This is a genomic window from Terriglobus albidus (assembly GCF_008000815.1).
GTDB classification, from domain to species: Bacteria; Acidobacteriota; Terriglobia; order Terriglobales; family Acidobacteriaceae; genus Terriglobus; species Terriglobus albidus_A.
In genome coordinates, this window is sequence record NZ_CP042806.1 from 863,527 (window position 1) to 978,869 (window position 115,343).

Annotated in this window: 82 protein-coding genes, 3 tRNA genes and 1 riboswitch (2 of these 86 only partly in view); of the genes, 50 read left to right on the top strand and 35 right to left on the bottom strand. The window is 59.0% G+C overall.

The window, feature by feature from the left end; genetic code table 11:
• The 6 genes from FTW19_RS03605 to FTW19_RS03630 form a co-directional block, all read right to left on the bottom strand.
• A protein-coding gene (locus FTW19_RS03605; protein ID WP_147646370.1) for a M61 family metallopeptidase crosses the window boundary here: on the bottom strand, positions 1-185 show its 5' end (the start). It extends 1,705 nt beyond the left edge of the window; 185 of the gene's 1,890 nt are visible here — the first part of the coding sequence; its start codon is at positions 183-185; the stop codon falls past the left edge of the window.
• Between the two features lie 266 nt (positions 186-451).
• Positions 452-2,029, bottom strand: coding sequence for a hypothetical protein (locus FTW19_RS03610; RefSeq protein ID WP_147646371.1), 1,578 nt, complete (start codon positions 2,027-2,029; stop codon positions 452-454).
• 208 nt (positions 2,030-2,237) lie between these two features.
• Positions 2,238-3,359: a sensor domain-containing diguanylate cyclase gene (locus FTW19_RS03615; RefSeq protein ID WP_246153554.1), complete on the bottom strand. Its 1,122-nt coding sequence runs from the start codon at positions 3,357-3,359 to the stop codon at positions 2,238-2,240.
• Between the two features lie 83 nt (positions 3,360-3,442).
• Positions 3,443-4,504, bottom strand: a complete 1,062-nt coding sequence (gene moaA, locus FTW19_RS03620; RefSeq protein WP_147646372.1) for a GTP 3',8-cyclase MoaA — start codon at positions 4,502-4,504, stop codon at positions 3,443-3,445.
• Positions 4,505-5,019: 515 nt separating this feature from the next.
• Positions 5,020-5,304, bottom strand: coding sequence for a hypothetical protein (locus FTW19_RS03625; protein ID WP_147646373.1), 285 nt, complete (start codon positions 5,302-5,304; stop codon positions 5,020-5,022).
• A 63-nt stretch (positions 5,305-5,367) separates the two neighbouring features.
• A complete protein-coding gene (locus tag FTW19_RS03630) occupies positions 5,368-5,643 on the bottom strand; it encodes a hypothetical protein (RefSeq protein WP_147646374.1) in 276 nt (91 codons plus the stop codon).
• Between the two features lie 85 nt (positions 5,644-5,728).
• Between FTW19_RS03630 and FTW19_RS03635 the strand changes: the two genes are divergently transcribed.
• From FTW19_RS03635 to FTW19_RS03675, 9 genes are all read left to right on the top strand, one after another.
• Positions 5,729-5,908 (top strand): hypothetical protein, encoded by a 180-nt coding sequence (locus FTW19_RS03635; RefSeq protein WP_147646375.1) that lies wholly within the window; start codon positions 5,729-5,731, stop codon positions 5,906-5,908.
• A 32-nt stretch (positions 5,909-5,940) separates the two neighbouring features.
• Complete coding sequence (locus FTW19_RS03640; protein WP_147646376.1) at positions 5,941-6,669, top strand: SIMPL domain-containing protein; 729 nt, start codon at positions 5,941-5,943, stop codon at positions 6,667-6,669.
• Between the two features lie 112 nt (positions 6,670-6,781).
• On the top strand, positions 6,782-7,327 hold the full coding sequence (locus FTW19_RS03645; RefSeq protein ID WP_147646377.1) for a hypothetical protein: 546 nt from the start codon (positions 6,782-6,784) through the stop codon (positions 7,325-7,327).
• A gap of 255 nt (positions 7,328-7,582) precedes the next feature.
• On the top strand, positions 7,583-8,281 hold the full coding sequence (locus FTW19_RS03650; protein WP_147646378.1) for a site-2 protease family protein: 699 nt from the start codon (positions 7,583-7,585) through the stop codon (positions 8,279-8,281).
• A gap of 139 nt (positions 8,282-8,420) precedes the next feature.
• On the top strand, positions 8,421-9,512 hold the full coding sequence (trpS, locus tag FTW19_RS03655) for a tryptophan--tRNA ligase (protein ID WP_147646379.1): 1,092 nt from the start codon (positions 8,421-8,423) through the stop codon (positions 9,510-9,512).
• A 416-nt stretch (positions 9,513-9,928) separates the two neighbouring features.
• Positions 9,929-13,468, top strand: coding sequence for a carboxypeptidase-like regulatory domain-containing protein (locus tag FTW19_RS03660; RefSeq protein WP_147646380.1), 3,540 nt, complete (start codon positions 9,929-9,931; stop codon positions 13,466-13,468).
• A gap of 449 nt (positions 13,469-13,917) precedes the next feature.
• Positions 13,918-15,525: an ABC-F family ATP-binding cassette domain-containing protein gene (locus FTW19_RS03665; protein ID WP_147646381.1), complete on the top strand. Its 1,608-nt coding sequence runs from the start codon at positions 13,918-13,920 to the stop codon at positions 15,523-15,525.
• Positions 15,526-15,786: 261 nt separating this feature from the next.
• A complete protein-coding gene (locus tag FTW19_RS03670) occupies positions 15,787-19,074 on the top strand; it encodes a TonB-dependent receptor (protein ID WP_147646382.1) in 3,288 nt (1,095 codons plus the stop codon).
• Between the two features lie 358 nt (positions 19,075-19,432).
• Positions 19,433-20,632: a ComEC/Rec2 family competence protein gene (locus tag FTW19_RS03675; protein WP_147646383.1), complete on the top strand. Its 1,200-nt coding sequence runs from the start codon at positions 19,433-19,435 to the stop codon at positions 20,630-20,632.
• A 275-nt stretch (positions 20,633-20,907) separates the two neighbouring features.
• Here the strand turns inward: FTW19_RS03675 and FTW19_RS03680 are convergent.
• The 7 genes from FTW19_RS03680 to FTW19_RS03710 all read right to left on the bottom strand — a co-directional run bounded on the left by FTW19_RS03680 (position 20,908) and on the right by FTW19_RS03710 (position 26,371).
• A tRNA-Arg gene (locus FTW19_RS03680) sits at positions 20,908-20,984 on the bottom strand.
• A 40-nt stretch (positions 20,985-21,024) separates the two neighbouring features.
• Positions 21,025-21,288, bottom strand: a complete 264-nt coding sequence (locus FTW19_RS03685; RefSeq protein ID WP_246153555.1) for a hypothetical protein — start codon at positions 21,286-21,288, stop codon at positions 21,025-21,027.
• A 1-nt stretch (position 21,289) separates the two neighbouring features.
• The gene (gene gcvPB, locus FTW19_RS03690) at positions 21,290-22,834 is read right to left on the bottom strand and encodes an aminomethyl-transferring glycine dehydrogenase subunit GcvPB (protein ID WP_147646384.1); all 1,545 of its coding nucleotides are present in this window, start codon (positions 22,832-22,834) and stop codon (positions 21,290-21,292) included.
• Positions 22,834-24,159, bottom strand: a complete 1,326-nt coding sequence (gcvPA, locus tag FTW19_RS03695; RefSeq protein ID WP_147646385.1) for an aminomethyl-transferring glycine dehydrogenase subunit GcvPA — start codon at positions 24,157-24,159, stop codon at positions 22,834-22,836. The genes gcvPB and gcvPA overlap by 1 nt, the downstream gene beginning before the upstream one ends.
• Positions 24,159-24,536: a glycine cleavage system protein GcvH gene (gene gcvH / locus FTW19_RS03700; RefSeq protein WP_147646386.1), complete on the bottom strand. Its 378-nt coding sequence runs from the start codon at positions 24,534-24,536 to the stop codon at positions 24,159-24,161. The genes gcvPA and gcvH overlap by 1 nt, the downstream gene beginning before the upstream one ends.
• Before the next feature lie 56 nt (positions 24,537-24,592).
• Positions 24,593-25,732 carry a glycine cleavage system aminomethyltransferase GcvT gene (gene gcvT / locus FTW19_RS03705; protein ID WP_147646387.1) on the bottom strand — a complete coding sequence of 380 codons (1,140 nt, stop codon included), beginning with the start codon at positions 25,730-25,732 and terminating at the stop codon, positions 24,593-24,595.
• Positions 25,733-25,972: 240 nt separating this feature from the next.
• Complete coding sequence (locus tag FTW19_RS03710) at positions 25,973-26,371, bottom strand: hypothetical protein (protein WP_147646388.1); 399 nt, start codon at positions 26,369-26,371, stop codon at positions 25,973-25,975.
• An 88-nt stretch (positions 26,372-26,459) separates the two neighbouring features.
• On the opposite strand from FTW19_RS03710, the gene FTW19_RS03715 reads away from it, so the two are divergent.
• The 3 genes from FTW19_RS03715 to glgC all read left to right on the top strand — a co-directional run bounded on the left by FTW19_RS03715 (position 26,460) and on the right by glgC (position 28,722).
• The gene (locus FTW19_RS03715; RefSeq protein ID WP_147646389.1) at positions 26,460-26,645 is read left to right on the top strand and encodes a hypothetical protein; all 186 of its coding nucleotides are present in this window, start codon (positions 26,460-26,462) and stop codon (positions 26,643-26,645) included.
• A gap of 289 nt (positions 26,646-26,934) precedes the next feature.
• Positions 26,935-27,225, top strand: coding sequence for a hypothetical protein (locus FTW19_RS03720; RefSeq protein WP_348641853.1), 291 nt, complete (start codon positions 26,935-26,937; stop codon positions 27,223-27,225).
• Positions 27,226-27,456: 231 nt separating this feature from the next.
• A complete protein-coding gene (gene glgC, locus FTW19_RS03725) occupies positions 27,457-28,722 on the top strand; it encodes a glucose-1-phosphate adenylyltransferase (protein WP_147646391.1) in 1,266 nt (421 codons plus the stop codon).
• 103 nt (positions 28,723-28,825) lie between these two features.
• On the opposite strand, the gene FTW19_RS03730 is transcribed toward glgC, so the two are convergent.
• Entirely contained in the window at positions 28,826-29,593 is a 768-nt protein-coding gene (locus tag FTW19_RS03730) for a hypothetical protein (protein WP_147646392.1), read from the bottom strand.
• Between the two features lie 110 nt (positions 29,594-29,703).
• On the opposite strand from FTW19_RS03730, the gene FTW19_RS03735 reads away from it, so the two are divergent.
• The gene (locus tag FTW19_RS03735) at positions 29,704-29,904 is read left to right on the top strand and encodes a Sec-independent protein translocase subunit TatA/TatB (protein WP_147646393.1); all 201 of its coding nucleotides are present in this window, start codon (positions 29,704-29,706) and stop codon (positions 29,902-29,904) included.
• Between the two features lie 161 nt (positions 29,905-30,065).
• Here FTW19_RS03735 and FTW19_RS03740 read toward each other — a convergent pair whose 3' ends face one another.
• Genes FTW19_RS03740 through FTW19_RS03750 form a run of 3 tightly spaced genes read right to left on the bottom strand, consistent with a single transcriptional unit; the run spans position 30,066 to position 31,500 of the window.
• On the bottom strand, positions 30,066-30,536 hold the full coding sequence (locus FTW19_RS03740; protein ID WP_147646394.1) for a DUF6644 family protein: 471 nt from the start codon (positions 30,534-30,536) through the stop codon (positions 30,066-30,068).
• A gap of 11 nt (positions 30,537-30,547) precedes the next feature.
• Entirely contained in the window at positions 30,548-31,045 is a 498-nt protein-coding gene (locus FTW19_RS03745; protein WP_147646395.1) for a DUF6644 family protein, read from the bottom strand.
• A gap of 5 nt (positions 31,046-31,050) precedes the next feature.
• Positions 31,051-31,500 carry a DUF6152 family protein gene (locus tag FTW19_RS03750; protein WP_147646396.1) on the bottom strand — a complete coding sequence of 150 codons (450 nt, stop codon included), beginning with the start codon at positions 31,498-31,500 and terminating at the stop codon, positions 31,051-31,053.
• 804 nt (positions 31,501-32,304) lie between these two features.
• Between FTW19_RS03750 and FTW19_RS03755 the strand changes: the two genes are divergently transcribed.
• Together FTW19_RS03755 and FTW19_RS03760 are read left to right on the top strand one after the other, a co-directional pair.
• Positions 32,305-33,204, top strand: a complete 900-nt coding sequence (locus FTW19_RS03755) for a hypothetical protein (protein WP_147646397.1) — start codon at positions 32,305-32,307, stop codon at positions 33,202-33,204.
• A 15-nt stretch (positions 33,205-33,219) separates the two neighbouring features.
• Complete coding sequence (locus FTW19_RS03760; protein ID WP_147646398.1) at positions 33,220-33,609, top strand: hypothetical protein; 390 nt, start codon at positions 33,220-33,222, stop codon at positions 33,607-33,609.
• Positions 33,610-33,950: 341 nt separating this feature from the next.
• Here FTW19_RS03760 and FTW19_RS03765 read toward each other — a convergent pair whose 3' ends face one another.
• Together FTW19_RS03765 and FTW19_RS25685 are read right to left on the bottom strand one after the other, a co-directional pair.
• Positions 33,951-34,913 carry a threonine dehydratase gene (locus FTW19_RS03765; RefSeq protein ID WP_147646399.1) on the bottom strand — a complete coding sequence of 321 codons (963 nt, stop codon included), beginning with the start codon at positions 34,911-34,913 and terminating at the stop codon, positions 33,951-33,953.
• Between the two features lie 159 nt (positions 34,914-35,072).
• Positions 35,073-35,243 (bottom strand): hypothetical protein, encoded by a 171-nt coding sequence (locus FTW19_RS25685; protein WP_187143236.1) that lies wholly within the window; start codon positions 35,241-35,243, stop codon positions 35,073-35,075.
• A gap of 551 nt (positions 35,244-35,794) precedes the next feature.
• Between FTW19_RS25685 and FTW19_RS03770 the strand changes: the two genes are divergently transcribed.
• Genes FTW19_RS03770 through FTW19_RS03780 form a run of 3 tightly spaced genes read left to right on the top strand, consistent with a single transcriptional unit; the run spans position 35,795 to position 41,012 of the window.
• A complete protein-coding gene (locus FTW19_RS03770) occupies positions 35,795-38,911 on the top strand; it encodes a response regulator (protein ID WP_187143238.1) in 3,117 nt (1,038 codons plus the stop codon).
• Entirely contained in the window at positions 38,908-39,867 is a 960-nt protein-coding gene (locus FTW19_RS03775; RefSeq protein WP_147646401.1) for a GGDEF domain-containing response regulator, read from the top strand. The genes FTW19_RS03770 and FTW19_RS03775 overlap by 4 nt, the downstream gene beginning before the upstream one ends.
• 20 nt (positions 39,868-39,887) lie before the next feature.
• Positions 39,888-41,012 carry a sialidase family protein gene (locus FTW19_RS03780; protein ID WP_187143240.1) on the top strand — a complete coding sequence of 375 codons (1,125 nt, stop codon included), beginning with the start codon at positions 39,888-39,890 and terminating at the stop codon, positions 41,010-41,012.
• Between the two features lie 266 nt (positions 41,013-41,278).
• Here the strand turns inward: FTW19_RS03780 and FTW19_RS03785 are convergent, their stop codons facing one another.
• Together FTW19_RS03785 and FTW19_RS03790 are read right to left on the bottom strand one after the other, a co-directional pair.
• Positions 41,279-42,073, bottom strand: a complete 795-nt coding sequence (locus FTW19_RS03785; protein WP_147646402.1) for a hypothetical protein — start codon at positions 42,071-42,073, stop codon at positions 41,279-41,281.
• Between the two features lie 235 nt (positions 42,074-42,308).
• On the bottom strand, positions 42,309-45,983 hold the full coding sequence (locus tag FTW19_RS03790) for a choice-of-anchor D domain-containing protein (RefSeq protein ID WP_147646403.1): 3,675 nt from the start codon (positions 45,981-45,983) through the stop codon (positions 42,309-42,311).
• 597 nt (positions 45,984-46,580) lie between these two features.
• Between FTW19_RS03790 and FTW19_RS03795 the strand changes: the two genes are divergently transcribed.
• The 4 genes from FTW19_RS03795 to FTW19_RS03810 all read left to right on the top strand — a co-directional run bounded on the left by FTW19_RS03795 (position 46,581) and on the right by FTW19_RS03810 (position 50,998).
• Positions 46,581-47,348: a prolipoprotein diacylglyceryl transferase family protein gene (locus FTW19_RS03795; protein ID WP_147646404.1), complete on the top strand. Its 768-nt coding sequence runs from the start codon at positions 46,581-46,583 to the stop codon at positions 47,346-47,348.
• Positions 47,338-48,513 (top strand): RluA family pseudouridine synthase, encoded by a 1,176-nt coding sequence (locus FTW19_RS03800; RefSeq protein WP_147646405.1) that lies wholly within the window; start codon positions 47,338-47,340, stop codon positions 48,511-48,513. Before FTW19_RS03795 ends, FTW19_RS03800 begins: the two co-directional genes overlap by 11 nt.
• 81 nt (positions 48,514-48,594) lie before the next feature.
• Positions 48,595-49,647 (top strand): VWA domain-containing protein, encoded by a 1,053-nt coding sequence (locus FTW19_RS03805; protein ID WP_246153556.1) that lies wholly within the window; start codon positions 48,595-48,597, stop codon positions 49,645-49,647.
• Between the two features lie 15 nt (positions 49,648-49,662).
• Positions 49,663-49,739: riboswitch (Fluoride riboswitch) on the top strand.
• A gap of 17 nt (positions 49,740-49,756) precedes the next feature.
• Complete coding sequence (locus FTW19_RS03810; RefSeq protein ID WP_147646406.1) at positions 49,757-50,998, top strand: chloride channel protein; 1,242 nt, start codon at positions 49,757-49,759, stop codon at positions 50,996-50,998.
• 232 nt (positions 50,999-51,230) lie between these two features.
• Here the strand turns inward: FTW19_RS03810 and fdhF are convergent, their stop codons facing one another.
• The 4 genes from fdhF to FTW19_RS03830 form a co-directional block, all read right to left on the bottom strand.
• Entirely contained in the window at positions 51,231-54,239 is a 3,009-nt protein-coding gene (gene fdhF, locus FTW19_RS03815; RefSeq protein WP_147646407.1) for a formate dehydrogenase subunit alpha, read from the bottom strand.
• Positions 54,240-54,344: 105 nt separating this feature from the next.
• Complete coding sequence (locus FTW19_RS03820; RefSeq protein WP_187143241.1) at positions 54,345-55,646, bottom strand: flavin monoamine oxidase family protein; 1,302 nt, start codon at positions 55,644-55,646, stop codon at positions 54,345-54,347.
• Positions 55,647-55,669: 23 nt separating this feature from the next.
• Positions 55,670-56,983, bottom strand: a complete 1,314-nt coding sequence (gene pelA / locus FTW19_RS03825; RefSeq protein WP_147646409.1) for a pectate lyase — start codon at positions 56,981-56,983, stop codon at positions 55,670-55,672.
• Between the two features lie 653 nt (positions 56,984-57,636).
• Positions 57,637-59,016 carry a CCA tRNA nucleotidyltransferase gene (locus tag FTW19_RS03830; protein WP_147646410.1) on the bottom strand — a complete coding sequence of 460 codons (1,380 nt, stop codon included), beginning with the start codon at positions 59,014-59,016 and terminating at the stop codon, positions 57,637-57,639.
• A gap of 136 nt (positions 59,017-59,152) precedes the next feature.
• On the opposite strand from FTW19_RS03830, the gene tsaD reads away from it, so the two are divergent.
• Both tsaD and cysS read left to right on the top strand, forming a co-directional pair.
• A complete protein-coding gene (tsaD, locus tag FTW19_RS03835) occupies positions 59,153-60,289 on the top strand; it encodes a tRNA (adenosine(37)-N6)-threonylcarbamoyltransferase complex transferase subunit TsaD (protein ID WP_147646411.1) in 1,137 nt (378 codons plus the stop codon).
• A 163-nt stretch (positions 60,290-60,452) separates the two neighbouring features.
• Complete coding sequence (gene cysS / locus FTW19_RS03840) at positions 60,453-61,934, top strand: cysteine--tRNA ligase (RefSeq protein WP_147646412.1); 1,482 nt, start codon at positions 60,453-60,455, stop codon at positions 61,932-61,934.
• Positions 61,935-61,952: 18 nt separating this feature from the next.
• On the opposite strand, the gene FTW19_RS03845 is transcribed toward cysS, so the two are convergent.
• Complete coding sequence (locus FTW19_RS03845) at positions 61,953-62,579, bottom strand: HAD family hydrolase (protein WP_147646413.1); 627 nt, start codon at positions 62,577-62,579, stop codon at positions 61,953-61,955.
• A gap of 145 nt (positions 62,580-62,724) precedes the next feature.
• Between FTW19_RS03845 and FTW19_RS03850 the strand changes: the two genes are divergently transcribed.
• Positions 62,725-63,771, top strand: coding sequence for a 6-phosphofructokinase (locus tag FTW19_RS03850; RefSeq protein ID WP_147646414.1), 1,047 nt, complete (start codon positions 62,725-62,727; stop codon positions 63,769-63,771).
• Between the two features lie 275 nt (positions 63,772-64,046).
• On the opposite strand, the gene FTW19_RS03855 is transcribed toward FTW19_RS03850, so the two are convergent.
• Complete coding sequence (locus FTW19_RS03855; RefSeq protein ID WP_147646415.1) at positions 64,047-65,384, bottom strand: MFS transporter; 1,338 nt, start codon at positions 65,382-65,384, stop codon at positions 64,047-64,049.
• A gap of 225 nt (positions 65,385-65,609) precedes the next feature.
• Here FTW19_RS03855 and FTW19_RS03860 point away from each other — a divergent pair, with 225 nt between their 5' ends.
• From FTW19_RS03860 to FTW19_RS03880, 6 genes are all read left to right on the top strand, one after another.
• Positions 65,610-66,959, top strand: coding sequence for a hypothetical protein (locus tag FTW19_RS03860; protein ID WP_147646416.1), 1,350 nt, complete (start codon positions 65,610-65,612; stop codon positions 66,957-66,959).
• Between the two features lie 503 nt (positions 66,960-67,462).
• Positions 67,463-69,079: a choice-of-anchor X domain-containing protein gene (locus FTW19_RS03865; RefSeq protein WP_147646417.1), complete on the top strand. Its 1,617-nt coding sequence runs from the start codon at positions 67,463-67,465 to the stop codon at positions 69,077-69,079.
• A 69-nt stretch (positions 69,080-69,148) separates the two neighbouring features.
• Positions 69,149-71,329, top strand: coding sequence for a hypothetical protein (locus FTW19_RS25690; RefSeq protein ID WP_187143242.1), 2,181 nt, complete (start codon positions 69,149-69,151; stop codon positions 71,327-71,329).
• Positions 71,330-71,424: 95 nt separating this feature from the next.
• Positions 71,425-74,862: a TonB-dependent receptor gene (locus FTW19_RS03870; RefSeq protein ID WP_187143244.1), complete on the top strand. Its 3,438-nt coding sequence runs from the start codon at positions 71,425-71,427 to the stop codon at positions 74,860-74,862.
• 10 nt (positions 74,863-74,872) lie between these two features.
• Positions 74,873-77,203, top strand: a complete 2,331-nt coding sequence (locus FTW19_RS03875; RefSeq protein ID WP_147646419.1) for a phosphocholine-specific phospholipase C — start codon at positions 74,873-74,875, stop codon at positions 77,201-77,203.
• Between the two features lie 203 nt (positions 77,204-77,406).
• Entirely contained in the window at positions 77,407-77,685 is a 279-nt protein-coding gene (locus tag FTW19_RS03880; RefSeq protein ID WP_147646420.1) for a hypothetical protein, read from the top strand.
• Positions 77,686-77,907: 222 nt separating this feature from the next.
• Here the strand turns inward: FTW19_RS03880 and FTW19_RS03885 are convergent.
• Positions 77,908-78,000: transfer RNA gene (locus FTW19_RS03885), tRNA-Ser, on the bottom strand.
• Between the two features lie 66 nt (positions 78,001-78,066).
• On the opposite strand from FTW19_RS03885, the gene FTW19_RS03890 reads away from it, so the two are divergent.
• Together FTW19_RS03890 and FTW19_RS03895 are read left to right on the top strand one after the other, a co-directional pair.
• Positions 78,067-79,407: an APC family permease gene (locus FTW19_RS03890; RefSeq protein ID WP_147646421.1), complete on the top strand. Its 1,341-nt coding sequence runs from the start codon at positions 78,067-78,069 to the stop codon at positions 79,405-79,407.
• Between the two features lie 108 nt (positions 79,408-79,515).
• Positions 79,516-80,382: a dienelactone hydrolase family protein gene (locus tag FTW19_RS03895; protein WP_147650453.1), complete on the top strand. Its 867-nt coding sequence runs from the start codon at positions 79,516-79,518 to the stop codon at positions 80,380-80,382.
• Between the two features lie 242 nt (positions 80,383-80,624).
• Here the strand turns inward: FTW19_RS03895 and FTW19_RS03900 are convergent, their stop codons facing one another.
• Positions 80,625-81,149, bottom strand: coding sequence for an inorganic diphosphatase (locus tag FTW19_RS03900; protein WP_147646422.1), 525 nt, complete (start codon positions 81,147-81,149; stop codon positions 80,625-80,627).
• A 108-nt stretch (positions 81,150-81,257) separates the two neighbouring features.
• On the opposite strand from FTW19_RS03900, the gene purS reads away from it, so the two are divergent.
• The 5 genes from purS to FTW19_RS03925 all read left to right on the top strand — a co-directional run bounded on the left by purS (position 81,258) and on the right by FTW19_RS03925 (position 85,972).
• On the top strand, positions 81,258-81,503 hold the full coding sequence (purS, locus tag FTW19_RS03905; RefSeq protein WP_147646423.1) for a phosphoribosylformylglycinamidine synthase subunit PurS: 246 nt from the start codon (positions 81,258-81,260) through the stop codon (positions 81,501-81,503).
• 46 nt (positions 81,504-81,549) lie between these two features.
• Entirely contained in the window at positions 81,550-81,915 is a 366-nt protein-coding gene (locus tag FTW19_RS03910; RefSeq protein WP_147646424.1) for a hypothetical protein, read from the top strand.
• A 61-nt stretch (positions 81,916-81,976) separates the two neighbouring features.
• Positions 81,977-83,524 (top strand): hypothetical protein, encoded by a 1,548-nt coding sequence (locus FTW19_RS03915; protein ID WP_147646425.1) that lies wholly within the window; start codon positions 81,977-81,979, stop codon positions 83,522-83,524.
• 66 nt (positions 83,525-83,590) lie between these two features.
• Positions 83,591-85,093, top strand: a complete 1,503-nt coding sequence (locus FTW19_RS03920; RefSeq protein ID WP_147646426.1) for a hypothetical protein — start codon at positions 83,591-83,593, stop codon at positions 85,091-85,093.
• A 279-nt stretch (positions 85,094-85,372) separates the two neighbouring features.
• Positions 85,373-85,972: a histidine phosphatase family protein gene (locus FTW19_RS03925; RefSeq protein ID WP_147646427.1), complete on the top strand. Its 600-nt coding sequence runs from the start codon at positions 85,373-85,375 to the stop codon at positions 85,970-85,972.
• Positions 85,973-86,042: 70 nt separating this feature from the next.
• On the opposite strand, the gene FTW19_RS03930 is transcribed toward FTW19_RS03925, so the two are convergent.
• Positions 86,043-89,738 carry a TonB-dependent receptor gene (locus FTW19_RS03930; protein WP_187143246.1) on the bottom strand — a complete coding sequence of 1,232 codons (3,696 nt, stop codon included), beginning with the start codon at positions 89,736-89,738 and terminating at the stop codon, positions 86,043-86,045.
• Positions 89,739-89,970: 232 nt separating this feature from the next.
• Here FTW19_RS03930 and glmS point away from each other — a divergent pair, with 232 nt between their 5' ends.
• Positions 89,971-91,848 carry a glutamine--fructose-6-phosphate transaminase (isomerizing) gene (gene glmS, locus FTW19_RS03935; RefSeq protein WP_147646429.1) on the top strand — a complete coding sequence of 626 codons (1,878 nt, stop codon included), beginning with the start codon at positions 89,971-89,973 and terminating at the stop codon, positions 91,846-91,848.
• Between the two features lie 103 nt (positions 91,849-91,951).
• Here the strand turns inward: glmS and thpR are convergent, their stop codons facing one another.
• From thpR to FTW19_RS03950, 3 genes are all read right to left on the bottom strand, one after another.
• Entirely contained in the window at positions 91,952-92,488 is a 537-nt protein-coding gene (thpR, locus tag FTW19_RS03940; protein ID WP_147646430.1) for an RNA 2',3'-cyclic phosphodiesterase, read from the bottom strand.
• A gap of 5 nt (positions 92,489-92,493) precedes the next feature.
• Positions 92,494-93,048, bottom strand: a complete 555-nt coding sequence (locus tag FTW19_RS03945; RefSeq protein WP_246153557.1) for an HdeD family acid-resistance protein — start codon at positions 93,046-93,048, stop codon at positions 92,494-92,496.
• 63 nt (positions 93,049-93,111) lie between these two features.
• Positions 93,112-93,405, bottom strand: coding sequence for a hypothetical protein (locus tag FTW19_RS03950; RefSeq protein WP_147646431.1), 294 nt, complete (start codon positions 93,403-93,405; stop codon positions 93,112-93,114).
• 350 nt (positions 93,406-93,755) lie between these two features.
• On the opposite strand from FTW19_RS03950, the gene FTW19_RS03955 reads away from it, so the two are divergent.
• A complete protein-coding gene (locus FTW19_RS03955; RefSeq protein ID WP_187143248.1) occupies positions 93,756-96,893 on the top strand; it encodes a TonB-dependent receptor in 3,138 nt (1,045 codons plus the stop codon).
• 401 nt (positions 96,894-97,294) lie between these two features.
• On the opposite strand, the gene FTW19_RS03960 is transcribed toward FTW19_RS03955, so the two are convergent.
• The gene (locus FTW19_RS03960; protein ID WP_147646433.1) at positions 97,295-97,633 is read right to left on the bottom strand and encodes a DUF3175 domain-containing protein; all 339 of its coding nucleotides are present in this window, start codon (positions 97,631-97,633) and stop codon (positions 97,295-97,297) included.
• Positions 97,634-97,799: 166 nt separating this feature from the next.
• Between FTW19_RS03960 and FTW19_RS03965 the strand changes: the two genes are divergently transcribed.
• From FTW19_RS03965 to FTW19_RS03975, 3 genes are all read left to right on the top strand, one after another.
• The gene (locus tag FTW19_RS03965) at positions 97,800-98,873 is read left to right on the top strand and encodes a glycosyltransferase 87 family protein (RefSeq protein ID WP_147646434.1); all 1,074 of its coding nucleotides are present in this window, start codon (positions 97,800-97,802) and stop codon (positions 98,871-98,873) included.
• A gap of 82 nt (positions 98,874-98,955) precedes the next feature.
• Positions 98,956-99,031: transfer RNA gene (locus tag FTW19_RS03970), tRNA-Ile, on the top strand.
• A 552-nt stretch (positions 99,032-99,583) separates the two neighbouring features.
• On the top strand, positions 99,584-99,982 hold the full coding sequence (locus FTW19_RS03975) for a hypothetical protein (protein ID WP_147646435.1): 399 nt from the start codon (positions 99,584-99,586) through the stop codon (positions 99,980-99,982).
• Here FTW19_RS03975 and FTW19_RS03980 read toward each other — a convergent pair.
• Positions 99,954-101,252: a helix-turn-helix domain-containing protein gene (locus tag FTW19_RS03980; protein ID WP_147646436.1), complete on the bottom strand. Its 1,299-nt coding sequence runs from the start codon at positions 101,250-101,252 to the stop codon at positions 99,954-99,956. The two genes, FTW19_RS03975 and FTW19_RS03980, sit on opposite strands and share 29 nt — an antisense overlap.
• A gap of 254 nt (positions 101,253-101,506) precedes the next feature.
• On the opposite strand from FTW19_RS03980, the gene FTW19_RS03985 reads away from it, so the two are divergent.
• The 7 genes from FTW19_RS03985 to mctP form a co-directional block, all read left to right on the top strand.
• The gene (locus FTW19_RS03985; RefSeq protein ID WP_187143250.1) at positions 101,507-104,863 is read left to right on the top strand and encodes a TonB-dependent receptor; all 3,357 of its coding nucleotides are present in this window, start codon (positions 101,507-101,509) and stop codon (positions 104,861-104,863) included.
• Between the two features lie 50 nt (positions 104,864-104,913).
• Positions 104,914-107,109 carry an FAD-dependent oxidoreductase gene (locus FTW19_RS03990; RefSeq protein ID WP_147646438.1) on the top strand — a complete coding sequence of 732 codons (2,196 nt, stop codon included), beginning with the start codon at positions 104,914-104,916 and terminating at the stop codon, positions 107,107-107,109.
• Positions 107,110-107,149: 40 nt separating this feature from the next.
• Positions 107,150-108,760: an FAD-dependent oxidoreductase gene (locus FTW19_RS03995; RefSeq protein WP_187143252.1), complete on the top strand. Its 1,611-nt coding sequence runs from the start codon at positions 107,150-107,152 to the stop codon at positions 108,758-108,760.
• Positions 108,761-108,872: 112 nt separating this feature from the next.
• On the top strand, positions 108,873-111,842 hold the full coding sequence (locus tag FTW19_RS04000; RefSeq protein WP_147646440.1) for a hypothetical protein: 2,970 nt from the start codon (positions 108,873-108,875) through the stop codon (positions 111,840-111,842).
• A 24-nt stretch (positions 111,843-111,866) separates the two neighbouring features.
• Positions 111,867-114,053, top strand: coding sequence for a hypothetical protein (locus FTW19_RS04005; RefSeq protein ID WP_246153558.1), 2,187 nt, complete (start codon positions 111,867-111,869; stop codon positions 114,051-114,053).
• Between the two features lie 52 nt (positions 114,054-114,105).
• On the top strand, positions 114,106-114,300 hold the full coding sequence (locus FTW19_RS04010; protein ID WP_187143254.1) for a DUF3311 domain-containing protein: 195 nt from the start codon (positions 114,106-114,108) through the stop codon (positions 114,298-114,300).
• Positions 114,301-115,343: the 5' portion of a monocarboxylate uptake permease MctP gene (gene mctP, locus FTW19_RS04015; RefSeq protein ID WP_147646441.1), read on the top strand. It continues 544 nt past the right edge of the window; the window shows 1,043 of its 1,587 coding nt (coding positions 1-1,043); its start codon is at positions 114,301-114,303; its stop codon lies beyond the right edge, outside the window. It abuts the gene before it with no gap.

Consider the following 115,343-nt stretch of genomic DNA (forward strand, 5'->3'; position numbering starts at 1 on the left):
AGTGCACCGGCGGTTACCGGAATGGTCTCGGTGCCATGCACGAGATGACGATACGAATCGGTCAGATCCACAGAGAGCCGGATCGGCGCAGACGGCGCCTCCGGAGTCTTTGCGGCGGTCTTTTTGTCGGCGGCCAGGGCGGCGAGAGGAAGGGCGAGGAGCGCCAGAGCGCAGCGAAGATGCATGAAGGGATTTTAGATGGGCGGAGCCTGCGGCTCCGATAGTTGAATGGTTGAATTGTTGAATGGTGCGTCACGGCCCGGGTGCGCCATGTCCCTCGGGGACATGGGACGTTCGCGCGGACGCGCGAATGTTGTGCTTTGTGCTTAAGGGGACGGCTTCAGCCGTCCCGTTTAGAGCCTCCGACGAATGGGGCTTCAGCCCCTGAGGGCAGGAGAAGACAGCGGGTCCTTCGCCTGCGGCTCAGGATGACAAACGAAAACAATACCCCTCACACCTTCGGCGAATGCTTTCGAAACGTCACCCGAATCTCCGTACGCCAATGCTCATCCAGAGCGATCAGATGCCACTCCACTTCAGGCTTCAAATGCCGCAACACAATCTCCGTCGCCGGGTGAATCCTCAGCGCCGGAGCCACCAGGTACATCAGCGGAGCATCCTGCGAAAGCGCCATGCCGGGAAAGTATCCATGCTGCTGCAGCGGATTCACCGTCTCATGCGCAGCAAGCCTGGCATGCCAGCGCACGCGGATCCAGTAATCAAGCGCCTGCAACGCAAGATGCAGATCCTCATCCGCTTTCAACTCCAGCACAGCTAGCCGCCCGCCATTGGTGACTCCAAGCAGATCGAGCATGCCCCGATCCGTAGCCGCAAACGCCGGCACCTGCGTATAGACAGGCGAAACCCGCAAGGCTTCATCCATCAGCGGCAGGCTGGTCCGCAAGCGCGACTCCATCCAACGCTCCGGCTGCATTCGAAACAGCGGATCGTTGCTGTCACCCTCAGCCCTGCGCCGTTGGAAGAGCTCGCCAACCAACGCACGCAGTGACTCACGGTTTGCATCCTCAAGGACGGTCTCATTCGCACCCGCGCCAACCGTGATCTCCATCGTGTGCGCGAAAGAGTTCGCTGCACTTCGCAACACAACCCGCGCGAATTCCAGACCATGCAGCAGAAATGCCAGCTCTGTCGCAGAGCGCAGCCGCTGCTCCACAAGCTCACGCGCCTCAGCCGGAACCAGCTCCATCACCTTCGTGATTGCAACATCAAAACGCGTAGTGTCAGGATTCGGAGCATGGATCAGCCGCGTCTTCAGATTGCCGTGATCGGCAGGCTCACGTTGGGTCAGCTCCTCCGAACGAGGATCAAGCTCATACAGCTCCCACTGCGCAATCCGCGGATTCAGCCAAGCCATACGCGCCAGCGTCAGCGCCGCTGTGCCTGCAGGAACAACCATGCGAAGCCCGGCAAAGAGATGCTTCCCCATCGCACGCTCGCGGCAGAGCTGCAGCCACAGAATGCCCAGCGTCAGCACACCATCGATGGTCTGCGCCGACTCCTCCGGCCCAACCCCAAGCACCGCCCATGCCTGCTGCCCGCGCGTGATCACGCCGCGTGCATATGCAGGTCCGAAACTGCGTTCCAGATCCATGGCAGTACTGAAGCCCGCAGGTTTCCACTCAGGAAAGTTTCGGACAAGCACACGTTCCAGCGTCCGCAGATACTGCCGGCGCGCAGCATCACGAGTGGTAGGCAAACGCCGCTCCTGCTTCGATACCAGATCCAGCGTCGTAGGCTTAGGCTGACCAAACCGCTGCACACTCAACCGCAGCCCGCTGCTGCGAGCCTCCGCAGACAACACACGTCGCGTAAGATTGCGCTCCTCACTCCACAGATGAAGCGTGCACCGATTGTGATCGGTATTCAGGCTCCACTGAGCAGAGCGCATATCGAAGAGCAGCGCCCCGTGCTCGAGGATGGCCGCGTGGGGGTAGGTCTGAAAGAAGTCGGTGATGGCCGAGGCAGTCTGCTGTGGGTCTATCTGGTCCGCGGAGTCTCGTGGCGGCATGGGCTCAGTCTAGGGAAGTTGAATAGTGGAATGGTTGAATAGTTGAATGGTGGTTCGAGCTTCGCTCGAATACCGATATCCCGGAGGGATATCGGGCACCCAATGTCGTGGCGAGTTTAAATGTTTGTCTGCGAGTACAGTCTGTGGGACCGCGGAATTGCTACCCGACAAGAACACCATTCAACTATTCAACCATTCCACTATTCAACTAGGTCACCATCGACTGCCCAATCGCCGTCCCTCGCGCCTCGCGTTGTTCGGGGGTCTGCATCGGGCGATCGTAGAGCAGGCCCATCCCCACCACAGCAAGATTGTTACGAGTAGTGTTCTTCACCTCGTACATCATCGTGTCAGCGGCGCGGATGATGGAGTGGACGGTGTCACCGTCTTCCGGGAAGGTGGCCAGGCCAAGGCTTCCCTGGACACGTAGCGAAAGCCCTTCGCCGGTCAGGAAGCGGGACTCGCCCAGCGTGTCATAGATGGTGCGTGCCAGTGTGACAGCGCGTTCCTTTTCAACGCCGGGCATCAGCACCACGAACTCGTCACCGCCGTAGCGGAAGGCTGGGTTCGACGTGCCGAAGACGCGCTGCAGCAGGTTGCCTACCTCCGCGAGCAGGCGGCTGCCGACCAGGTGGCCATGGGTGTCGTTCACTTCCTTGAAGTGATCCATGTCCATAAACATCAGGCTGAAGTGATTGCGGCGGCCTTTGCGAACCTCTTCTTCGATGGCCTTGTAGAGATAGCGAGCATTGAACAGGCCAGTAACGTCGTCCGTGATGGTCAGCTCCTGGATCAGCTCCATGCGCCGGGAGTTCTGAATGGCGATCGCGGCGTAGTCGCAAAGAATGCGCAGGAAGGTGACCGAGTACTCGCTCATCAGGTCGAGCTTGGAGTTCATCAACTGGATGACCCCCAACACTTTACCGTCCGCCTGAATCGGCACGCAGGCCAGCGACTGCATGTTCAGCTCCGGATGGCGGCGGGCATAGGCCGACCACTGCGGGTCGGTGGTCACACTGGGCACGATCAGCGCCTGGTTACTCTGGGCCACCCAGCCGGCGACGCCCTCGCCCATCTTCAGGCGCAGCGTGCGCAGATATTCCGTCTCTTCGCCGATCGCAATCTCGTAGTAGAGCTCGTTGGCCTTTTCGTCGACCATCAGCAGCGACCAGCGCTCCGGGGCGAAGAACTGCGCCATCTTGTCCATGATGGTCCGCAGAATGACGCCGAGCTCCAGTTGCGACGTGAGCGCGCGCGCCACATCATGGAAGACGCGGACCTGATCCATCTGGCCGCCATCAATGACTTCGAACTGTCGCCGTCGAATCACCTAAGAGAGTCCCGCCGAAGCTAACGTACAGCAAATACACCACAAATGTTGCAAAACGAAAGTAATCGCAACCTAAACTGCGGTCAGCCACCGATCTGCACCATTGCGCGTGCTGGCTTGATAAACCCGGTGTCGCCGATGTGATGCCGCTCTTCTTTCCGGTCTACGATCTGCCTGATATACGAAGACATCTCCTCATCAGTTCCACCGCGCCGCATCACTGCATGCAGATCGTGGTCGAGCTGCGAAAAGAGGCAGGTGCGAATCTTACCATCCGATGTAAGCCGGACGCGGCTGCAGTGGCCGCAGAAGGGATGCGAGACGGGGGCGATGATGCCAATCTCGCCGCGGCGATCGCTGAAGCCGTAACGGCGGGCGGTTTCGCTTACGGAATTAGGAGGAAGCTCCACGAGGTCGCCGACATTGTTCAAGCGAGTGACGATCTCTTCCAGCGGGATCACCAGATCGCGCGACCAGACCTTGTCCTCTTCCAGCGGCATAAACTCGATGAAGCGGACGATGACGTCTTCCGAGCGGGCAAAGTCAGCGAAGCGCTCGATCTGGTCGTCGTTCCAGCCCCGCATGAGCACGCAGTTCACCTTCACCGGAGCCAGTCCGGCGGCCTTTGCAGCCCGAATGCCGTCGAGGACGCGTTCATAGCTGCGAGGTACGCGGGTAATGCGGGCAAAGGTCTCAGGATCGACCGCGTCCATGCTGACGGTAATGCGGCTCAGGCCGGCGCGGCGAAGCGGCTCGGCAAGTTCGGCGAGCAGATGACCATTGGTGGTCAGGGCAATATCGGGGCGATCGCCATCGAGGGTCCGCATTCCGGCCAGCTCCGCAACCAGGTTGAGCAGATCATGCCGCAGCAGCGGCTCGCCGCCCGTCAGCCGGATCTTCTCGATACCCATCCCCAGGAAGACACGGGCGATGCGGGCGTAGTCGGCCATGGGCAGCTCGTGCACCGGGGTCGCACCCTGCCCGCTGCGGCAGTAGACGCAGCGGAAGTTGCAGCGATCGGTAATCGAGAGCCGAAGGTCGGTGATAGCGCGGTCGAACTTGTCACGCAACCGTACCGTGCTGCCCAACGGGGTGTTGCCAGTGGGCACTTGCTCTTCCACCACGGTGATGGAGGGAAAAGACATGTGGAGACTCAAGTATAGGCCGCAAATGGCCACCCCGTCGGGTAGCGTTACGGATAGATGAGATCGATTCCGTATTAAGGACACGGGGCTCGCGATTCGCGAGCCCCGGAATTCGAGCGAAGCTCGAGGTGGGAGCCGTGGGCTTCAGCCTAATGTCACTTACTTTTCAGTTTCCATAGGAGTAGAGGCCTCCAATGCGTTCCGATTGCACTACGGAACTCTTAGGGGGTGAGCTGGAAATGAATGTGAGTTTAGTTTTCACTGAGAAAGCGGTACCGGCCTTGGTTCCTGCTGTAGGGTTTGGCAACCTAATTTCTCTCCATTTGCTTCAAGAAGCCCGTTGTTCCACTCTTGGTTGGGAAAGTAAGTGACATTAGGCTTCAGCCCACGGTCTATGGATTTATAAAGAAATGGGCTTTAGCCCTGGGCTTTTCCTGAAAAACAAGGACCCAGGGCTAAAGCCCATTTACTTTTAATCTCTTTATCAGCGGGCTGAAGCCCGCTGCTCCCACCGCTTAGTAGCTCTGGAACTCGTTGGTTCCCTTGCGCAGGCGCAGCCCGTTCAGCAGGAAAGTCAGGGCAAGGATGCCGGTGAGGATGCACCAGTAAACCATCGGGTGGATCAGGCCGGGGGAGTAGGTGGCATCCTGGCCGGCCCAAAGGGTCAGCACGATGCAGACGATCAGGCACTGTCCGCCCATCACCAGCAGCAACTGTCCGCGGCGGCGGCGAGCGTCGAGAATCTCCACCTCTTCCGGGGTAAGGTTGCGTTCCGCGGCCGGGATCAGCTTGTTTGCCATCGTTCCTGTCTCCTGAAAATCTTGCTTGTCTGCTATTAAACCACAGCCGAACAGGGTACGCCCCTAGTCCAGAAAAGCCATGGTCTTGATGCCGGTCACCTCGAACCTCTTCCGGCAACGGATATTTTTGCAGCCGACCAGGTCGTCGCGCAGCACCATGTAACTCTGGGCCTTGGCGAAGCGGGCGCGGTCGCGCTCGTCAGCGCGGCCCTGCAGTGCGGGTTTCTTGCGGCGGACCAGCCAGTTAAGCTGGTATTCCTGGGCTTGGCCGCAGTGTGGACAGGTAAGTGTATGGTTGCGGGACTCTGCCCGCTCATTAAAAAAATCGCGCTCTTCCATAGGCGCTGCACCTCAACCAGCGACCCAAAGTATTGCATAATCGGCAGGGGAATTTCGCGCGAAGGCAAAGCAAACAAGGTACGTGATGGCAAAAGTTAAGAAACAGGTATTCTCGGCGACCAAGGCGGTCAAGGCCAATGCGCGCGAGCGTGTGGGCACGCCGCCGCCCTCGCAGGCGTTGCCCGACACTAAGTCAAAGGCCGAAGGCCGCAAGACGAAACATAAAGAAACCCTGGCCGATCTGCTCTCTGAGAAGGAAGAGTAGACGTCCAAGGGCAGGTAAGGAGTTTGACCCCGATGAAGTCCCCCCTCTTCGCTGTTGTCCTGTTATCCGCCGCCACCATTGCCGCGCTGGCCCAGACGCCGACGCTGCAGATCAATAAAGAGAACCGTACGATCTCGGTCTCCGCCACAGACTCTGTGACCACCGACGCCGATCTGGCCGTCGTGCACGTAGGTTTCCAGGTGCTGGGCCGCGATGAGCAGGGAACCTATGCCGAGGGATCGCGCGTCTCCAACGCCATCATGTCGGCGCTAACCGCTACCGGCGTGGAGAAGGCATCGATCGAGAGCGAGAATCAGAACCTCTCGCCGTTGAACGACTTTGAGATCAAGCAGCTGCCTCCAGACCGCGCCGCGAATCGCTTCCGCCTGGTGCAATCGTGGATCGTGAAGACCTCACCGGAGTCTGCGGCCAAGGTACTGGATACAGCCGTCAAGGCCGGAGCCAACCAGAGCGGAGCCATCGACTGGCAGTTGAAAGACGAGTCGGCGCTTGAGGCCCAGGCGGCAGCCAAGGCTCTGGCCCACGCACAACGTATCGCTGAGCAGATGGCCGCCGGTCTGCATTCGAAGCTGGGACCACTGGTCTACGCCAGCAACGAGGCTCCGCAGATTCCGCGGCCGATTCCCATGGCGCGCATGGCCATGGCTGCCGCTCCCAGGGCGGAGGCCCAACCGCTGGCAATCAACAGCCGTAAGGTGGAGCGTGCCGCCACCGTGACTGCCATCTTCGCAATCGAATAAGGCATTTTTCCTGTAGGGCGTATGCATCTATGGGCGTTTTCCGCAATGAAAACGCCCTGCACGCTTCTCCCTGGAATACCCAGCAACAGGAAAAATGCTCTAAACTGCCGCCATGCCAGCGACCGACCTCAGACCGACGCCCGAAGCAGAGATCATCTTCAAGAAGTGGATCGCTCACCTGAACGACGAGTTCACCCGGCACGAAGGCTATGAGCGCCGTGCCGAGATCGTGCGCGATGAGCTGCACCAGATCGTCCTGGGACGGCCGCACGGCGGCCGCCTGAACTCCACGCTGGTGACCGAGCTGCCGATGAATGTGCTGATCGAGTCGCTGGACCCGCGCAACCTCACCTTCGAGGCAGAGCTGCTGCCGGAGGTGGATGCGGCACGCTTCTACCCGCGCAAGCCGCTGCTCTTTTTCTGGGAGGCCTTCGACCGCTCGCCGCTGGGGCTGAATCACTGGCTGGGAAAGAGGTTCCGCTGCATGCTGGCGCGTCACATCTTCGCTTCAGCCGGCAAAGGCCTGGAGCTCTGCTCGGGCATCCGAATGACCTTCGGCTACAACATCACCGCCGAGGAGAACACCCTAATCCGCCGCGGTGTCGTGCTGGACGACCGCCAGCCAATAACCCTGCGCGGCGAGATTACAGCAAAGTAACCCATACTGCTTTTTGTCATCCTGAGCAAGGCGAAGGACCCGCTTTCCGGGCTTATCCGAGTAAGAAGTACCGGTAGAAAAGCGGATTTCTCCGCTCCGCTACGAAATGACAAAAAGACGGTTCGAGCTTCGCTCGAATATCCCACATAAGCTTGCACCCCAGCGAACGGAGTTCGCCGGGACCCCGCGGCGCGTATGTGGGGCACCCAGTGTGGTGGCTCCCTCGCGCTGCTACCATCTCAATAAGAGCCATCCATGAATCAAGAAGTCCTTCTGATCCTGTTCGAATTTGTCGTTCTCGTGTTCGCCTTCTGCATTCATGAGGCGGCGCACGCATGGATGGCCAACCGCCTTGGTGATCCGACAGCGCGGATGCTGGGACGCATCACGCTGAACCCGGTCAAGCATATCGATCCGTTTGGTTCGGTCATCATGCCACTGATCGCGATGTTCTACCATATGCCGCTGATCGGCTGGGCCAAGCCCACACCGGTCACGCCACGCAACTTCAAGAACTACAAGCGCGACGACATTCTGGTCACGCTGGCTGGGCCTGCCTCGAATCTGTTTGTAGCGACGTCAAGCCTGCTGCTGCTGCTGATCATTAAGCATGCAACGGCAGACGGCGGACGGTCTGTCCTGACGGCGGTGATGGTGGCGTTCCGCATTCCCCAGGCATCGACCGAAGGGCTGCCGGCGCTGTTTCCCATTGCGCTGCTGCTCTACTTCGGCGTGCTGATCAATCTGTCGCTATTTGTCTTCAACCTGATTCCGCTGCCTCCGCTCGATGGCAGCAAGGTGCTGCGGCACTTCCTTCCCTACTCGGTGCTGGAGACCTACGACCGCATCGGTATGTTCTCCATCCTGATCCTGATGTTTCTCGGCGGCCGGCTGATCTCCATCGGCCTGAACCCGCTGCTGGGCACCTTCAACAGCCTGCTGCTGGGCATGTAGAGCGTTTTCCCTGTTGCTGGGTATGCCGGAAGGGTGTGCAGCGGCGTTTCATTGCGGAAAACGCCCATAGATGCCGAAGCCCTACTCTACACCTACAGGGAAAATGCTCTAACGCTGATTTACCATCATCTTTTCAATCATGGCCGAAACCTCTGTCAGCAATTCGCGCCGCCGCGTCCTCTCCGGCATGCGGCCTACGGGCAAGCTCCACTTGGGCAACTACATGGGAGCGCTCTATAACTGGGTCCGCCTGCAGGATCAGTACGACTGCTTCTTCTTCATCGCCGACTGGCATGCTCTAACGACCGACTATGCCAATCCAGGCAATGTGAAAGAGAAGTGCTTCGAGGTCGCTTTGGACTTCCTCGCCGGCGGTCTCGATCCGGAGAAGTGCGTCATCTTCCGGCAGTCGCATGTGCCGGAGCATGCTTCGCTGCACCTGCTCTTCAGCATGTTTACCCCGCTGGGCTGGCTGGAGCGCGTGCCCACCTACAAGGACCAGCAGGAGCAGCTTCGCGAGAAGGATCTGGCGACGTATGGGTTCCTGGGCTATCCGCTGCTGCAGGCTGCTGACATCCTGCTCTACAAGCCGGACTTCGTCCCGGTCGGGCAAGACCAGGTGGCGCACGTGGAGCTCACGCGCGAGGTGGCGCGGCGCTTCAACCAGCTGTACGACTCACGCTGGAGCGAGGCGATCGCACAGGCGGAGTCCGACAAGGAACGGATCAAGGCTGAGGTCTCGGCCAACAGCCTGATTGAGCTGACCTTCCCGGAGCCGCAGGCGCTGCTGACTCCCTCGCCAAAGCTTCCCGGCCTGGACGGCCGCAAGATGTCCAAGAGCTACGGCAATACGCTCATGCTGAACGAGTCGGAAGCCGACATCCGCGCCAAGCTGAAGACCATGGTCACCGACCCAGCGCGAGTACGGCGCACCGATCCGGGCAATCCGGACGTCTGCCCGGTCTTTGACCTGCACAAGGTCTTCTCGCCGGCGGAGAAGCAGGCCGAGGTCCGCGAAGGCTGCACAACAGCCGGCATCGGCTGCATCCAGTGCAAGGGCTGGCTGGCCGACAACGTCGTTGCCGAGCTGGCTCCCATCCAGGAGCGCCGGGCAAAGTACGAAGCAAACCCCCACCTGGTAACAGAGATCCTGGAAGCCGGCGCCGCCCGCGCCCACGCCAAAGCCGCAGCCTCCATGAAAGACGCCCTGGTTGCACTCGGAATGGAGTAGCAGCCCGCCAGATTCAACGCTTTACGAAGCCCTCCCGCTCGCGGGAGGGCTTTTTCGCGCATGGCGCGAATGTAGTGCTTAAGGGACCGGCTTCAGCCGGCCCGTACCCAAGCCATAAAGGAAAGCGGTTTTAACCGCTGAGGTCACTGTCTGGGGTCCCGATTAACTCGACGTACCCATGCCGGGTGCCCTATATCTGCGTAGCAGATGTGGGATCATCGCGCGTTCAGCGCGATCCGTCTTGCTGTCCTCAATAATTCCTACTCCAGTACCTCCCTTCAAGGCCCTCTCTTTTTCCTGTTGACAAAATTTGGAACAAACCACGATACTCGCTGACCTAAGTGGACTGACCAATTAGTCCGTTTCCCAAAATACCCAAAACAGCTAAAACAAGAGTTTCTGTTCAGAGGCCCTTTATGTATCAAAGGATAAAAACGTTTCTTGCGACCTTCGCTCTTCTGGCATTCACCCTCCCAGTTGTCGCCCAAAGTGAACGTGGCGCAATTACTGGTCGGATCACAGATAACACCGGAAGCATCCTTCCGGATGCCACCATCACGCTGCGCAATGAGGCGACCGGCGTCCAGCAGACCACCAAGAGCAACAACGACGGTGTCTACACCTTTCCCAGCCTGAACCCCGGCAGCTACACCCTGACGGTGAACCGCACCGGTTTCAAGCGGCTGGAGCGTATCCACACCGTGGTCGACGTGAACGCCACCAACCAGCAGGACGCCGCGCTGGAGATCGGCGAGACCTCCGAGGTGGTAGAGGTGCGCGCCGGCGTGCAGCAGTTGCAGGAAACCACCGGCTCCATGGGCATGATCGTGGAAGAGCGGTCGATCCAGGAGCTGCCCTCCATCTACGGCAATCCATTCACGCTGCAGAACCTGGCGCCGGGCATCATCCCCTCGGGTGTGAATCCGAATATCCATACCTACGACAGCGGCACTGCCAACGTGTCGGTAAACGGCTCGGTGCTGAACTCGCTGGAATACCGTCTGGACGGCGCTCCGGATAACCGTATCCGCCTCTCCGCTTACACGCCCTCGACCGAGTTCATCAACCAATACAAGGTGGAGACGTCGTCGTACGACGCGTCGCAGGGGCACTCTGCCGGCGGCTTCGTGAACGTCGCTCTCAAGTCGGGCACGAATGCATTTCACGGATCGGCCTTTGGCTACTACCAGAACCCTACGCTGAATGCGAACTACTGGCACCTGGGAAGCCAGCCCACCGCGAAAGCAGTCTGGCTGCGCGAGGGCGGATCGGTAGGCGGCCCGGTGTGGCGTGACCACGCCTTCTTCTTTACCGGCTGGGAGCACTCACGGGCCGCGACGCCGAACGTGCTGACCTTCGGCGTGCCTCCCAGTGCCTTCCGCAACGGAGACTTCTCGGCGCTGCTGCCGAAGTATCAGCTCTACGATCCGTACTCCAGCCGCACGGTGAACAGCAAAGTAGTGCGCGATCCGTTCCCGGGAAACATCATTCCCAGCTCGCGCATCAGCCCCATTGCAGCGGCAGCGTTGAAGTATTACCCGACGCCGAATACGGCCAGCAGCGATCCGGCGGGAGCCAGCAACTACTCCTACGCCGGCGCCGAGCCGGATTATTACTACGCCTACGTTGTCCGCAGCGATGTCGCGATCTCGAACCGGCAGTCGATCTATGGCCACTATGTGCAGAGCCGGCGCCTGCAGCCGGGCAAGAACGCCTACTTCGGTCAGGTCTCCGGAACAACGCTGACCTACCAGAACAAGGGCGCTGCGATGGGATATACCTTCGTGCTCTCGCCGACCACCGTGCTCGAAGCCCGTCTCTCATGGACGCGTTTTGTGAACCAGAACGTCGTGCCGTCACAGGGCATCTTGAATGCGACGTCGATCGGTATGCCTGGTTATCTGGTCAACGGTCTCGGACCGAATGCGCAGGCCTTCCCGCGCCTGGACATCACCGGATACCAGTCGCTGAACTCGGATAATGGTGTGATCTCACACAACGACATCACCATGGGTTCGGTGCAGATCTCCCGCACGATGGGACGCCACTTCCTGCGTACCGGCTATGAGTACCGGATGTACAACGTGAACGCCGGTATCACGACGCAGTCGAACGGCCGCTATCAGCACTCCGGCATTTACACGCAGTCAACCAGCGGCGGCTCGGCGAGCATCGACTACTCGCTTGCACAGTTTGAAATGGGCCTGCCGAATACTTCGGCCGTCACCATCAACTCTGACCTGGCAGTGCGGTCAAACTACATGGCCGGCTGGTTCCACGACGACTTCAAGGCGTTGCCGAACCTGACCATCAACCTGGGGCTGCGCTACGAGTATGAGGGTCCGAACAGTGAGCGCAACCAGAAGGCGAACACCTACTTCGACTTCAACACGGCGAATCCTATCGCAGCGGCGGCACAGGCGAAGTACGCCACCATTGCGAGCTCGAACTCGACACTGCCGGCGGCTTCAGCCTGGACGGTTAACGGCGGTCTTCGCTTCCTCGGTGACCAGGGCCTCGACCGCAAAGACTACGACGCACAGAAGCTGATGCTGCTGCCTCGTATTGGGTTCTCGTGGCGCTTCATGAATAACACCGTGATGCGGGGCGGCTACGGCCTCTTTGCCGACTCGCTCAGCACCTTCTACCTGTCGGGCGGCAACGCCGGATCGACTTCTACCTTCCTGCTGCCGCAACAGGGCTTCACCGCGACCACCTCGCAGTCTGCGAGCACGGATAACGTGACCTTCACCGCGCCGATCTCCAACCCGTTCCCCTCCGGCATTGCGCAGCCGACCGGAAACTCGCTCGGCATGCAGACGTTCCTCGGCAACTCGGTCACCTTCCAGCCGAGGAATCCGCAGATGCCCTATAACCAGCGTTGGAGCTTCGGTTTCCAGCGTGCCTTCGGCTCCTGGCTGGCGGCGGTCGACTACGTCGGCAACCATGGAGTGCATCTGCCGGTGAACAAGGAGTTCGATCCGGTGCCAAAGCAATATCTCTCCACCGCAACCAACGGCTATGACGTGGATGCAACGACGAAGATGTCGGCGACGGTGACCAATCCGTTTCAGAACATCGTTCCCACGACGGTCTCTCTGGGTTCCGGAAAGACGGTTGCTGTCTCGCAGCTTGTGCGTCCCTATCCGGAGTTCACCGGTGTGACGGCGTATATGACGAACGGCATGTCCATCTATCACTCGCTGCAGGCACAATTGCTGCGGCGCTTCTCCAATGGAGCCTCGTTCACCTCGGCCTTCACCTGGTCGAAGTCGCTCGATGCGACGCAGTACCTGAACAACTCCGACTCCAGCCTGTGGTACGGAACCTCGAGCAACGACCGCACCTTCCGCTTCGCCACCTCAGGCATCTACCAGTTGCCCTTCGGCCGCGGGCGGCAGTATCTGCACGATAACGCCTTTGTCTCCGCCCTGGTCGGCGGATGGCAGATGCAGGGTGTCTACCAGGTGCAGAGCGGGCAGCCGTTGTCGTTTGCCCCGGCCAGCAACAGCCCGCTGTACAAGGGCACGAATCCGGTGGATGCGGCCTGGGGCCGCAGCGGATACAAGGCTTCGGCGGCGGCGCAGGCAGCCGGTGTGGCCGGTTACTGGTTCAATATCAATAGCTTCGTGACGAAGACGACCAGCACGCAAACCAGCGGCATTGACACGAGCGCGACTCCGAACCAGTACCAGGTCCGCACCTTCCCGATTCGTTTCAGTGGTTTGCGGGCCGACTTCCTCAACCAGTGGGATATGGCGCTGCAGCGGAACTTCTCGCTGGCGCGGTTCTATGAGCCGCTGCAGCTCCAGTTCCGTGCAGAGGCGACCAATCTGCTGAACCATCCGGTCTACTCGACTCCGAGTACCGACTGGACCAACACGGCCTTCGGCCAGGTAACCTCGCAGGCCAACCAGCCACGGGTCTGGCAATGGGTAGCAATCGTCCGTTTCTAACAGGTGGGTCGAAAACTCAAAACAACCTATGTCCTGGGCCACCATCCATCGCAACGCGATGGATGGGACAAACCCCAAATAAATCAGTAGGTGCTCTAAACGCACAATTAACTAAACGGGGCGGCATTTGCTGCCCCGTTTTCGTTCGCGCGTAGCGCGAATGCCGTGCTTAAGGGGACGGCTTCAGCCGTCCCGTATCCGCTAGCAAAAGAAAGCGGTTTTAACCGCTGAGGGCAATGTCTGGTGTGCCGTATCCCACCCATCGCGCTCTCACCCCAACGAACAAAGGTTCGTCGGGGACCCCGATGTGCGATGGATGGGGCACCCAGTGCGTAGGTTATTCCGGACAAATCCGTACGCTCCCTAACCCACAATTCATCAAAAAGGGCCGCATTTGCCGTCCCTTTCCCGCTTTAACGCTGGACAACGCATGAGAAAATAAAAGACGAATGATCTCCGTTTCCAATGTCTCCATGCGTTACGGCTCGAAGGTTCTCTTTGAGGACGTAAGCACCACTTTTATCTCGGGCCGCCGGTATGGTCTCACCGGTCCGAATGGCGCCGGTAAGTCCACCTTTATGAAGGTGCTTACGGGCGAGCTCGATGCCCAGAAGGGCAACGTCGTCCGCCCCAAGAAGCTGGGCGTGCTTCGTCAGGACCAGTATGCCTTCGACGCCTACCGCGTCATCGACACCGTCATTATGGGTAACAAGGCCCTGTGGTCTGCTCTGGAAGAACGCGACCACCTGTACGAGAAGGCAGAGCTGACGGACGACGACGGCATCCGCCTGGGTGAGCTGGAAGGCGTGATCGGCGAAGAGGACGGCTACGAGGCTGAGTCCAACGCCGCAGTATTGCTGCAGGGTCTTGATATTCCCGATGAGCTGCATGAGCGCAAGATGGGCGAGCTGCAGGGTGGCCAGAAGGTCCGTGTCCTGCTGGCGCAGGCGCTCTTCGGTAATCCGCAGGCGCTGCTGCTGGACGAGCCTACGAACTATCTCGATCTTGAGTCCATCCACTGGCTGCAGGACTTCCTGGTCCGCTTCGATGGCACGCTGATCACTATCTCGCACGACCGCCACTTCCTGAACTCGGTCTGCACCCACACCGCCGATATCGACTATCAAACGATCATCACCTACACCGGCGGCTATGACGACATGGTGCTGCAGAAGACGCAGGTGCGTCAGCGTATCGAATCGCAGAACGAGCAGCGTGAGAAGAAGATCGCGCAGTTGAATGATTTCATCGCGCGCTTCTCCGCCGGTACACGTTCGTCGCAGGTGAACTCGCGTAAGAAGGAAGTGGAGCGCCTGCAGACCACAGAGCTCGCACGGTCGAACATTCAACGCCCATATATCCGCTTCGATCAGCTTCGTCCTTCGGGCAAGCACATCCTGGAGATCGAGCACCTCTCGAAGTCGTACGACCAGCCGGTCTTCAAGAACTTCACCTCGGCGGTCATGCGAGGCGACAAGGTTGTCCTGATCGGCCGTAACGGAACCGGCAAGACGACGATGCTGAAGTCGCTGCTGGCCGGCATGGCAGAGACCGATGACAAGGAATTCACCCGCGATCACGGGACGGTGAAGTGGGGGCATGAGGCCAATATCGGCTACTTCGCCCAGGACCACACCGGCACCGTGACCAAGGGTATGACGGTCGCCGACTGGCTGCACCAGTTCGATGAGAAGGCTACGGAAGAAGATATCCGCGGCATTCTGGGGCAGATGCTCTTCCGCGGCGAAGAGGGCCTGAAGAAGACTGAAGCTCTGTCGGGCGGCGAGCAGGCAAGGCTGATCTTCTGCAAGCTCATGCTGCAGAAGCCCAACATCCTGATCTTTGACGAACCCACCAACCACCTCGACCTGGAGTCGATCAACGCCTTGAACCAGGCGCTGCAGAAGTTCGAGGGAACGGTTCTTCTGGTGACGCACGATGAGGATCTGATCGACGAGGTCGCGACCCGCATCTGGCACTTCCAGGACGGCAAGGTCGAAGACTTCAAGGGACCGTACGCCGAGTACCAGCAGGTCCTGGCTGCCGCAGCAAAGTAACTTCCCGCAAATCATCACCGTTTGTATTGCACTGGGACACGCCCCTGCATGCGGACGGTGAGGTTTGCACGTATGAATCCTTCCGATTCTTTTACTTGACAACCCGTCTGCGGTCACTGACCGTAGATCTAACACCTGAAACAGGTTTTCGGGCGTAGCCGCGTCCAGCGAGCGCGCCACGAGTTCCCGGGATTTATTGACCGATAGAACCGCTTCGAAACCTTTGATTTTTGTTTCGCCCTTTTGAGGAGTGACGTTTCCATGAAGATTGCAAAGATCTGTAGCACACGTGTATTCGCGGCTGTGCTGACTGCCGGTATGTTGGTTATTCCGGCGTATATAGCCACACCGCGCGCGCTGGCACAAACCGCTGCGACTGGTACGATCTCCGGAACCATTACGGATGCCTCCGGCGCCGCAGTTCCGAACACCACGGTCGTCATCACGAACACCGACACAGGCGCAAGCCGTACGGTCACCACCAACAACGACGGCGACTATAGCTCAACCTTCCTGCAGCCGGGGCACTACGAGATCGTTGCCGGCGGTACCGGCAACTTCGGCAAGGTTACGCGCAAGAACCTCATCCTGACCGTAGGTCAGACCCTGAGCGTGGATGAAAAACTTCCCGCAGCCTCGGTCTCTCAGGACGTTACGATCTCCGACGTTTCCCCTCTGATCGACAGTGAAAAGACAGAGATCTCGCAGACCGTTGATCAGCAGCTCGTCTCCAATCTGCCCGTAAACGGTCGCCGCTGGGATAACTTCGTGCTGCTCACCACCAACGTGGTGCCCGACGGCAACAGCGGTCTGATCTCGTATCGCGGTATCTCCGGTCTGTACAACACGAACCTGGTCGACGGCGCTAACAACCAGCAGGCCTTCTTCTCGGAAGCCCGTGGCCGCGCGATCGGCTCTCCGTATGTCTTCTCGCAGGACTCCATCAAGGAGTTCGCCTCTTCCGCTTCCGGTTACTCCGCGGAGTTCGGCCAGGCGGCTGGCGGACAGGTCAACGCGATCACCAAGAGCGGTACCAATACGATCCATGGTGACCTGTTCTACTACCTGCGCTATCCGACGCTGAATGCGCTTGACCCCTTTGCGAAGTTCACGGGACGCAACAGCAATCAGCCCTTCCTGTTGACGCCCACGGTTCGTCAGCAGCAGCAGTTCGGTGGCTCTGTCGGCGGTCCCATCATCAAGGACAAGCTCTTCTACTTCTTCACCTATGACGGCTTCCGCAAGGTGAACCCGCTGCTCTACACCAGCTCGATCACCGCGTCCCAGCTTGCCGGATACACTTGCCCCACGTCCACGGGGGTCAGCCCGACTCAGTGCGATGCCGCCAAGGCATATATCCTCAGTGGTCAGACGGCTGTTTCGCGCAACGTCACGCAGGATATCTTCTTCCCGCGCCTTGACTACCAGCTCAACGGCAACAACCATATCTCGGTGAACTTCAACTGGCAGAACTACAAGCAGCCGAACGGGTATACGACGTCGGCTACTGCCAACAACAGCTCAGCATCGACGAACGGCCGCGCCGACTTCCACGAGCGCTTCCTGGTAGCCAACTGGGAGAGCGTTGTCTCCCCCAAGTCCGCAAATACAGTGCGCTTCCAGTGGTCGCGCGATCTTGAGACCACCGGAGCGAACGCACCTGGGCCGAGCGTAACCATTAGCGGTCTGTTCGCCTACGGCATGCCGAACGCCCTGCCTCGCGGAGCCTTCCCGGATGAACACCGCTGGCAGTTTGCCGATATCTTCTCGACAGTGCACGGCAAGCACTCGCTGAAGTTCGGTGCGGATATTAACCTGATCCACGAGCAGCTCTCGAACCTCTTCCAGGGCGGCGGTATCTACAGCTACTCCCAGGCAACTCCTCTGCTCTCGTTCCAGTCATGGGTACAGGATGTCTATGGTATGAACGGCGGACGTCACTACAACACCTTTACCCAGGTGAACGACCCCATCACCCATGTGGGCGCCGATGATTTCTGGAACAAGAACATCGCCGGCTTTGCCGAAGATGCCTGGAAGCTCCGCAACGACTTTACGCTGACCGTAGGTGTCCGTTACGACGTGCAGTTGATTCCTGCGCCTCCCCGTCCTTACACCAACAGCTACAACGGCGTTGCAAGCCCGCTCGGCAACTACTACACCAACACGATCAAGAACAACATGAAGATGGTGCAGCCGCGTATCGGTTTCGCGTGGTCTCCCATCGACGGCATGGTGGTTCGTGGCGGTTACGGCATGTTCTACGGCCTGACCTCCGGATCGACCCTGTATTGCACTCGCGTGGAAAATGGCGTCTATCAGCAGCAGTACACGGTAGGACCGGGGGCCGCCGGAGCGCCACAGAATATGGGCGTTCTGTTCACGCCTCCCGGACCGGCTCTGGCTGCTCCCTTCGCCGGTGCTGTGACTCCGACTGTACAGAACACGGGCGCCGGTGCAATTCCGCTCTCGTTCCGCGGCCAGGACCCGAACTTCACCAATCCTTATACCCACTCCATCGATCTGGCAGTCGAACAGCGTCTGCCGGGCAACGTGAGCTTCACGATGTCGTACATCGGTACGCGCGGCATGCGCCTGCCGTACTTCATCGATGCCAACCTGCCGCGGTCAACCTCCTCGAAGACCTGGGACATCATCAACTCAACCGGCGTTACCCAATCGACGATCAAGGTGCCCTTCTACTCGGGCACGCGTCCGTCGCCGAACGACGGCATCATCCTGGTGGGTTTCAGCGGCATCAACTCCTGGTATCACTCGGGAGCCTTCTCCATCCGCAAGCCCTTCAGCCACGGTGTTGAGCTACTCGCCAACTACACCTGGGCGAAGGCCATCGACGGATCGCAGGTCTCCGGTCAGAACGGTACCTTCAACGGAACGAACGCGATCTCCGATCCGTTCAACCTGAAGAACCCCGGAACTCTGAACGAGTACGGACGTTCGGATCTCGATATGCGCGGACGCTTCGTCGGCAGCATCGTCTACGCTCCGACCTTCGGTCTCTCCAACTCCATCCTGCGCTATGCGGCAAACGGCTGGACGGTCTCCGGAACGGCGACCGAGCAGACCGGGCTTCCGCTGACGCAGTTCGTGTCCAACTTCCTTTCCGCTGCCAACGGTGGCGGTATCGACGGTGGTGTAACCGGCGGCGTGGTCAGCCTCTTCGCTTCCAGCACCGGCGGCCGCGCTCCGCAGTATAGCCGTAACAATATCCCTGGACCGGGTATCCGCAACGTAGACGCCCGCGTGTCGCGTTCATTCCCCATCCACGAGAGCGTCAAGTTCGAAGTCTTCGCAGAGGTCTTCAACCTGGCGAACCGTCGCCACATCATCGGGCAGAGCACCAGTGCATTCTCGGTTCTGCCAACCTTCAATACGGCGTCTGCTCCGTCACAGGCTGGTGCATGTCTCGGCCACTCGAACTCGTGCATCGCTCCGTTCACGGCAACCCCCTTCGGTGCGCCGACCTCGACCAGCTCGGTTCTCTTTGGACCGCGTCAGGTTCAGGTGGCAGCCAAGCTGTGGTTCTAACGAACGAACAACAGCAAAGCCCCGGTTTAGGCCGGGGCTTTGTCATCTTTGGCCAGCCCATACTTTGGGTGCCCCATATCTGCGCAGCAGATGTGGGATGATCGGGGTCCCCAGCGAACGAGTTCGTTGGGGTGATTTATCGAGCGCAAGCTCGATCCGCCTTTTGTCGAAAGGTGAAGCGGCACCAAACTTAAATCGGGGCCGATTTCTTACCCTTGTCATGCTGAGCGTCAGCGAAGGACCCGGTGTTACACAATCCCTTACGCTTCGCGTAAGGGATTGTTATTCGCGCTCCGCGCGAACCGAATTGTCACACTGATCGAACACTTTCCGGCTAATCTCAAATCTGTCGATACGTATGCTCTCGCGCCGCTCTGTTCTCCGTCTTCTCGCCGCCTCAGCCGTCTCCCCATCTGCCTTCGCGCAGAGCCCTGTGCTCCCCGCAAAACGCCCAGGCGAACTCGACATCCACCATATCGATACCGGCCGCGGCAACAGCACGCTCACCGTCGGACCAGATGGACGTTCCTTCCTGATCGATGCGGGCTCCTCCACCAGCTCACTGGAGACTTCCTCTCCCCCCAAGCCCAACGGCACCCGTCGCCCCGGACAATGGATCGCTGAGTACGCCCGCCGCATTGGCGTCAGCCGCATCGACTACTCTCTAGCCACCCACATCCACCCCGACCACGTCGGGGATCTCGAAGCAAACTGCCCAGCCTCTCCCGACGGTGGCTACAAACTCACCGGCCTCAGCGATGTCGATGCTCTGCTCCCGATCGAGACCCACATCGACCGCGCCTATCCCAACTTCGGCAACGCCAAACCTCTGGAAGCACCCTTTGCCGCGAACTACCTCGCCTATCTCCAGTCACGAGTAAAGAGCAACAAGAAGGTCGAAGCCGCAACCATTGGCTCCAACCGCCAGATCGTTCTCAATGGCACGGAGATTCGTATCCTCTCCGCCAACGGCCGCATCTGGACCGGTCAGGGAGAGACATCCCGCAGCGTAATACCGACAGATGCATTGGGTGCAGAAGAACAACCGAATGAAAACTTCTACTCCATCTCGCTCCGCATGACCTTCGGGAAGTTCAGCTACTATACCGGCGGAGATCTCTGCTGCGACACGCACGACGGCCGCGTACCCTGGCTCGATATGGAATCACCGGTAGCGAAGCTCGCAGGAAAGACCGATGTTGCCACGGCCAACCATCACGGCTACTTCGACGCCACGGGAGCCGGGTTTGTCCGAGCCCTCGACGCACAGGCCTATATCATCCAGGCATGGGATGTAGGCCACCCCGGCCCAGCCCAGGCACAACGCATGCTCGGCGAGTGGCCCGGCGCAGCAAAGCACGACGTCTACGCCACAGAATCCCTGCCCGCCAACCGGCTCATCAACAACCGGTTCACCCCGCACTTCCGCAGCCGCCAGGGACACATCGCAGTCCGTGTCTCTGCTAACACCGAAAGCTTCCAGATCTTCGTCCTCGACTCCACCCGCGAAGACGCCCCTGTCATCTTCACCTCACAGCCCTACCGCACCCGCGGATAGATGCCGAAGATTGTGTCTAGAATATTTCCCGTGCCACATCCATGAAGCAGGCCCTTCGCGTTGCTCAGGATGACAAAACAAAAGCAGACTTCAGCGTGACAATCCTTAGCGTGGGATATCGCGCTGCGCGCGACCGCTTTTAACAACTTTGTCCAAGCCAGGGTGCCCCACCCTCGCAACGCTAGGGTGGGCAATGAAGCCACGACATTCCATACAAAAACACCAGCAACAAAAAAGCCCCGACATAGTCGGAGCCTTTTTCAATCTTTAGAAAGTGGTGCACCCGAGAAGATTCGAACTTCTGACCTACAGCTTCGGAGGCTGCCGCTCTATCCAGCTGAGCTACGGGTGCCCTTGGGATACAAACCCTGTCCACTAGCCTAGCACGGATGTCAGGGCTTCTTCTGGCTCTCCAGCTCCTGCATCACGGACTGGATCAGCTCCTTGGCCCCGGTAATCTGCGACAACACAAACTGCAGATCCAGCGCCGGGACCGCCGGATTCCGGTTCGAGGTGCAATAGACGCCATGCTGTCCCACCATAGCCAGGGCATCCGTCAGCACATCGAGCGATACGGCGAGTCTTCCACGAGCAACGCCCATCATGAACTCGTGCTTCTCGAGCTCCTCGCGCCGATCGTGGAAGATATTCGCCAAGCTACCACTCCTTCGCTGCGGTGTCGGGAGTGAGTTGGGTGCTCGCAACCGGAGCCTTCCAGCGAAGGACCGGCTTACGCGCAGCCGTGGTCTCATCCAGGCGCCGCAGGCGGGTTGTATGCGGAGCGGTCTTCACCAGCTCCGGATTCTCTTCAGCCTCGCGCGCAATCTGCCGCAACGCGTCGATCAGCAGATCCAGCTCCTCGCGGCTCTCGCTCTCGGTAGGCTCAATCATCATGGCGCCGGCAACGATGAGCGGGAAGCTCACAGTGTAGGCATGGAAGCCGTAGTCGAGCAGACGCTTACCCATGTCGCCGGTCTTCACGCCATTCTTCGCCTGCAGCTTATCGCTGAAGACAACCTCGTGCATCGACGCTGTCTTGAAGGGCAGGTCAAAGACGTCTTCCAGCTTCGCGCGGAGATAATTGGCGTTCAACACAGCGTCTTCCGTCGTCTGGCGCAGGCCATCCGGACCATTGGCCAGGATGTAGGCCAGCGCGCGGATGAACATGCCGAAGTTGCCGTACCAGGCACGCACACGGCCGACGCTCTGCGGACGGTTGTAGTCCAGCGTGAGCGTACCGTTGCTCTTGGTCGCGAGTACAGGCGTAGGAAGGAAGGGCTCCAGGATCTTCTTGCAGGCCACCGGGCCGGAGCCTGGGCCACCGCCTCCGTGCGGCGTAGAGAAGGTCTTGTGCAGGTTCAGGTGCATTACGTCCACACCGAAGTCGCCCGGGCGGACCTTGCCCACCAGCGCATTCATGTTGGCGCCGTCCATGTATAGCAACGCGCCCTTGGCGTGGAGGATGTCGGCGATCTTATGGATCTCGCTCTCGAAGACACCGATCGTCGAAGGATTGGTCAGCATCAGCGCAGCCGTGTCCTCATCGACCAGCTTCTCCAGCTCTTCGAGATCGACCATGCCTTCGGCGTTCGACTTCAGGTTCTGCACCTGGTAGCCGACTACCGCGGCCGTAGCCGGGTTCGTGCCGTGAGCCGAGTCCGGAATCAGGATCTTCTTCCGCGGATTGCCCTTGCTCTCGTGATACGCACGCACCAGCAGAATGCCGGTGAACTCACCATGCGCGCCGGCAGCGGGCTGCAGCGTGATGGAGTCCATACCGGTGATATCCAGCAGCGAATCGGAGAGCACCTGCATGATCTCCAGTACGCCCTGCGAGAGCGATTCAGGCTGATAAGGATGGGCGTCGGCCAGGCCTTCCAGGCGAGCGACGAGCTCGTTGACGCGGCCGTTGTACTTCATCGTGCAGCTTCCCAGCGGGAACATGCCGAGGTCGATCGCATAGTTCCAGGTGGACAGGCGCGTGAAATGGCGAACGATCTCAATCTCTGAGAGCTCCGGCATCACGCCAAGGTCGGTGCGGACGGCATCGCCCAGCAGAGCAGCAGCGTCCACAGCCGGAACGTCCAGCTCGCTCAGACGGTAAGCCTTCTTGCCCGGCGACGACTTCTCAAAGATCAGGTCCTCGTTCTGATTGACGTGGACTGAGGCCTTCTTCGGGGTTCCTACAAACTTGTCTCCCATTACTTCAGCACCTCCGCCGCAGCATCGATCTGTGCCCTGGTTGTGAGCTCGGTAGCGCACCAGAGCGAAGCGTTCGGTCCGAGCTCGGGATAGAACTTCTCCAACGGCAGACCGCCGACGATCTTGGCTTGGAGCAATGCGGCATTGCCCTCTTCGGACGTCCGTGAGCCCTGATATACGAACTCATTGAAGCGCGGAGCTCCACCAAACAGCACCTTGCCGGAGCCACCGATGGTCTGCGCTGCATAGTGCGCCTTGGCCAGGTTTTGCTCGGCCAGCTCCTTCAGGCCCTTGCCATAGACCGTCAGGAAGACCGTCACCATCAGCGCCACCAGCGACTGGTTGGTGCAGATGTTCGAGGTCGCTTTCTCGCGGCGGATATGCTGCTCGCGCGTCGACAGCGTCAACACGAAGCCGCGCTTGCCATCCATATCCTTGGTCTCGCCGGCCAGACGTCCGGGCATCTGCCGCAGGAACTTCTCCTTACAGGCGATGACACCGCAGTACGGTCCGCCATAGCCCACGGGAACACCGAAGGACTGTGCTTCCATCGCGACAATATCGGCCTCAGCCGGCGGCTTAACAATGCCCAGCGATACCGCCTCCGCGATAGAGACGATCAGCAGAGCGCCCTTCTTATGCGCGATGTCTGCGATGGCCGCTACATCCTCAATCGTTCCGAAGAAGTTAGGCGACTGGATCAGGACGCAGGCCGTGTCATCGGTGATGGCGGCATCGAGCTTCGCCAGGTCCACGCGTCCGGTCGCGGGATCGTAATCGACCTCGGTCTTCGGAATGGACTGGTGCTGTGCATAGGTCGTCAGCACTTCGCGATATTCGGGGTGCACCGTGCGGGCAACGACAGCTCCGTTACGTCCGGTAACGCGGACTGCCATCATCACCGCTTCGGCCGCGCCGGTTGAGCCGTCGTACATGGAGGCGTTCGAGATCTCCATGCCGGTGAGTTCGCAGATCATCGTCTGGAACTCGAAGAGCGCCTGCAGGGTTCCCTGCGCAATCTCCGGCTGGTACGGCGTATAGCTGGTGAGGAATTCACCGCGCGAGACCACCGTATCGATCAGCACGGGACGATAGTGACGATAGGCGCCCGCGCCCAGGAAGCTGGCATAGCCGAGAGCATTCTTGTCGGCAAACGCCTTGAAGTGCTCGATGACCTCCTGCTCCCCATGCTGCCGGGGAACATTGAGGTCGCGGGACAGGCGATACTCCGCCGGAACCGTCGCGAACAGATCGTCGATGGACTTCGCGCCGATGTCGGCGAGCATCGCCTCACGGTCGCTGGGACTCTTTGGTAGATAACGCATCAGTGGCCCGTCTCTTCGCTGATGAACTTCTCGTAGGCTTCGGCGGTCAGCAGGCTCTCAAGCTGCGAGGCATCGAACTCGGCCTTGATCATCCAGGTGGCATTGGCATCGGCATTCACCGACTCCGGAGCGGAGTTCAGCGCTTCGTTCACCTCAAGCACCTTGCCGTTCACCGGCGAGAACAGATCGCTTACGGCTTTTACGGACTCGACCGTGCCGAAGCTCTCACCGGCCTTCAGCTCGGCGCCAACGGCGGGCAGCTCGACAAAGACGATATCGCCCAGGGTCGACTGCGCGTAGTCGGTGATGCCGATTCTGCCATCGGCGGCGATCCACTCATGTTCTTTCGTGTAGCGGTACTCGGTCGGGTAAGCCATTACTGTGCGCTCTCCAGTCGTTTGAGAAGTCTTATGCGAAACGGAACTGCCGGGAACTACGTGGTCTTCTTAGGCTTTTTGTAGAAGGGCAACGGAACTACCTTCGATTTCACCATGGTGGAGCGGACCTGCACGGCCAGCTCCGTATCTACGGCGCTCAACTCTACAGGCACGTAGGCCATGGCGATGTTCTTCTTCAGGAAGGGCGAAGGAGAGCCGGAGGTGACGACACCGATCTCTTTGCCATCGAGGGTGAAGACCGGGTATCCATCGCGGGCGATGCCGCGATCAATGGTCTCAAGGCCCACCAGCTTGCGCTTCGGTCCACCTGCCGTCTGCACGGCGAGCAATGCCTGCTTACCGAGGAAGTCGGCTTCCTTTTCAAGTTTGCAGTAGCGGCCCAGGCCGGCCTCGAAGACGTTGATAGCGTCCGAGATCTCGTGACCATAGAGCGCCATGGCGCTCTCCAGACGAAGCGTATTGCGGGCACCCAGACCGCAGGGGAGGATACCGAACTCCTTGCCGGCCTCCAGAACTTCACTCCAGACGCGAGCGCTGGTGGCTTCGTCGGAGGGGACGTAGATCTCAAAGCCGTCTTCACCGGTATAGCCGGTGCGGGCGACCAGGACGTTATACAGGCCGCAGACCTTGCCCCAGGTGAACCAGTAGTTCTTGATAGCGTCCAGATCGACGTCGGTCAGCTTGCGCAGCACATCGATGGCCTTCGGACCTTGAATGGCAAGCTGTGTGTACATGTCACTGAAATCGTTGATATGGACACTCGGCATCATGCCGATGGTCTTGCGGACCCACTGCACGTCCTTCTCGCGCGTGCCGGCATTGATGACGATCAGATAGTCGTTATCGCTGAGCTTGTGCAACACCACGTCGTCGACGAAGGTGCCTTCCGGTGTCAGCATGGCGGAGTAGTGCGCCTGCCCCACCTGCAGCTTGCTCGCGTCGTTCATCAGCAGCTTCTGCACGGCATCCAGCGAACCCGGCCCGCGGAGCTGGATATCGCCCATGTGCGAGACATCAAAGACGCCCACACCCGTGCGGACAGCCATATGCTCGGCAATCAGGCCCGAGTACTCGACCGGCATATCCCATCCGCCGAAGTCGACCATCTTCGCCTTGAGAGCACGGTGGGTGGCGTTCAATGCGGTTTTACGAAGCACAGAGCCGGAGTCAGACACGGTTACGACCACCTTTGTTTGAGCTTGGATTGTGGTGCGAAGGGCAAGGATTGATTTTAATTCAGGGGACCGGATGTGTCACACATGTGCGCTAACCGCGCAGATGGTCTGGCGGCCGAAGGGATCGTCTTTTTTGTCATTTCGGAGCGTTCGGGGTCCCCAGCCAGCTTCGCTGGGGTGAACTATTCGAGCGCAGCTCGAAACGGTCTCTCAGATACATTGAACTTCGTCGATACGCCCCTAACGTGGCTTCCTGGCCGCACGGACAAAACTGGAGACGGCAAACCACGCAAAAAGCAGGGCGATCGCCGCACTCATGTACCACTGCTGCCGATGGGCTCCGCCTTCTCGGTAGGAGGCGAAATGGGTAATCGTCGCCTGCACAAAATACAGGGCAAAGAAGGCGAAAAGCGTGCCCATCACCTGCAGCCAGACAGCCCTGCCGGCGTGTTTGACGCTACCGAAGAAGCCCCGGCTGGCGCCCTGCGCAGCACGGCGCACATCCATGTGCTGGCGTGCGGTCTGCCTTGGAGCCGGATTGGGATCGGGCGCAGCGGCCGCCTTGCTGGCTTCAATTGCGGTGCGCGCGGCGTGTCGAACCCCCGCACCCAGCACCTTTCCCAGCCGCACCTTATCCATGTCTTCCAGTCTACGCGTCGGGAAGTTTTTCCCTGAAACACGTTTCGTGAGACCACCCGGCGGGATCAACCTGTAATCCAACCTCAATATGAGATTCCTTGTTCTTACGGTCGCTTTTGTAGGCGCCGCTGCTGCCGCGTTTCTGCTCTCCAGGCCAAGTGCCGAGCCGGAGAAGAAGGAGAAGGAAAAGGCGATCGAAAAGGGAAAGACGGTCGGGGATCTTGCCCACCAACTCGAAGAAGCATGGAGCGACCACCATACGCTGGTGGCATAAAAGCAGTTGCCAGTTGGATGAAGGCGCCAAGGCAGATTGCCTGACGTGTCTTCATGAGGGCGTGTTGAGTGCCCCTAACCCATGCTGTACCTCGTTAACTGGAAACCATAAACTGGCAACTGCCGTTAGGGAGTTGTCTTCAAAAATGGTATCCAGAAACCATTGCGGGTCGTCCAATACAGCAGTAATGTAGGAGTCAATAGGCAGTGCCCAACACCCCGCAATGCCGTTCCCGCTGCTCTATGGGCTGGGAATACCCGATGCGCGGCGAAGTGGCTATTCGACGGAGGTGTCATTGAATCAAAAAGTGAAGGACCTGATCCAGCAGCTTGGCGAAGCCATTCACGAGTCGGTCTCTGAGTCTGAGCACATTGCAGGTGTAGTGCGCGACATCCGGGAGCAGGGCTTTGACGTGCTGCTTATGCTTGAGGCGACAATCGGCCTGAACGAGGTCCAGGAAGAAGAAACGGCGGGATCCGTAGAGGCGGAGGAGGCAATGAATGGCCCCTTCACCTCAAACGACGTCAATTTCCTGAAGTCACTTCGGATCTCTGTAGAAGAAGACTCCGAGAACCAGTAGGCCGCGCTGCTCCATTCGGGAAATGCCGCAGAATGACGCGTGCCCGGTTTGTGTCCGATTTCGTACCCTTTAAATCTTTATGACAGAACAACAAACGGGGATGGCAAGTGCCATCCCCGTTTATGATCGCTTCATCCTTGACGGGATATTCTAATCCGTCGGGAACGCGAAGACGCAAAGTTGCGTCTTACCCAGAAGTCTGACCTCAGCAAGTAAAGGTGTTTGGGTGCTATGAAAGATACGTTGGGAGTCCTGCTTGCCGGTGGCGCCGGAGAGCGCCTCTTTCCTCTAACTCGTGACCGCGCCAAGCCCGCCGTTCCATTCGGCGGACAGTACCGCATCATCGATATCACCCTCTCCAACTGCATCAACTCCGATCTGCGCAAGGTCTACATCCTTACGCAGTACAAATCGCTCTCACTCAATCGCCATATCCGCGAGGGTTGGGGTCCGGTAGTTGCGAATGAACTGGGCGAGTTCATTGAGATTCTGCCGCCGATGCAGCGCGTGAGCGTCAACTGGTACATGGGCACGGCCGACGCCGTCTACCAGAACATCTACTCCATCGGTTCAGAGCAGCCGAAGTACGTCATCATCCTGTCAGGCGATCACATCTACAAGATGAACTACCAGCTCATGCTGGATCAGCACATCCAGTCCGGAGCGCATGTGACGCTGGCGACACTGCCGATCAAGCCGGAAGAGGTCCCGCGTTTTGGCGTGGTGGATGTTGCCCGCAACGGCGAGATCAACGGTTTCCTCGAAAAGCCGAAGGAGACCAAGCTGCGGTCGCCCTTCAATCCGGAGAGGGTCGATGCCTCCATGGGCATCTACATCTTCAACACAGATGTGCTGCTGCCGGAGCTGATCAAGGACGCAGAAGATCCGAACTCGAAGCACGACTTTGGGCACAACATCCTGCCCAACCTGCTTGGCCGCTTCAAGATGATGGCCTACAACTTCGTCGACGAGAACAAGCAGGAGGCGCTGTACTGGCGCGACGTGGGTACGCTGGAGGCCTACTACGAGGCCAATCTCGACCTCGCCTCCGTCTCGCCGATCTTCAACCTGTATGACAAGTCCTGGCCGATGCGTACGCGGTCGTATCAGTACCCGCCGGCGAAGTTCGTCTTCGGCGAGCCCGGACGTACAGGCATGGCCATCAACTCGGTCATCTCCGGCGGCTCCATTATCTCGGGTGCGGTCGTACGTAATTCGGTGCTCTCGCACGATGTGCGCGTGAACTCGTATGCCGATGTCGACTCGAGCATCATCTTCTCGCACGTCAATATTGGCCGGCACTCGCGGATTCGCCATGCCATCATCGATCGCGATGTTCATATTCCGGACGGAGCGGTGATCGGCTACGACCCTGCCGAAGACAAGCGCAATTACTTCGTCACGCCGAGCGGCCTGACGGTAGTGACGCGCGACTACTCGGTCTATGAAAACCCGGTTAGCCAGAACTTTATCCAGCCCGGACAGCCTGGGAAATAGGCTGTTTGTTTTGTGCATGATCGCCCGCCTGAAAGGCGGGCGATCTTGTTTGTTAAATACGAAAGGCTTCCCGGCTGTGACCGGGAAGCCTGAAAACTGAGCGCTACTGGCGATGGCCGAAGCGCCACACCAGACCGCCGGAGATGGAGAAGAACTGGCGGTACTCGGTACCGTAGTGCTCCACGATCAGGTCCGGCTGCAGGCGGATCGCCCAGCGATAGCTGCCGTTGATGTCCAGCGAGCCGCCGAAGGCGCCTACGGGCTTGACGCGGTTGGAGTAGAGACCGACGGCAACGGCATTGGCAGCAGCGTTGTGGCTAGGTGCGTTGATGCCGCCCAAAGTGCCGCCGTCAAACTTGCCGGCGCCTACGCCAACCAGGCCGTGGTACTGGATGGCGAAGCGCTGGTTCTTCCATCCGCGGTACTGCACGCCGCCCATGCCGATAATCTGGCGGACAACCGGACGGTTGATCTGGAAGGTGTTCGGGAAGACCGGGGTGGTGCCGTAGTCAACACGGAGGTCGACCGCCGGTCCAATGCGGTCGGTCAGCCAATAGGTAGCCTGACCTTCGAGGCCGCCCATGTTGTAGCGCTTCGGCAGGTTCTGGCCGGCCTGACCATTCATGAAGTTAAGGCCGCCGTAGACCTCCCAACGGTTGTCATAGGTGACGGGAATGCGACGGGCGAACTGAATGTTGCGCTTCGGAGCGGTTCCGGGCTGCGGCTGAGAGGGCTGGGCCGGGGCTGCCGATCCACTCGTCTGGCCACTGGTTGAGGCCGGAGTCTGGGCTGCCATGGTGGCGGAGAGCAGGGTGGTGGCAATCAGGGCGGTCATCCCGGCAAGTGCGCGCCGGGTCACTTCGTGTCGCATGGTCCTCCAGACAGCAAAGCTGCAACTTCAAAGATATAACGGTTGGACGCCGCTGCGCCCGTCAGGCTGCGGTTTATGCGACAATAGAACAAGGATTCCTGGAGACAGTTATGGGCGAGCTATTCACACCTTCCCACCTCATCATCGTCGCGATCGTCGCGCTTGTTCTTTTTGGCGGCAAAAAGCTGCCGGAACTGGGTAAGGGGCTTGGCGAGGGCCTGCGTGGCTTCAAGGAAGGCATGAAGGGTGTTACTGACGAGGTCAATAAGGACCCGCACACCGTCACGCCGAAACCTGAAGAGACGAAGTAAGACGGCCCGCGCGCAGGCGCGTTGAGATTTGAAACGAGCTTGATGCAGAATCAAGGCGAACGAGGGGGAGTGGTTCTCTAACCACTCCCCTGTCGTCTTTTTGTGTCAATTCTTTTTGCACCATACCCGTTTTGTGTCAGGCTTTTGCGTCAGGTTTTGTGTCAGATCAGGCCGATGGCGCGTCCGGCGACACCAACCCCCAGCCACAATGAAAGCGAGACCACCGCAGTGATGCGGGAGGCCAGGGTCGCGGCGCTGCCCAGGGTAAGAACGACCCGGCGGTAGAGCGTGAAGTAGAAGAGGACGGCTGCGGCGAGCAGGGCCATCTTCCAGCGGAAGGCGGCGTTGTAGTAGCACTTCAAGGCCTCTTCCGAGACCAGGGCGACGCCGGTCAGCACCAGGATCGCCAGGCTGCTGAGCAGGATGCGGCTGAGATCGCGGTTCAGCATGCGTGGAGATTCGCGCCGCAGAATCAGGCCAAGCAGGCGAAGATCCAGAACGAGGACGGAGCCTCCGAGCAGCGTAAGTGCCAGCAGGTGAATGGCTTCCACTGCCGCGAAGCCCCAGCGCGAGTTCTGCATGAACTGGCCGAGCGAAGAATGAGCGAGAGCGACAAACCAGAGGCGAAGCATTGGCGAGCCTTTCAGAAATAGGCAATCGCCCGGCCGGCGACGATGATGCCGCACCAGAGCGTGAGGGAAGCAAATGCGGCGGCGCGCGCACGCCAGGGTGAGAAGCGAGCCGTCTCCCATTCCTGCACGCGGCGATAGACCGTCGTGTGAAAGATCAATGGGTTCAGGCCTACCAGCGCGAGCAATACGAGCTTGATGCGGAAGGCGGGGTTCGTATAGTTCTTTGCCGCCTCTGCCCAGAAGAGCAAGAGGCCGCTGACAAACATCACGCCGAAGCCGGACCACGTGAGTGGAAAGACGGCACGCGCGATGCGCGTGACTGAGACATCGCGCAACACGACGCCAAGCATACGCAGGTCGAGTATGGCGATGGTGCCGACCAGCAACGCAATGGCGAGCACGTGGACGGACTCGATGATGGAGAACAGGTACTCTGACTCGCGGATCGAGGTTCCGATCTGCGAGTCATAGATGACCTGACAGATGTGCTGCAGCAGAGGCATAGCCATCCGAGTTACTTCGCCGGCTTCACGGTGTTGGGCAGAGCTCCCTGGACTGAGCCGTCATCGCCGGGGCCGCCGTCACCGGGCGTTCCACCGTAGATGCTGCGTCCGTCGGGCAGCGTCACGCGGCGTGCGTCGATGAGATGCGAACCATCCTTGGCGCGATAGCCATCCACGACGATGGTGTCACCGACCTTCAGATCGCCTTTCTTGAAGCCGCGGCGGCTGAGTGCACCTGGGCCGGCGCCTTCGCAACCCCAGTTGGTGACAGCGCCTTTCGCGTCGGTGATGTCGACGTAGAAGTACGAGTGCGGATTGGTCCACTCGACACGAGTGAGCTTGCCGACCAGGCGAACGGGCTTGTTGCCGTCGAACTCGGCGGAGAAGGAGTGATGGGCGTACGCACTGGCGGATGCGAGCGCCAATGCACCAAGAGACGAGAGAAGCAATCTGCTCTTCATGGTGTCTTTCCTGTGTTGTTGGGATGTCGCTTAAAACGAAAAACCCGCTTCCGAAAGGAACGGGCTTCTAAACCTTGCGATGTGAGGAGATGCCGGAATTACAGTGAATTCCGCATATTCCTTGCGCGCCGATGCGTGCGTCGCCCGTCCATTTAGCGATGGAGGGAGCAACAACAAGCAAGCATGGCGCGGAGCGGATGCATAGCTGCACTCTAAGTTGAGGCCGACATGGTGTCAAGCATAGGGTGTGCCATCAGGCTCGCCATATGGGAGTAGGCAAATTTCGAAATTCGAATCCTGGGTGCCCCATCCATCGCGACAGAGCTGGGTAGGATATTCGAGCGAAGCTCGAATCTGGTGGGAGCCGTGGGCTTTTAGCCCACGGTGTATTGGGTAGGAGAAATTGGGCTTTAGCCCTGGGTTGTTTCAGAAAACAGAGGCAAAGGCCCAGGGCTTAAAGCCCGGTCGTTTTATGCCTTCCAATCAGCGGGCTGAAGCCCGCTGCTCCCACCGATTACGCCCCTTAAGAACTTCTACCTCTTCCGTACAGCCGGTTTGATGACACACCCTCGGGCTTGACGCGTGAGAGGATTTGCTCTACGGTTTGCACATGTTCAGCCGCCGATCGCTCGAACTAACGCTTTGTTGTTGCGCCTGTCGCTAGACAGTTGCGCCCATGCGTTTGCCGGTAATTCCCGGTTCGCCTCTTACGAATCTCATCCGCAATAACGAAAGACCTTGTGCGAGCTCTCGTCTCTAACTGCGACGGCGCATCGTTTCAGGTTGACTGAAAAGGGTTCCCTGATGAAAGCTATCTTGCGCTTAAGTGCAGCCCTGTCTCTGGTGGCGTGCCTCTCCGGCACTGCCGGCCTGTGGGCTCAACAGAAAAAAGAGAAGGCTCTGGACGTCACCGGCCGTGAGAACTCTCCGTTTTCGCGCAATGAAGCGGACCTGCCGAAAGGGCCGGCGCCGCGACTGAATGGCCATCCGGATCTTTCGGGCTACTGGATTCCGTCGAAGAAAGACAAGCCCACGGGAAATCTTGGAAAAGACTATCCGGGATACAAGCTTCCCTTTACGCCTGCCGGGGAAGCTGCGCTGAAGTACAACCTGGAACACACGGTTGATCCGGAAGCGGTGTGCATCGTGGGAGGTCTGCCGCGGCACAATGCAAGTGGGCTTCCCTTTCAGTTGTTGCAGGGAGCGGACCATGCTGTCTTTCTCTACTGGTACACGACCTATCGTCTGGTTCCTTTTGATGGCCGCAAACATGCGGAGGATCCCGATCCGTCGTTCTTCGGTGAGGAGATCGGATCCTGGGAGGGCGATACGTTTGTAGTCGACTCCAGCGCGTTCAAGGAGCAGAGAACGTGGGCGGATGAGAACGGCAATCCGCATAGCGATCAGCAGCATGTCGTGGAGCGCTGGACGCGGCCCGACATCGGTCATATCCACGTCGACATGACGGTGACGGATCCGAAGTTCTACACCGAGCCGGTTCACTATCAGCGCACGTGGCTTCTGGGTAAGCCGGGCGATGAGGTGAAGGAGTACTCCTGCGCGGAAGATAACGTGGACGCGCCGCACCTTGGTCCGGGGCCTGGGCCGATTGGGCCGGATGGACAGCGTGGTTACGGAAAGCTGGCGCCGCTTCCTCCTCCGCCGGATAAGAATCATCCGGCGGTTACCTCGATTCCTGATTAGCACCGGAGGAACGCGATGCGACGTCTACTGATGCTCACACTGATGGCGACCTCCACGTTGGGGGCTGCTGTAACAGCGGATAGGCTTACAGAGCTGCGTGCGCGTATGGATGCGCTGCAGGATATGCGTGACGATCTGCGTGATGCGCTGGATACGAAAGATGGCGCGAAGACCGCAGCGTTGAGCGGTGAGATTGTGCGGTTGCTGCAGCAGGATCAGGCGGTATGGAAGGAGCAGGGTTTCGACGACGTGCTCAAGATCAACCAGGGAACGATTGAGCTGGCGGAGAAGATTGGTTCACAGGCAAAGAATGGGGAGACGCAGCATGCGTTGGAGAGTTATCTAGCGCTACAGAAGAGCTGCGCGTCGTGTCATGATCTGCATCCGGAGAAGCGAGTGCATTGAAGAGATGGCTTCCACCTCTCCCAATGACGGGTTCAGAAAAGATTGATACCCGTGTTGGGAAAGTGAAGGCCGAGCCCATGTCCCTAAGGGGACACCATCCCAGCGAACGAGTTCGTTGGGGCCCCGGAGCAAAGCGTTCGCGCTTCGCGCAAACAGAAGGGAGCGGCAAATACCGCCCCCTTTGATTAATTGCGTTGTAAATCGTGAAGTGCATTCGCCGACCGAAGATTTAAAAAGCAGGTCCTTCACTTCACCACCCCCGCCAGCAAAGCTGGCCGGGGACCCCGTTCGTTCAGGATGACAACTTTTTGGCAAGAACGTTTAACTCAAGACGCCAGCTTCTAAGTCGTATTAAGCGCTCCGATAAAGAGTTCCTGATCGACGTTGCTGCCTGTCAGGACAACGCCCACGCGAAGGCCGCGGAGAGAGGCGACTTCCTGCAGGACGGCTGCTAATCCGGCTGCCGCTGCGCCTTCTGCGACGTTGTGAGTGTCCTGGTAGTACGCACGCATGGCTGTAGCGATCTCCTCTTCGCCGACTTCGACGATGTGATCGACATTTGCGAGGGCGGTCTCAAGGGCCTCTGCGTCTGGCAAACGGCATGACAGGCCGTCCGCCAGCGGTGAGTTGGCTAAAGCAGGCACCACTTTCTTCTCGCGGAAGGAGAGAGCGAATGCCGGCGCATTCGTGGGAACCACACCGATAATCTTTGTCTTCAATCCGAGAGCGTTGCGAACAGCGATCATTCCGCAGATCGAAGATCCCATTCCGATAGGCACATAGATGGTGTCCAGCTCGGGAACGGCAGTCAAAAACTCGAGCGCATATGTGCTGGTTCCGTGTACCAGCAGCGGATGAAACGATGGCAAGAAATGGAGGTTTCGGGTTTCCGCCAGGTGCATGGCATATTCGAGCGCCGCCTGGAAGTCATCGCCGTGCTCAATAAGCTCAGCGCCGAGAGCTTCCATGGCTCGATTCTTTTCGCGACTGTTGCCGTGCGGGACGACGATTACGGCCGTTAAGCCGAGGCGAGTAGCGGCAAGCGCCACACCTTGTCCATGATTTCCCCGAGTCGCTGCAATGACGCCTGTAACGGCCGGCTGGCTATGCTTCAGCCAATCCATGTAGACAGCCGCTCCGCGAAGTTTGAATGCGCCTACCGGAGAGTGGTTTTCGTGCTTTACCCACAGTTCCGTGCCGGTGCGCGCATTAAGCAATGGCCAGGTGTACTGGGGGGTAGGCGGCATCACGGAGCGGACGATCAGTGTCGCTTTGTTGATTGCTGCAAGGTCGGGTAGTTGCATACGGATTCGATGAAAGGTGTTCTTGATACGTTACGGATTTTTGTTGGGTGGGTGTCAAAGAACTTTAGACTCAGGACACTAGAAGCGCACGGCTCCCATCCGATTCGAGCTTTCATCGCCGACTCATCACTTCAAAGCGAGCTCCACCAAGCTCCGCACTTACTTAGCAGTAACGTGCAGACTGTAGGTCGCCGTGTGGGTCAGGAAGCCATCCGTGACGGTGGCCGTGTAGGTATAGTCTCCCGGACCGGTATAGCTGGCATTCTGCGCGGGGGCCTCTCCGCCGCAACCGGCAGCTCCTACACCGAGTGTTGCCAGGACGACGAGCATCAACGAAACCGCACGACCTGTCCCGCACGGCGACGGCAGACCAGAAGCAGGAGCCCTGAAGCAAGGCCAACCAGCCAGAGATACCGTTGGGGGCGTAGACCTTGCCGCTGATTGAGGTCGTCTGTCCGGAGGGACAGGTGACCTGCTGCTGGCAGAGGCCGGTGCAGGTCGACGAGCCTTGGGCATGGCTCCAGAGGGTCGTAACAGACAAAAACAGGGCGGAAACAACGCGGCGGCTCATAGCTCAGGCTGAAAGTACTCTTGAGGCTACGTACGCCGCGGCGTTTGCAGCAAGCAAAATTATCGTCAAGCTGCTATTTCACTCATCTAGCAGTACCGCCGGACGGATCGCCGGGACAGTACCGTGTTGGGAAATCGATTTCGAGAAGTCCACCTGGTGGTTCCCCAAGGAGCACGGCTGCATATAGCATGGAAATCGCAACCCCTCCCCTCGCCAGCGTCTGCCCCGCCGGCGGCTTTGTCTTCGTTAGTTGAGAGTCCTGCTGTTTCAACGTGTGGGAGAGGTGCAAAAGGAAACATCCCCAATGAATATGTCGACAGTTGTGTCCGGTCACTATGACCTGAGTCTGGTCGTCCTTTCTGTCTTTATCGCGATTCTCTCCGCTGGCGCCGCCTTGGATCTCTCCGGCCGCGTCAGTTCCTCTCGGGGCGCAGTACGCCAGATCTGGCTGCTGGGCGGCGCCATCGCCATGGGAACCGGTATCTGGGCCATGCACTACATCGGCATGCTGGCCTTCACCCTGCCCTTCAGGGTGCTGTATGACTGGCCCATGGTCGCGCTTTCGTGGACGGCCGCGGTTGTTGCCTCGTTGATTGCACTCTTCATCGTCAGCAGGGAGCAAGTCGGCCTGCTCCGGATCACCATCGGCAGCATTCTGATGGGCGGCGGCATCGCCTCCATGCACTACATCGGCATGGAAGCCATGCGGATGCCGGCCATGTGCCACTACCACCTGGGTCTGCTCGCACTCTCCGTTGTCATCGCAATCGTTATCGCCTGCGTTGCCATCTGCATGGGCTACGTTTTTCGCGGGGCAACGACCAGCGGCTGGGGTTGGCGCAAGGTTCTCACCGCTGTTGTCATGGGCGGAGCGATCCCGGTCATGCATTACACCGGCATGGCGGCTGCAAGATTTATGCCCATTCCGATGGCAGAGGTTGATCTACGCCATGCCATCAATATCTCCGATCTCGGCGTTTTCACCATTACCCTGACGACTGTCCTGCTTCTTGGGCTGGTCTTCCTGACCGCGACGGTAGACCGCCGGTTTGCCCAGCAGGCGTTGCAGTTGCAGAGCAGCGAACAACGGTATCGCCTGATCGTCGAGTCTGCCTTCGACGCCTTCCTCGAGATTGACCCAAACGAAACTGTTACCGACTGGAACGAACAGGCACAGCGTACTTTCGGTTGGACCCGCGAAGAAGCCCTGGGCAAGACCATCGGCGATCTCATCGTTCATGACGACCACCGAACCGGAGCGTTGCGCGAGCTTCTGGCCGAACGCGAGCAACGCGGTATCCAGGCGCGCCTGGAAGTCAGCGCCCGGCATCGCGATGGTCACATTTTTCCGGCCGAGATGACGCTCTCAGAGATCGCATGGGACGACTCGAAGCTGGTTGCAGCTTTTGTTCGCGACGTTACCGAGAGAAAGCAGGTCGAACAGGAACGCGAAGCCTCCAAAGCGCAGGCAGAGGCTGCCAACCGCGCCAAGAGTGAGTTTCTCGCCAACATGAGCCACGAGATCCGCACGCCGCTCAACGGCGTCATCGGCATGACCGAACTTGCGCTCGAGACGGAGCTCACCGGCGAACAGCGCGAATATCTTGAGACGGTCAAACTCTCCGCCGATGCCCTGCTGCACGTCATCAACGACATTCTGGATTTCTCGAAGATCGAGGCCGGCAAGGTTGACCTGGAAGAGATCGACTTCGATCTGCGCGAGTGCATGGAAGGCGCTCTCAAGACACTCGCCCTCCGTGCCGACGAAAAGGGCCTTGAGCTGCTGTGCGATGTCGATGCCAACGCTCCTGAAAGCGTTCACGGCGACCCTGGCAGGCTGCGGCAGATCCTGATCAACCTCCTCGGCAACGCCATTAAGTTCACCCATGAGGGCGAAATCGCGCTCCACGTCGAGGCGCTCGGTGCAGACGAGGACCACGTCCGCCTGCACTTCATCGTCGCGGATACCGGTATCGGCATTCCTCCTGAGAAACAGAAGGCCATTTTCGAGAGCTTTACCCAGGCTGATACCTCCACCACGCGAGAGTACGGCGGCAGCGGCCTAGGTCTGACAATCTCACGCCGCCTTACCCGGATGATGGGCGGCGACATGTGGGTTGAAAGTGAGCCAGGAGTGGGTTCCCGGTTCCACTTTCGCATTGTGCTGCGCCTGGCAAAGGAGCTTCCGCAGGCTCCTGCAGTCCCGGTCACAGACGACAGCCTGCCCCCCGCCCGCACCCTTGTCGTCGATGACAACCGGACCAACCGCCGCATTCTGGAAGGCATGCTGTTGCGATGGGGCATGCAGCCGCACTCGGCAGCCAGTGGCGAAGAGGCGCTGCGCATGATCGATGAAGCGAACCAGGCGCAGCGTCCTTATGAGCTTCTGCTGACCGATATGCACATGCCGAAGATGGATGGCTTCGACCTTGCGCAACGGCTGCAATTAAACCCGGGCAACGCCGCAACCATCATGATGTTGAGCTCCGGTGGACAGAAGGGAGACGCAGTACGCTGCGAACAACTGGGGATCTCGGCATATCTGTTGAAGCCGATTCGCCAAAGCGAGTTGCGCGCCGCCATCGCACGCGTGTTACATGATGGTATCCGCGGAAAGGAGACACCGATGATTACCCGCACTTCGCTGCTGGAAGAGCTGGACCCCGCCCGCACCCTGGATATCCTGCTGGCGGAGGACAACCAGGTCAATCAGATGCTGGCGACACGTCTGCTGCAGAAGCGCGGTCATCGGGTCGTTGTTGTAGGCAACGGCCGCGAAGCCCTGGCGGCTCTGAGCCGTGGAAAGTTCGATCTGGTGCTGATGGACGTACAGATGCCCGAGATGGATGGCCTGGAGGCGACCCGCGAGCTTCGCCGGCGCGAGGCCGCGACCGGAGCACATCAGACCGTCGTTGCCATGACCGCGCTTGTCATGAAGGGCGATAAAGAGCGCTGTCTCGAGGCAGGCATGGATGGCTATCTCTCCAAGCCGCTGCGCCAGCAGGAGCTCGATGAAGTGCTGGATAATTTTGTCTCCGTCAGAGATGTCGAAATGGAGGACGACCCAGCGAGCACATCGCCAGCCTCGGTGCATGAAGAAGAGCTGATGGAACGTATCGATAACGACCGTGCGTTTCTGGCCGAACTTCTTGCCATCTTCCGCGATACATGGCCGGGCCAGCTTGCAGCCGTGAGAAGCGCCCTTGCCCTGAGCGATCACGAAGAGGTAAAGCGTACAGGGCACGCCCTCAAGAGCGCGCTGGGCAACCTTTCCGCAATGCAGGCCTATCACTTTGCTTCAGGCATTGAGATGGCTGGCGGCGAAGGAGACATGGCGCGCGCCACCGTAATGACCGATCAACTTGAAGCCGAGCTGCCACGCGTCGAGATTGCGCTCGAAGGGATGTGCCAGGAGGCAGCACGTTGAGGATTTTGGTCGCTGATGACGATGCGGTATCGCGTCGTCTGATGGAAAAGATTCTGACGCAGAGTGGGTATGAGGTGATGACCGTAGCCGATGGCCGCGGCGCGCTCGATGCCCTCTCGCATAAGGATGGACCTCGCATGGCGCTTCTGGACTGGATGATGCCCGGCATCGACGGTCCCGAGGTCTGCAGGCAGCTTCGCGCTCGCCAGGAAGGATCATACGTCTATCTGACGCTGCTCACCTCGCGTCAGGACCGCACCGACGTCATCCAAGGCCTGGAGGCGGGCGCGGATGACTACCTGACAAAGCCATGCAACTCGGAGGAACTGAAGGCCCGCCTACGCACCGGCCTGCGGATTCTTATGCTCGAAGATAAGCTCGTCGAGGCCCGGGAAGAGATGCGGATGCGAGCCACACACGATGCCCTGACCGGCCTGCTGAACCGCGGAGCAGTGTTGAACTTCATGAAGGTCGAAATGGCCCGCTGCCGGCGTGAGCACACGCCCCTCTCGATTCTGCTTTGCGATGTCGACCATTTCAAACAGGTGAACGACGTCCATGGACACCTGGTGGGCGATCAGGTCCTCCGTGAGCTGGCGCATCGTCTTAAGCAGGCTATCCGCCCTTTTGATGGAGTGGGCCGCTACGGCGGTGAGGAATTTGTTCTGGTTCTGAGCGGCTGCGGAAGCGAGCAGCTTCGTCACCGCTCCGGCGACATTCTGGATGCAGTGCGCTCGAAGCCGATCGAAACCTCCGCGGGGCCGCTGCACATCACCGTCAGCATCGGCGCATTCACCATGGATAGCCTGGAATGGAGCGGCGACGTGGAGTTTCCTCTGGGCCGGGCCGACGGCGCTCTTTACCGCGCGAAAATGAATGGACGCAACTGCGTTCAATTTGCCGATCATTTGTCGACAAATGATGGTGAACATGTAGGCCTTCCGACTGTATCCTGATACGCGGAGGTTTAACTGCTTTGCGTCTGCGTCATCTGCTTTCCGCTGCCGTTCTTGTCGCCTCGTTTCTTCCAGCCACTGCCCAAACGGTTAGTGAGTTCATCTTTCAGCCGGGCTCGACCAGCTTTCCTGAGAGCCATGCCTCGACCATCGTGGAACTGAAAGACCACACGCTCATGGCCGCGTGGTTCGGCGGAGCCAGGGAGGGCGCGAATGACGTCGCCATCTGGGGAGCAGTCCGTAACGCTTCCGGCTGGTCCAAACCAGTCGAATTGGCGCGCGAGCCCAATACTCCCTGCTGGAACCCGGTGCTCTTCCATACAAAGGATGGAACCCTCTGGCTCTACTACAAGTACGGCAAAGCGCCGGCGGAATGGGCAGCGGCCCGTATGTCCAGCAACGACGAAGGCAAGACCTGGTCAAAGGTAGAGAAGCTGCCCGCCGGCCTGATCGGCCCGGTGCGCGCCAAGCCCCTTATCCTGGCCGATGGAACCATTGTCGCCGGCAGCTCGATTGAGAGTGCCGCAGGCTGGGCCGCGTGGATTGAGCGCTCCACTGACAACGGCAAAACATGGGCAAAGATTGGGCCCATTACCGTTCCGGACTCGCTCGATCTGCCGACCGCGGAGGCGAAGGCGGCTCAGGCGCTTGGGAATGTTGCCAAAGGAGAAGGCGTCAACGGAGCCGACGAAAAGCTCTATCCGCCACCATCCACCAACATCGGCATCATTCAGCCGGCGATCGTGGACATGGGGAAGAAGCATCTTCGCCTGTATGCACGCAGTCACAGCCAGGCGGCCCGGATTGCTGTAGCCGATTCGATGGATAACGGCGTGACCTGGACGCAGGCGCGCTATATCGATCTGCCGAATCCCAGCTCCGGCATCGACGCCGTACGCCTGAACGACGGCCGTATCGTGATGATCTACAACCACAGCTATAACCGCAGGTCGCCTATCAATCTGGCGGTGAGCACGGACGGCGAACACTTCCGGATGTTCAAGGTACTGGAAGAGGGGCCATCCCAGTACAGCTATCCAGCCATGATCGTGGACTCGAACGGCGACCTGCAGATCACCTACACCTGGCGCCGCCTCACGATTCGTTACATGAAGGTTCCGGCCAGCGAGATTCCGAAGAACTAGATCGGATCGAGACCTATACACCGGTGCCCTATGTCCCTCGGGGACATGGGCATTGAGCGAAGCTCGAACCGGGTGGGAGCCGTGGGCTTTTAGCCCACGGTCTATTGATCAAGAATGAATTGGGCTTTAGCCCTGGGCTTTCTCTGTCCACTAAGAAAAGGCCCAGGGCTAAAGCCCATTTACTTTTAATCCTTTATCAGCGGGCTGAAGCCCGCTGCTCCCACCCGGTTCCTACTCAAATAATTTTGCCGGAAATCCAGTATTCACTATGCCGTACGCCGCACACGTTTCACGGCATCGGCCGAAGGCCGGCCAAGCTCCAGCACCGATTCCCTGAAGCAATCCTTCGCGATGCGGCAGAGCAGCAACGATTGCTGCCAGCGGTCGAACTCCTCACGCGCCTCCGCAGTGGTGCTTCGCGGCGGCAGCAGCTCTGGCGCAAAAGTCAGGAAGGGTTGACGCGTTGTCTCTGACGTAAGGAAGCCTCGAAACACGCGCCTCCACAGAGCGCGGAAATGAGCAATGCCGGGATGGATATCGATGTCGCCGCTTCCGAGGTTGACTTGCATCGTCTCAGAATCGCCGATACGGCCATGAAGAAAACGCACACTGCCGAGAAGATGCTGCAGAAACGCGACCTTCTCCTCAAAACCACCAAAGACCATCTCCTGGCCGGTGTACCAGTGCGAGAAGTCCCCGTTGAACTCCAGCATCGGAAAGCGGCGGTGAAATGTCACGGCTCGCCACATATCCTGAAAGAGCGTTGCGCGCCGCGTCTCCACATAGAGCGGCACGCTGTACTTGACGGAGGCATTCAACACAGCTTCAATCAGACGCACAGCCACATCATCCTCTTCCAAACCTGTGCCGAGACCGACCGTAACACTTTCCAGGCCGGCCAGCCGCGCCTCTGAGGCGAGACGAATGGCGTCGTGCGCACTTTTGACGTGGCCGGTACCGGCTGCTCCGAGACCAAGATTCAGCGCCTGTTCTAGCTCAGGCCCATGCAGTGGGTCGTGAAACTGCACGCCTTCGTAACCGGCATCGCGAATAGCCTGCATGGCTCCATAGGGAAACGGACCCATGCCGGGAAGTGCGTACACGGGGAAGTAGCAGCGGAGATGGCGTTGCGGGGTCAGAAGCGCATCCCTCCGGGAAGCAGTTGAGCGGGAATAGTACATCAGCCCGGTGACGCTTGCCTACGGAGAAGGAAAGGAAATTTTCCTCATCTAAAAAAGAAAAAGGTGCGCCTTTCCGGCGCACCTTTTTTTGATGATTCTTGTCTAACGTGTTTTGTTATTGCACATTGAGGGTTACAACAACCGAGTGTGAAAGCGAGCCGCTGGTTGAAGTCACCGTGTAGGTGTAAGCACCCGCGGGTGTCCCGAGAGGGTTGGTCGACGCCTTGTTGTCACCGCAACCGATCGCCGCGAAGCTTACGCCCAGCAGCACCAGCAACAAGCCGGCCTGCCGTGCGAAACGGCGCGTACGTCCGGCAAACAGCATCACCAAGGCGCCAAATGCAACGCTCAAAGCCATGCCGATCCCAGAGCGGGAGCCAACCGAAACGCCGTTCGCAACATTGCGCGTGGTGGTGGTGAAGGTCACGTTCTGCGTTGTCGTACCGGTCAGTGTGAAGTTAGCCGGCGTGTTGCACACCACTCCCGGAGCAGGTTTCGTCAGCGCACAACTAATGCTGACGCTTCCGCTGAATCCGCCCATCGCTGTAAAGGTCAGCGGCAGCGTCGCCGTATCGCCAGCCGAAACCGTAAGCGAGACCGATGTACCAGAGCTTCCGGTGGAGCTGAAGTCGGTACCCACGCCGCTGAGCTGAATCGTGAAGGTCTGTCCTCCATTGGTCTTCAACATCAGCGTTCCGGTACGCGTTCCAACTCCAGTCGGAGTAAAGGCCACGTTCACACCGCAGGTGCTGTTGATGGCTGCGCCTGTGTTGCAGGTCGTGGAGTAAGCGAAGTCTCCGGTGACAGTTCCGCTGGTCACCATCAATGTCGCTTCGCCGGTATTGGTAAGGACGAGATTCTGCCCAGCCGATGTTGACCCAATATTGACCGATCCGAAGCTCACCGACGTTGGCGTAATGGTGCCGCTTACCACCGCCGCGGGCAGTGTGAAGTAGCCATTGACCGGATCGTGGTCCGATGCACGGAACGCAGTGGTGCCATCAGCGTAGTTCACCAGCGGCTGATCGGCGTTGATGTGAGCTACCTCAACGCGAGCCCCGCTGACCAGATCCTGCGTTGCCACGATATGATCCAGCACCTGCGCGCTTCCGAACTCCGCATAGGTCCAGCGCTCAGAGGCAGGACGCAGCGTGATCAGATCCGTTGCCTGCGGATTGGTAATTGCCGTACCGGGCTGCACAACCTGGTCCGAGGGAAGAATGCGTCCGGTCACTGTGCCCAGCGTGTCCGTGTATCCATCGGAGAACTCGAAGGCGTTGTAGTCGCCCACCGAGATCAGGTGCTCGCCGTTGACCTGTGCTGCCTGAATGATCTTCGCCAGCGACTCCGCCTGCAGTTCTTTCTTATAGCGGGTGTAGTTGCTCGCATCTTCAATCCCGGAAAGCGAACGCAGGTGATTGACGATGACGGTGACCGGGTAGTCCTTCACACCCGTGCCGCGAACAATGCCCGCCTTCAATACGAATGCAGGACGGTCATTGAGTGTCGTGGTGGAGTTATCGACCGGGCTCTGGAAGGTCTCGTTCTGCCCCATCTGTTGCGTGCTGGTCACGTGGACCTTGCTCGCCTTCACCAGGAAGCCGGTGGAGATACCACCGATGTCCGAGGTATAAGTGCCGGCGCCCGCCGAGACACCATAGCCGACATACCCTGGATCCGCGATGTTCAGCGTGGGAGCCAACGTTGAGATCTTCGCTGCGATGTTCTGAGCCACGCTCTGGTTTTCGATCTCTTCCAGGCCGACGATATCGGGCGTCTTCAAGTTCTGCAGAATACCCATCGCGATCTTGGTAATGCGCTTATCGAAGGCGGTGGAGCTCAGGTTCACAGCCGAGGATGTCTTCACCGACTGCGAGACCGGATCGTAGTACTTGTTGTCGCTCGAGTCCGTATTGAACATGCGCTCGACGTTGTATGTAGCCACCGTAAACTCGCTGGAACCCTGAGCGGAAACCGTGTAGGTCTTCGATGGAGCCGTGAGTGAAGGTGTGTAACTCTTGTCGATGAGAATGCGCGCCGGATCGTAGTACGAATCCGAACTGTACGTCATGTCGACGATACCGGTCACATTGCTGATGACTGTGCCGGTCTCGAGATTGATCGCGCTGCCCTTCAGGAATGTCGAATCCATCAGCAGACGTTCTGGGTTGTCATCGAAATGAGCAACGTGAGCCGGAGTATTCGGCACGGCGGCATCGCGAATGTCGATTCCCGGCTCGCGGAACGGACGAGGGTAGTCCGGAAGAGCCGCATAGAACTGGCCATTCGAACTTACAGTCGCCGAGGCTTCGGTAATGCTGCCATCGGTACCCGTGATCGCGTTCAGAGTTGGGATAGCGATACGCATGCCTTCATAGCGAGCCATCTGATAGATACCGCCGCTGGGTGTAAGCATGGACGCCGCGAGAGTGATCGCCGTTGGCAGCGGCTGCGCCTGCGAGACCAGAACCGTGACCGGGCTGGTGATTTCCGTTGCAGGCGTGTGACTGTCAGTCACAGCAGGATAGGTTGCAACCGTTCCCGTCACTGTCACCAGATTGCCGATGACGGCGGCAGCCGGCACTTTGTTCGAACCGGTAAAGATATAAACGCCTTCCGGAGTAGATGGGTCGGAATCAGCATCGGAATCTGGCGCTTGAATAAAGAAACCCGCCGAGCCGACACCAGTAACGACGCCAGTTATTTCGACATTCTGGCCTGCATATGGCGAAACCGCGGTTGCATTCAGTGGTCTGGCACCCAGCACTGTATGAATTGCGAGGTGCGGTGCGGGCAACTGCACACTCAGACCGATCGATGTGGTTCCGGTGCGGCCCTGCGCATCGCCAATAGTGATCGGCAATGAGACATTGCCGCTGGTTGATACCGTTGGAGTGATTGTGAAGCTGTAGCTGGAACCGCCTGCGGCCGAAAATGCCTGTGCAGCGCTGCCGCCGATCGACGAAAGGTTACCCGTAACAGTGATCCCAGTGCTCGTTGGATTTGTCCCGCCGTTCACATTCACAAGCAAAGTCACCGAAGTGACTCCCGAGGTCGCAGAGTTGGGAGAGGCAGAACCTGATCCGGATGGCTTTGTCGTCGAGCTGCCGCTGCACAACTTGAACGTACTCAGGCTGGTATGCGGTTGGGGATTACCGGTATTCGTCGGCGTGCCAGTTAAGAAATCTGCGCTGTTGTTATTCGTATCGATGCATGCATCGTTGCGATAAGCGCTCTTGGTTGCATCCAGGGCCGCAACTGCCGTTCCTTCTGCGCAGATCGCATATGTGAGACTGCCGTATCCCACCAGGTCCTGTACCGCCGTGCTCGAGCACGAATTTGCGGCACTGAGAAGCGAAGTACCCAAGACGAGGGCAACCTTGCCTCCTGTTGCGGACATGTTGATTGCGCCTTGCTGATCGCCGGTTTGTCCTGAGGTCGTATTTGAACCTACAGGCAAACTTCCTCCGCCGCTGCTCGGCGTACCTTCCGATACCAGGTAATACTGGCCAGGCTGCAAGCTGAGCGAGCCGAGAACTGTGATACCAGAAAACGAGCTGCTCGATGAAGAGCCGTACTGTACGGAATAACCCGACAGGGAGACGGTTGTCGTTCCAGCGTTGAAGAGCTCAACATAATCCTGGTTATAGGCAGCGGATGAACTAGTGCTCCCGCCACCGCCATAGACCTGGGAAATAACCAGTTTGTCTTGCGCCGTAAGACTCATAGTCGCGGCAAACAAGCACACAAAGACAGCGATGAATCGAGACAGAAGTTTCTTCAATGCCATGGACCTCTACGAAATTGTTGGCAACAGACGCGGGAAAATCCGGACCCCCGTACGGCCCGGTAGAGTTGGGGGAATTTCTTACTGTCGTGAAGTGTCTGTTCTAACGCCGCCCACGCGACTGGGCAAGAGAAATTTCCATAAAACCTGGAGCAGAGTTCTCCACTGTTAGTCAACTTGCCAACAGGCGGGCTGGGCGATAGCATCCAAGAATGAGACCGGCCTGCTAAGCAGGTGCGGCGATCTACGCTGGTTGAACCAACATTCATTGAACCAGGGGTTCGGCTCGTATATATGGCTCGGTGCGCTAAGTCCGCCAGTCCGGAAAGCCTAAAGAGCCACGGCTGATCTCCGAACGTCTTAGGACGGGTTCACCGGCGCCTCGCTGCACGGCCACGTGGGTCGGTTTTCATTTTTAAAGCATTTTTCCTGTTGCTGGGTATCCCGGTAGAGGAGTGCAGCGGCGTTTTCATTGCGGAAAACGCCCATAGATGCGGAATCCCTAAACTACACCTACAGGAAAAATGCTTTAAGCAGCAAACGTCTCTTTCCTGTCTCTCCTGGGAACGTCGACGTCCGCACTGCATTAAACTGTTAACCATGCACCCGTGGCTGTTTCGGTGGGGAAGATTCGGTCTGCCGACGCGCGGAGCGTGCGCGGCCATTGGCATCATTGCCGCGATGGCGATGGGACATCGCGTCGCGCGCCGTTCCGGCGTCGATCCTGAAAAGTTCTGGGACCTTGGCTTCTTTGCCGTCATCACCGTCTTCGTGCTCTCGCGCCTGGAACTGGTGCTGGTGAACTGGAAGGTGTTTCTTCAATCGCCTGCAATCGTTCTCGCGCTCCCGACTGTCAGCACCCTTGGCTTGCTGCTGACCGCTCTGATCTGCCTGCTATACATGCGCCGCAACGGAATGCATGTGCTCAAAACGCTCGACGCCGCGGGCATCTGCGCGACATTGCTTCTGGTCTTTGTGCATCTGGGCGACTTCTTATCCGGCGATGACGTCGGTCTTGCCACCTTGAGCTTTCCAGGACGCCTTCAGCGCGGTCAAGGCGCCTTCGCACACGTTGGTCTGCATCCGGTTGCCTTGTATGCGGCGCTCGCATCGCTGCTGATTTTCTTCACGCTGCTGTGGTTTCTTCCACGTCGCGGACAGGCGGGAGAGGTCTTCGGTCTCGCTCTCGGTCTGGGCGCTATCGCGCGCTTCTGGGTGGACTGCTACCGCATGGAGACCATCTTCGAGATTGCAACTCCCTTTGGCCTTGATCCTGACCAGGTCGTCATGGTCGTTGTCATGCTTGTAGCAGCAGCGTTCTGGTTAAAGTGGCCCACAAAGAAGCAGGAGAACGCGCATGCCCTCTAAACACATGCTGCCCAAAGGTCAGCGCCGCCGGACCGTAAAGCACGACTACCGCATCGCACGCGATGCCGCCCGTGCCGCCGGCCTGGAAGAGGGCATCGACCCGGAACATGTCATTGCGCCCGAACAAGAGATTCCCATCGCAGAGCGCGTGATTCCGCAGCTTGACGAGGAAGACCTCGAAGCCGAGGATGGCGTTCGCAGCTTCGCTGCCGATGCAGCCGCCAACGGTATGCGCCTGGACGCATACCTCGCCAAAGCGATTCCGGATATCTCACGTTCTCGCATCCAGCTTCTTGCCGACAACGGCCAGATCTCCGTCAACGGGCAGAAGGCCAAAAGCAGCCTGAAGATCAAAGGCGGCGACCAGATCTCCATCGAAGGCGAGCCCCGGCCGGAGCCGCTGCGTGCCTTCGCGGAAGATATTCCGCTCACCGTCGTCTACGAGGACAAAGACATTGCCGTCATCGACAAACCCGCCGGCATGATGGTGCATGCCGGTGCAGGCGCTACCGATGACGCACGTAACCGCGGCACGCTGGTGAATGCTCTTCTCGGCCACTTCGGTAAGTTGAGCGGCGTTGGCGGTGAGGAGCGGCCCGGCATCGTCCACCGTCTCGATAAGATGACCAGCGGCCTGATCGTCGTAGCGAAGAACGACGTCATGCATCGCAAGCTGGCGCAGCTATTTGTCGATCGCAAGCTGGACAAGACCTATCTCGCTCTCGTTCAGGGCTGGCTTAAGAAAGATGCGGTGACCCTCGACCTGCCGATCGCCCGTGACCTGGTACACCGCACCCGCATGACCACGCTGCGTGCCGATGGCAGATCCGCAGTCAGTCACATCAAGGTCGTGGAGCGTATCGAAGGCCGCTTCGGCAAGTTCACCCTGGTTGAGGTCAGGATCGAAACCGGGCGCACCCACCAGATTCGTGTCCACCTGCAGGCCCTGGGACATCCCGTCGTTGGCGACACGCTCTACGGCGCTGCCGGCTCATTGCGCGACGGCGAAGAGCGAGTCCCCCTGGATCGAAACTTCCTGCATGCCTGGAAGCTGCACTTCTCTCATCCCTCCACGAGGAAAAAACTGGAACTGACGGCGGAGTTGCCTGACGAACTGACACAAATCCTGAATATGGTGAAGGAACCGGTAAAAAACCGTGGGTGAAAAACCATAACAGAACCACAGGCAGACATATTGGCGTGTTTCAGCGTCCAATCTGGTAGGTCTCCGGTAGAATTTGGGCCAGTGACTCCGACGATGTTCAAAAATATCCAACGCGGTACTTCGATTGCGTTTCTTTTGCTCGCCTGCGGCGCCTTTGTTGTCGCCCAGCAGACTTCTCCCACCCCCACGCAGCCCCAACAGCAGACGCAGCAACCCCAGCAGCAGGCGCCGGCTCAACAACTGCCTGCACAGCCGCAACCTGCGCCGCTGCCCGGCCAGCCGGGTGACGAGTCGCCGCTTGATGTAACCACCATCAAGGGTATCGGCGCGCGCGAAGTTAACCAGATCTTTACCGTCACCGACAAGAAGGGGAAGTTCATCACCGGCCTGCGGCAGCAGGACTTTGGTCTTCTCGATGACCAAAAGCGGCCGGAGCGTGTCATCCGCTTCACACAGCAGACCAATCTTCCGCTGCGCGTCGGCATCATGCTGGACACGTCGAGCTCCATCCGCCAGCGCTTCGAGTTCGAGCAGCAGGCCGCGGTCGAGTTCCTGCTGCAGGTATTGCATCGCCAGGACATGGCCTTCGTGGAAGGCTTCGATGTACAGCTCGATCTCGAACAGGGCTTTACCAACAACGTCGACCTGCTGAACCAGGGCATTCACAAGCTTCGCCCCGGCGGCGGTACCGCGTTGTTTGATGCGCTATACAGCACCTGCAAGGATCAGATGCTGATGCAGGGCTCGGGCTACCGCAAAGCCATCATCATGGTCACCGACGGCGATGACAACTACAGCCACGCCCTCATGACCGACGCCATCAAGATGTGCCAGCGCGCGGAGACCATGGTCTACGGCATCAGCACGAATGTAAGCCCCACCAAGGACAAGGGCGACGACATCCTGAAAGCTATCTGCGAAGCAACCGGCGGACGGGCCTTCTATCCGACCCGCATCGAAGAAGTATCCAACGGATTCCGCTCCATTGAAGAAGAGCTCCGCAGCCAGTATTCGCTGGAATACGTGCCTGCGGACTTCAAGGCAGACGGATCGTTTCGTACAATTTATCTACAGGCCCTCGATCCGCGATACAAGGTGCGCGCCCGTAAGGGATACTTCGCTCCACGTCAGTAATCCGAGGTTCTCAACAAGCTGCAAGGCGATGGGGTTCCGCCTGAACCGCCCCCGGACGACAAGTCCGGGGAGCTGATGACTCCTACGAGATCGACCCGTAGGAGATCGTGTGTCCCGAGTTCGAGAGGCGACCGCCAAAAAACCACTCACCTGGATCCTGTTGTCCGCCGGCATCGGTATTGTTGCCGGCGCCGCATCGGCGCTTCTAATCGCAACCCTGAACTGGGCCAATACCACGCGTGAGCATCACCACTGGCTGCTGGCATTGCTGCCGCTCTCCGGCTTCGCCGTGGGCTGGGTGTACTGGCGTTATGGCGGCCGCGCCGCCGATGGCAATAACCTCCTGCTCGAAGAGATCCACGATCCCCAGGAGACCGTGCCGCTGCGTATGGCTCCGCTGGTACTGCTAGGCACCGTGTTGACGCATCTCTTCGGCGGCAGCGCAGGCCGTGAAGGCACCGCAGTGCAGATGGGCGCATCGCTGGCGGAATGGCTTGCCGAACTGTTCACCGAACATCAGATGCGCCGGGCCGTGCTGATGGCCGGCGTCGCCGGCGGCTTCGGTGGCGTCTTTGGAACGCCATGGGCAGGCGCTGTCTTCGGTATCGAGGTGTTGGCCGTGGGCTGGGTAGGCTGGTCCTCTGTCCTCGAAGGAATAGGCCCGTGCCTTATCGCCTCCTTTGCGGGCGATCTCACCGTACGCCTGATCGGCGTGCATCACACGCAGTATCCCGTAGGCGCTCAGCCATCGCTCCAACCTATGAACTGGGTCTGGGCTGCACTTGCAGGCGCAGTCTTCGGTCTGATCGCCCGCATCTTCTCCACACTCGAACATGGCCTGACGGACTGGTTCAGGCGTATGTTTGCCTATCCACCTCTGCGGCCGCTCGCAGGCGGAGTCCTGATTGCCTTGCTGATCTGGAGTCTGCACGCATGGCAGTTCGCCGGTCTGGGCATTCCGGGTATCGTAGCCTCCTTTGCTACACAGCAACCGTGGTGGGTGTGGGCTGCCAAACTTGGCCTGACCGCATTGACCCTGGGAGCGGGCTTCAAAGGCGGCGAGGTAACACCGCTCTTCTTCATCGGAGCGGCCGCCGGCAGCGCCATGGCCCCAGTCATTCCCCTCAGCACCGGCGTGCTTGCAGCCATGGGATTTGCCGCAGTCTTCGCGGCAGCCGCCAACACTCCGATTGCCGGCGTGATCATGGCGATGGAACTCTTCGGGCCACGCACTGGTCTGCTCGCCGGAGCAGCCTGTGCCGTTGCTTATCTCTGTTCAGGCCCCGTCGGTATTTACTCCGCGCAGCAGCCGATGGAGATGCGATGGAAGCCTCGCTGGAGAAGTAGCTAGAGCATTTTCCTGTAGGTGTAGTGCGCGGCTTGTGCATCTATAGGCGTTTTCCTCAATGAAAACTATCGAGCTTCGCTCGATAGTTCGCCCCAGCGAATCGCATTCGCAGGGGATCCTGAATATCCCACCTATTGCGTATCGGGGTCCCGACGAACTTGTTCGTTGGGGTGATGAGCAATGGATGGGCACCCGGTGAATGGGGTGTCTCGACTATATCGATACACCTTAGCTCCTACGTAGTCGTCTTGATCTGAACCAGGCCGCTCCCCGGCAAGGTGTAGTCCAGCCGTGCCCACTTGCGCTCCACCTCGACACCTGGCTGCGGCGTACGGTGTCCATGACGGAAGTTTCCGGGCGGCAGTGGATTCGGGCCCTGTTCTCCAAGCTTGGTCAGGCTGACCGCAATCTCCTTGTACGCCGGCGTATGCGTCGCACGGTCCACATGAGGGCCGGTCAGACGGTTGACCGGTTGGTCGATCGAGTTCAGCGGCATATAGAGCTCGCGTCCCTGAACGCGGCTGGTCACCACGACGGGTACTTTTGCCTTCCCGTAGGGACTACGCAGCTCCACCATCGTGCCGTCCGACAATCCATGTTCCGCAGCCAGCTCCGGCGAGACCTCCACGAAGTTTGTCGGCGTCAGTGCGCGGATTCCCTCCGACTGATACGTCATCGCTCCCTGCTCGAAGTGCTCCAGCAGGCGGCCGTTGTTCAGATGCAGGGTGAACTCGCCATTGCGCTGCTCCTCGCTCGGCTCAACCCAATTGACGGGATGAAAACGAGCCTTGCCATCGGGGAACGGAAAGCCATCCTTGAAGAGATACGGCGAATCGGTACCGTCCCTGGCCACCGGCCACTGCAACGACTTGTATCCCTCAAGCCGCTCGTAGCTGACGCCGGCAAAGAGCGGCGTCAACGCGGCAACCTCATCCATCACCTCTGATGGATGCTTATACTTCCACTTTCCTCCCATGCGGTTTGCGATGAGCTGGATGATCTCCCAGTCGGGTTTCGAAAATCCGAGCGGCTTCATCGCACGATACAGGCGCTGGATCCGGCGTTCGGTGTTGGTGAACGTGCCTTCTTTCTCCAGCGAAGGGGATGCCGGCAATACCACATGCGCGAACTTCGCTGTCTCCGAAAGGGAGATATCCTGCACGATCAGAAAATCAACCTGCTTAAGCGCAACCGCGACATCATTCGCATTGGCATCGGAGGTGATGGTGTCCTCGCCCTTGAGGTAAAGACACTTCAACGTGCCCTCGTGAATGGCGCGGATCATCTCATGATTATCCAGACCATCCTGCACCGGCAGCGTGCACTGCCAGGCCGCTTCAAACTTGGCACGGACCTTTTCGTCGGCCACCTTCTGATAGCCGGAGTAGACGTTGGGTATGGACCCGAAGTCAGAGGCGCCCTGCACATTGTTGTGTCCACGCAACGGATAGGCGCCGGTAGCCGGACGCATGTAATTTCCGGTCAGGAGCAGCAGATTGGAGATCGCCGTCGAGGTATCGGACCCGCCACAGTGCTGTGTCACACCCATCGCCCACAGGATGCAGACCGTCTTTGATTGCGCAATCCAGTTAGCAACCTGGATCAGCGTGTCTCGTGAAATCCCGGTGCGCTCTTCAGCAAACTCCAGCGTGTACTGCGCCAGCGACTCACGCTGCGCATCGAAGTTATCGACCCAACGATCGATGAACTCCTGCTTATGCCATCCCTGCTGCAGAATGTAATTGGCCACCGCGTTGAGCCAGATTGGATCGGTCGAAGGCTGCGGATGCAGGAAGAGATCCGCGCGCTCTGCCATCTCGTGCCGGCGAAGGTCCGCAACAATCACCTTCTGCCCGCGATGCTTCTGGCTCCGCTTGATGCGTGTCGCCAGTACCGGATGCGACTCACAGGTGTTCGAACCGACGATGATGACAAGCTCAGCCTGCTCGATATCTGCGATCGAACCGGAGTCGCCGCCGTAACCAACCGTGCGATTCAGGCCCATGGTCGCCGGCGTCTGGCAGTAGCGCGAACAGTTGTCGATGTTGTTCGTGCCAATCACCTGGCGCGCCAGCTTCTGCATCAGGTAACTCTCTTCGTTGGTGCACTTCGACGATGCAATAAAAGCGAAGGCATCCGGTCCATGATTCTGTTTGATCTGCTTGAAACGCTGCTCGATCAGGTCCAGCGCCTCTTTCCACGTAGTCTTGCGGAACTCGTTCGTCTTCTCGTCGCGGATCATGGGATGGCGGATCCGTTCCTTCGAGTTCACGAAGTCCCAGCTGAACTTGCCCTTCACACACGTCGAGATACCGTTTGCCGGGCCGTCTGCCGGCTCGATCTTCAGAATGTGACGTCCCTGTGTCCAGACATCGAAGCTGCAGCCGACACCGCAATAGGTACAGACGGTCTTCGTGCGCTTGTTCCGCAGATCGCGTACGGCAGCCTCTCCATTCGAGATCGCCATAATCGGCGGAAAGCCCGTCGCCGGCTCCACCGCCTTTACCGCGGCAATCATGCCATTGAGCACCGGCCGCGGAAGCGCCGTCAGATATCCCGCGCGTCCGAGCATGGACTTCTCCATCAGTGCATTGCACGGACACACCGTCACACAGTGTCCGCAGGAGACGCAGGACGAACCCGCAATCTGCGTTCCGCCGTCCCACAGAACCCGCGGATGCTCCGATTCCCAATTGATGGTTAGCGTCTCGTTCACCTGCACGTTCTGACACGCCTCAACGCAGCGCCCGCAAAGGATGCACTGCGACGGATCGTAGCGATAGAAGGGATTGGAGTGATCCTGCGGATAAGGTTTGGGTGTGAACGGCCGTTCCTGATGTTTCACATCCAGGTTCATCGCCGTGTTGTGCACCGTGCAGTTGTGGTTGGAGTTGTCGCAGACCGTGCAATAGAGATCGTGGTTCTTGAGGATACGGTCGAAGGCATCGCGTTGCGCTGCATCGGCTCTCGGAGAACGGGTGGCAACTTCCATACCCGGAGTGACCGGGGTTGCGCAGGCGCGCACCATCCTTCCATTGACCTCGACCATGCAGGTGTCACAGGTCTCGATCGGCCCCATCGAGTGGTGATAGCAGACCTGCGCCAGCTTGCGATCAGGGAGCGCATGGTTGATGCGCTCCACCAGCAGCTCGCCTGTCGCGGCAAGAACCGGGGCACCGTCCAGTTGAATTGTGGTGTCGAGGGGCAGAACGGTTTCTGTATTCAGCAGGCGCTTGACTGACATATTCCCTTGGATGGCGGCAGTGTCGGGTTGGGTGGTTCCTTGCATCACGGGGCGCATAACGGGACCTCAGGCAGCCGGTACCATACGCTTCCTCCCTAACAACCATCAATCACGTACCACATCAATGCCACGATGCTCCTCCAGCAGCTGCTCTGCCGCACGCATACCGCTACGGATCGCCGCATGGACCGTACCCCAATGGCCGGTCGTGTCTGTATGTTCTCCCGCAAAGAAGAGCGTTCCCTCAGCCGGCTCACTCATTCGACGGGAAGACTCCACTCCCCCGACGGAGACATAGCTGTACGCCCCGGTAGCACGGGGATCGTCATGCCAGTCATGGGTCCGGCAGTGCAGCAGTTGTGAGCGAATCTCTTCGACTGGACGCGAAAAGATCCTGGCAAGCTGCACACACGCAAGCTCTGCAAGGTTCGCTTCCGTCGATCCAGCCAGCTGCTGCGAGCGTGGACCGCCGACCCATCCGGTCAAAGTTCGAGCCGACGCCGGATGCGGCGTCCACCAAACCGGCGGCATCCCATCAAAAGCGAAGAGAAAGCTTAGCTTCTCCAAATCCGCATCACTGGCCCAGAAGCGATCGCGAAATACGAGCGTGAAGCGGCGCGCCTGCCCCATGCAGAGACCCTGCGCATGCTGTAAGGCGGGGGGATGCGGAGAAAAGACAATACGTCCCGCCTGCAATACTCCCAGGGGGACCGCCACAATTGTGCACCGTGCGAGGAGGTGGACAGGGTGTCCGCCTTGCGACGCCTGGACACGGACCTGATGCCGGCTCCAAGTTACACTCTCGACCGTTGTATCCAGAGAAAGCTTCGCTCCTGCGGCCTGAGCGCGGGCGAGCTGGTGCTGCGGCAACAGATCGTACCCGGCGCGCACCCGGAAGGCTCGGTCGCCTTCGATCTCCCCTTCGGCTTTCTGCTGGATCCCCAGCGCTGCAACCGAGATCTTATGGTGATCGGCAGCATTGAAGCCTTCTACAAAATTGATGAGATGCCGCCGTGTCGCATCGTCGAGCTCAGGATGCTGCTCAAGGAATGCCGCAAACGAAAGATCCGGTTTTCGCCAGTCTTCACACTGTTCCAGAAAGGCAAAACCTTCGCCGGCCTCATCGCTTTTGCGAAGATGGTTATCTTCGAAGCTGTAGTTATCGCCGTCGATCTCGTAGGTCTCGAGGCCGGCCTCCTCGATCAACTGCCAAAGCTCGGGCGGTTTGCCGTGGACAAACTCCGCTCCCAGCTCGACGACTTCGTCGCCTTCGCGCACCGTCAGCATACGGCCGCCGACACGCGACGCAGCCTCCAGCAACGTGACTTGCACGCCGGCCTCGGCCAGGGCGCGGGCCGCGGTAAGCCCAGCCATTCCGGCGCCCAGAATCAGGACGTCAGTTTCCATAGTTTCTGGATGTTGCGTTTCGCCTAGTGGTTTGCCTGCGGCAGCGGGTGCTTTTGCTTCCATGATGCAAAGGCTACCAGTGTCTGGTTGGCGGCGGTGTTGTACCAGCCATATCCATTGCGGCGCTCCTCGGAGATTTCGAGCAGCTCATCGTGGATGGTACGGTCTCGATCACCAAAGATCGGCTTCTCCCCATTCGGAGGCAAGCCGAGGGAGTAGTAGCGCGACCACACCGGCGGTGCCCCAGCCTTCTCAAAGAGACGGCGGCCACCGGGAGTCTCCTTCCCGCCGGTATAGATGTAGCCATAGATCGCGTGCTGCTGGAACCACGCAGCGGCAGCATAGACAGAACGAACCACCGCGGGCGAAGGTGATGGCAGGGTCATCAGATAGTTCATCAGCGATGCCGACTCCGAGCTCGACAGCGAGATCATCTCGTAGTTGCGTGCACCCGCCGGTGCCAGCGTCAACGCATCGACCTGCTGCGGCCAGATGGTGAGCCGATCGCCGATCGTTACCTGCGACTTCAGGATGCACTCCAATCCATGCGCAATCGCCTGCGCTGCCTGCCGCCTGAGCACGGCGGGAAGGAAGCTGTAGTTCGGATCGGTTACGGCGAGGTTCAACGTCTCGATGGCGTTGATCATCGCGTTGTCGTTGAAGGTAATGGCATCGTGATATCCACCCTCCAGCGGCCAGACCTGCGGCCAACCGCCATTCGGATATTGCGCACTCAGGATGTAACGGATGCCGCGCTCGATCACCTGCTGATAGCGCGTGCGGTCCGCAGCCGATGCATGTGGCACGACCAGGGCGAGAAAGCGGATCTGGGTGGTAGTGGCGTCGTTGTCCAGCGTGCCGACATAGTTCCACGTCGGCTCCATCGGCCTGTCCGCATCATCGGGAGCGAGATGCTGCGAAGTGTTGTCGGGCGCGTAGTCTTCGCCCGGCTGGCGGTGGTGTTTATCGATCTCGATGTTCTTGCTCCATCCACCGGCGGGAGTCTGAAAGCTGATGATGTTCTCGGCAGTGGTATGCGCCTCAGCCGAGCCGTAGAAACCTGACTCACGATTCAACGGCATGGAGTTTGCGCCATGGCCCGCCTTGGAGTGAATCGACTCCGTCCGTCCCGCCGCCTTTAACTCCGCGGCCAGGGCAGCCTTATCGGCCAGGCGCTGTTTCTGCGAACGGGTGAGATAGTCCAGCCATGCTGGCTGCTCCGCGGCGGGAAGCGTATGGATACGCGCCTCCGTCAGAGGTTCGGCAGGCTGCATATGGCCAAGCACAGCAGCATGAAGCGTGGCAGCGAAGGCGGGGGCGAGCAGAAGGCGGCGCATGATGTGATGGAGGGCTACATCGGGAAAGACACGTGAACACCGCGCGCGGTTGCGGAGGAAAAAGTTAACACACAGCAAGAGACGTTAGTGTCGACACTAAGATCGCTTTTCTGCTGTTGCTGTTGCTGTTGCTGTTGCTGTTGCTGTTGCTGTTGCTGTTGTCTTTCGTCTTGCTTAAGGGCACGGCTTCACAGGCTGCGGAAAAACTCGATTTTCGAGAAGCGCAAAAAAAACGATCGCGTCAGAATGACCTATAAGCGATCCGGGGACATTGGGTGATGATTTTCTATCCCCAAATTTGACCCGATTATCCCCTCATATAGAGTTTTTCCGCAGCCTGTTCAGCCGTGCCGAAAAACTTCAAGAGTGATCGCGGCTTTAGCCGCTGAGGTACCGTGTGACAGCGATGCCCTCAGGGGCTAAAGCCCCGCAGTAATGGCTCGTCTGACGGCACGGCTGAAGCCGTGCCCTTAAGCAAAACCCTGGTACAGACCGGGCAGATGGGTAACAGATTAGACCGGGGAGATAGGTAACACATTCGCGAGGTCGAGCGTCGTCTGATGGCGCGGCTGAAGCCGTGCCCTTAAGCAAAACCCTGACGAAACAATCACGCCATTCACGTATCGTCCTAATCCCACATACGAATTGTTCTACTACTCCGGCAAGCCAAACTCTGCCGCCACCAACGCCAGCCCTTCTTCCGTGGAATGGATCTGCCCCTCGAGCTGTGCATCTTCCGCCGCCCGCAACATCTCCGTAAATTTCGGACCGGGTTTGTAGCCGGCGTCGATCAGTGTTCTGCCGTTCACCAACAGCTCCGGCTTGATTGCATCTTCCGGAGTCTCTTCGTAGTGCTTCTTCGCAAACTCATAGAGCTCCAAGTTTCCGCTCGCCGAAGATGCGTCCAGATAATGAAGTTCCAGATGCTCCTCAAAACGAGGCATGCGCAGGAAGCGCTTCAGCGTCGACTGCTTCATATGCATCACATCCGCAAACTTCATGTGGTTATGAATCAGCGCCAGAATCTGTTCTTTGTCCTCGTTAGAAAAGCGAAGGCGGTTCAGGATCTCCACGGCGATCCGTTCGCCTACCTCCACATGACCATCGAAGCGAATGCGGTCAGGTGCCCGGCGAAAGGTCGCAGGCTTACCGATATCGTGCAGCAGTGCTCCCCATGCCAGGGTTGCCGGCGGTACGGGCGGAAGCTTCTTGAGCAGCAGCAGCGTGTGAACCCATACATCGCCCTCGGGATGATACTGCGGAGGCTGCTCCACACCCTGCAGCTTCTTCGCCTCCGGCAGCACCTCGGCCAGCAGCCCGGTCTCATCCAGCAGCTTCAACGCAACGTGGGCATTCCCCTCCGTCAGCATGCGCGTCAGCTCATCGCGCACACGCTCCGGAGAGACCTGATGGATCTGCGACGCCAACTCGCGAATCGCGGCATGCGTCGACGGCTCAATGCGGTATCCCAGCCGTGCGGCGAAGCGCACCGCCCGCAGCATGCGCAGCTTGTCTTCCGTAAAGCGCAGCCGGGCGTCGCCAATCGCGCGCACCACCTGCGCACGCAGATCCTCGCGGCCGCCGACAAAGTCGAGTGTTGCCTCCTCCGCCGTAGCTCCACCTGCAAACTTCGCCGGATCAAGCAGCATGCCATTGATGGTGAAGTCGCGCCGGCGCACATCTTCCTGCGGCGAGGTGGAGAAGGTCACCTGGTCGGGTCGGCGTCCATCGGAGTACGAGCCATCGTTGCGGAAGGTAGCCACCTCGGTGGCAATATCCGCCGCCTCCGGCCCGGGATACTCCGGTCCTGGCTGCAGCACCAGGATCACACCGAAGTGTGCCCCAACCGCCACGGTCTTCGGAAAGATCGCCTGCACCTGCTGCGGCGTCGCCGAGGTGGCCACGTCATAATCCTTCGGTGTGAGCCCCAGCAGCAGGTCGCGTACGCATCCCCCGGCAAAGTACGCCTGGTGTCCCGCGGCATGAAGAGCCTGAGCAATCTGAAGAGCGGCCTGAAGCTTCGCGTCCTGCATCGTCTTCGATGGTAGATGGTGGAATGCAGCCTGCGTGTCTCCCGGGGAAGACGAGACCTGTAAAGGATGTGTGGAGACAAACTGTAAACCATCTCTGGAGACAGCCCTCCGTCGAAGAGCTATCTACAATAAAGAGATGGCTTCCGGTCTGATTCTTGGCATTGAGAGCTCCTGCGACGAGACGGCAGCCGCTGTCGTCCGCAGTGGCAGCGCAGTGCTCTCCAATGTTGTCGCCTCACAGATCGCCACCCATGCCCTCTATGGCGGCGTCGTGCCGGAGCTGGCCTCACGCGAGCACCTCACCAACATCGTCCCCGTGGTCCGCACCGCCGTCGCCGAGGCGGGCATCACGCTCGACGATCTCGATGCCGTAGCCGTCACCGAAGGTCCCGGGCTCGCCGGAGCTCTCCTGGTTGGCATCACCTATGCCAAAGCGCTGGCCTACGGTCTCGGCAAGCCGCTCATCGCGGTGAACCACCTGGAAGGCCACATCCATGCCGTCCTGATGGAAGCGAAAGAGACACTTTCGCTTACCCCAGGCGCTCCCGTCCTGGCCTTGGTCGTCTCCGGCGGACACACCCATCTTTACCTCGCCGAAGAGCGCGGTGGCCTGTGGAGCTACCGCAACGTAGGCCGCACCATCGACGACGCCGCAGGCGAGGCCTACGACAAGAGCGCCAAGCTGCTCGGCCTGGGCTATCCCGGAGGTCCGCTGATGGACTTCCTCGCCGACCATGGCGATCCCAATGCTGTGGAGTTCAAGCTCGGCGGCATCAAGCCTAAGCTGCACCGCGACGGAGCCTCCCGGGGCGGCGAGTTCGACTTCTCCTTCAGCGGCATCAAGACCGCCGTTCTGCGCTATACCGAACTGCACCACATGCGCGAGCGGGCCGCCGCCCGCCACAATGCCCTCATGCAGGTGGAGGGCAATCGGCGCGAAGCCGCCCTCGCCCTCTGCGACCGCGAGACCCTGGACCTGATCGCCTCATTCCAGAAGGCGGTCGTCGGCTATCTGGTCAAACAGACCATGCGCGCGGCGGAGGAGTTCGGCGCCGGCAGTATTGTCGTCTCCGGGGGAGTTGCCGCCAACCGGGCTCTGCGCGAGCGGATGTCTGCCGAAGCTGCCGCCCGCCACCTCCAGATCGCCTTCCCCTCACTGGCGCTGGCCACGGACAACGCCGCCATGATCGCCGCCGCTGCCTGGCCGAAGTTCGCCGCCGGACTCTTCGCTTCGGATGAATTAAACGCAACCCCCCAGTTGCGGCTGGGGTAGAGCATTTTTCCTGTAGGTGTAGTGCGGGGTCTGTGCATCTATGGGCGTTTTCCGCAATGAAAACGCCGCTACGGATCCCTTTCGGGATACCCAGCAACAGGAAAATGCTCTAAGACATCTGTTGGCCGGACGGGTAGAATCTACAAGGAAAGTGCCCTCCGGAATGCCTGAGATCAAGCTCTTTAATACCCTGACCACCACCGTTGAACCCCTTACGCCTCAACGGGACAACACCCTGCGCATGTATGCCTGCGGACCCACGGTGTACGACTACGGGCACATCGGCAACTTCCGCACCTTCCTGCACGTCGACGCGCTGCGCCGCTTCGCCCGCCAATCGGGCATGAAGGTGGAACATGTCATGAACGTGACGGACGTGGACGACAAGATCATCCGCAACGCCGCCGCCGCGCAGATGCCCATCCAGGACTACACCGCCAAGTTCACCCAGGCCTTCTTTGAAGACCTGGAAGCGCTTGGCATCGAGAAGCCGGAGTTCGTCGCCAAGGCCACCGAAAACATTCCGGAGATGGTGTCGCTCATCGAGAAGCTGGCCAGCGAAGACATCGCCTACAAGACCGAGGACGGAAGCTGGTACTTCCGCATCGCCCGCTTCCCGGCCTACGGCAAGCTCTCCAAAAAAGACTTCGACGGCATCGAAGACGGCGCTCGTGTGGACGTGGACGAGTACGAGAAGGATGCTGCCCGCGACTTCGCTCTCTGGAAGGCTCCAAAGCCGGGCGAAGCACAGTGGAATACGGCCATCGGCTGCGGCCGCCCAGGCTGGCACATTGAGTGTTCGGCCATGGCGATGAAGTACCTTGGCGAGACCCTTGACCTGCACGCCGGCGGCGAAGATCTGATGTTCCCCCACCACGAAAATGAAATAGCCCAGAGCGAAGCTGCTACCGGTAAGCCCTTCGCTCAGCACTGGATGCACGTCCGCTTCCTTCTGGTGGAAGGCAAGAAGATGTCCAAGAGTGAAGGGAACTTCTTCACCCTGCGCGACCTGTTGCTGAAGGGCTATCGCGCCTCCGCCATCCGCTTCCTGCTGCTGAGCGTCCCCTACCGCAACCAGATGAACTTCACCTTCGATGGCTTGACGGAGTCGACCAACGCCATCGACCGCCTGCGCACCTTTGTCGATCGCTTACGCAAAGGAAGCTTCGCCGAGGGAGTCAACGAAGAGATCTCTGCTGCTACGAAGAAGGCTGCTGAAGGCTTTGCCGCGGCTATGGCCGACGATCTGAACACTGCCGTTGCACGTGCCGCAGTCTTTGACCTGATCCGCGCCGCCAACTCCGCGATGGATAGCGGAAAGCTGCTCGCCGGCAATGTGCCGGAGATCGAAGCCGTACTGGCCTCCTTCGATGGTGTCTTCGCTGTCCTCACCGACCGCGACGCCGAACTCACCAAAGCCGCTCTCGCCTGGGCAGAAAAAGAAGGCAAACTCGATCAGGCCTCACCCGAGCTGCTCGCCACCATGTCGCTCAGCGACGAAGAGGTGGACAAGCTCGTCGCAGAACGCACGCTGGCTAAAAAGCAACGCAACTTCGCCCGCGCCGACGCCATCCGCAACGAGCTCCTGGAGAAGGGCATCATCATCGAAGACTCAAAAGAAGGCGTCCGCTGGAAGCGTAAGTAGAGCTACAGGAAAAATGCTCTAGTGACCTGCTTGCTGCCAGGCAGGTTGATAGTACTCGCGGATGTCGATGACTTTGGCGCCGGCGGCGCGGCCGGCTGCCAGGCCGGTCTCTGAGTCTTCGAAGACGAGGCAGCGATTGGGAGCGACGTTGAGGCGATGCGCGGCTTCGAGATAGACGTCAGGTTCCGGCTTGCCGTGAAGGACATCTTCCCTGGCGACGATCGCATCGAAATATGGAAGGAGGTCTACAGCTTCGAGGCTGACCTCTACGTTCACACGATTTCCATTCGAGGCGACGGCCATGGGGAGTTTCCCCTTGTACTCGCGGGCAATCGACGCGATGACCGATACCTCTTCGAGCATGTGCAGGCTTTCGCGGAAGAGAACCTGATGCTTCGCGAGAACTGCCTTGGGATCCTCAATCTGTCCAAGACCGTCATCCTGGAACTTCTGCAGCAGTGCATCCGCTGTCAGTGAGTGGTTTTGATGAAACCATTCGGCGGGAAAGTTGAGGCCGATGCGTTCAAACCCAACCTGGAGTGCATGCAGGTGAGCCGGGATGGTATCGACCAGCGTTCCATCGCAGTCGAAGATCAATGCATCGGCTTGCTGTGCGGCTTCAGAGAGTGTGTTCAAAGAGCGCATGAAGACAGTATAGGAGTGTCTCTGTATTCCGCTGGAGAACTGAATTCAAAGGAGGAACTTCGGCGGAAACACCCCCTTTGAGAGGTGTGCGGTGCTATTCTTGAGCCGCATCAGAGAACGGGCTTTCTTCTGATGGGAAAAAGCAATGCGTATAGGTATCGTAACTGCGGGTGGTGATTGTCCCGGTCTGAATGCAGTGATCCGGGCAGCGGTGAGGAAGGGCGTTCTGCACTATGGGAACGAGTTTGTCGGCTTTACCGAAGGTTGGCGCGGATTGATCGAAGACCTTTCGATGCCGCTGAATCTTCAGACAACCGACGAGATCCTTTCACGCGGAGGAACCATTCTGCGGTCTTCGCGCCTCGATATCCGGCAGGTGCATGGCGGGTATGTGAAATGCATGCAGACCATGGCCCGTCATGGTGTTGAAGCCCTGATTGCCATCGGCGGTAACGGAACACAGGCCGCCAGCCTGGCGCTGACCGAGGTAGGTGTGAACGTTGTCGGTGTTCCGAAGACGATCGATAACGATCTCAGCGGCACGGATATGTGTTTCGGATTCGATACTGCAGTGAACGTTGCCACGGAAGCGATTGACCGTCTGCATACCACGGCTGAGGCTCACAATCGCGTCATCATATGCGAGGTGATGGGCCGGCATACGGGTTGGATCGCGGCCTGTGCCGGGCTTGCCGGCGGTGCCCATGTGATCGTGATTCCTGAGAGACCGATTGATCTGGATGATATCTGCGCACAGGTGCAGTACGAGTGGCAGGAAGGACGGCAATACGCCATCATCGTTGCGGCTGAAGGAGCCCACCTGCCGAACACGGAGTGGGCCTCTCCCAGCAGAAAGCTGGGGGGCATTGGTGTTGCGCTGGCCAAAGTGATTGAAGAGCGGACCGGATACGAGACACGCAGCATCAGCCTCGGCCATGTTCAGCGTGGCGGTACGCCGACGGCTTATGACCGTCAGCTCGCAACGCGTTATGGCGTCGCGGCTGTCGATGTCGTGAATGAGCGCCGGTATGGCAGGATGGTAGCGCTGAAGAACTCCGTGATTGTCGATATCCCGTTGGAAGATGCTGTGGCTCCGCCGCGCGGTGTCGACGCCCAGTTGATGGGTGTGATTACTGCCCTCCGTCCGCCGGCCCTCAAATACTCGGGCCTCAGCGCAGAAGCCAGCGGCTGACACGCAAAGTACACGGCGGTGTACGGGTTGAAGACGACATCGTTGGCGTATCGCGAATTCGCCTTGGCTGAAATATAGAACGCGCCTTCAGCGCTTAGAAGCATGACACACTTTTGTTTGTCATTTCGGAGCGTAGCGGAGAAATCTGCTTGTCGTATCTGCCGGGTGCCCCACCCTCGCAACGCTAGGGTGGGTTCGGAATACCTAGACTCCTGACAAACACAAAGCGAATTTGTCCCTACTCGCCAGGTAAGGAGATGCTGCTTTTAGAGCGTTTACTCCACGATAGCGGGCTCTGCGGCGATGGGTGCTTCGGTGCGGTGTGCTTCCGACTTGAGTGGGAGGATGAGCAGGCCTGCGAGAGTAAGAGCAATCGACATCAGTAGATAGCCCGCTTTGGAGCTGCCTGTGTATCCCTGCAGCCATCCGACCAGGTAGCTTCCGGCGAAGGAGCCTAGAGCGCCAAGGCTGTTGACCAGAGCCGTGACCTCGCCCGAGACGTTGCTTGGCAGCATCTCGGGAATGATGGCGAAGAACGGGCCGTATGGAGCGTACATGGCGCCGCCTGCGACGATGAGGAAGGCGAAGGAGGTCCAGAAGCTCTGGCCGGCGCTGAGATATGAACCGAAGAAGGCTGCTCCTGCGAGGATGAGGAAGGGCCAAACAAAGCGGGTGCGCTTGGCAGTGCGGTCAGAGAAGTAGCTGACCAGCAGCATAAGGATGATGGCGCATGCGTACGGGATGGAGCTCAGCAGGCCGGTCATGCCGATTCCCTGTGAGGAGCCGCCCTTGATCATGACCGGAAGCCAGAGGACGAAGCCATAGACGCCAACGCTCCAGAGGAAGTACTGCATGCAGAGCAGAATGACGTTGGGATTGGTATAGGCGCTGGACAGGTTCGCGACTTTGGGAAGCTTGGCCTGTTCCTTCGCCAGGACCTCGCTGAGCTTCGTGGTGCTTTCCGTTGAGACCCAGGAGGTCTTTTCAGGGCTGTCGCGAATGACGAGGAACCAGATGATCCCCCAGAGGACGGAGGGAAGTCCCTCGATCACGAAGGTCATCTGCCAGCCGAAGGCCTTGATGATGTAGCCGGTAGCGGCCGACATCCAGAGGACTGTGACCGGGTTGCCGAGGATCAGCAGCGTGTTGGTCCGGGATCGCTCCGATTTGGTGAACCATTTGGTCAGCAGGATGAGCATGCCCGGCAGGATGAAGCTCTCGGCTGCTCCCAGCAGAAAGCGGTCGATGGCCAGAACCCAGTACTGGGTGATGACGCCCGTCAACGAAGCGAGGATTCCCCAGCTTGCCAGGGCAAGACCGATGAGCAGACGGGCGGAGCGTTTGCGGGCGTAGGCCGCGCCGGGAATCTGGAAGACGAAGTAACCGAGGAAGAAGAGTGACCCCAGCAGAGCGGACTGGGCGGAGGTGATCTTCAGAGAGTCTGCCAGGCCCGCGGCGGCGCCGAATCCATAGTTCGCCCGGTCGACGTAGGCGAGGCTGTAGGTAACGAAGACGACCGGCATGATGTAAAGCCAGCGCTTCTTTAAGTCCGGGTAACCGGAAAACTGGTCCGCTGTGGAGCGGGACCCGGGATCAGAGGGTTCAAAGGCCATACGGAGTCCTGTAAGATGGTGCGCGCAGTTCCAGGGAACAAACGTTTTAACTATTTTCGGATGGAGGAGAGACTAACACCACGGGCGAATGTCCTGCTTTTTCCTCCGGCAAGTGACCGGAAATGAACAGGAAGTTGAAATTCACGGCGTGTTAACCGCTATCCCCTACCCTCCGAGAAGAGATTCAGTACGTCCCCCCTCGAACACAGCACACTCTGACAAACGATGAATACACAGCTGCTCTACCGCGAAGAAGAGATTCCTATTTTCGAAAACGAGTCCTCCCTGCCCGAGGATGACATTCGATGGCGGCTGGCGGTACGAGTAGCGGAGAGCCCGACCTTTGCCAGCGCACCGCTGCTGGCGAAGTTTCTGCTGTTCGTCTGTGAGCGGACGATTGCCAACCGGACCGAGGATCTGACTGAGCGCAACATCGGTATCGTCGTCTTCAAACGGCGGCCTGACTTCAAAACCAGCGAAGACAATATTGTTCGCACCTATGCACGTCAGCTTCGCCAGCGTCTCGATCGTTATTTTGAAGAGCACGAGCGAGATGAGCCACTGCGGATTCTGGTTCCACGGGGCAGATATTGTGCGGTGTTCGAAGAGCGTATCGCTTTACCCCAGCTTGTGACGAAGAATTTTCCGGAGCAGGGTGAACCAGAGAAGAGTGCGCCGCTGATGATGAATCCGCCGATGGCGGACGACGCTGGAGATGCGCCATCGCGCCGCCGAGGAGTGTGGGCCGCGGCATTGCTGCTGGGGCTATTGCTCGCCGGCCTTGCCGGGGCCAGGATGTGGACACTGCAGCGTACCGCTGCGGCGGAAGCAGCGGGACCTGTCTGGAAAGAGATCTTTCAGCCATCGATGGAGACGATGATCGTTTCTGCCGACAGCGGCCTGGTGGTGCTGGAAGAGTTCAGTGGTAAGCCCGCGACGCTGGAGGAGTACAGCGACGGCAGCTACTTTACGCAGTTCGATCGCAACGGCACGGAAGAACAACGGAAGCTGCAACGGCTGAGCCGGGAACGTTACACCGGGGTTCCCGATGTGAATGCCGCGGTAGCGATGACAGCCCTGCCGGAGGCGCGGAAGACTCACGTCCTGGTGCGCAATGCACGGGCACTGCACGTGGAAGACATGAAGGGGGTAAACCTGATTCTCCTTGGGTCTGCGTACAGTACCCCCTGGGTTACGTTGTATGAGCCGCAGATGAACTTCCGGTTCCGGTTCGATCAGACGGTGTATAGCTCTTATTTTCTGAATAACCGGCCGCAGCCAGGTGAGCCGGAGATCTATCGGAATGGAAGCACGAGTCCTCCTTACTCGACGTACGCAGTGATCGGGTTTCTTCCGAACATCGACGGCGCCGGGCGGGTGCTGGCGATCGAAGGGCTGACTACGGCTGGGACCGAGGCCGCTTATGGGTTCCTGCTGCATGGGGAGATTGGTGCGTTTCTCAAGACCGTGCCACGGGATGCGAATGGGTTACGGCCTTTCGAGATTCTGCTTAGGACGACGAGTGTGAGTTCGAGTGCGTCGACGGTGGAGATTGTGGCTAAGCGGGTTTATTGAGATGGTGTTTGGATAGATCCAGAAAAATGGGTTTAGAGCGGTGGGAGCAGCGGGCTTCAGCCCGCTGGTTCAAAGCGCAAAAATGAATGGGCTTTATAGCCCTGGGCTTTTGTCGGTGTCAGACAGAAAGGCCCAGAGCTAAAAGCCCATTTCTTATGGAGTTCGTAAACCGAGGGCTGAAGCCCTCGGCTCCCACCGGTTCGCGCGAATGTCCCACCCATCGCGATGCGATGGATGGGGCACCCAGTGTATTGCCATCCGTTCTTCGTCCCGTAACAAAGCATGGTGAAACCCGGGAAAAAGCCGGTGTAGACACCGTTTACACGGGGTGAAGTCACTTTACCCGGTGTAAATGGGGCCTCAATACTGAGGGCATCAGAACATGCTTCGCATGGTTGCGGCACCCGTGGTGTTGTTTCGGGCGCCGTGTGTCTGGCGTGGAAGGCCGACCGCTGTCCATGCGAAAGCTCCGGGTGCTCATAAAGAAGATGAAGCGGACGAGAATGCTGCAAGGTTTGGTATCGGGGATTGGTGTGTGGATTGTGGCGCTCGCTGTACTGCTGCAGGCGCCGTTGATGCAAGCGGCGGCGGGGAACGGAAGCCTGAAGCTGTATGAGGTTGCGGGAGCCGGTGGGCTTGCCGGAGCCACCTACCGCCAGGACACGATCATTCTGTTCAACCCGACGGCATCGACGTACAACTGCTCGACCTGCGCCATCCAGCTCCACAGCGGGACGAGCAATACGGCGTCCTGGACGGTCTATAAGCTGCCGACGTTGGCGATTCCCGCTGGCGGCTATTACATGATCTCGGCTAGCTCTCCAACGCTCTCGACTTCGGGGGCGCTGGCGCCGATTGCGTACGACTATCGGCTGAAGACGATCGAAGGGACGACCGTCGACGGCACCAGCGGCGATAACATCCTGAGCAGCACGGTGCAGGCAATCGCCTTGACCAATACACAGACGGTGCTCACCGCGAGCTCCGCTGCGCAGTGCGGCACAGGATCGCAGTTGCTGGACTTCCTGGGATACGGTTCGGATATCGCAACCAACAGCGCGACCACTGCCACACCGGCCACCTGCTATGCCGGAGCGGGCGAGGCGTACTACGACGGGAGCTCGCAGTATGGGCGTCAGCTAGGGTCGCTCCGCAAGAACCCCTGCATCGATGCTTTCAATAACGCGACCGACTGGGCGAACGCTCCCCTGGTCTTTCTGAACTCTTCCTCGACGAAGACACCCTGTTCGACGGGAACGCAGTTGAGCGCTGTGGTAACCGCGACACCGACCAACCCCGGTGTCAGCGAGACGGTGACCGTCACTGCGGCTGTAACCAAGGCCACGTCGCCTGCCAGCAGCGGGATCGTGGCGAAACTGAATTTCGATTCCGTCTATTACGGCTCGACGGCCCTGCAGATGTACGACGACGGCACGCACGGGGATGCGACTGCGAACGACGGCACCTATACGGTGACGACTACCATCCCTGCGACGGCTGCTTCGGGTTTCACCTATTCGACCAACGTGACTGTGACCGATGCGGTGGGTAACTCGTATATCGGATCGACTCGCCTGACGATCGCCATAGGCACGATCAGCATGACCACGCCGAGCACGACGGCTGATGTCAGCGCCGGCGGCGTCCTGAAGTTTCCGATTACTCTCACGGGACAGCATGGTTACGGCGGCATCCTGAACATCACATGCACGGGCACGCCGAACGCAAACTCACTTGGTGTGCCGATCAGCACACAGTGTGTCTCCACGCCGCCAGAGGTGACGCTGACGAGCAACGGCACGGCGACGATCTCCCTGGCGATTGCGACCGGAACAACCAGCATGGCCGGCATTGCGCCTTCCATGAAGACACCGCTTTGCTTTGCCGGCATTGCAGGTCTTGGCTTGCTCGTCTTCAGTCTGCGTAAGAGATGCCTGCTGCCGGCATTGCTGAGCGTGCTGGCTGTCTTCCTGGTGTTGCAGACCACGGGATGCGGAACGAATGCGGGTCTGGGCAACACGGCGGCTGCGTCGGGAACGTATGTCTACACCGTGACTGCCACGGACTCGAACCTTTCGACAGTAACGAATTCGCTGAACTTCACCATCACCGTGAAGTAAGCGCCCGGCAGTGTGTTGTGCGGCGGGGATAAAAGCAGATTTTTCAGCAACGATTTGGGAGACGACAGGATGCAACGGAGAACGGGCGCATGCACTTCATGGCTGTTGACGGCACTGGGTGCTCTGCCTCTGGCGCTAGTGGCAGTGACGGGTTGCGGAGTGAAGCAGGCAGCGCCGACGACCAGCTATAGCAACCCCGCCACGCTGCAGGGGCAGGTCTTCGCAGGCCGCAACTACATGGCCGGTGCGACAGTAAAGATCTATGAGACGCAGTCGAACGGTGTCGCCGGCAATGGCTACTACACCGGAACGGCAAAGCTGCTGCAGACGCTGACGGCGAACACGACCGGTGGATGGAGCACATCCAACCTGAGCTGTTCGAGCCCGGACCAGATCTATGTCACGGCCGAGGGCGGCACTCCGTATCCGTCAGGGCTTAACTACACGACGCTGTCGAACAATCCGAATTCACTGTTGATGACGGCGATCGGTGACTGTTCTCTGCTGAGTGCTGCGACCAGTTCCAACAATGTAACTTCCATCGTCACCAATGAAGCATCGACGGTGGCTGCGGTGTGGGCTCTGCGTAACTTCATCAGCCTGAATGGGACGACGGTGAATGTAGCCAGCGCCTCGACCAACTATGCAGGCACCAAGGGTGCGGGAGTAGCAGGAAACTACGCAGGTCTGGCGCATGCTTTTCTGAACGCGAACAATCTCTCGCCATACAAGATCGGTAACTTTGTGCAGTACACCAATGGCAGCGCGGACGGTACGGGTGGCGGCCTGGTGCCGGTGCAGGAGCTGAACTCGCTCGCCTATGCGCAGTACCTCTGCACGATTGGTGGAAACGGAACCACGGCCGGAGATTTCAGCAACTGCAGCAAGCTGTATCAGCTTGCGACGCCTCCGGGAGGAACAGCGCCAACCAACTCGTTGGCGGCGATGCTCAATATCGCGCGGTATCCGGCGAACAACGCCCAGGCGATTCTGGACTTTTCGCTGACGCCGATTCCCGCGTCGGGTCAGACAGGCTCGCAGCAGATCAATGCCGGGGTCTATGTGCCGGCGTTGACGGGCTTCGGGACCGCGGGCTCCGGCGGTGCGACCGACTGGAGTGTGGCCATCTACTACCTTGCGGGTTATGGCGCGACGTCGAGTGGACAAGGATCGACGTATCCGCTGTTCGTCACCATCGACGCCAATGACAATGTGTACTTCTCGAATCCGAATGCATCGACCAGCACGGCTGGGAACGTGATTGCGTTGAACAGCGCGGGACAGAGCCTGTGGACCTCTGCGACGGATACGAAGAACCTGTCCATTCCTCGTGGAATTGCGGCGGATGCTGCTGGACATATCTGGGTTGCGAACGGAAGCACGACGGCGAGCAATGCGTTTGTGCAGGAGATGGATGCGACGACGGGTAACCTGCTGCAGCGGTACACTTCGTCGTCCACATCGCTCTATGGTGTCGCTGTCGATTCGCTCGGTAATGTCTGGTACGGCGCGAGTACAACGACCGGACAGAATCTGCATGAGCTGGCGTTGAAAGGATCGCAATACACAGAGGCAACATTCTCTGTGACACCGTCCTCCGCTACGACGGCGCCCTACCAGATTCGTCCAGATGGGAATAACAACATCTGGATTGCCGGTAACGGTTCTTCCACGACGCAGGCGATCTACTTCCCGAATACCGGAACCGCGGCATCGCCGACTTATACCGCGGGGCTGAAGTTTGCGACGATGTCCGGCAGCGGAGCGTACGGTATTGCGGCTGATGCGAGCGGCAATGCCTATATGGTTCCGAATACCACGACCGGCGGTTTTTATAAGACTACGGTCACTGGAAGCGGATCTTCGGCAACCCTCGCCGCGAGCAAAGTGACGTCGAATCCGGCTGCGAACTCACGTTTCCTGGATGTCGATGGCTCCGGGAACCTCTGGTTCCTGGACAACGCGACGGGAACCTTCCTGTATCAGTACAACCCTTCCAGCGCGACGATGGCCTCGTTCTATCCCTGCTATAACGCCGGGACAATGACGGGCACGGGCACGGCGACGAGCACGGTACAGACATGCTCCACCGGCATGAGCACCAAGCAGGACCTTGCGATCGATTCGACCGGTTCGGTCTGGGTGGCGAGTTATGGAAACTCGGGCGGCGGCCGGATGGTGCAGATCATCGGCCTGGCATCGCCGACGGTGCCGCTACGGGCGGCCGGAAAGCCGGGTGTCATGCCATGACGAACACATTCGAGCGGAACGAACGACAAGGGCGTGGGGATTCCCCGGACCGCGTCATGAAGGAACTCAGGCAATCTTCGAAGGATAAAAAGTTCATGCGATCCAAGATCTTTGTTTGCTGGACGGTGTTGCTGCTGTTGCTGAGCGCCGGCCACGCTTTTGGTCAGTTCGAAACGGCTTCGATCGTAGGCCGTGTGACTGATCCCTCCGGCGCTGTCATTGTGGGTGCTACCGTTACGGCCACGGAGCTTGCGACCGGTATCTCGATTCAGCGTAAGACCGACAAGGCCGGCCAGTATGTGATTCCAGCGCTGCACCCTGGTGAGTATCGCGTGGTTGCCAGTATTGCCGGCTTCAACGACGCAGTGGCGGAAGGCGTGCATCTGCAGGTTGGCACCAACCAGAATGTCGACCTGAAGATGGCGGTCGGAGCTGCCGAGTCGGTTACGGTCGATGCCGATGAGATGGTGCTGGAGAAGGAGACGAGCCAGAAGCAGCAGGTTATTTCAAGCGAGAACATCGACTCCTTCCCGCTGCAGAACATGAACTACAGCGATCTGCTGACGCTTTCGACCGGTGTAACGCAGGATTCCGCTGGACAGGACCTGGGAACATCGAGCACTGCTCGTGAGGGTTCGTACAACATCAATGGCATGCGGTCGACGTACAACAACTTTTTGCTGGACGGCATGGATAACAATGCTCACGGCCTGTCGAACCAGGGCTTCTCGAACCAGGTCATCAATCCGGCGCAGTACAGCATTGACCAGTTCTCGATTGTGACCACGCTGCCGGCGGCTGAGTACGGACGCTCGGCGGGTGGAACCATCAACGTGGCTTTCAAGCATGGGACCAACCGGCTACATGGCAATCTGTATGAGTCGCTGCGCAATACGGTTGCGAATGCAAACGGCTACTTCAAAGCGGCCAGCAACGCAGGCTCGGCGAGCCGCACGACGATCATCCGGAACCAGTTTGGCGGTAATCTGGGTGGGCCGTTTCTGAAGGACAAGTTCTTCTTCTTCGTCGACTACGAAGGCCTGCGTCAGGTGCGCCAGGTGGTGAACCAGTCGAACATCTTTAAGATGAGCGATCACCAACTGATCGCTTCGCCGAATGCGACGGCAAACACTACAGCAGTCTTGAATCCCTTTACCGGTGAGAGCTATGCAGCGGATCGTCCGCTGCCGCGCGGTGTTCTCTCTCCCATTGCACTGTCGATTCTGGATGCGTTTCCGCTGCCGAACAACAATGGCGCCGGAACGACCTCCATTTCAAGCAACTGGTCGGTGCTGCAGCGCTTCGTCAACAGCTACGACAAGGAAGACGCACGTCTCGACATCCAGTGGAATCCGCGCACGTCGTCGTTCGTGCGTGTCAGCCAGTCGAAAGAGCACGATCTCGATGGGCCAATCCTGCCGGCGCCGCTGAGCGGAGGCAACGGGTACTTCCGCACGATCAACCAGCAGGCTGCTTTGGGTCTCACGCGCCAGATTGGAGCTTCGCAGCTCATTGAGGCTCGTTTAGGAGCTTCGTTCACCAAGGGCGGCAAGAATCCTTACACGCTGGGCGATCCCCGGACCTTTGGGATCAAGGGTGTTCCCACCGACCCGCGCGTGTGGGGTGGCCTGGTCTACCAGGGTTTGAATGGCTATAGCGGTATCGGCCGCCAGACAACCAATCCGCAGTGGCAGTATCCCTTCTTCCTCAACCCGAAGGTCAGCTACTCGTGGTTGATGGGCAAACATAACCTGAAGTCGGGATATGAGTTCGGTTATCTACGCCAGACTGTACAGGACGTGAATCCTATCTACGGCGATATGGAGTATCAGAGCTCGTTCACCGGATACACCATCAGCGACTTCCTCTTCGGTGTTCCGAATGAGATTGACCTGACTACCTATTTCGTCGCTCATATCCGCCAGGGTGGGCACTCGGTCTTCCTGCAGGACGACTGGAAGGTGCTGCCGAAGCTGACGCTGAACGTTGGCGTGCGCTACGAGTACACCTCGCACTTCTACGAGAAAGACAGCCGGATGACGAACTTCGATCCGGTGAACACGCCGATCACGGGCCAGATGCTGCAGGCGCGCGCTAACGGGTCTGTGTATCAGAAGCAGTTGATCGACCCGGATATGAACGACTTTATGCCGCGCTTCGGTTTCGCTGCATCGCCTACGCGGCGCCTGGTTGTTCACGGCGGTTATGGAATCGGTTATATGCACTACACGCGTTCGGGTGAAGCGGACAATCTTGCGGTGAACGGGCCGCAGGTGAATGCCGCTGTGTATAACCAGGTGCCGAAGTACTTCAAGACAGCGGGTGCAAAGTCTTCACCCACCTTCTACACGCTGGACCAGGGGTTCCCGACGGGAATGGCATCTCCAGCGAACTTCAACCTGTATACCTCGATGGTTAAGTGGGTTCCGCGCAGCTATCGTGATCCGTATGTGCAGAGCTGGTATCTGGGCTTCCAGATGGGATTCGGAAAGAACCGTCTGGTCGATATCGCCTATGTCGGCAATCGCGCTGCGAAGCTGCAGGAGATCGGTATCTATAACCAGCGCCGCCCTGAACTTGGAAGGGATCCGATCTCAGGATATTTTCAACGGCCGTACGCCAATATCGGTGACGTCGCGCAGACAAATAACGGAGGCTATAGCAAATATCACGGCCTGCAGGCCCGTTTTGAGCAAAGGAACTTCTATGGTTTGTGGTTGCTGAACGCGTTTACCTGGTCCCGCGACTTTGGCAACGTTGGGGACTCGCTGACGGCATCGCGCGGTTTCTCGGGCAGCCCGCAGGACTACTATGCTCCGTCGCACAATGACTACGGGCCGCTGCAGTATGATGTGCCGCTCATCAATGCAACAGCAATGATCTGGCGATTGCCTGTAGGAAAGGGCAAGATGCTGTTTCGTCATGCCGGCGCGAAGATGGATGCGCTCATCGGCGGATGGCAGATCACGGCATACAATCAGTTCCACTCCGGACCGGCGCTGACACCGAACTTCACGCCGAGCGGCGGCCAGCTCCTTTCGAATAATGGATACGTGCAGTATCGTCCGTTCCTCGCCGCGGGTGTGACACCGCAACAGGCACGGCAGCGGTTGCATGTCCCGGGGCACCCGGAAGAGGCATTCTGCAACACCGTGTATTCCAATAGCCAGCAGGCTGCCTACAACGGATGCACGCTCATGTTCGCGACCACGAATCCGAACGCAAGTGCTGCAACGGATCCAATTCCTTATAACGTGAGCTGGGCTGGATCAAGCCTGGATCCTCGCGGCAATGTGCCGAACGGCTTCCTTCGCGGCGACTGGTTCGATCAACTCGATGCGGGCGTAAACAAGACCTTCCAGTTGCCGTGGGAGAAGACGCGGCTGGAGTTCCGCGGCCAGTTCTACAACGTGCTGAACAAGACGAATTTCACCCCGCCGGGTATGAGCTGTTGCTCGACCTCGTTCGGACGTATCACCAGCACCTATGGTCCGGGCCGCGTCGGGCAGCTGCAGGCACGCCTGATCTTCTAGGAGGCAAGCGGTGGAGACGAGACGGAGCTTTTTGAAGAAGCTGGCCGCGGTAAGCGGCATGGCCGGTGTGTCAGGCGTGATTCCGGAGACGGTGCAGCGTGCCTTCGCAATCACTCCGGAACGGGGATCCACGTACCTGGACGCCGAGCACATCGTGATCGTGATGCAGGAGAACCGGTCCTTCGATCACGTCTTTGGAACCTTGCAGGGGGTGCGCGGATACAACGATCCGCGCGCCATCCGGCAGGCGAACGGAAACAGTGTCTTTCTGCAGACCAGCATGGCGGGCGAGACCTTCGCTCCGTTCCGCATGGATATCCACGATACGAAGGCGACGTGGATGGGGTCGATTGCGCACTCACGCCATACACAGGTCGATGCGTGGAATCGAGGGCATCACAACGGCTGGATCGATGCCAAGCGGCCGACGAATCCGGACTATGCGCATGTGCCCATGACGATGGGGCACTACACCCGTGAAGATCTTCCGTTTCACTATGCGCTGGCGGATGCATTTACGGTGTGCGATCAACACTATGCCGGAGCGATGACCAGCACGACACCGAACCGGAGCATCTTCATGACCGGGACTGTACGCGACAAGCAGCGCGCCGACTCGCGCGTCTTCATGCGCAACGAGCAGTTGGCTGCCGGCGACCTCACCTGGAAGACCTTTCCGGAACGGCTGCAGGATGCGGGCATCGAGTGGAAGTTCTATCAGAATGATCTGACCCACTCGACCGGTATGACGCACGAGGAGCATCAGTGGCTCGCGAACTTCGGATGCAACATCCTGGAGAACTTCGCGGCGTACTTCGGAGAGAACAGCCGCGAACTGCATGGCCGCGCGTTTGTGACCAATGCCGGCGATCCGCACTATCACAGCCTGGAGGCGATGAAGTTCGAATACGACGGCCGCGAGGTCGCGATGAACGTGCCCAGGGGAGATGTACTGCATCAGTTCCGCAAGGACGTCTCCGAGGGCAAGCTGCCGGCGGTCAGCTGGATCGCTCCGCCGGAGAAGTTCTCCGATCATCCGACGGCTCCGTGGTTTGGAGCGTGGTGGGTCTCGGAGATCGTCGACATCCTGACGAAGAATCCTGAGGTGTGGAAGAAGACGATCCTGATCTATACCTACGACGAGAACGACGGCTACTTCGATCACGCGCCGTCGTTTGTTGCAGCGGATCCAAAGAACCGCGCGACGGGCCGGGCTTCTGAGGGAATCGATACGGCGCTCGAATATATGTATGTCGCGGATGAGGAGCGGCAGGGTGTCCCGACGCGCCAGGCTCGCAACGGGCCCATCGGCCTGGGGTATCGTGTGCCGCTGGTGATTGCATCGCCGTGGACACGGGGCGGATGGGTGAACTCTCAGTTGTTCGAGCACAGCTCGACGCTGCAGTTCCTGGAGAGCTTCTTCGCGCAGAAGAGCGGCAAGCAGTTGCGCGAGGCCAATATCTCCGCGTGGCGCAGAACGGTTTCTGGTGATCTGACGTCAGTCTTCCGGCCGTATAACGGTGAGAAGGTCGACCTGGCGTTCCTGCAGCGCAACAAGGTGCTCGAAAAGATCCAGTCGGCGAAGTTCAAGGCGATTCCATCGAACTTCAAAAAGCTCAGCCCGGAAGAGATCGCGGGGGTGAACGAGGCCCCATCTCGTTCTCCTCTGATCGCCGTGCAAGAGAAAGGTGTGCGGCCTTCGAGCGCGCTGCCGTATGAGCTGTATGTGGATGGCATGCATACGGAGAACGGCTTCGAGCTGCATATAACAGCGGGCAATAGCGTGCATGGGGCAAAGTCCTCGGGTGCGCCGTTCAATGTGTATGTGCGGGAGACGAGCATCGAGAGCGGCGCGAAGAAGATTGCAGGCGCTCCGACGAATATGGTCGCAGCAACGTACACGGTGAAGGCGGGTGATACGCTGCGTGAGTCCTTTCCCTGGGCGCTGTTTGCGAAGCAGGAGTATCACGTTGAAGTGGTCGCGCCGAACGGTTTCTATCGCGGATTCCGCGGAGGTGTGAAGGCTGGCGGGCTCGCAGTCCATGTGAGCTATGAGCGGAAGGGCTCGCAGCTCACGGGCAATGCCACCGTTTCGCTGCAGAACAAGACGCAGACACCGATGAAGGTAACGGTGCAGGACAATGCGTACAAGGGTGAGCCGAAGCAGGTGACGCTGGCGGCGGGTACCGGGTCGTCCATGGTGCTGGATCTCTCGCGGCAGCATGGGTGGTATGACTTTACGGTGACGCAGCAAGGGAGTGAGACTGCGTTTCAGTATGCGGGCCGGGTGGAGACGGGACGATCGAGTTTCAGTGATCCGTTGATGGGCGGCACGTTGTAGAAGGGCAGCGTGCAACCAAAGGGCTCCGCATCGCGGAGCCCTTTTCTCCTGCTGTGGATCGGAGATGACGGGACCTGCACGAACCCGTGAAATCTGGTGAGGATGTGAAAATCGCTTTTGAGGATTGTGACCAAGTACAAAGAACGCAATTTTTCTCCCGCCGCCTGAAACTCCTGCACGCAGATGTTGCATCCTAAGGTGCCATGAAAGCGACGGCTATGGTCTGCGACCGCCTGGAATGCGTCCGTGTCACAGTCGTTAGTAGCGATCTGCCTTCGAACTGCTGGCTATGTGAGTTTGAGACCCCCGAAGACGCCTGCGTGGCCCTTGAGGAGGTTGGCATTCTTCCGGTTGGCGAGACGTCGTATGCCGTCAGAAACAACTTCGACAACGGTGTTCTGCTTGCGCAGGGTGAACTGCAGCATGAGGATACGCTTCTGGCCGCCGGCTTCTGGTCGGAAGAGTTGTGGGTTGTTAATTAGGGTGTGTGGACTAGTTCTCTTGACTGAAGGGTTATAGAGCGGGCCTTCAGCCCTTTATTTTCAATTGGCAGGAGACCTGGGGCGTTGCCCGAGGCTGATATGGGGCGCGCCTTCAGCGCTCAAACCTGTGACATGTTTTGTTTGGCATTTCGGAGTTACGAACCCCGGCCAGCCTGCTGGCCACGGCTATTTTGTAAATGGATGAGCGCTTTGAGAGGAAACTGGCGGAGAGAGGGGGATTCGAACCCCCGATAGAGCTTTTGGCCCTATAACGGTTTAGCAAACCGCCGCCTTCAGCCACTCGGCCATCTCTCCAGCGCGCGATGTAGATCAGTATACCGGAACGCCGGAAATTCCCGTACATTCAAAACCATCGCCGCAATGCAAAAATCTGTCCGCAAGCTTCGCCTGCTGCCGCTGCTGGCAGGCGCCTATTACATGGTCTCCGGCGGGCCGTATGGCCTGGAGGACATTATCGGCATGGCCGGCTATGGCCGCGCCCTGTTGTTATTGGTGCTTCTGCCCTTTGTCTGGAGCCTGCCCACGGCCCTGATGATCGGCGAACTGGCCTCGGCCATTCCGCTTGAGGGCGGCTTTTATGCCTGGGTGCGGCGGGCTCTGGGCCCCTTCTGGGGGTTTCAGGAGGCGTGGCTCTCGCTGGCCGCGTCGGTCTTCGATATGGCCATCTACCCGACGATCTTTACCGAGTACCTGGGGCGGGTGGCTCCGTTCATGACCGCGGGACATCGCGGAACCCTGTTGCAGTTGCTGGTGATTCTGCTGGCGGTGCTGTGGAATCTGCGCGGCGCGGCGGCGGTGGGCGAAGGCTCGGTCTGGATGATGATCGTCTCGCTTTCGCCGTTTGCGATTCTGGTGCTCATCGCGCTGGGCTACGCGGTGCGGCATCCGGCGGTGCATGCGTACGCCGGGTTGCCAGTGCAGCACACCATCTCCGGAGCGTTGCTGGTGGCCATGTGGAACTACATGGGATGGGATAACGCCACGACCATCGCGGCCGAGGTGGAAGAGCCTCAGCGCAACTATCCGCGCGCGATGATCCGTGCAGCGGTATTGGTGATGTTTGTGTACTGTCTGCCGCTGCTGGCGGTGTGGCTGGGCGGGCTGTCGCCGGACCGCTTCACGACCGGCGCGTGGGTGGATGCGGCGAAGGTCTTCGGCGGTCCGCTGCTGGCGGCGTCGATTGTCTTTGTCGGCTCGATCGACGGCCTGGGGACCTTCACGGCGCTCACAATGTCATACACACGACTTCCCTTCGCCATGGCGATGGATGGCCTGCTGCCGAAGGTATTTACCCGTGTAAATCGTGCCGGCGTGCCGTGGGTTTGCATCGTGGCTTGTGCAACTGCGTGGGCTCTGGCGCTGGGGCTGACCTTTGAGAGGCTGATCTCGATCGACCTGGTGCTTTATGGGGCGTCGTTGTTGCTGGAGTATGTGGCGCTTGTGGTGCTGCGGCTGCGCGAGCCGGAGATGAAGCGCCCCTTCCGCATTCCGGGGGGATTGTGGACGGCGATCGCCGTTGGTATTGGGCCGGCGGTGCTGATCTTCTTTGCGCTGTGGGCCTCTCGCGAGGAGCGGGCGTATGGCATGTCGGCGATGGTATTTTCCCTGTTGATCGCTGCGGTGGGACCGGTGTTGTATCTCTTCTGCCGGAATTGCTCGCCGGTGGCCGCCCGAGAGGGAGTTGCCGCGGATGAGACTTAGGCGTTGACCGCGACGTCCTATGACAAGCAGCAGCCAATCCTGTTAGTGTGGCTGACTGTCACACGTCCTCTCCGCAATCCTGCAATTCAAGAAAAAGGAGTGCCAGTCATGTGCGATGAACATATTCATCAGGGACTGATTCACGATCCCACGCTTACCCGCCGGGCCTTTGGCCTGGGTGCTGCCGCAACCGTTGTGCTTACCTCCGCGGCTGCCGGAGCGCAGTCGAAGGTTGTTGAAAAAGATGTGAATGTGCCGATGGCCTCAGGGGTTTCCGATTCGGCGTTGTTCTATCCAGAGGGCAAAGGTCCCTGGCCTGCGGTATTGGTCTGGACCGATATCCTGGGCCTGCGGCCGGTCTTTCGGGAGATGGGCCGCCGTCTTGCCGCCGATGGTTACGTGGTGCTGGTGCCAAATCCCTTCTATCGGAATGCCAAGGCGCCGGTGGTTGATGGCTCCTTTGATTTCAGCAAGCCTGAAGATCGTGCCAAGGTGATGCCGCTGGCTGCTGCTCTGACGGCCGATGCCAACATCAGCGATGCCAAGGCATATCTGACCTTTCTGGATGCGCAGCCACAGACCGATAAGAAGAAAAAGATGGGTGTGCAGGGTTACTGCATGGGCGGTCCGCTGACCTACCGCACGGCCGCTACGGTGCCGGATCGTGTAGGTGCGGCTGCGACCTTCCATGGCGGCGGTCTGGTGACCGATAAACCCGACAGTCCGCACCTGATGATTCCGAAGATGAAGGCGGAGGTGTACTCCGCTGTGGCTGATAACGACGATCAGCGTGATCCGGCGGCCAAGGACAAGCTGAAGGAGGCCTTTGCCGCGGCCAAAGTACCGGCGAAGGTGGAGGTGTATCCGGGTTGTGCGCACGGGTGGACGGTCAAGGGCAGCCAGGTCTACAACGAGCCCGGTGCGGAGAAGGCTTGGGCGGAGTTGCTGGCGTTGTATAAGCGGCGGTTGGCGTAATTGTTTGTGTACTGGGTGGAGATGAAAAGCGGTTCGAGCTCCGCTCGAATGCCCACATAAGCTTCGCGTATGTGGGGCACCCGGCGATCGGGGATTGGGCATGACAAACAAAAAAGTGGTTCGCGCGGAGCGCGAATGCCCAGGTCCCAGAATCGGGACCCGGGGCACCCGGTTCTTTGACTACAGAAATAACAAGGCCGTCCCTTGGGGACGGCCTTTGTTTCTTGTGCGGATGCCGTGGTTTACTTGCCGGTCTTGAAGGCTTCGGCGGCTTCCAGGATCTTCTTCTTGGCTTCAGCGGCGCCCTTCCATCCCTTGATCTCGACGCGCTTGCCTTCCAGATCCTTGTAGATGGAGAAGAAGTGAGTGATCTCCTTCAGGATATGGGGGTAGATCTGCGAGAAGTCGGAGACGTCGGTGTAGCGCGGATTTCCCTCGCCCACGGCCAGAATCTTCTCATCGCCCTCTCCGCCGTCAATCATCTCGAGCATGCCGATCGGGCGCGCGTCCATGACGCAGCCGGGGAAGCTGGGGGTATCCACCAGCACCAGGATGTCCAGCGGATCGCCATCGTCTCCCAGCGTGCTGGGGATGAATCCGTAGTCTCCCGGATAGTGCACGGGCGAATACAGATTGCGGTCCAGACGGAAGACGTGCAGCTTCTTGTCGTACTCGTACTTCTTGATTCCTTCGAGGGGAATCTCAATGACAGCCGTCACACTCTCAGGCGACTTGTCGCCAATGGGCAAGCCAAGATAATCAACCATTTTGGAGTTACTAATCCTCGAGATGGGAATGGGTACTGCGGAACCTTATCACAGTCATACCGGTCACTGCCCTCAGGCGGTCCGGCTCCTGCCACTATAATCAAGCAGATGAAGGCGCATGTCTACGTTACGTTGAAAACCACTGTCCTGGACGCTCAGGGCCAGACCATTGCAAACGCCTTGCGCCGTCTTTCCATGACCGGTGTAACGGCCGTCCGGCAGGGAAAATACTTCGTTCTGACGCTTGATCCCAGCCTGGACAAGGCGGCCGCCGAGGCCCAGGTGGACAAGATCGCCCGCGAGGTGTTGACCAATCCGGTAATCGAAGAATACAGCTTCCGCATAGAGGAGTAACCGGGCGCGCCAACATGGCATAATCCCATTGGCACGCCTCCCGGCCATGAAAAATTTCCGTATCTTCCTCGGCGCCATTGCCGGCTCGTTGTTCGCGCTGGCCGGATATCTCGTCTGGTTCTTCTCCATCACCAAGCATGATCCCTGGCTGCCGGCCTCGACCGGCTACATGGTGGAGACTGCGCTGGCGGGGATTCTGGTTGCCCTGATCGGCGGCCTGCTGGCAACGCTGATCGCAGCCAACACCTCGGCCGGATCGGCGGCTTCGGCGATCATCTTCATCCTTTCCGCCTGGAACATCTGGCAGACCTGGCGCCAGTTTTCCACCTTCTGGGCGCCGATTATCGCCATCCTGGTAATGACACCGGCGGCGTATATCGGTGGTCACCTGCCGCGCAAGCATCACGTATAAAACACTCTTTTCCCGGAAGGTATGCGGTAGAAATCTGTCGCGTAACGGCATAGGGACAGCTATGCTGTGCTCATCCATGGACCGCCGCCGCTTCCTTGTGAGCTCTGCTGCTGCTGTGTCTATTGCCTCTGCGCACGGCATCGCGTTTGCGGCTGCGCCGACATCGGCAATGCTGATTGTTGCGCCGGAGAAGGTGGGACCTACGGTCCCTGCCGATTTTCTCGGCCTGTCGTACGAGAAGATGCAGCTTGCCGATCCCGCGTTCTTTTCCGCAAATAATAAAGGTTTGGTGGGTCTGTTTAAGACGCTTGGGCCTGCAAGTCTTCGCCTGGGAGGCAGGACGAGCGAGTTCTCATGGTGGAAAGCGACTGCGGAGACAACCCAGCCGGAGCGTCAGATAACACCGCGTTCTGCCACGAGTGAGCCTGTCCCGGAGCTTCGGTATGCCGTGACGTTACAGGCCATTCAGTCTTTGGCGGGATTTCTGGATGCGACCCGATGGAGCTGTATCTACGGTTTGAATCTGGGAACCGGGACCGTAGAGGAGAACGTGGCAGAGGCGGAGTATGTGGCGTCCAGGCTGGGAAAGCATCTGGATTTCTTCCAGCTTGGCAATGAGGTGGATCTGTATGGCCGGCATCTGCGTGATGCGGATGCATGGACGGTTGAGGCGTTTGTCGAGGAGTGGATACAGCAGGCGCGCGCGATTCATCGACGTGCGCCGGGGGTGAGGTTTGGGCTTCCTGATATTGCGTGGAACCCGGAGTGGTTTCACCGGATTGCGGAGTTGCTCGCCACGGAGAAGGACCTCCCGAAGATCGCCGCTCTTACCCATCACTACTACTTTGTCGGCCCGCCTTCCAATCCGACCGCCACGATTCCGCTGATGCTTGGTCCTGATCAGAGAATCGAGACTACCGCAGAGGCGGTGCATGATGCCGCGATGTCGTTAAAAACGCGCTATCGCATGACCGAAGGGAATAGCTGTTATGACGGCGGCAAGCCTGGCCTTTCTGACACCTTCGCGTCGGCGTTGTGGGTGGCGGACTATCTGTTGAAGCTGGCGTTGCTGGGGTATAGCGGCGCAAATATCCACGGTGGCAACAGCGCAGCTATTGCTGCCGCGCTCGGCGGCAAACTTCCAGGAGAGGAGATCGCTTCGGAGAACGAATCTCACCCGCGGCCGTTCTATGCGCCAATTGCTGAGAACAATGGGACGTATGCGGCACAGCCGGTCTTTGACGGCATGCTGTTGGCCGCTACATTGACCAACTGCACGTTGTGCGAATGTCACTTCGATATCGACCTGCCGGAGTGTTCGGCGTATGCCGCATTTGGGTCGTGGAATTCGGTGCGCGTCGTGCTGATTAACAAGAGCGACCGGGACCTGAGTCTTCGCATCAAGGGATGCAGCGGTGTGTATGTTTTTCGCCTGGCTGGTGCTTCCTTATCGGCAACCGCAACACAGCGCAAAAAGCCGTGGGAGCCCGGGCTCGCTGAGCATTACACGACCTCCAATGGAATTCCGCCGACCTTCCTTCTTCCACGCTACAGTGCTGCGTTCGTGAATACCAATCTTGTCGGATTGGGAAGAGTGACCGGAGGATGAGTTTGATGACACGCCCTTGGCAAACGGCTGACAAGGCTGTCTGCACACGCATATGCTGAGGAAGTCATGGACCGCCGCCGATTCCTTCGCACCTCTGCAGCTACGCTTGCCGCCACGTCGTTATCGCACCCTATCTTTGCCCAGGCCGGAGAGCCGGCTGTTGCTGTCAGCATCGATGCGAAGCATCCGATCCACACCATTCCGCTGAACTTCATCGGGCTGTCGTATGAGCGTCAGCAACTCAGCAAGCCTGAGGTCTTTACCGCGGCGAACAAGAACCTGATTGCGGAGTTCAAGGCGCTGTCGCCGCACGGTGTTCTCCGTCTGGGTGGCAATACCGGCGAGTTCTCGTGGTGGCAGGCAAAGCCGGGAACGAAACCTCCCGAGCGCCCGCATACGGAGACTGTAGCTGGCGAGCCGAATGCCAATCTGAGCTACGTCATCTCGCCGGAGCGGGTGCGGAATCTTGCCGTGTTTCTAAAGGCCACGGGATGGACCTGCATCTACGGTCTGAATCTGGGCACGGCGCGTCCTGAGGATAACGCGGATGAGGCTGCCTTCGTCATCAAGACTCTGGGCGACCGGCTGGAGTATCTGCAGGTCGGCAATGAGGTGGATATCTTCGGGCGTCATCTGCGCGACTCGAAGACATGGGGTGTGGAAGCGTATCTGAAGGACTGGCTGACGCATGCCAATGCCATTCGCGCCAAGGCTCCGAGTGCGAAGTTCGGCATTCCGGATGTGGCCAGCGACGTGACCTGGCTGCCGAAGATTGCGGCCCTATGGCCGGCGGTGGAGAACAAACCGCAGCTTGTTTCGCTGTCGCATCATTACTACTTCACTGGTCCGCCTTCGAATCCGAAGGCCACGATCGAGCGCCTGCTGACGACGGATCCGGCGGCGATCTCGAAGGCCAAGCTGGCGCGCGAGGCGGGCGAGGCGTTGAAGCTTCCCTATCGCATGACCGAAGGCAACACGTGCTATCGCGGCGGCAAGCCGGGATTCTCGGATGTCTTTGCGGCTTCGCTGTGGGCGGCGGATTATCTGCTGACGCTGGCCAGCTATGGCTACTCGGGTGTGAACCTGCATGGCGGCGGAGGCAAGGAGGTGGCGGATTCGCTCGGAGGCACGCTGCCTGGTGAAGAGCTGATGCCTGACCGCACCGTGCCGCATCCGCGGCCGTTCTATACGCCTATCAATGAAGAGCCGAATGGCCGCTACACCGCGGAGCCGGTGAACTTCGGCATGCGTTTTGCAGGCATGCTCGCAGGCGCCACGCTGCTGCCGGTAAAGGCGGAAACAGGCAATGTGAACGTCAGCATCTATGCGGCGAAGCTGCCAGACGGCAAGCTTGCGGTGGCGGTGATCAACAAGGATGCCAAGCAGTCCATTACGGTGGATGTGACGTCGAAGGGGATCACGGATATCCGCACGCTGACGGCTCCGTCGCTTGAGGCGCATGAGGCGAAGCTGGGCAGCGAGATGCACACGATGATGATCCGCGAGACGCCCGGGCCGATCCCGGTGAGCGTGCCAGCGGCTTCGGCGAAGCTGGTCACGTTTGTGTAGATCGAATCGAAGTGGTGCGGCATGTACCTCAGCGGCTGAAGCCGCGTTTCTCATTGGCTCTGTACGGGACGGCTAAAAGCCGTCCCCTTAAGCAAGGCATTCGCGCGTAGCGCGAAATGAAGGCAAGCCTTTGTTTTGCTTAAGGGCATGGCTTCAGCCATGCCGCACTGTCGCGGGACGAAATGCGGTTTCAGCAGCTGAGGCCCCATTTCACAATGGGGCTGACTTTCGGTCCTCCCTTTCGTAACCCGCTAACGTTCTCTCCTCTACACTGACTTCATGAGTTCCAAGCCTCGTCTCTTTCTTGTCCGGCATGGCGAAACCGAGTGGTCGCTTTCCGGCCAGCACACTGGTGTCACTGATATTCCTCTTACGGAGAATGGCCGGGAGAAGGCCCGTACCGTTGGCGTGCTGCTGAACCAGCGGTCCTTCGCTCTGGTGCAGACCAGCCCCATGCAACGCGCGCGGGAGACCTGCACGCTGCTTGGTTATGGGCCACATGCTGTGGTGAATCCCGACCTGTGCGAGTGGAACTATGGCATCTTCGAGGGGCTGACGACACCACAGATCCGCGAACAGCGTAACGATCCGCACTGGAATATCTTCGATTCCGAGATTCCTAACGGCGAGAGCATCGAAGAGGTTGCTGTGCGTGCGCAGAGAGTGATCGATACGGCACTTGCAGCCGCACCCGAGGGCGATACATTGCTGGTGGCTCATGGCCACATCCTGCGTATTCTGGCAGCGACATGGCTGGGGTTGGAGCCGCGTGGTGCACGGTTGCTCTCATTGGTGCCGGCGTCGCTGTCGATTCTTGGTTATGAGCATGACCAGCAGGTGCTGCAGACGTGGAACCGCACACCTGGGGACAAGATTTAATTTTTGATTCGGACATAAACAAGAAAGCCCGGGCAATTGCCCGGGCTTTTCCATTGTTGTTTGTCTGCGGTTAGAACTCCAGCCTCAGCGCGAACTGTGCGACGCGGTAGGAGGTTCCGTTCCACAACTGCATGCTGGTGAGCGTGCCGAAGGTTGAGGCGAAGATGTTCTGGTTGGCTGAGGTTGGGGCTGAGAAGACCGGGTGGTTGAAGACATTGAAAGCATCGGCCCGGAACTTCAGGTTGACTTTTTCGGGGATCACCTTGAAGGTCTTGGCTAGTCCAGCGTCCATGCCCCAGGCGGAGGGCCCACGAAGGACATTTCGATTGCCGATAGTTAGCCCAATAGGACCGACAAAGGCGGCTCCAGCTTTTGTCGGGTCATCGAAGAGAGTTACGGCGCCGTTGCTGGCTTTGTGAACACGCCTGCGGATGGCGCCCCTATCTCCGCTGAAGATTGCAGGAGAGTTATTGGCATAACCGGCGACAAACGCGCTGGTGTTGGTGTTGAGTGCCTGACCACTACGCCATCCCGGAAGACCGGAGAGTGTCCATCCGCCGATGATCTCGTCGAGCCATAGCGGGGTGTTCGCGCCGAAGGTGCGTCCACGGCCGAAGGGCAGATCGTAGATGAAATCCGCGGAGATCACGTGGTTGATGTCGAAGTCAGAGTTTGCACGGCAGGCGCGAGGCTGGGTTACATCACAGACATAACCGAAGCCCTGGCTGGAAGGGATGAAGTTTGCCACGGCCGAGACGTTATCGATCGAGTGCGACCAGGTGTAGTTGACGTCAAACCGCGCTCCCTTGGACGAACTCTTCGAGAGCGTCGCCAGGAAACCGTTGTAGCTGGAGAAGCCCTTGTTGGTCATGAAGGTGTTGCCGGCGAACTGCGTTGGCATGCCAATATTGGGACCGAGTCTGCCGCTGGCGTACAGGGCCTGCACGGTATCGGCGAAATCACCCGCGTAAAGCAATGACGCGTAGTTGTTGTAGACATATGCCGTGCCGCCAGTGACCTGATTCTGGAAGAAAGGCTGATTGGTAAACGCGCCGCCGGCACGAGCCTGAACGACAAGGTTAGAAAACGCCTGATTGAGCGTTTGTCCTGAAGCGTTGTCAGGAAAATCAATCAACTGTGAAGCATCTGCTTGCGCCAGCAGACGGCGACCCTGGCGGCCTACATAGTTCAACCGCATGACGAAGTTTGCGGGGAACTCATGCTGCATGCCGAAGTTGTACATCAGCGAGTACGGATCCTTCAGCTTGGGATCGATGATGGTGTTGAACTGGCCGCTTAGCAATCCGTTCCCGACATTGTTGGTGACATATGGCGTGAATGGTTTGGTGATCGCGGGAGCGGCCGCCGGAGCCGGTATCGACAAGTTCGAACCCACACGCGGATCGTTGAGCAGGTCTGCGTTTGCGCTTGAGCGACCACCGTATGGCTGAGGGGCGGTGTTCTGGAAGAGATACGAGCTCTGATCCTGCACGAAGTTCACGGCATTAATGACAGTGCGGTCAAAGACGATACCAACAGAGCCGTTGAAGACTGTCTTCGGATCGGAGGCGGGGTTGTACGAAAAAGCGAAACGCGGGGCAAAGTCCTTGTAGTTGGGCGAATAGAGGTCAGGACCGTTGTTGGCTTTGCCGCCGAGATTGTAGGTGATGAAAGGAACCGCTCCGTTGCTGGAGATGCCGCTACGGCTCTGCGCTTGACGTGCAGCGAAATAGCTGTCGAACGTTGTGTTCTGCACCGCCTCCAGGCCGTTGGCTTCATACGGAACGGAGTAGTACTGCCAGCGAACCCCGTAGTCGATGGTGAGGTGTGGCGTGACCTTCCAGATATCACCGAAATAGAGCTCTGTCTGGTAATAGCGGTAGCGGCGGACTGCGCCAGAGCCCTGGGTGAGTGCATTGCCAGCGGCGTTGTAGTTGTAATTGCTGTTAATGGAGCCGACGCGTCCGAGAGCCAGAGCAAAGGCGCTGTCATAAGTGTTGGAAGCAGTTGAGCCGGCGCGGATATCCGATGGACGCAAGCTCGCATTGAGTGTGGTTCGATTGCCACCCAGGCCCAACGTGACGAAGTTGTAGTCGTTGGTGAGAAGGCTGTTGGTCTTGATGAACTTGAAGGTTCCACCGAAGGAGAGATTGTGGCGGCCGATGGTCCAGTTGAAGTCATCGCGAACGACCGGGATGGGAACGCGGCGGCGCTGCGAACCAGGTGCGGCATAGGCGCCGTTCAGGAAAGTGGTCGTGCCGCCACCAAAAGTGAAGGTGTTCAGCCCTGTCGGGTTATACAGCGTCGGGAAATTGAAGACGGTGATGTTATCCCCATACTCGAATGAATTGACCTTGTTGTTACCAATGGTCCAGTTGTGACCGATCACATATCCGTAGGAGCGGTCCTGGAAGGGGAAGGTCAGCGGATCGGTCGGGAACTGTGGCGCTGCATATACGCGATCTTCGCGGCTTACTGTGGCGCGCGCCCAGATACGCTGCGTTTGTGTCAGGCTGAAGTCCACCTTGCCAACGTAGATGTTGTGGTTATCCGGCTGAGGAAAGGTAAAGCGATAGACACCGCTGTTGACTCCGTCACCCTGGCTCAGGAGGTTGGCATGTGGGTAACGGTTATTGAAGACAGATTGGATATTGGAGTTGAAGCCCTGTCCTTGCGGATCGAGCGTATTGATATTTGCGACACCGATGCATTGGGGTGTCGTATCCTGCCGGCTGTTGGCGGGGCAGGCAGTGCTTCCGTTTGTCGCCTTGATGTAGGAGACGTTGCCCGCACGATAAGAGTCCAGGGGAACAATACGATTTTGGGTCCCGGACTGTACGATACGCGACCCGTAGTAGTTGAAGAAGAAGAAGAGGCGGTCTTTCAGTACGGGGCCGCCGATATTGCCACCGAACTGGTTGCGAATGTAGTTCGGACGGGGGAGCTTGGGATTGGTGTTGTTATTGAACCAGTCGTTGGCAACCGTGGAGGCATCGCGGTGATACTCGTTGATGTTTCCATGAAACTTGTTGGTGCCGCTCTTGGTGATCAACTGGAACTGGCCGCCGCCGCCGGTGCCGCTGCTGGCTAGAAGGCCGGCGACTGTGCCGCGGAACTCCTGGATGGAGTCGACCGGTGCATTGCCAACCATGGAGGTGCTGCTGCCGGCGGCGATGTCGTTAACGTCCAGACCGTCGATGGTCATGGCGTTCTGGTCGCTACGCGCGCCGGCGATAGAGAGAGTAGTGCCGTTCACGGAGCTGACGCCCGGCTGCTGAGAAAAGAGCACGACCGGAGAGAGACGGTTTAAGACCGGCAGCTCGTCGACGGCCTTGATGTCGAGGTTGTTGCCGATGGTGGCGTCGATGGTATTGACGGTGTTCCGTTCGCCTTCGACCGAGACCTCAATGGCGACAGCTTCACCGGCCTTCAACTGAGCATTCTGGGTACGCGCAGAAGCGACCAGAAGCGGCACGTTGGTGAAACGCGCATCGGAGAAGCCGGTAGCGGTGAAGGTTACCTCATAGGTCTGGGAGGGGACCACGCCCGGAATGCGGTAGAAACCTTCCTTATTGGTGGTTGCCGCATAGACAACTCCAGTGAGTGGGTTCTTCAAAGTTACGCTGACTCCGGGGATGACAGCTCCGGAAGCATCAGTGACTACGCCGGCCAGAGAGGCCAGATCCTGGCCCTGCTGGGCCTGTAGAGCTCCGCAGATGATTGAAACCAAGGCTAAAAGCACGAGGCATCGTGTGATTCGCAACATAGATGGACTCCTTAAAACGAAAGGGGACGGCTCCCGGGTGAGAGCCAAAGGGGATACGGATATGGAAGGCGTATTGTTCGCCTGGTCCAGAGGATATTTTCTCAGGTTCTCGCGGGTTATTAGCTGAAGTGGTTCCAGCGTGGACATCTGGAAATCCGTGCATAGAGGGAAATCTCAGGGCCGTATCTGTTCTTGATCTTCAACCGGAGCGTCCCATCTTACACTGGTGGACATGTGTGGCATCGTTGGATACATCGGACCCAAGCCTGTTGTTCCCGTCATCATTGAAGGTCTTCGCCGCCTGGAGTACCGCGGCTATGACTCAGCCGGAATTGCGGTTGCCGGTTCCGCCTCCGGGCTGGAGCTTCGCCGGGCTCCGGGCAAGCTGCGCAACCTGGAGACGGTCATCGCCGACCAGCCGCTGCATGGCAACTACGGCATCGGCCACACGCGCTGGGCGACCCATGGGCGTCCCACCGAAGAGAATGCGCATCCTCACCGCGACTGCAGCGGAACTCTGGTGGTGGTGCACAACGGCATCGTCGAGAACTACCTGCAGCTTAAGCAGGAGCTCGTGGCCAAAGGGCACCGCTTTGTCACCGAGACCGATACCGAGATCATCGCTCACTTGATTGAAGAGGAGCTGAAGGCCGGGCCGGATAAAGGAGCTGAGGCTCTTGAGGTTGCTGTGCGGCGGGCGGTCAAGCGCCTGACCGGAGCTTTCGCGATCGGCGTGCTCTCGGCCAATGCTCCGGACACACTGATTGCGGCGCGCAGCGGACCTCCGGCGGTGATTGGCATTGGCGATGGCGAATACTTCCTCGCCTCGGACGTGCCGGGCATTCTGCATCACACGCGTGACATTGTTTACCTGGCCGACGGCGACCTGGCGGTGCTGACACCGGCGGGGGCGAGGTTCACTGACTTTGATGGGAGTGTGGTGCATCGCACTCCGCAGCGCATCCTATGGGATCCCATCCAGGCAGAGAAGGGCGGCTACAAGCACTTCATGCTGAAGGAGATCAATGAGCAGCCGCGCGCTATCCGTGACACTACGCTGGGGCGTGTCTCGCTCGACAGCGGACAGGTCTTCCTGCCCGATCTGAAGCTGGGGCCGGAAGAGTTCCGCCGGGCCACGCAGCTTACGATTGCCGCTTGCGGAACCTCGTGGCATGCGGCGCTTGCGGGCAAGTTCATGATCGAGCGGCTGGCCCGTCTGCCGGTCGAGGTGGATTACGCCAGCGAGTATCGCTACCGTTCGCCGATCGCCAGTCCGAACGAGATTGGGCTGCTGATCACGCAGTCCGGCGAGACGGCTGACACGATTGCGGCCCAGCGCGAGATGACGTCGCTTGGTATTCCTACGCTCGCTATCTGCAATGTGGTCGGCGCTGCCATTACGCGCGAGGCGCATGGGACGATCACGACGAATGCAGGACCGGAGATCGGTGTGGCCTCGACGAAGGCCTTTACCGCACAGCTTACTGCGCTATTCACGCTGGCGCTCTACCTGGCGCAGCAGCGCGGCACAGCAGCGGCGGAGCATAGCCTGCACCTGGTGACGGAGCTCTCGAAGATCCCGGGCAAGGTGGAGGAGGTGCTGCGCTCGGTGGATGATGCCTGCGCGAACCTGGCGAAGTCGTTCTCCAATGCGCGCGACTTCCTCTTCCTGGGCCGCGGCATTCACTACCCTATTGCGCTGGAAGGCGCGCTGAAGCTGAAGGAAATCTCTTATATCCATGCCGAGGGTTATCCAGCGGGCGAGATGAAGCACGGGCCAAATGCCCTGATCGATGAGAGCCTGCCGGTAGTGGTGATCGCGACGCAGGACCCGACGGACCCGCAGTCGGTGCTGAAGTACGAGAAGACGCTCTCGAATATCCAGGAGGTCACGGCCCGCTCAGGCCGGGTGATCGCAATTGCGACGGAAGGCGACCACGAGATCAGCAAGCTGGTGGAACACACACTGCATGTTCCAGCGGCTCCGGAGCTGTTGCTGCCGATTCTGGAGACAGTGCCGCTGCAGTTGCTGGCGTATCACATTGCTGTCAGGAGAGGGTGCGATGTGGATCAGCCGAGGAATCTGGCGAAGAGTGTGACAGTGGAGTAGTTTCGTTCCTATGAATGTCCCAATTCTGAGGTAGGAAGGTCTGGGTGCCCCACATACGCGTAGCGTATGTGGGAAATTCGAGCGTTAGCTCGAACCCTCTCTTCTACCCATTTGGAAAACGATCCCTTATCGGATATTGTGGGCCATTCACTCCTGACACACTTTCATAGAGGCAGAAGTTTTCTGCGAGATATGCGGAGGAGTTTGACCTCATGAGCTGCTGGGGTGGGATTCTCGTTCCTCTCGGTGTTCGCGCCAGTGTGATGTGCGGATGGTATGGCCGTTCGTCAGAGGCAAAGCCGCAGGTAGTTGTCTCCCTTGCGATCTGATGTTGAAGGGCTGCGAGATTCTCATCCAATCGCACTCCTGCAAACAAGACTCCGGCATGTTCGAAGGTGTCCAGGCCGTCAACCTCCACCTGAAACGGACGCATCGGCACGAAACGTAGTGCACGGACCAGACAGTCGTATTGTTGCTCATTACAGTTGCCGAGGAACTGCAGGGTGATGTGCCAGCCTTCGGGATCGGTCCAGCGGATCTTTCCGATTCGCGGATTGATGGTGGAGCGAAGCCTGTCAACGACCGAGCGCAGCGCTGCCTTGGTCTCATCCGCGATGGGCAGGCCAATGAACAGGCGCATTGCGGTTATGGCAGAGCCGTTACGACTCGCCTTGCGGCGAGTGAGAGCAGCAGGCGGGAGAAGCCGCTGAAGAGGATGGCGATGCCGACCAGCGTTCCCGGAACCCAGGCGGCGGAGCTGGGCAGGTGCGCCCAGATCATGAGTGCCACCACGATGGAGAAGACGCCGTCGAGCAACATCCAGCCACCGCCCGGCATGCCTCGCAGGCCGAAGCCTCCGACAAGTTCCACGATGCCCTTTACCAGCAGATAGGCGGAGAGGATCAGTGTCAGGCTGACGAGTCCGGCGAGCGGATGCAACAGCAGGTAGATGCCGCCGAAGAAGTAAGCCAAGGCCACGAGTGCTTCCCATACGACGGCCCCCGCGCTGCGCACGTGCCAGGCGAACCAGACGTGCGTGGCTCCGCTGAGCAGCAACAGCCAGCCAATAACGGTAGTAACGGCAACGCCTGCTGCGAGTGGAGCGATAAGGGCGAAGAGGCCTACAAGGATCATCAGGACGCTCAGGGCGATCGACCAGCCGATGGACTCCCGGGCAATGCTGCGAACGGACAGGTTCATGCGGTTCACCTCGATGTTGATCGTGGCCCGGGTGGCGGATGCGAATCAGTGCCCGCCGTCACACTAGTAGCGTTGGATGACCTCGCGGTGGCGTTCGATCCACCAGCAGGCACCTTCGCCTGCCTGCGGAAAGATGGACTTGCTGCAGGCGGCCATCCATTGGCCGCCATAGTAGTACTCCAGTTTGTTGCCCTTCAAGGAAGCGACCTGGACTTCGGTGCGCTGCACTTGTCCCATGCCGCCGCCTCGCGCAACGCGGATACGCCACACGGCCCAATCGCCCATGTACAGCATCATGGCGACGACGGCGCCGATGCCCAGCGTCCAGGCCAGTTTGTGCAGCAGCCACGCACCCATGCAGACGAGCCTAGCAGAGGCGGGATTCAGGTCTTTCGTTTCTCGTGAATGGGTATCCGCCGGGAAGGCAGGGCTCTCTTTTAGAGCCTTTCCTATTGAAATTCTTTCGAAAGGATCATGAAAGGAAGAAAAAATAATTAAAACAGTTGCTTAAGAAGCAAAACGTAATCAATACTTTCCCAACACGTCGGAACGACTTTTTCTTGAGAGAGGTCATGTCCATGTTTTGTCGCAACGCTTTCCCCCGTCTTTGCGATACTTCCCGGCCTTCGGGCAAATGGTTCGTTCTCCGTCTCCTTCTTCTCGCTCCTCTGCTTTTTGGATTCACCGCGTCGGGATGGTCCCAGACGGTGAACGCAACCCTGCGTGGCACGGTGATGGATGCGACCGGCAGTGTCGTGGCGAACGCGCAGCTTGAGCTCTACGAACCAGTGACCGGTCAAAGAGTGCGCGCGACGACCTCGACCGATAATGGAGACTTCGAGCTCAACGAGCTGAAGCCCGGAACCTACGAGCTTCGTTGCAGCTTGTCCGGCTTCAAGCAATTTGTGGCGCGGAACATCATCCTCGACAGCGGACAGGTGCGCCGCGTCAATCCATCGCTCGCTCTTGGTGCGACGACGGACGAGGTCACCGTCACAGCGGGAGCTGCTGTCATCTCGACGGAATCGTCAACGCTCGCCGGCTTGTTTACCGCAAAGCAGCATGACGAATCGCCGCAGGTCACTATCTATCCGTCGACCTACTCCATGCTGACGACGCTTTCCGGCGTACAGGGTGGTAAGGGATCTCCGATTGCGAACGGTCAGACACAACAGCAGCAGTCGCAGACCTTCGACGGCATCGCCAACGACCTTCAGGGTAACCAGAGCAACAACGCGAACTTCTTTGAGCAGGTGTCGGCCTCGCTGTTCAATGCTCCGGCTGAGAGCGCCGTTCCTGTGCAGATCAATCTGGTGACTAAGCGCGGCACCAACGCGTTCCACGGCAGCGCCAGCTATCGCATCTACGACTCGGTTTTCAATGCACGCGGCTACTTCGATACCAAGAAGATTCCGTATCTGCAGCACGAATGGAATCTTGAGGGTGGGGGCTACATCTGGCGCGATCGCACCTTTTTCTACGGCCAGTGGTTTGCGCAGAAGATTCCTCTGGGTTACCAGACGCGCGCGAGCGTACCCACCGGAGCCTGGCGTTCGGGTGTGTTTTCCTCCACCATCATCGATCCGCAGACCGGTCTGCCGTTTCCGAACAACACCATCCCGGGCTCGCGCATCAGCTCGGTGGCGAGGGCATTCCAGGACAACTACCTTCCAGCTCCGAACATTGGATCGGCGACCAGCGCAGTTAACAACTATGCTTTCCAGTTTCCCTTCAACAGCGATCTCTATCGCGGCGACTGGCCTCTGGCCCGCATTGACCATCAGTTGACGAAGAACAACTCGTTGTTTTTCCGCTGGCTGATGCGGCAGACGCCCTATGTGCTCAACAATGGTCTTCCCATCCTTGTATGGACGCGTAACCGGCGTCATCAGCAGTGGGCTGCCGGCGACACGCATCTGTTCACACCGCAGATGATCAATGAGTTCCGCTTCGGCTACTCCACTGACTACATGGTGGACGGGCAGAGCAACGCCGGCCAAACGCCTCCCGATGGCGCGCAGGTACTGGCAACTACCGGTCTGCAGGGATCGAATCCCGGCAACAGCAAAGGCCAGGGATTCCCCAGCATCACGATCACTGGACTTACGGCTCTAACGAATGTTGCCGGAGGCACGAAAGCGAACAACCACATGACCACGTTCGTGGACACATTTACCTGGCAGAAGGGACGTCATGTGCTGAAGTTCGGAGAGTCGGTGGTTCGCTTCAGCAACTTCTATGGCTTTGTGAACGACTACGGTACGTTCAGCTTCGACGGTTCCATCACGAAATCTGGTACCGCTACGACTCAGTCGGCTTATGCTGACTTTCTACTTGGGCTTCCGCGGCAGAGTCAGCGGACTAATCCGTTGCCTGCTCGCGAACAAACGCTCAGCGAGTATGGATTTTTCATTCAAGATTCGTTCAAGCTCTCACCAAAGCTGAATATCGACTATGGCCTACGCTGGGACATCTATGGCACACCGACCGCAGCCGACCATCTGATGTACAACTTCGATCCGGCGACCGGCAACGTCATCGTCGATCCCGCCGGGCTCTCGAAGGTGAGCCCGTTCTATCCCAAGACGATCACGGTTCAAACAGGCAACGTGCGCGCGGAGGTCGACAAGAGCAACGTGGCTCCACGAGTAGGCGCGGCCTACCAGGTCACCAGCCGCTCAGTCATTCGTGGAGGTTACGGACTGTACATCTCGCGACTGGGTTCATCGGGTAATTTCAACAACTTTCTTCCCATCAATCCTCAGCTTGGATCGACAGGCCCGTTCTCGATCAGCGAGATCTACAACAACGCTTCGAACGGAAGCACCTTCTCCTTCCCGAACCCTTATCCATCGAGCACGGGCACGGCGGTGGCTCCCAGCCAAAGCATTCTTGGCTATCCGCTCCAAACCGAACACGGTCACATTCATCAATTCAGCGCGACCTACGAGATCGAGTTGAAGAACACCGGTTTCCGGGTCTCGTATGTGGGTTCCAGAAGCACGGGGCTGAATTACTCGGTGAACATTAACAAGCCTGCGCCAAGCACAACAGCCTTCGCGTCATCGCGCAATCCATATCCTCAGTTCGTGTCGACGACGCTGATCCGCTACGACGGAGGCGCCAACTACAACGGTCTACAGTTCGACGTGCGCCGCCGTGTCGGCTCCTTTACCTTTTCTGCCAACTATTCCCTGTCGAGCAGCCAGGCGAACTATCTGAACACCGAGAATCCATACAATCTGCTGTCTCGTTATGCGAACGATGGCCTGACGCGGCGGCACTACAGCTCGAGCACCCTGACCTATGCGCTTCCCTTCGGCCACCACCGCAGGTATCTGAACGGCGCCAGCGGCCTGACGGATCATGTCGTGGGCGGCTGGTCGACGAACATGATGACGTACCTGGCCTCGGGCACTTATTTTTCGCCGTCGTTCTCCGGCTCCGATCCTTCAAACACGAATACCCTGGGTGGTCTTCCGGACCTGGTGGGCGATCCGAACAATGTCCCGGGAGGGAAATCGAAGACAAACTGGTTCAACACGGCTGCTTTTGCGGTTCCGCAACAGGGACGGTTCGGCAATGCGCTACCGAACAGTTTGGTGGGCCAGAGCCTTTATCAGACGCATGTTTCCCTGATCAAGAGCACTGCTATCACTGAGCGTGTGAAGTTCAACTTCGTCACGCAGATCTCTAACCTGTTCAATCACGCCCAGTTCCTTAACCCGAGTGGGAACATCAGCTCTGCGAGCGGCAACCAGTTCACCAGCCAGATTGGAACCTTCGACGCGTATGAGGTAGCCAAGCCCAGGAATATCACTTTCCAGGGAGCATTTGTCTTCTAGGGCGTGATCGAAGTTTGGGCACCCATGCACTGGGTGCCCCATCGATTGCGTATCGGGGCCCCGAAGAACTTTGTTCGTTGGAGTGACTCGCAATGGGTGGGATATTTGAGTCTCCAGCAAACTTGGTTCGCTTTGGTGAACGATTCGAGCAAAGCTCGAACCGGGTGGGAGACGCGGGCTTCAGCCCGCGTTTGTTGGCTCTATAAGAAACGGGCTTTAGCCCTGGGCTTTCTTTGTCCGTTAGGGAAAACCCCAGGGCTAAAGCCCATTTACTTTTGCGCCTTTATCAGCGGGCTGAAGCCCGCTGCTCCCACCCAGTGTTGGTGGCCACCTTGCCCATCCTCACAACGTGAGAATGGGCAAGGTGGGGAACGGTTCGCGAAAGTGGCTGACTGTAAGATTCAGGCTGCGCGCTTCTTGCGGGCGGCGACGACCTTTTCGTGTAGCAACTCCTTGGCGTGCTCCAGCACCTTGCGGCGTGTGGGTGAGAGGGATTTGCCGGCACGGTTTTCGAAGAAGACCAGCATGCGCATGCCGGAGGCCGGGCCCTTGGGCGAGACCTTCTTCGAGGCCAATCGCCGGGCGATAGTGGCGGCGTCCTGCCTGAAGAGGCCCTCTTCCGGATAGGTGGATTCGGTGTTCACCTTCGCCGACCAACGGCGGGATGTGCCCTTAGCGTGAGAGCCGTTTGCATGAGAGCCGCTGGCGCTCATCTTTACCTGTTTTTTTGTTGTGGCCATGAGCAACCTCGTTCGGTAGCAAGGTCTGATGCACAGTCAGCAAAGAAGGTCGCCGATAGTAGTTAAACGCGACGCCGTAGCATGACTCCGCGGGAGTTCAGGAAACGCTGGAAGATTCGCTCCGAGTTGTGTTACCGTGGGTCCCTCCCTCGGGAGTTCGATCACGATGAAGAAGCTTCTACGGCTGAGCATCGCTGCTTTAATACTGGCGATTGGCGTTGCATTCCTGTCCTTCGCCATGTCCTCAGGCAATGCGGCCAACAAAGACTTCATCTCTTACTGGGCCGCGGGCAAGCAATTGCTCCACAAGCAGAATCCCTACGGCCCGGGAATCCTGGCAGTCGAGAAGCAGGCCGGGTTCATCGACAACCGTCCGTTCTACATGCGCAATCCTCCGACGGCGTTTCCGCTGGCTGTGCTGGCGGCATTGTTCAGCCACAAGGTGTCCGCCATCCTCTGGTCGCTGGGTCTGGTGCTTTCACTGATGACCTCTGTCCGCATCATCTGGGAAATGCATGGAAGGCCGCCTGACCGTCTGCATCTGATCGGTTACCTATTCCCGCCTGCCTTAGCCTGTCTGACGGCGGGACAGATGGGCATCTTCCTGCTGCTCGGCGTGGTTCTGTTCCTGCGCTGGAAAGAATCCAGGCCCTTCCTCGCGGGGATGGCTTTGGTTGTTTGCGGCATTAAGCCGCATCTCTTCCTGCCCTTTGTTGTCCTGCTGCTGTTTCACCGCCGTGCTCTGCTGGGGGCGGCGGCGGCGATTGGAGCCACGGTTTTGTTCTCCCTCGCCATCGATCCGCACGGCTGGCAGCAATACCTGCAGATGGTGAGGAGCGCAGACCTTCAGAATGAGTTCATTCCCACCCTGAGCCTGGTGCTGCGCCTGGTTCATCGCTCGTGGTCCTGGCTCCAGCTTGTGCCTGCTGCCATTGCCTGTGTCTGGGTTTACTTCAAACGTCCCGAGTGGAACCTGGTTCTACTCGTCTCCGTACTGGTCGCGCCTTATGCCTGGGTCACCGATGAGTGCGTCGTGCTGCCTGCATTCATGGCTGCGCTCTATCAAGCGAAGTCGCTGACGCCCTTCGCCTGCGTGCTGGTGGTGGGGCTGCTGGAGGTCCTGGTCGGCGCCGGAATGACGTCACCGTATTATCTATGGACTCCGCTGGCCTGGTTAGGGCTTTATCTGTATGGCACACGTTCGGTGAAGGTTGCCGTGCCTGTTCCTATGGGCTCGTAGACTGCCAGGAAGCGGGGCTTCGAATCGGCCGTGCAAACTTGCAGTAAACTGCCAGGAGCGGTGTTTCCACCACCTTCTATCTGGGCCTGTAGCTCAACGGTTAGAGCAGGGGACTCATAATCCCTTGGCTGCAGGTTCGAATCCTGCCGGGCCCACCAAGCCACTTCTATTTCAGAGCCAGAGGTGCGCATCTGCAAGGCGACTAATTTAAGGCTGAGCTACAGTCTCCCATCTTGGAGCGCTGCGGAAGCTACTACGGTCGGCGAGCGATTCGGCGATTTAGCATCAATCCAGATCGACGATTGACGCTATGCGCGTTTTCCGGGGACTGATGGACATGGCCAAATGGCTTGGTCCGTGATCAAAGCGGAGCGGTTTGGAATTTGCTCTGATACAGCCAGCAAAAAGCTGCCCCCTCCAGCGTACAATCGCCGCAATCGGTTGTTGCAAACCCACGGAGGCTGCGATGAACAGAGCTGTCCTTTCGCTGGTGTTGATTTGCTCCCCACTTGTGGCTCAAGAGGTACACAGCCACCCAATGCCTGAAAAGCTGGGTACGGTATCTTTTCCCACTTCGTGTCAGCCTGCAGTACAGCAGGAGTTTGATCGCGGGGTTGCGCTTCTCCATTCGTTCTCCTATGGGCCGGCCGACGAGGCATTCGCAAGCGTAGTCCGCCAGGGCGACTCAGGTCGGCATCATGCAACGAGAGGTGGCAGCATGGTCTGCCCAAGCAGACCATCAACCCGAGAAGGCCGCCGTGATCCTGCGCAGCGCAGCCGATGACGAAGACGCAATTGAAAAGCTGCCGCTGACGCCGGGACCGATCGTACCGGCACGCGAGCAACTTGGAGAGCTTCTGCTCCTGCAAAACAATCCCGGTGGAGCACGGAAAGAATTCGAGACAGCTATCGTGAATAGCCCCGGTCGTCGCGGGGCGTTGCAGGGAAAGGCGCAGGCAGAACGATCTGAAGCTTCAAACTCCAGTGCATCCAACTCCGGGCCCACCAGAAACAAGGTTCATATCTATGAGGTGCATAGGCAGTACATCGCCCAGTCATCCAAGGCCAAAAGCACCTGCGTTATCGGGTTTCTTTTGCCAGCGGTTTGAAAGCTGCGACCCAGCTACGCAGGGGCGTAGTTCCATTCACCTCGGAGAGTACGACCGCGTCGAAGAACTCCGGATTGCCGTGCGAGGTCCGAGCCTTCTGCAGATCGGCAAGCCCGTTCACCGAAGTCAGGTACGAGATCAGCGCGTTCGTATGGTAGCCGGCGAGCACCAGAACAAAGCTATCGGATGAGTGCCCTGGAAGCAGGGCGACGATTCCCGGAGCTACGATCCGCGTTGGTGACTCACGCACTGTCTCAAAGTGCACCGGAGCCTTCAGGCTGGGCGTTGCATCTTCGATGTACTGCTTATGCTCCGGAATCCGGAAGTGGAGCTTGTCCAGATACGCCTGATACGGAGCCAGCGTTCCCACCGTGCCCAGCAGGATCAGGTTCGCGCTGTCGGCTGACTCGGGCGACAGCTCAGTGCTGCTCGACGGGCTGATTTTTGTCCCCAACGGCTGGAGATATTGCGCAAGACGAAAGACGGCGCGTGTGTCTGACGCCACCGTGTAGTCCTGCGCCAGGATCGGCTTCCCGCGCTGTGCTTCGAGTCCGGATAACGATGGTGACCGTTCGAGATCGTGATACGAGTTCACCGCCGGGTCACGCACCAGCAGCGTGTCGCCGTTCTTGTCGACCCAGGTAAAGAAGACCGGATTCGGAAAGACGATCTGCGTCGGCCGGCCGCCCTTCAATAGATTTGCCCAGAAGGGAGAAACCACGACGGCAGACGACGAGGCCGTCGACATCTGAACTTGGCGCTCCCAGCGCGACCCCAGCAGCCACCCCATCGCAAGAATGGCCAGACCTGCGGCACTGAACCAGAGATATCGGGAGGCCGGCGGTTTCGCCACCACGGGTTGCGGAGCTATCGTCGGAATCGCAGCAGCGGCCGGCGGGTTGTCCTGGATCGCGAGATCAGGGGGCGCACCGTCTTTGGTGACCGGTTCAGCCTGGAGCTGGTAGGAGCCCAACGGAATCGAAAGCCGCCATGGATCCAGCGTGCCTTCGTCGTCGTAGAACTCCTTCAGCTTCTGGCGGAGACGCGCCACTTGCACGCGGACAGCAGCATCCGTCCGTGGATCGAAGTCCGACCTGCGGTCCAGCGCTTCGGTGGCAATGGCATATTCGTTCAGCTCTTCCGCGCGGTGCTCCCACAGGTAGACCAGCAGGCGCTTCATCGCCGGTGACTTCTCCAGCAGGCGGCTGGCCAAGGGACCGCGCAGCTCCACAGCACCATCCGCACCCGAAAGAAGAGACGATGTCGTCATGCCGCGCGCCCTTCCGCGAAACCTTACAGATCCTTGTAGGTTGTTGAAAAAAAGACGTTACATCGTAACATAACCCCTCGCAACTCGACAATTTGCAGCCTCGGGATCGAACCTTGCCGACGTCTCAACGGAGGGCCTGCAACTTGTTCGTCCACACACAGATTTCAAAAAAACTCGAAACGCCAATCTCCTGGTCTTTGTCCGCAGCCGGTCGTTCTCTCTTCCTCATGCTCGCCATGCTGGCAGTCTTGCTCATGCCGAAGGTGGGTCAAGCGCAGAGCTACACCTCCCAGGTCACTGGCCTGGTGAAGGACACCGCCGGAGCCATCGTCCCCAATGCCATGCTGGTAGCAACGGATACAGCCCGTGGAACCTCGCTCAGTGCGAAGTCCGACGAGCAGGGTGTCTACCGGTTCCCGTCGCTTCAGCCATCCACCTACCGAATCTCGTGCACCATGCCCGGCTTCCGTGCCTTCCAGCAGGAGGGCGTCACCCTTCTGGTCGACCAGGTGTTGCAGCTCGACATCACGCTCGAGGTGGGTGAGGTGAAGGAGATCGTCACTGTCACCAGCACGCAGGCCGGTGTTGAGACCGCCAATGCATCGCTTGGCCAGGTGGTCACCCAGCGCGAGATCGAGGAGCTTCCGCTCAACCTGCGCGACTCGCTCGGCCTTATCGCGCTGACACCCGGCACGGTCCTCGGAGCCAACTTCAGTGACGGCGGAGGCGGCAACGTCGGCCGCAACTACTTCCGCTCCGACTTCAATGTCGGTGGAGGACGCAGCGGATCGCAGGCCATCATGCTCGACGGGGCGCCCAACACCACCGGCGATGTCAGCCGTGCCGTTATCAGTCCGCCGGTTGATGCCGTGCAGGAGTTCAAGGTGCAGGCCACCAGCTATGACGCGCAGTTCGGGCGCACCTCCGGCGGCATCGTGAATGTGCTGACCAAGTCAGGCACCAACGACATTCACGGCAGCGTCTATGACTTCGAGCGCGACAGCTCGATGGACGCGAGCAACTACTTCGCGACCGGCAACGTGCCCAACTATCACCGCCGCCAGACCGGCGGTGTGGTTGGTTTCCCCATCCTTCGCGATCGCTGGTTCATGTTCGGTGACTTCGAGGCGCTGCGGCAGCAGCTTCCGGTCAGCACCTTGTCCAGCGTGCCCACGCAGGCGCAGCGTGCCGGCGATTTTTCTTCGACTTACTACCAGGCTTCGGCAACTAGCGCACCGGCGCAGGTGGTCATCTATGACCCGGCGACATACAACGCCACCACCGGGCGACGCGCGGCCTTCAAGGGGAACATCGTTCCCGCAAACCGCATCAATCCCGTGGCGTTGAACATCCTCAAGTCCTATCCGCTGCCCAACCAGGCGGGCAATGCCGTCACCAACGTCAATAACTACATCTACACCGACAACTCGGTCACCAACACAAACAAGTACGACCTCCGTACCGACCTGCATCCCGGGGAGAAGACCACGATCTTCGGCCGCTTTTCGCGGCAGACCGATGCGCGTATCGTGCCCGGCGCCATGCCGCCTGCCATCGCGGGCACGGTGACCGACGATCACTATGCACAGATTGTCATCGGCCTCTCGCGTGTCATCACGCAGAATCTCTTCGCCAATATTCAGACGTCGTTTACCCGCGGCCTTGCAAACCAGGCAGGCGGTCTGCCTACGGTGGATCTTGGCAGCCTGGGCTTCTCTTCGACCTTTGCATCCATCGCTGCCCCGCAGCTCCCTATCATCTCGATGACGGACTATCGTGCGCTCACGCAGAAGAGCTCGGTCGGCCAGCAGCATCAGCCCAGGAACAACTACGTCACTACCGGTCTGCTCACCTACACGCGCGGACGCCACTCCTGGAAGTTCGGCGCGGAGTACTGGATTCTCAACTTCAACGAGTATCAGAACGCAAACTCTTCCGGCACGCTGAAGTTCGATCACACCTTTACGCAGCAGAATCCAACCGCGGCCACGAGCAAGACGCAGGGCAATGATCTGGCTAGCTTCCTGCTTGGCATTCCGTCCGGTGTTAGCTCAACCACCGGCGCTGCGGGAAGCTACATCCGCAAGGTTGCGGGCATCTCCACGGGCGGCCTGTACTCCGCTCTCTTCGTGCAGGACGACTTCCGCGCCACGTCGCGCCTTACGCTGAACTTCGGTTTGCGCTGGGATCTCAGCCGCGGCAATCGCGAGAAGTACAACCGCGTTGCCTGGTTCGATCCCACGGCTCCCAGCCCTCTTGCTGGTCCGGCTCATCTGCCTAACCTCACTGGCGTTGCCGTCTGGGCGGGCAGCGGTGCCTCGAAAGACCAGCAGGAGACCAAGTGGAGCAACTTCAATCCTCGCTTCGGCTTTGCCTACCAGTTGCCGCATCAGGCCGTGTTGCGCGGAGGCTATGGCATCTTCTTCCTGCCTAAATCCGTGCAGGCCAGCGGTGCGGGCGCCATCGGTACCACGGTCGACACACTGATGCCGATCGACAGCGTCATTCCTGCAAACTCACTGACCGATCCCTTCCCGCAGGGAGCCACGCTACCCAGCAACAACCGTGATCCCAATACCGGCGCGGGCTCCACCATCAGCATTCCGCTCTATCACTACACCTCGGGCTACGTGCAGATGTTCAGCCTCGACTTCCAAAAGCAGCTTCCTTTCGGATTCGTGCTTGACACACACTACTGGGGAAATCTGGGAACGCATATTGCCACCTCGAAGAACCTGAACCAGTTGCCGAACCAGTATCTGAGCCTCGGTTCGAAGCTCACTACGACCACGGTTCCCAACCCGTTCTATGGAGTTCTCGCGAACCAGTCCGCGCCCGGGCAGAAGACCATCACTCTGCGCCAGTCGCTGCTTCCGTATCCACAGTATGTCGGTGACGGCGGAGTCGTGCAGGTTTATGAGCCTGCCGGTAAGACCAACTACAACGCCGGCACGGTGCAGGTAACCAAGCGCTTTTCGAAAGCGCTTAGTCTGAACGCTGCATACACCTATGCGAAGTCCATGGATAACCTCGGTGTCCCGCTGGACTCCTACAACCGTGCCGGCGAGTACGCTCTCTCTGACCAGGATGCCACCCATCAGGCCATCGTCAGTTTCCTAGGTCAGCTTCCCTTTGGCCGCGGAAGACGATTCGCCCACGATATGAACCGCTTGATGGAGACGGCACTCGGTGGCTGGGATGCCAATACCATCATCCGGTTGCAATCTGGCTTCCCGGTCAACATTGCGCGTCCGGCCGTGCTTGCACCGGAGGCCAATGCTCAGCTCGATAACCCCACACCGCAGCAGTGGTTCGATACCAGCGTCATCTCCAGTGCAGGCTCCTATTCCTTCGGGAACATGGGCCGCCAGATTCCACATGTGCGCAGTGACATGCTGCAGAACGTTGACTTCGTTCTGGTGAAGAATATCGCCGCAAGCTGGCACGACCACACCATCACAACGCAGTTGCGCGCGGAATCGTACAACTTCCTCAATCATCCGCAGATGTCGGCTCCGAACGGAACGCCTACGTCAGCCAACTTCGGTACAGTCACCACGCAGGCAAACCGTCCTCGCGCCTTCCAGTTTGCCGTGAAGGTGAAGTTCTAATCCCCTAAAGAAATTTCCAAACACAACGACTTCAAACAAGCAGAGGACTGATGAGATTCAAGCGTATCCGGACATGGATGATCGGCTGTGCGATTGCAACCTTCGCCATGCAGCAGGTGAGCCTCGCACAAGCGTCGCAGATGGATGTAGTGGTCTATGGTGCGACCCCGGCCGGCATTACCGCTGCGGTGGCAGCCGCCCGCGAAGGTAGGCATGTTCTTCTTCTCGAACCGTCGGCGCATATCGGAGGTATTGTCGCCGGGGGCCTGACCAAGACCGATATTGGAAGGCGGGAGACCATCGGCGGCCTGCCTGCGGAATTCTTTGCCAGGGTGCTGGCGCATTATGAGCGCGCCTTTGGTAAAGATTCCGAACAGGCACGTGCCACTAAAGGCGGTCTCTTCTTTGAGCCCCATGTGGCGGAGCAGGTCTTCGAAGAGATGCTCTCGGAGGCGAAGGTCACGGTTCTCAAGGATCGGCAGCTAACCGCTGCGTCTCTGGGGCCGAATCATCTGCAGTCGATCATGGTGCAGTCGCCGGATAAGAGCCTGCAGCAGATCGTTGGAAAAGTCTTCATCGATACATCATATGAGGGCGATTTGATGGCGGCGGCGCATGTGCCGTATCGTGTAGGCCGCGAGGGGGCTGCGGAGTACAACGAATCGTTAGCGGGCATGAATCGGGGTCCGCACGAGCTGATCGGGAAAGGCGACCAGCGTCTGCAGGCCTATAGCATTCGTTCCACGATTACGAATCGCGCAGACCTGCGGCTGCCCTTCCCAAAACCGCAGCACTACACGCCAGAGGCGTTTGCGGATTTTCTTGCGCACATCCACCAGAAGAATATTCATACTTTCCAGCAGCTCTTTCCCGATGTGCCCGAGTGGGGACCGGTGAATGGAAAGTCTGATCCCAACAAGGCCGATGACGTCGATGGAAACCTCAACTACGTCGAGGCAGATTCGGCAACGCGTCGTGCCGTCTATGAACACACTCGCGATCTCTGGCTGACCTTCTGGTACATGCTGCAGAACGATCCTTCGCTGAGCGACGAGTTCAAGCAGACAGCCCGCGAATGGGGTCTGCCGAAGGATGAGTTTACGGATACGGCTAACGTCTCTTCGCAGCTCTATGTGCGCGAAGCCAGACGGATGATCGGCCGCTACCTGATGACGCAGAACGATGTGCAGCATGACCGCACCAAGCCCGACGGTATTGCCATCGGCAGCTACGTCATCGACTCGCACCCGGTACAGACCATCCTCACCGAGAAGGGTCTCATTCAGGAGGGCGGCAATATCGCCGGATGGACCGATCCCTACAGCATTCCTTATCGCTCTATCACGCCTGTCAGTCCCGACAATCTTCTTGTTCCAGTCGATCTCTCCGCGACACACATCGCGTACTGCACTATCCGCATGGAGCCGGTTTTCATGGAGCTGGGCCAGGCGGCAGGCCTGGCCGCATCCATGGCGATCGTCAAGAACATTGCTGTGCAGGAGATCTCAACGGATCAATTGCGTAAACGGCTCAGCGAGCAGAAAGTCCCGCTCGATCCCATGTTCCGTCCGCGTGTCGCTATCGAGATAGAGAATCCGGCAACCCCGGGGACGCCGGTCCAGTTTCATGTGAAGGCGTTGGAGGTGCGGTCGCCGCTCACGCAGTACTTCTGGAACTTCGATGGATCGGGCAGCGTGCAGAGCACCGATGCATCGCCGAAGTGGAGCTTCACCTCCGGTAAACCATATACGGTCAGCCTTATCGTGGTGGACTCCGACGGAAACTCTTCGCTCATCGCCAGGCGCACCATCGGTGGGACAGCAGAAGGAACACCCGATGTCACGCTGCACTATGAGCAGGCGCAGGAGCATGGCCTCTGGGATAAGACCGCAATCGCGGGTCTGGATGAACGGGATCTCGTCGCCTGGCACGACCTGAATAACGACAAAGGCAAGAAATCGGTGCGCTTCGAGGCGAAGTTGTCACGGCCTGGAACCTATCGCCTTGCGATTGCTTATCCCAAGAGCACCAGGCGAGCGACAAATGTGCCTATTACGGTGACGACCATCCAGGAGACACGCACGCTCCGTCTTAACGAGAAGGTAAAGGACACGCCCTTCGCCTTTGTTCCTCTCGCCGACTTCCACATCGCACAGGGGGAATCGCCCTCCGTGACCGTCGGTACCGACGGCACCGACGGCGATGTCGCCATCGAAGCCATCCGCTGGCTTTGGATCGGAGAATGACCGGCGAATGAGACCCACTTCATTACTGCAAAAGGAAACTATGCGACTCACTCGAATTCTCTTCCTCCTGCTTTGCTCTCTGTTGTTGACTCCCCGTCCCACGATGGCCGCGGAGAAGGATGTATATGACGTTGTGGTCTATGGCGGCTCTGCCTCCGGCATCATCGCTGCGGTCAGCGCCGCGCGTAACGGAGCCGCAAAGGTTGTACTGGTCTCGGCCAATCCTCACCTCGGCGGCATGGTGACGAACGGGCTATTCCGTACCGATGTCGGCCGTCCCACAGTCATCGGCGGCATCCCGTATGAGTTCTGGCAGCGCGGCGATGCCTACTACCAGCAGCACCACCTCACCCACGCCAGTATGTGGAACACCGAGCCGCACATCGCCGAGCAGATCTTCGACGACATGCTGAAAGAAGCCAACGTTGTTGTTGCGGCGGGCTGCCTGCTGAAAGAACACGGCGGAGTCAAGAAAGAGGGGAAGCAGATCGTTGCGATCAGTACGGAGGATGGCAAGGTCTTTCGCGGAAAGGTATTCATCGATGCGACCTATGAGGGCGATCTGATGGCCTTCGCCGGGGCCTCCAATATCGTCGGCCGCGAATCACAGAAACAGTACGGCGAGTACTCCGCCGGGGTGCGTGACGCCCACTCGGAGCACATCAAGGCCTATGACGCCGATGGTAAGCTGCTTGCCGGTGTGATGCCGCACCGCGAAGGCGAGATCGGCGATGGCGATAACAAGACCCAGGCCTATAACTTCCGCGTCGTTCTCTCACACGACAAAAAGAACCAGGTCCCCTATCCCAAGCCGGCGCACTACAACCCCCATCTCTACGATGTATTGTTGAACCGCATGCTCGCCGCCGCGAGTCATGATTCCGATGAGCGGCTGGTGAAAGGCTTCTGGCCCGCTCTGGGGATCGCCAGCGATAAGGCTGACCTTAACTATGCCGACTTCGTCGCCGGAAGCTGGAACTATCCCAATGCGAACTATGCCGAGCGCGAACGCATCTGGCAGCAGCACTATGACTTCATTGCCGGAATGCTGTGGTTCATGGCGAACGACGCACGCGTGCCGAAGGCGATTCAGAGCGCCGTCAACGAATGGGGTTTGGCCAAAGATGAGTTTGTCGACCATCACAACTGGCCCTATGAGGTGTATGTACGCGAAGCTCGTCGTCTGATTGGTGACTACGTCATGCGGCAGCAGGATGTTGTGGACAACCTCACCAAGCCCGATTCCGTCGGCCTGGGAAGCTATGGCCTGGATGTGCATCCGGTACAGATGTTCGCGGATGAAAAGGGGGAAGTTGCAACCGAAGGTGTTCCGCAACGCACGGAACAGGTTCGGATGAAACACGTTCCTTACCAGATGCCGTATCGCATTCTGCTTCCCAAGGCATCGGAGCTCACCAATCTGCTGGTGACGATCTGCCCGTCCATCAGCCACGCCGCCTACTCCACGCTCCGCATGGAGCCGCAGTACATGATTCTGGGTCAGGCTGCCGGTGCGGGTGCCGCGCTCGCGGTGAAGAACAAGGTTGCCGTGCAGGCAGTCGATATCAAGGCGCTGCAGCAGAGCCTTCGCTCTGGTAACGCCATCCTCGAAGTTGACCTCACACAGTTCAAAGACGTGTTGAACCAGTAGTGCCTCGGGGGAGATCGTCCTGTGCGGTCTCCCTTTCTTTTCCCATGGGCTGGTTGTATCACCCGCTTTGCCGTTCATCTCACGACAGATCGGTGTTCCTGAAAGGAGCTCCATGTCCCAACTCGTGCGTTTTAAATCTGGTATCGCAACTCTCATGCTTCTGGCAGCCTCACTGGCGGTTGGCCAGACCATACCGTCCGGAGCGCTTCTAAAGCATCAGCCCTCCGGAACCACCAACTACGTCTTCAACTCTTCGGTCTTGCTGGCTCCGCCAGCCGCTCCCGCCGATGCTTCGGCTACTATCCAGGCGGCGATCAACACCATGGCGTCCGCCTCGTTATCCAAGGGCGGGGTGATCCTGCTTGCGCCGGGAACCTACTATCTTGCCCATACGCTGAAGCTTGAGGGCAGCGGTGTAACCCTGGTCGGCGTCAGAGCCGTTACCTCTACCGGCCAGAATGGCAGCTATCCCACGCTGACCTACGATGACTCGTTGGTGGATGACGATTATGACAATCGCAGTACGACTGAGTCGACCCTTGGCGTGGATGTGCCCATCATCGATACGCCGGCAGCGATCCGCGTCAACGGCAATGCTGATTACTCCGGAACCCGTACTTTCAACTATGGCGGCCTGATCGGGATCAATCTGGCCTTCACCGGAACGGTGGGCTCAGGCAGTGAGGGCGATACCGCCACCGGTGTGGCGGTGAATCTGCCGCATCAAACGCTCTTTCGTGATCTCACTATTACCAATGCGTACAACGGCCTCGACGTCGGCGATAGCACCAGCCCCTACTTTCTGAACATCAATATCTCCGGTGTGCGAGGAACCTTTGGCGCACGCCTGGGTACCTTCCATACTGATGCCATCAAGATGCACGCGCTCACCATCTCAGCGAGCACCGGCAATACCAGCACGACGCTGGCGATTCTTCCCGCCAATATGGAGCTGATCGGCGGCAATCTCTCCGGAGGCGGCATCGGTCTTCACATCACTGGAGCGGACTCCACGACCTTCGCCAATGATGTCTACCTCCGCTCCCTGCTGATTCAGCACACCAATGCGCAGGGAATCCTGGTGGACTTCGCCCGGCAGGTCTACGTCAGTGACACCACCATCAACTATGCCGGCGCAGAAGCCATCAAGGTGACCCCGAATTTCTACGGCGGTCTGGCATTTACCAACCTTCGCACCTCCTACACCGGCCTTAGCGCCATCCGCGTGCAGCGGGGCATGAACATCAACCTGGTGAATGCGGTGCTGCTGAACAGCGGCCAGCGCAAGTCGAGTGCGAGCTCTGATGATCTGCCCATCGCCGATCTCTCCGTGGACTCCAGCGTCACCTCGCTGAACGTCGTCGGCGGCCGCTTCGGCTCTGCGAACGGAACCACGGTCCATGAGGACTGGGGCATGTACGTCAGCACGGCGAGCCCGCTCTATACGCCATGGCATACGCCGACGCTCATCGCCTCGAACATCGACTTCCTCAATATTCCCACCGCGCAGCGAAGCTCCGGCATTTCCATCACCAACGCCAGTGCGTACTACACGCTCTACAACGCCGGCTACTTCAATCCGCCGGCGGAGGACACGTGGTCGCTTCAGAATCTTCCCACAGATCCGGTCGGTACGGGTGTGATGGCAGTCGTCAAAGGCTTCAACCTTTACGATCTGCCTGAGATCCGTGACCGCCAGTGGATCGATCTCACCTCTTCGGCGCTTAGCACGCATCCTGTCGTGGACAGCTCCGGCAACATCAATACCACGAACTTTACCTACTGGGAAGACATTGCAGCCAGCCAGTTTCCGGAAGGCGTAGTGCTGTATCTTCCCGCCGGGCACTTCAACACCAGCTTCAGCTCGTACACGCGCAAGATCTATAACGTGTCCGATCCGCTCGTGATCAACCATGCTGCTATCCAGGTTCTAGGCGATGGACGAAACGTTACGCAGATCACGGACCCGGTGGCTGTTCCGACTCAGAATGCATTTCAGGTCGTATCCGGATCGACCGGAAGCGGGTTGTTCGGTCTGACCGTCTTTTACTCGAAGACAGCCGCGCTTACGGCTCCGTCGAATACGCCGGTCACGTACGCTCCGCCATTTCTCATTACCAACACCTCGCAGATCCGGTTCGCCAACATCGGCGCACGCTACAGTATGGGCGGCGGCGTCTCTATCGTCGACACGACGAACTCTGAGCTCTTCGATGTCGACATGTCGAGCATGGGCGTCAACAACACGCAGCCCTCGGTTCCGCTGGGCGTCTACACCCTCACGGCGACGACCAATGAGGCGACATCCGACATCCGCTTCTATCAGGCCTACGGCGAATTCCTGCGTAACATCTGGATGCCGTCGACCTCGTCGTTCTGCAATACTTCGACTGCGTGCACGCTTCCGCCCGATCAGATTCCTGACCTCGAGTGGATCCGGCTCGTTGGTGGCGTCACGCGTTTCCGCACCGACTCGGGAACATTGATCGAAGGCAGAGTGGGCTACCAGACGGTCGCTAACGACCAGGGAACGCCGCACAATCTCTCATCGTTCAAGTTCGCGATCGACCACGCTTATGTCTACGGTGCCGATCTGCAGCAGGCCACTGATGCAGACTTCGACGAGCCCTGGATCAACACCCGCCACGTCGCCTTCTTCGCAGAGAGCGGTGTTACTGGAAACCTGAGGATCTTGACCTCCGGAAGCCGTGGAGCAGCCTTCGAAGCCTTCCTGCTGCAGGGCGGAACCACGGTCTCGCTCATCAACTGCCAGATCGGCAACAATTCCAACCTGTGGACTCCCTACAGCTCCATGCAGACGCGGCCCCTCTCCGGTGTGTATCTGGGCCCCTCGGTCGGTAGTACAGTCTTTGTCGGCGGCATGAATGGCTGGATCGCCAACTCCAGCTACGCCAATGCTGGGGTCAACGGCAACCTGCAGGATTATGGAATCATTCTTGGGACAGGCGCTGCAACCTCGGCCTACACCATCTACGGAACCGATCTCTACGGCAACAACGCCGCGAAGGTCGGGCAACAGTCCGGCGGTGGTACCGGCGCAACCGTGTTGATCCCTAACTGAGCAACAGGAGGCAGGCGAGTAATCATGCCGGTCGATACAAGACCATCAGGATGGAAGCATCGGTTCACCATGGGAGCGGTTGTCATTGCGATGACCGTTCCCGGTCTTCGTCACGCTCAGGGGCAAGATGCAGACGCTCTTAACTTCCAGACCCATGCTCTATGGTCGCCACGGCTGAATATCGAGGCCGGGACGGCCATCGTCTATGGCATCGATGCCTCGCTTCCTCAGCGGGTCGAAAGCTGGCGCAGCCACGGCTATCACATTGCTCTCATGACGGGCGTCTCCTGGGGAGAGTACAGCGACTATCTCGACGGCCGCTTCGATGGCAAGAAACATTGGGACGAAGCCCAGATGGATCGTGATGGAAAGATGGTCCTGGACGGTAATAATCCACTCATCCCTTACATCGCTCCTTCTGCCTCCTATGGAAAGTTCCTGGCGGCCGGTGTGCTGCGCGCTCTCGATGCAGGGGTTGAATCCGTGTTTCTGGAAGAGCCCGAGTTCTGGGCGAAGTCCGGCTGGAGCGAGAGCTTCAAGCGTGAGTGGCAGGCCTTCTATGGAACTCCCTGGCAGCCGCCCGACAGCTCGCCCGACGCGCAGTATCGCGCATCGAAACTCAAGTACTTCCTCTACCGCCGCGCGCTTGCGGATGTCTTCGCAGCGGTAAAGCAGTATGGAGAGGCGCATCACAAAAAGATCCCCTGCTATGTTGCGACCCATTCGCTGGTGAACTACGCGCAGTGGCGCATTGTCAGCCCGGAGTCATCTCTCATTGACGTCGGCGCCGACGGATATATCGCACAGGTTTGGACCGGGACAGCACGCACATCCAATGCCTACGATGGCAAGGTACAGGAGCGTACCTTCGAAGCCGCATTCCTGGAATACGGCGCGATGCAAAATCTCGTCCGTGCTTCAGGCCGCAAGGTCTGGTACCTGAACGATCCTATTGAGGACAATCCCAATCACACCTGGGAAGACTATCGCTTCAACTGGGAGAGCACGCTGGCCGCATCTCTCTTTCAACCGGAGGTTAGCAGTTACGAGCTTGTGCCATGGCCTGAACGTATCTTCGGTCCGCGAGGTACTTATCCCTCTGAGGCTGATCCAGCTAAACGGGTTCCCATCCCCGCCCCCTACGAGACCGAGCTTCAGACAGTCTTCCATGCTCTCGGCGAGATGAAGAAGAGCGCGGCCCATGCACAGTGGCTGGCAGCTGGCTCGCAGGGGATAGGTGTCCTGGTCTCCGATACGCTGATGTTTCAGCGTGCCGCGCCCACGCCATCGGATGAGCGGTTGAGCTCCTTCTTCGGTCTGTCGCTGCCGTTACTGGCCCACGGTATTCCCGTGGAGCCTGTCCAGGTCGAAAGCTTCCATCGGGCGAAGCTTGCTGACCGTTATCGCTGCCTGCTGCTCACCTATGAAGGTCAGAAACCACCCTCAATCGCGTTTCACCATGCGCTCGTCAATTGGGTGAAAGCCGGCGGAATCCTCGTCGTGGTTGATGATGGAAAAGATCCCTATCAGTCGGTCTCAGACTGGTGGAATACCGAGCCACGTCACTACGTCCGCCCCATGGACGAACTCTTCGAAGAGCTCGGGATCGCGAACACGCAAGCCGGTGTCATGCATGTCGGCAAAGGTATAGTGCTGCATGAGGCCACATCGCCGGCCGCCCTGGCGATGCAGGCTGATGGTTCGCAGCATCTCCTCAACAGTGTCAAAACTGCGCTTGCGGCAAAGTCGATTAGGCTGCAGGTGAGCGATCGTTTTGTCCTCCGCCGTGGACCATACATTATCGCGAAGGGTCTTTCTGAGGCAACGGCAGCCTCTTCCAGCAATGCAACGGGATACTACATCGATCTCTTCAGCGCGAATATGGATGTGGTGCACAGTTACGCGCTCAAAGGGAAAGAACACCACTTCCTTCTCGACGTCGCCGCCATCAAGGCTGCAACGCCGACCGTCATTGCATCCGCAGGGGGTATTGCCAAGGAACATTACGAGCCCAAGCTGCTGACCTTCTCTGCCAGTGGCATCGAAGGATCGACAGCCATGGTCCGAATCAAATCAGCCTCTGCCATCACCCGAGTCCGAGTTAACGGAGCCGCTCTCGACAGCGCCGCCTTCGGATCCGACGGCACCACCGCATGGCTGCGCTTCCCACAGCATGCGTCGCCGCAAACAGTCAAAGTGTATTTCAAATAGCAATCATCCCTGTTACAACCTGGAATCGCTGCATCACGTGTGGGGGTCTTACATGAAGCTTGCTCAAAACAATAAAAGTCGATGGATGTGGCTGCTCATCCTTCCTTACCTCGGCCTGCTGCTGCCGTTTCTCTATGCACGCCGCACACCGGAGATCTTTGGGGTCCCGTTCTTTTACTGGTACCAGTTCGCCTGGGTCTTCCTTACCGCGGCATTGACCGGTGTTGTTTATTGGAGGACGCGCTAGATGCAGCTTCTTCACTCCTCTGCCTTCCTTGTCTTCGTGACGATTCTTGCTGCCGTCTCTGTGCTTGGCTTCTTCGGCGCCCGCTGGAGGCGCGGCGACCTTGACCAGCTCGATGAATGGGGACTCGGCGGCCGGCAGTTCGGCACGCTGATCACATGGTTCCTGGTAGGCGGCGACTTCTACACGGCCTACACCATCATCGCGGTGCCCGCTCTCGTCTTCGGTACCGGTGCGATGGGTTTCTTCGCCCTTCCTTACACCATCATCGTGTATCCATTCGTCTTTCTCGCTATGCCGCGCCTGTGGGCCGTCGCTCGCAAACACGGCTACATCACACCGGCAGACTTCGTGCAGGGCCGCTACGGCAGCCGCACTCTGGCGACGCTGGTGGCGTTGACAGGCATCACGGCGACCATGCCGTACATCGCGCTGCAACTCGCCGGTATGGGAGCGGTGCTGGCGCAACTCGGCCTCACCGGCAACTCCTGGGTGCAGCAGGATCTGCCGCTAGTGATCGCATTCCTTGTCCTCGCGCTCTACACCTATTCCAGCGGGTTGCGAGCCCCGGCCATCATCGCGATCGTCAAAGACATCCTTATCTACATCGTCGTCATCGCCGCCATCGTCATCATTCCGGCAAAGGCGGGCGGCTACACGCACATCTTTTCCGCTGCGGATGCTGTCTGGAGCCGTCAGGGGACGGCCTCGCTCATTCTACTTCCCAGGGATTACACCGCCTATGCGTCGCTCGCGCTGGGTTCTGCGCTGGCGGCGTTCATGTACCCGCATACCGTGACCACCATGCTCGCTTCGAGCAGCGGCAAGGTCATTCGCCGCAACGCCGTTCTGTTGCCCGCGTATACCTTCCTGCTCGGTCTTATTGCTCTCTTCGGCGTGGTCGCTGTAGCAGCCGGCATTCATCCCGCAACCTCCAGCGGAGTGGTGCCGGAGCTGATGACCCGTTTCTTCTCGCCATGGTTCACGGGGCTTGCCTTCGCGGCCATCGCACTGGCGGCGATGGTGCCCGCGGCGATCATGTCGAT

Excerpts from the sequence above, each read along its gene's own strand:
- FTW19_RS03965 (WP_147646434.1), top strand. The coding sequence starts at position 97,800 with ATGAAGAAGCTTCTACGGCTGAGCATCGCTGCTTTAATACTGGCGATT.
- FTW19_RS03710 (WP_147646388.1), bottom strand. The coding sequence starts at position 26,371 with ATGGATAAGGTGCGGCTGGGAAAGGTGCTGGGTGCGGGGGTTCGACAC.
- FTW19_RS03610 (WP_147646371.1), bottom strand. The coding sequence starts at position 2,029 with ATGCCGCCACGAGACTCCGCGGACCAGATAGACCCACAGCAGACTGCC.
- FTW19_RS03870 (WP_187143244.1), top strand. The coding sequence starts at position 71,425 with ATGCGATCCAAGATCTTTGTTTGCTGGACGGTGTTGCTGCTGTTGCTG.
- FTW19_RS03630 (WP_147646374.1), bottom strand. The coding sequence starts at position 5,643 with ATGGAAGAGCGCGATTTTTTTAATGAGCGGGCAGAGTCCCGCAACCAT.
- FTW19_RS03760 (WP_147646398.1), top strand. The coding sequence starts at position 33,220 with ATGCGACGTCTACTGATGCTCACACTGATGGCGACCTCCACGTTGGGG.
- FTW19_RS03990 (WP_147646438.1), top strand. The coding sequence starts at position 104,914 with ATGAGATTCAAGCGTATCCGGACATGGATGATCGGCTGTGCGATTGCA.
- FTW19_RS03640 (WP_147646376.1), top strand. The coding sequence starts at position 5,941 with ATGAAGTCCCCCCTCTTCGCTGTTGTCCTGTTATCCGCCGCCACCATT.
- FTW19_RS03995 (WP_187143252.1), top strand. The coding sequence starts at position 107,150 with ATGCGACTCACTCGAATTCTCTTCCTCCTGCTTTGCTCTCTGTTGTTG.
- pelA (WP_147646409.1), bottom strand. The coding sequence starts at position 56,983 with ATGCGCCGCCTTCTGCTCGCCCCCGCCTTCGCTGCCACGCTTCATGCT.
- FTW19_RS03845 (WP_147646413.1), bottom strand. The coding sequence starts at position 62,579 with ATGCGCTCTTTGAACACACTCTCTGAAGCCGCACAGCAAGCCGATGCA.
- FTW19_RS03880 (WP_147646420.1), top strand. The coding sequence starts at position 77,407 with ATGAAAGCGACGGCTATGGTCTGCGACCGCCTGGAATGCGTCCGTGTC.
- FTW19_RS03930 (WP_187143246.1), bottom strand. The coding sequence starts at position 89,738 with ATGTTGCGAATCACACGATGCCTCGTGCTTTTAGCCTTGGTTTCAATC.
- FTW19_RS03660 (WP_147646380.1), top strand. The coding sequence starts at position 9,929 with ATGTATCAAAGGATAAAAACGTTTCTTGCGACCTTCGCTCTTCTGGCA.
- FTW19_RS03755 (WP_147646397.1), top strand. The coding sequence starts at position 32,305 with ATGAAAGCTATCTTGCGCTTAAGTGCAGCCCTGTCTCTGGTGGCGTGC.
- glgC (WP_147646391.1), top strand. The coding sequence starts at position 27,457 with ATGAAAGATACGTTGGGAGTCCTGCTTGCCGGTGGCGCCGGAGAGCGC.
- FTW19_RS03920 (WP_147646426.1), top strand. The coding sequence starts at position 83,591 with ATGGACCGCCGCCGATTCCTTCGCACCTCTGCAGCTACGCTTGCCGCC.
- FTW19_RS03665 (WP_147646381.1), top strand. The coding sequence starts at position 13,918 with ATGATCTCCGTTTCCAATGTCTCCATGCGTTACGGCTCGAAGGTTCTC.
- FTW19_RS03790 (WP_147646403.1), bottom strand. The coding sequence starts at position 45,983 with ATGGCATTGAAGAAACTTCTGTCTCGATTCATCGCTGTCTTTGTGTGC.
- fdhF (WP_147646407.1), bottom strand. The coding sequence starts at position 54,239 with ATGTCAGTCAAGCGCCTGCTGAATACAGAAACCGTTCTGCCCCTCGAC.
- gcvPA (WP_147646385.1), bottom strand. The coding sequence starts at position 24,159 with ATGCGTTATCTACCAAAGAGTCCCAGCGACCGTGAGGCGATGCTCGCC.
- FTW19_RS03715 (WP_147646389.1), top strand. The coding sequence starts at position 26,460 with ATGAGATTCCTTGTTCTTACGGTCGCTTTTGTAGGCGCCGCTGCTGCC.
- trpS (WP_147646379.1), top strand. The coding sequence starts at position 8,421 with ATGGCCGAAACCTCTGTCAGCAATTCGCGCCGCCGCGTCCTCTCCGGC.
- FTW19_RS03635 (WP_147646375.1), top strand. The coding sequence starts at position 5,729 with ATGGCAAAAGTTAAGAAACAGGTATTCTCGGCGACCAAGGCGGTCAAG.
- FTW19_RS03900 (WP_147646422.1), bottom strand. The coding sequence starts at position 81,149 with ATGGTTGATTATCTTGGCTTGCCCATTGGCGACAAGTCGCCTGAGAGT.
- FTW19_RS03910 (WP_147646424.1), top strand. The coding sequence starts at position 81,550 with ATGAAAAATTTCCGTATCTTCCTCGGCGCCATTGCCGGCTCGTTGTTC.
- FTW19_RS03985 (WP_187143250.1), top strand. The coding sequence starts at position 101,507 with ATGCCGAAGGTGGGTCAAGCGCAGAGCTACACCTCCCAGGTCACTGGC.
- FTW19_RS03675 (WP_147646383.1), top strand. The coding sequence starts at position 19,433 with ATGCTCTCGCGCCGCTCTGTTCTCCGTCTTCTCGCCGCCTCAGCCGTC.
- cysS (WP_147646412.1), top strand. The coding sequence starts at position 60,453 with ATGCCTGAGATCAAGCTCTTTAATACCCTGACCACCACCGTTGAACCC.
- FTW19_RS04010 (WP_187143254.1), top strand. The coding sequence starts at position 114,106 with ATGAAGCTTGCTCAAAACAATAAAAGTCGATGGATGTGGCTGCTCATC.
- FTW19_RS03800 (WP_147646405.1), top strand. The coding sequence starts at position 47,338 with ATGCCCTCTAAACACATGCTGCCCAAAGGTCAGCGCCGCCGGACCGTA.
- FTW19_RS03670 (WP_147646382.1), top strand. The coding sequence starts at position 15,787 with ATGAAGATTGCAAAGATCTGTAGCACACGTGTATTCGCGGCTGTGCTG.
- FTW19_RS03855 (WP_147646415.1), bottom strand. The coding sequence starts at position 65,384 with ATGGCCTTTGAACCCTCTGATCCCGGGTCCCGCTCCACAGCGGACCAG.
- FTW19_RS03850 (WP_147646414.1), top strand. The coding sequence starts at position 62,725 with ATGCGTATAGGTATCGTAACTGCGGGTGGTGATTGTCCCGGTCTGAAT.
- FTW19_RS03830 (WP_147646410.1), bottom strand. The coding sequence starts at position 59,016 with ATGCAGGACGCGAAGCTTCAGGCCGCTCTTCAGATTGCTCAGGCTCTT.
- FTW19_RS03785 (WP_147646402.1), bottom strand. The coding sequence starts at position 42,073 with ATGCAGGCTATTCGCGATGCCGGTTACGAAGGCGTGCAGTTTCACGAC.
- glmS (WP_147646429.1), top strand. The coding sequence starts at position 89,971 with ATGTGTGGCATCGTTGGATACATCGGACCCAAGCCTGTTGTTCCCGTC.
- FTW19_RS03750 (WP_147646396.1), bottom strand. The coding sequence starts at position 31,500 with ATGAAGAGCAGATTGCTTCTCTCGTCTCTTGGTGCATTGGCGCTCGCA.
- FTW19_RS25685 (WP_187143236.1), bottom strand. The coding sequence starts at position 35,243 with ATGCTCGTCGTCCTGGCAACACTCGGTGTAGGAGCTGCCGGTTGCGGC.
- FTW19_RS04000 (WP_147646440.1), top strand. The coding sequence starts at position 108,873 with ATGTCCCAACTCGTGCGTTTTAAATCTGGTATCGCAACTCTCATGCTT.
- FTW19_RS03960 (WP_147646433.1), bottom strand. The coding sequence starts at position 97,633 with ATGGCCACAACAAAAAAACAGGTAAAGATGAGCGCCAGCGGCTCTCAT.
- FTW19_RS03895 (WP_147650453.1), top strand. The coding sequence starts at position 79,516 with ATGTGCGATGAACATATTCATCAGGGACTGATTCACGATCCCACGCTT.
- FTW19_RS25690 (WP_187143242.1), top strand. The coding sequence starts at position 69,149 with ATGCAACGGAGAACGGGCGCATGCACTTCATGGCTGTTGACGGCACTG.
- FTW19_RS03860 (WP_147646416.1), top strand. The coding sequence starts at position 65,610 with ATGAATACACAGCTGCTCTACCGCGAAGAAGAGATTCCTATTTTCGAA.
- FTW19_RS03625 (WP_147646373.1), bottom strand. The coding sequence starts at position 5,304 with ATGGCAAACAAGCTGATCCCGGCCGCGGAACGCAACCTTACCCCGGAA.
- FTW19_RS03980 (WP_147646436.1), bottom strand. The coding sequence starts at position 101,252 with ATGACGACATCGTCTCTTCTTTCGGGTGCGGATGGTGCTGTGGAGCTG.
- FTW19_RS04005 (WP_246153558.1), top strand. The coding sequence starts at position 111,867 with ATGCCGGTCGATACAAGACCATCAGGATGGAAGCATCGGTTCACCATG.
- gcvH (WP_147646386.1), bottom strand. The coding sequence starts at position 24,536 with ATGGCTTACCCGACCGAGTACCGCTACACGAAAGAACATGAGTGGATC.
- FTW19_RS03730 (WP_147646392.1), bottom strand. The coding sequence starts at position 29,593 with ATGCGACACGAAGTGACCCGGCGCGCACTTGCCGGGATGACCGCCCTG.
- FTW19_RS03950 (WP_147646431.1), bottom strand. The coding sequence starts at position 93,405 with ATGGGTGCGTGGCTGCTGCACAAACTGGCCTGGACGCTGGGCATCGGC.
- FTW19_RS03795 (WP_147646404.1), top strand. The coding sequence starts at position 46,581 with ATGCACCCGTGGCTGTTTCGGTGGGGAAGATTCGGTCTGCCGACGCGC.
- gcvPB (WP_147646384.1), bottom strand. The coding sequence starts at position 22,834 with ATGGGAGACAAGTTTGTAGGAACCCCGAAGAAGGCCTCAGTCCACGTC.
- FTW19_RS03765 (WP_147646399.1), bottom strand. The coding sequence starts at position 34,913 with ATGCAACTACCCGACCTTGCAGCAATCAACAAAGCGACACTGATCGTC.
- FTW19_RS03925 (WP_147646427.1), top strand. The coding sequence starts at position 85,373 with ATGAGTTCCAAGCCTCGTCTCTTTCTTGTCCGGCATGGCGAAACCGAG.
- FTW19_RS03740 (WP_147646394.1), bottom strand. The coding sequence starts at position 30,536 with ATGCTTCGCCTCTGGTTTGTCGCTCTCGCTCATTCTTCGCTCGGCCAG.
- thpR (WP_147646430.1), bottom strand. The coding sequence starts at position 92,488 with ATGCGCCTGTTCATTGGCCTGCCCATCGCGGATGAGACCAAGGCAGCG.
- moaA (WP_147646372.1), bottom strand. The coding sequence starts at position 4,504 with ATGTCTTTTCCCTCCATCACCGTGGTGGAAGAGCAAGTGCCCACTGGC.
- FTW19_RS03915 (WP_147646425.1), top strand. The coding sequence starts at position 81,977 with ATGCTGTGCTCATCCATGGACCGCCGCCGCTTCCTTGTGAGCTCTGCT.
- FTW19_RS03650 (WP_147646378.1), top strand. The coding sequence starts at position 7,583 with ATGAATCAAGAAGTCCTTCTGATCCTGTTCGAATTTGTCGTTCTCGTG.
- FTW19_RS03820 (WP_187143241.1), bottom strand. The coding sequence starts at position 55,646 with ATGGAAACTGACGTCCTGATTCTGGGCGCCGGAATGGCTGGGCTTACC.
- FTW19_RS03745 (WP_147646395.1), bottom strand. The coding sequence starts at position 31,045 with ATGGCTATGCCTCTGCTGCAGCACATCTGTCAGGTCATCTATGACTCG.
- FTW19_RS03735 (WP_147646393.1), top strand. The coding sequence starts at position 29,704 with ATGGGCGAGCTATTCACACCTTCCCACCTCATCATCGTCGCGATCGTC.
- FTW19_RS03770 (WP_187143238.1), top strand. The coding sequence starts at position 35,795 with ATGTCGACAGTTGTGTCCGGTCACTATGACCTGAGTCTGGTCGTCCTT.
- tsaD (WP_147646411.1), top strand. The coding sequence starts at position 59,153 with ATGGCTTCCGGTCTGATTCTTGGCATTGAGAGCTCCTGCGACGAGACG.
- FTW19_RS03645 (WP_147646377.1), top strand. The coding sequence starts at position 6,782 with ATGCCAGCGACCGACCTCAGACCGACGCCCGAAGCAGAGATCATCTTC.
- FTW19_RS03945 (WP_246153557.1), bottom strand. The coding sequence starts at position 93,048 with ATGAACCTGTCCGTTCGCAGCATTGCCCGGGAGTCCATCGGCTGGTCG.
- FTW19_RS03890 (WP_147646421.1), top strand. The coding sequence starts at position 78,067 with ATGCAAAAATCTGTCCGCAAGCTTCGCCTGCTGCCGCTGCTGGCAGGC.
- purS (WP_147646423.1), top strand. The coding sequence starts at position 81,258 with ATGAAGGCGCATGTCTACGTTACGTTGAAAACCACTGTCCTGGACGCT.
- FTW19_RS03865 (WP_147646417.1), top strand. The coding sequence starts at position 67,463 with ATGCTGCAAGGTTTGGTATCGGGGATTGGTGTGTGGATTGTGGCGCTC.